The sequence below is a fragment of the Chryseobacterium sp. MDT2-18 genome (assembly GCF_030815285.1).
In the GTDB taxonomy this organism is placed as follows: Bacteria; Bacteroidota; Bacteroidia; order Flavobacteriales; family Weeksellaceae; genus Kaistella; species Kaistella salivictor.
Genome location: NZ_JAUSWQ010000007.1, coordinates 57,294 through 148,361, shown reverse-complemented (window position 1 = coordinate 148,361; position 91,068 = coordinate 57,294). Strand labels below are relative to the sequence as shown.

Annotated in this window: 70 protein-coding genes, 1 tRNA gene and 2 pseudogenes; 51 read left to right on the top strand and 22 right to left on the bottom strand. The window is 34.7% G+C overall.

The annotated features are described in order from the left end of the window. Nucleotides 1-100: 100 nt before the first annotated feature. Entirely contained in the window at nt 101-664 is a 564-nt protein-coding gene (locus QF004_RS09315; RefSeq protein ID WP_307425429.1) for a nucleotidyl transferase AbiEii/AbiGii toxin family protein, read from the top strand. A 199-nt stretch (nt 665-863) separates the two neighbouring features. Here the strand turns inward: QF004_RS09315 and QF004_RS09310 are convergent, their stop codons facing one another. The 6 genes from QF004_RS09310 to QF004_RS09285 form a co-directional block, all read right to left on the bottom strand. After that, nucleotides 864-1,880 carry a hypothetical protein gene (locus tag QF004_RS09310; RefSeq protein ID WP_307425419.1) on the bottom strand — a complete coding sequence of 339 codons (1,017 nt, stop codon included), beginning with the start codon at nt 1,878-1,880 and terminating at the stop codon, nt 864-866. Nucleotides 1,881-1,935: 55 nt separating this feature from the next. Next, complete coding sequence (locus tag QF004_RS09305) at nt 1,936-4,770, bottom strand: phospholipase D-like domain-containing protein (RefSeq protein ID WP_307425416.1); 2,835 nt, start codon at nt 4,768-4,770, stop codon at nt 1,936-1,938. 2 nt (nt 4,771-4,772) lie between these two features. After that, the gene (locus QF004_RS09300) at nt 4,773-6,350 is read right to left on the bottom strand and encodes a hypothetical protein (protein WP_307425413.1); all 1,578 of its coding nucleotides are present in this window, start codon (nt 6,348-6,350) and stop codon (nt 4,773-4,775) included. A 57-nt stretch (nt 6,351-6,407) separates the two neighbouring features. Continuing rightward, nucleotides 6,408-9,029, bottom strand: a complete 2,622-nt coding sequence (locus tag QF004_RS09295; RefSeq protein ID WP_307425410.1) for a P-loop NTPase fold protein — start codon at nt 9,027-9,029, stop codon at nt 6,408-6,410. A gap of 490 nt (nt 9,030-9,519) precedes the next feature. Continuing rightward, entirely contained in the window at nt 9,520-12,450 is a 2,931-nt protein-coding gene (locus QF004_RS09290) for a type I restriction enzyme HsdR N-terminal domain-containing protein (protein ID WP_307425407.1), read from the bottom strand. A 24-nt stretch (nt 12,451-12,474) separates the two neighbouring features. Then, a complete protein-coding gene (locus QF004_RS09285; RefSeq protein ID WP_307425404.1) occupies nt 12,475-15,459 on the bottom strand; it encodes an Eco57I restriction-modification methylase domain-containing protein in 2,985 nt (994 codons plus the stop codon). 749 nt (nt 15,460-16,208) lie between these two features. Between QF004_RS09285 and QF004_RS09280 the strand changes: the two genes are divergently transcribed. The 41 genes from QF004_RS09280 (at nt 16,209) to QF004_RS09080 (ending at nt 62,055) form a co-directional block, all read left to right on the top strand. Next, complete coding sequence (locus QF004_RS09280) at nt 16,209-17,393, top strand: hypothetical protein (RefSeq protein WP_307425401.1); 1,185 nt, start codon at nt 16,209-16,211, stop codon at nt 17,391-17,393. 42 nt (nt 17,394-17,435) lie between these two features. Beyond that, complete coding sequence (locus QF004_RS09275) at nt 17,436-17,789, top strand: hypothetical protein (RefSeq protein WP_076387980.1); 354 nt, start codon at nt 17,436-17,438, stop codon at nt 17,787-17,789. Next, complete coding sequence (locus QF004_RS09270) at nt 17,786-19,282, top strand: relaxase/mobilization nuclease domain-containing protein (protein ID WP_307425394.1); 1,497 nt, start codon at nt 17,786-17,788, stop codon at nt 19,280-19,282. The genes QF004_RS09275 and QF004_RS09270 overlap by 4 nt, the downstream gene beginning before the upstream one ends. Nucleotides 19,283-19,294: 12 nt before the next feature. Continuing rightward, a complete protein-coding gene (locus QF004_RS09265) occupies nt 19,295-19,945 on the top strand; it encodes a ParA family protein (RefSeq protein ID WP_076387976.1) in 651 nt (216 codons plus the stop codon). Between the two features lie 40 nt (nt 19,946-19,985). Further along, nucleotides 19,986-20,528, top strand: a complete 543-nt coding sequence (locus QF004_RS09260) for a hypothetical protein (protein WP_307425388.1) — start codon at nt 19,986-19,988, stop codon at nt 20,526-20,528. Nucleotides 20,529-20,590: 62 nt separating this feature from the next. Then, nucleotides 20,591-20,884 (top strand): DUF4134 family protein, encoded by a 294-nt coding sequence (locus tag QF004_RS09255; protein WP_245820740.1) that lies wholly within the window; start codon nt 20,591-20,593, stop codon nt 20,882-20,884. Further along, nucleotides 20,884-21,180 carry a DUF4133 domain-containing protein gene (locus QF004_RS09250; protein ID WP_307425384.1) on the top strand — a complete coding sequence of 99 codons (297 nt, stop codon included), beginning with the start codon at nt 20,884-20,886 and terminating at the stop codon, nt 21,178-21,180. The genes QF004_RS09255 and QF004_RS09250 overlap by 1 nt, the downstream gene beginning before the upstream one ends. 86 nt (nt 21,181-21,266) lie before the next feature. After that, the gene (locus QF004_RS09245; protein ID WP_307425381.1) at nt 21,267-24,332 is read left to right on the top strand and encodes a TraG family conjugative transposon ATPase; all 3,066 of its coding nucleotides are present in this window, start codon (nt 21,267-21,269) and stop codon (nt 24,330-24,332) included. Next, a complete protein-coding gene (locus tag QF004_RS09240) occupies nt 24,319-24,975 on the top strand; it encodes a hypothetical protein (protein WP_307425379.1) in 657 nt (218 codons plus the stop codon). Before QF004_RS09245 ends, QF004_RS09240 begins: the two co-directional genes overlap by 14 nt. A 16-nt stretch (nt 24,976-24,991) precedes the next feature. Further along, a complete protein-coding gene (locus QF004_RS09235) occupies nt 24,992-25,669 on the top strand; it encodes a hypothetical protein (RefSeq protein WP_307425376.1) in 678 nt (225 codons plus the stop codon). 9 nt (nt 25,670-25,678) lie between these two features. Then, nucleotides 25,679-26,353 (top strand): hypothetical protein, encoded by a 675-nt coding sequence (locus QF004_RS09230; RefSeq protein WP_307425373.1) that lies wholly within the window; start codon nt 25,679-25,681, stop codon nt 26,351-26,353. 35 nt (nt 26,354-26,388) lie between these two features. Then, entirely contained in the window at nt 26,389-27,213 is an 825-nt protein-coding gene (locus tag QF004_RS09225; protein ID WP_084566518.1) for a hypothetical protein, read from the top strand. 3 nt (nt 27,214-27,216) lie between these two features. After that, nucleotides 27,217-28,440 (top strand): type IV secretion system protein, encoded by a 1,224-nt coding sequence (locus QF004_RS09220; RefSeq protein WP_307425366.1) that lies wholly within the window; start codon nt 27,217-27,219, stop codon nt 28,438-28,440. Nucleotides 28,441-28,491: 51 nt separating this feature from the next. Next, entirely contained in the window at nt 28,492-29,106 is a 615-nt protein-coding gene (traK, locus tag QF004_RS09215; protein ID WP_307425362.1) for a conjugative transposon protein TraK, read from the top strand. After that, a complete protein-coding gene (locus tag QF004_RS09210; RefSeq protein WP_307425359.1) occupies nt 29,106-29,471 on the top strand; it encodes a hypothetical protein in 366 nt (121 codons plus the stop codon). Before traK ends, QF004_RS09210 begins: the two co-directional genes overlap by 1 nt. Beyond that, the gene (traM, locus tag QF004_RS09205) at nt 29,461-30,684 is read left to right on the top strand and encodes a conjugative transposon protein TraM (RefSeq protein WP_307425356.1); all 1,224 of its coding nucleotides are present in this window, start codon (nt 29,461-29,463) and stop codon (nt 30,682-30,684) included. The genes QF004_RS09210 and traM overlap by 11 nt, the downstream gene beginning before the upstream one ends. Nucleotides 30,685-30,700: 16 nt before the next feature. Further along, the gene (gene traN, locus QF004_RS09200; RefSeq protein WP_307425353.1) at nt 30,701-31,546 is read left to right on the top strand and encodes a conjugative transposon protein TraN; all 846 of its coding nucleotides are present in this window, start codon (nt 30,701-30,703) and stop codon (nt 31,544-31,546) included. 11 nt (nt 31,547-31,557) lie between these two features. Then, a complete protein-coding gene (locus tag QF004_RS09195) occupies nt 31,558-33,546 on the top strand; it encodes a type IV secretion system DNA-binding domain-containing protein (protein ID WP_307425351.1) in 1,989 nt (662 codons plus the stop codon). Between the two features lie 22 nt (nt 33,547-33,568). Further along, on the top strand, nt 33,569-34,396 hold the full coding sequence (locus QF004_RS09190) for a M23 family metallopeptidase (RefSeq protein WP_307425348.1): 828 nt from the start codon (nt 33,569-33,571) through the stop codon (nt 34,394-34,396). Continuing rightward, a complete protein-coding gene (locus QF004_RS09185) occupies nt 34,386-35,090 on the top strand; it encodes a hypothetical protein (protein WP_307425344.1) in 705 nt (234 codons plus the stop codon). The genes QF004_RS09190 and QF004_RS09185 overlap by 11 nt, the downstream gene beginning before the upstream one ends. A gap of 35 nt (nt 35,091-35,125) precedes the next feature. After that, on the top strand, nt 35,126-37,285 hold the full coding sequence (locus QF004_RS09180) for a JAB domain-containing protein (protein WP_307425341.1): 2,160 nt from the start codon (nt 35,126-35,128) through the stop codon (nt 37,283-37,285). Between the two features lie 76 nt (nt 37,286-37,361). Continuing rightward, nucleotides 37,362-38,084, top strand: a complete 723-nt coding sequence (locus QF004_RS09175; RefSeq protein ID WP_307425337.1) for a hypothetical protein — start codon at nt 37,362-37,364, stop codon at nt 38,082-38,084. Continuing rightward, complete coding sequence (locus QF004_RS09170) at nt 38,084-43,714, top strand: helicase-related protein (RefSeq protein WP_307425335.1); 5,631 nt, start codon at nt 38,084-38,086, stop codon at nt 43,712-43,714. Before QF004_RS09175 ends, QF004_RS09170 begins: the two co-directional genes overlap by 1 nt. Nucleotides 43,715-44,598: 884 nt before the next feature. Next, entirely contained in the window at nt 44,599-45,000 is a 402-nt protein-coding gene (locus tag QF004_RS09165; protein WP_235141790.1) for a hypothetical protein, read from the top strand. A 19-nt stretch (nt 45,001-45,019) separates the two neighbouring features. Further along, complete coding sequence (locus QF004_RS09160; RefSeq protein ID WP_307425331.1) at nt 45,020-45,625, top strand: DUF3347 domain-containing protein; 606 nt, start codon at nt 45,020-45,022, stop codon at nt 45,623-45,625. Nucleotides 45,626-45,639: 14 nt separating this feature from the next. After that, on the top strand, nt 45,640-46,923 hold the full coding sequence (locus QF004_RS09155) for an efflux RND transporter permease subunit (protein ID WP_260089130.1): 1,284 nt from the start codon (nt 45,640-45,642) through the stop codon (nt 46,921-46,923). A gap of 2 nt (nt 46,924-46,925) precedes the next feature. Continuing rightward, on the top strand, nt 46,926-48,884 hold the full coding sequence (locus tag QF004_RS09150; protein ID WP_260089131.1) for an efflux RND transporter permease subunit: 1,959 nt from the start codon (nt 46,926-46,928) through the stop codon (nt 48,882-48,884). A 66-nt stretch (nt 48,885-48,950) separates the two neighbouring features. Next, nucleotides 48,951-50,150, top strand: a complete 1,200-nt coding sequence (locus QF004_RS09145) for a TolC family protein (RefSeq protein WP_307425328.1) — start codon at nt 48,951-48,953, stop codon at nt 50,148-50,150. Further along, a complete protein-coding gene (locus QF004_RS09140; protein ID WP_307425325.1) occupies nt 50,147-51,388 on the top strand; it encodes an efflux RND transporter periplasmic adaptor subunit in 1,242 nt (413 codons plus the stop codon). Before QF004_RS09145 ends, QF004_RS09140 begins: the two co-directional genes overlap by 4 nt. 11 nt (nt 51,389-51,399) lie before the next feature. After that, nucleotides 51,400-52,596, top strand: coding sequence for an efflux RND transporter periplasmic adaptor subunit (locus tag QF004_RS09135; protein WP_307425322.1), 1,197 nt, complete (start codon nt 51,400-51,402; stop codon nt 52,594-52,596). Between the two features lie 85 nt (nt 52,597-52,681). After that, a complete protein-coding gene (locus QF004_RS09130; protein ID WP_307425319.1) occupies nt 52,682-53,239 on the top strand; it encodes an AraC family transcriptional regulator in 558 nt (185 codons plus the stop codon). An 84-nt stretch (nt 53,240-53,323) separates the two neighbouring features. Then, nucleotides 53,324-53,575: a heavy-metal-associated domain-containing protein gene (locus QF004_RS09125; RefSeq protein ID WP_307425316.1), complete on the top strand. Its 252-nt coding sequence runs from the start codon at nt 53,324-53,326 to the stop codon at nt 53,573-53,575. Between the two features lie 122 nt (nt 53,576-53,697). Beyond that, on the top strand, nt 53,698-54,081 hold the full coding sequence (locus tag QF004_RS09120; RefSeq protein ID WP_307425313.1) for a hypothetical protein: 384 nt from the start codon (nt 53,698-53,700) through the stop codon (nt 54,079-54,081). Nucleotides 54,082-54,176: 95 nt separating this feature from the next. Beyond that, entirely contained in the window at nt 54,177-54,647 is a 471-nt protein-coding gene (locus QF004_RS09115; protein ID WP_235141796.1) for a DUF3347 domain-containing protein, read from the top strand. A 1-nt stretch (nt 54,648) separates the two neighbouring features. After that, a complete protein-coding gene (locus QF004_RS09110; RefSeq protein ID WP_235141797.1) occupies nt 54,649-55,101 on the top strand; it encodes a heme-binding domain-containing protein in 453 nt (150 codons plus the stop codon). A gap of 17 nt (nt 55,102-55,118) precedes the next feature. Next, entirely contained in the window at nt 55,119-55,679 is a 561-nt protein-coding gene (locus tag QF004_RS09105) for a DUF3347 domain-containing protein (protein ID WP_307425309.1), read from the top strand. Nucleotides 55,680-55,803: 124 nt separating this feature from the next. Continuing rightward, nucleotides 55,804-55,941 (top strand): hypothetical protein, encoded by a 138-nt coding sequence (locus QF004_RS09100; RefSeq protein ID WP_307425307.1) that lies wholly within the window; start codon nt 55,804-55,806, stop codon nt 55,939-55,941. A 72-nt stretch (nt 55,942-56,013) separates the two neighbouring features. Continuing rightward, nucleotides 56,014-58,518 carry a heavy metal translocating P-type ATPase gene (locus QF004_RS09095; protein WP_307425304.1) on the top strand — a complete coding sequence of 835 codons (2,505 nt, stop codon included), beginning with the start codon at nt 56,014-56,016 and terminating at the stop codon, nt 58,516-58,518. Between the two features lie 10 nt (nt 58,519-58,528). After that, the gene (locus tag QF004_RS09090; RefSeq protein ID WP_076387916.1) at nt 58,529-59,011 is read left to right on the top strand and encodes a DUF305 domain-containing protein; all 483 of its coding nucleotides are present in this window, start codon (nt 58,529-58,531) and stop codon (nt 59,009-59,011) included. Between the two features lie 82 nt (nt 59,012-59,093). Beyond that, nucleotides 59,094-61,523, top strand: coding sequence for a multicopper oxidase domain-containing protein (locus tag QF004_RS09085; RefSeq protein WP_373456893.1), 2,430 nt, complete (start codon nt 59,094-59,096; stop codon nt 61,521-61,523). A gap of 283 nt (nt 61,524-61,806) precedes the next feature. After that, nucleotides 61,807-62,055: a (2Fe-2S) ferredoxin domain-containing protein gene (locus QF004_RS09080; protein WP_147757017.1), complete on the top strand. Its 249-nt coding sequence runs from the start codon at nt 61,807-61,809 to the stop codon at nt 62,053-62,055. Nucleotides 62,056-62,277: 222 nt separating this feature from the next. Here QF004_RS09080 and arsB read toward each other — a convergent pair whose 3' ends face one another. The 5 genes and pseudogenes from arsB to QF004_RS09055 all read right to left on the bottom strand — a co-directional run. Then, nucleotides 62,278-63,324, bottom strand: coding sequence for an ACR3 family arsenite efflux transporter (arsB, locus tag QF004_RS09075; protein ID WP_307425292.1), 1,047 nt, complete (start codon nt 63,322-63,324; stop codon nt 62,278-62,280). A 3-nt stretch (nt 63,325-63,327) separates the two neighbouring features. Next, a complete protein-coding gene (locus QF004_RS09070) occupies nt 63,328-63,960 on the bottom strand; it encodes a protein-tyrosine-phosphatase (RefSeq protein WP_307425290.1) in 633 nt (210 codons plus the stop codon). 14 nt (nt 63,961-63,974) lie between these two features. Next, nucleotides 63,975-64,442, bottom strand: a complete 468-nt coding sequence (locus QF004_RS09065) for a DUF6428 family protein (RefSeq protein WP_307425287.1) — start codon at nt 64,440-64,442, stop codon at nt 63,975-63,977. A gap of 48 nt (nt 64,443-64,490) precedes the next feature. Further along, entirely contained in the window at nt 64,491-64,823 is a 333-nt protein-coding gene (locus QF004_RS09060) for a helix-turn-helix transcriptional regulator (protein WP_307425284.1), read from the bottom strand. A 94-nt stretch (nt 64,824-64,917) separates the two neighbouring features. Continuing rightward, nucleotides 64,918-65,289: pseudogene (locus tag QF004_RS09055) on the bottom strand (phosphatidylserine decarboxylase); the annotation flags it as partial. A 777-nt stretch (nt 65,290-66,066) separates the two neighbouring features. Between QF004_RS09055 and QF004_RS09050 the strand changes: the two are divergent. The 4 genes from QF004_RS09050 (at nt 66,067) to QF004_RS09035 (ending at nt 74,595) form a co-directional block, all read left to right on the top strand. Then, nucleotides 66,067-70,464 carry a CusA/CzcA family heavy metal efflux RND transporter gene (locus tag QF004_RS09050; protein WP_305519734.1) on the top strand — a complete coding sequence of 1,466 codons (4,398 nt, stop codon included), beginning with the start codon at nt 66,067-66,069 and terminating at the stop codon, nt 70,462-70,464. A gap of 23 nt (nt 70,465-70,487) precedes the next feature. After that, the gene (locus QF004_RS09045) at nt 70,488-71,684 is read left to right on the top strand and encodes an efflux RND transporter periplasmic adaptor subunit (RefSeq protein WP_307425278.1); all 1,197 of its coding nucleotides are present in this window, start codon (nt 70,488-70,490) and stop codon (nt 71,682-71,684) included. Nucleotides 71,685-71,771: 87 nt separating this feature from the next. Further along, nucleotides 71,772-72,494, top strand: a complete 723-nt coding sequence (locus QF004_RS09040; RefSeq protein ID WP_076387896.1) for a ZIP family metal transporter — start codon at nt 71,772-71,774, stop codon at nt 72,492-72,494. A gap of 142 nt (nt 72,495-72,636) precedes the next feature. Next, on the top strand, nt 72,637-74,595 hold the full coding sequence (locus tag QF004_RS09035; protein WP_307425264.1) for a heavy metal translocating P-type ATPase: 1,959 nt from the start codon (nt 72,637-72,639) through the stop codon (nt 74,593-74,595). Nucleotides 74,596-74,673: 78 nt separating this feature from the next. Here QF004_RS09035 and QF004_RS09030 read toward each other — a convergent pair. The 7 genes and pseudogenes from QF004_RS09030 to QF004_RS09000 form a co-directional block, all read right to left on the bottom strand. Further along, nucleotides 74,674-74,886, bottom strand: a pseudogene (locus tag QF004_RS09030) (site-specific integrase); the annotation flags it as partial. A gap of 229 nt (nt 74,887-75,115) precedes the next feature. Continuing rightward, a complete protein-coding gene (locus tag QF004_RS09025) occupies nt 75,116-75,529 on the bottom strand; it encodes a HipA domain-containing protein (RefSeq protein WP_307425260.1) in 414 nt (137 codons plus the stop codon). Next, nucleotides 75,529-75,750 carry a helix-turn-helix domain-containing protein gene (locus tag QF004_RS09020; RefSeq protein ID WP_307425257.1) on the bottom strand — a complete coding sequence of 74 codons (222 nt, stop codon included), beginning with the start codon at nt 75,748-75,750 and terminating at the stop codon, nt 75,529-75,531. Before QF004_RS09020 ends, QF004_RS09025 begins: the two co-directional genes overlap by 1 nt. A gap of 665 nt (nt 75,751-76,415) precedes the next feature. Further along, nucleotides 76,416-76,488: transfer RNA gene (locus QF004_RS09015), tRNA-Met, on the bottom strand. Between the two features lie 371 nt (nt 76,489-76,859). Next, the gene (locus tag QF004_RS09010) at nt 76,860-77,567 is read right to left on the bottom strand and encodes a LytTR family DNA-binding domain-containing protein (RefSeq protein ID WP_133440731.1); all 708 of its coding nucleotides are present in this window, start codon (nt 77,565-77,567) and stop codon (nt 76,860-76,862) included. After that, the gene (locus tag QF004_RS09005) at nt 77,564-78,193 is read right to left on the bottom strand and encodes a sensor histidine kinase (protein WP_307425253.1); all 630 of its coding nucleotides are present in this window, start codon (nt 78,191-78,193) and stop codon (nt 77,564-77,566) included. The genes QF004_RS09010 and QF004_RS09005 overlap by 4 nt, the downstream gene beginning before the upstream one ends. A gap of 141 nt (nt 78,194-78,334) precedes the next feature. Beyond that, on the bottom strand, nt 78,335-78,616 hold the full coding sequence (locus tag QF004_RS09000) for a hypothetical protein (protein ID WP_307425250.1): 282 nt from the start codon (nt 78,614-78,616) through the stop codon (nt 78,335-78,337). 128 nt (nt 78,617-78,744) lie between these two features. On the opposite strand from QF004_RS09000, the gene QF004_RS08995 reads away from it, so the two are divergent. Then, the gene (locus QF004_RS08995; RefSeq protein ID WP_307425247.1) at nt 78,745-79,197 is read left to right on the top strand and encodes a DUF420 domain-containing protein; all 453 of its coding nucleotides are present in this window, start codon (nt 78,745-78,747) and stop codon (nt 79,195-79,197) included. 38 nt (nt 79,198-79,235) lie between these two features. Beyond that, a complete protein-coding gene (locus QF004_RS08990) occupies nt 79,236-81,623 on the top strand; it encodes a TonB-dependent receptor (RefSeq protein ID WP_307425244.1) in 2,388 nt (795 codons plus the stop codon). A gap of 243 nt (nt 81,624-81,866) precedes the next feature. On the opposite strand, the gene QF004_RS08985 is transcribed toward QF004_RS08990, so the two are convergent. After that, the gene (locus QF004_RS08985; protein ID WP_307425241.1) at nt 81,867-82,583 is read right to left on the bottom strand and encodes a DUF3667 domain-containing protein; all 717 of its coding nucleotides are present in this window, start codon (nt 82,581-82,583) and stop codon (nt 81,867-81,869) included. A 444-nt stretch (nt 82,584-83,027) separates the two neighbouring features. On the opposite strand from QF004_RS08985, the gene QF004_RS08980 reads away from it, so the two are divergent. Both QF004_RS08980 and QF004_RS08975 read left to right on the top strand, forming a co-directional pair. Further along, nucleotides 83,028-84,665, top strand: coding sequence for a hypothetical protein (locus QF004_RS08980; protein ID WP_307425238.1), 1,638 nt, complete (start codon nt 83,028-83,030; stop codon nt 84,663-84,665). A 235-nt stretch (nt 84,666-84,900) separates the two neighbouring features. Beyond that, nucleotides 84,901-85,098, top strand: coding sequence for a hypothetical protein (locus tag QF004_RS08975; RefSeq protein WP_133440725.1), 198 nt, complete (start codon nt 84,901-84,903; stop codon nt 85,096-85,098). Nucleotides 85,099-85,190: 92 nt separating this feature from the next. Here the strand turns inward: QF004_RS08975 and QF004_RS08970 are convergent, their stop codons facing one another. From QF004_RS08970 to QF004_RS08960, 3 genes are all read right to left on the bottom strand, one after another. After that, entirely contained in the window at nt 85,191-86,198 is a 1,008-nt protein-coding gene (locus QF004_RS08970) for a hypothetical protein (RefSeq protein WP_307425234.1), read from the bottom strand. Nucleotide 86,199: 1 nt separating this feature from the next. Then, nucleotides 86,200-86,616: a hypothetical protein gene (locus QF004_RS08965; protein ID WP_307425232.1), complete on the bottom strand. Its 417-nt coding sequence runs from the start codon at nt 86,614-86,616 to the stop codon at nt 86,200-86,202. Between the two features lie 784 nt (nt 86,617-87,400). Further along, nucleotides 87,401-88,909: a PLP-dependent aminotransferase family protein gene (locus QF004_RS08960; protein WP_307425229.1), complete on the bottom strand. Its 1,509-nt coding sequence runs from the start codon at nt 88,907-88,909 to the stop codon at nt 87,401-87,403. A gap of 85 nt (nt 88,910-88,994) precedes the next feature. Between QF004_RS08960 and QF004_RS08955 the strand changes: the two genes are divergently transcribed. Further along, nucleotides 88,995-90,878: a TonB-dependent siderophore receptor gene (locus tag QF004_RS08955; protein WP_307425226.1), complete on the top strand. Its 1,884-nt coding sequence runs from the start codon at nt 88,995-88,997 to the stop codon at nt 90,876-90,878. The last annotated feature ends 190 nt before the right edge of the window (nt 90,879-91,068 follow it).

Genomic DNA, 91,068 nt, shown 5'->3' with positions numbered 1-91,068 from the left:
GTTTCCCACATTCCAACAAAATTTCAACAACGACAACAATAAAATATTAACAAAAAACTCTACTTTTGAGTGTGCCTAAACAAGGGAAGATTACAGTCCTATAAAACCAATTTTAGTAAAAATCAGAGAAAAACTATCCCCATTTTTAGGAACAAAAAGAAAAATTGAAAACAGTATCCATAACAATACCGCAACCTATCGCTTTGAAACTGAAATTTCGCCAGTAATTCAGATGCGATTAAAAATAGAAATCAATTGCAGAGAACATTTTACCGTTTTAGGACTTCAAAAAGTACCTTTTGAAGTAAAAAACGGTTGGTTTTCTGGAAAATGTATGATCAATACTTATCATATAGAAGAATTACTAGGAACGAAATTAAGAGCATTATACCAAAGAAGAAAAGGAAGAGATTTATTTGATTTGGATTTGGCATTATCAAACCTCGAAATAGATACAGAGAATTTAATCAAATGCTACAAAGAGTACATTAATTTTTCAGACGGCGTAAATCCAACAGGCAAAATGTTTCTGATCAATATGGAAGAAAAAATGCAGGACGACGAATTTAGAAATGATATTTTTACAATTTTAAGACCTGGAGTGGAATATGATAATGATTTGGCTTACATAAAACTTAAAAATAAGATTACCTACCAAATATAATGAAAATCTAATAAGTAATAGCTTTTAGGATATTTTATGTAAATAATTCTGAATTTGCTGTAGTTGCTAATAAAGAATAGGGGTAGCTGTTTTTGTTTAAATTTATACCAAACTGATTAACTAAAAACACATGAAATTTCGCAATTTATGGATATATCAAAAGTTTTCAGCCTGCATTGTTTTCAGTATTGTGTTTGAATTATTTATTATAATCTGTATTATTAATTTCCATGTAACCCATTATCGCGGGATGATTTGATTCTGGCAAAATTGCAATACAACAATATTTTCTTCTTACTTCTAATATTTTTATTTTCTGACCCTGTTTTATTACACTTATAATTTTAGAATTCTTGTTCGGTTTTAAAAATAAATTTGACGATACGGTGCAATGAAAATCGCCTAAAATTAATAAATTGCTGCTACTTTTGGTTTGCCGGTCTTCGTTTATATTTTGGTTTTTTAGGATTTCCTTAACTACATTATTTGTTTCAATAACCAATTTTTCATTACCCGCATTTAATGGATTGTAAAAAATGGATAAAAATGAAATAAGACCCATAACTGCGTTTATATAAGTAAACCATTTTTCTGTTTTATTTGGTTTTAATTCACTTACTGAATTTTGCAAATCAATTAAAGTCTGATTTATTTGTGAAAAATAAATTTGATAATCAATGACTTCATTTTCAAAATAAAGTTCTGAAACTGAATTAATACTATTTGCTACAGACGTAACTATCTCTAATTCTTCAATTTCTTCATTTTCGTCTATATCCTTCTCATTAATATCCTGTAAAAAAGATTTTGTAAATTGAGTGAATGCAGGCAAAATTGGGTTAAAACTTTTGAATAGTTTTTCATTATAACTTTTCGTCAATAATTCTATATTTCCTTTAAATAAGAATTGAGAAAAGGCAAAGGCATCGGTTTGCTTATTAATGTTTTCTGTTATTCTATGAATATGCTTTAATGGATATAAAGCAGTTTCAATATTTTTCAAGGAATCATTTTGAAAACTTTTTGACCAATCATTATTTATAATCAAATTGATCCGTTTTCTTGAATCAAAAATATCCATTATATTGAATTTTTCCTTCCAGTTGCTTTGCATCTCTGCAAATTTTTGCATTGTGGAATTTCCTGCAAAAGCAAGATTCATCATTTTCTGTGTTTCATTATTTCTTTTTAAAAATAAATCTAGTGCATTATCCATTTCAAAGTTTATTACGAGTGTAAGTTTCGTAGCAAGGCAAAATTATCATTTAAAACTAATTATTCATCTCATATCTCAAAAAAAACACAGGCGTAAAGCCAATAAATATATTTTCAAAACCATAAATTCCTTTTTCAACATTGTATGCTCCTAAAGGACTTTCAAGATTTACTGTTTTGTCACTATAGAAATGATTCACTTTTGCAAATCCATAGCAATGATGAAATATGATTTCATTTTCACTAAATCGGTTTAATTCGCTTTTTAATGATTTGACGTCTTTTTTATATTGTTGAAACCATGAGAGATATTCGGTGTATAAATCTATAAGTTCAAAAAATCGTTCATCCGTTATAAATGAGCCCAAATTTAATTTACCTATATAAAATTCAACCTCTTTCTCAAAAGTTTCAAAATCTTCATTTGCTCCTAAATAATAGAATATATTCAATAAGAGTAGTACTTTAGTATGGTAATGCGCTGATGTCCAATGATAATTTAAAATCGAACATATACTCAGTAACTTCAATCTTTTATTCTTTTCAAGCCAAAGTAAATTATCTTTTTCATCTTTAATATCTACTTGTTTTGTCAGCATCAATAGATACGTTGATAAACCATTTCTCAAAAATGAAATGATACTTTTAGTTTCAAATTCATTTGTCCAAAACTTATTGCTGAAATATGGGTGGTTGATTTTTTGAGTGGCGGTTTCATCTGCGTAAATAATCTTAACAAATTTATTTGGTTTTAAATCTTCTAATATTTGATTTACCTTTTTGAAATTAATGCTAAAATTTATTTCATTCTTTAAGTTTCCTGCTTGACTTTCTTTTTTTATTAATAAATATTTATTTTCAATATTTATTAATTCATTAATGTCGTCATATCGTAATCTAATCGTTGAACGATCCTCGGAATATACCTCACTTCTTTTTTTCAGAATTATGTGAAAACCAATTAATAGCGCATTTAACTGATGTAAATTGGCTAAACCTTCGGATTCTTTGTTATTTAAAATTTTTAAATGATTTGATTTCTGTGGTAGTATTGATTTTATTATTTTTTCAATAGTTCTTTCTATCTTGTAGGTGATTCTCAAACCAACTTCAAATGTAACTTCTCGTCTTACTGATTCCACCGATTCCGGCTCTCCAGTTAATCCATCAAGACCTGCGGCTAAAGCGGCATCTTCCGTACTTTCAATAATTTGTTCAGCAGAGTTATTTTCAAAATTTAAACTGTTAAGAAATTCTTCTATTCTCGAAGTACTATAATGATTAAAATTTTCTGTTTCTATTAGATTTGAGCTATTTTTATTAAATTCTTCTTCTGAAATTGTATCTACAACTTCTTCCATTTCGTTTTTCACCTTTCCTGCAATATTTCGGGAAACATTATTGGAATTGGTAAAATCTGAACTGAGGAAAATAAACTCAAATAATTCTTGTAACTCAAAATCCCCAAAATCATCAAAACTTAAAAAAGAATTTAACTGCGCTCTTCTCTCATCTGGATTTGTCGGCAATAACAAAGATTTGTGATGGATCAAAGCATAATTTGATATTCTCACTGTCAAGCGATAAATAGACGCGCGAAATGGCTTTAAAACAGCTTGGTTCTCAATTGAAAAAACTGTTTCTTTTTTTAAAGAATTGATGCTTTGATTATAAATAAGTAAACCATTTGCATCTTCAATTTTTAAATCTACTTTTTCAGCAAAATTATTCTCCAAATAGACCGTCAACTCATTACCGTCAATTTCTGCATTTTTTATAAAAACTAAAAACTCTGTTTGAATACCTTCTTTTTGATGAATTTGATTTGATAATTCATATTCTTCTAACTTATAAACTCCCCTTTTTGGAAAATTAATTCCTAATTCTTTAAAATAATTTCTCGGTTTATTACTTCTCACTAAAATTGACATTTCTGCATTGACGGACTCATTTGCAGAGATTCCAAAAGCTTCCCTGGTTGCATTTGCACTTCCAAATAGAAAACAAGTTTCGTTATCATAATCGAATTGAATTGCCTTTGCGTGAAGTCGGTTTTTACAATACTTTTCAGCTTTTTCTATTTTATTCCAATCAGAGTATTCAATTTTAGTATTTTTATCGAGTTTGTAAGGAATTGAACCAGACAACGGATCTATGATACAATGTATATTTTCTGGTTGAAAATCTTCGATAATAGACTTTAAGAATGAGCCATTCGTGTTGTAATAGGGCGATAAGATTTTGATACTTCTTGGATTTTTTGGCAGTCTCGCAAGCAAAGATTTGTAAATACTCTCATTTTGGTAAGTAGACACTATTTCAAAAATCTGATCCTTATCAGCAATCAATTTATTGCTAAGTGTTTCCTCTAAAAGATTTTTGTACCACTCAGAATTTTCTTTGATCCAACCAAGTTTCAAGATATTTGTGCCTGATACAAATTCTTCAAACTTCTTTAAATATTCTGACACTTCTTTGAAAATTGATTGTGTGGACTTATCTGTTTCTGTAAGGTGAAAACTGCCCCAAATTTCTTCATTTGAACTTAATCCAGAACTTGTCAAATTTCCAGAACCAACGGCAAGAAAACCTTTTGTTTTTCCAAATGCCATTAAAATTTTTGGGTGAAAAGCGCCCGTCATCTTTACTGGAGTAACACTGTATCCTGCCTTAGACTCGAGCAAATCACTACCTGTAAAATGACTTATTTGTTTGTCAAATTGGTAAGCATCTACATAAATATTTATATTTATAATTCCCGCCTGTCTTAATTTTGGCAAAATTCTTTGCTCAAAAAATATGAAATCGAAGGAGAAACAAGTAATTATACAACTGCGGTATTTCCTTTTATCAGAACCCAAAAGATCTAAAACATTATATCTTTTAACCATCTTTACAAGGAATTAAAAAGATTTATACCAGTCGCTGATAAATCATTTCTATCGCCATTCAAAAGTTGTAATTCGTTCATAAAATCGATTAAAGTATTTAGTCTAGGAGAAGAGTAAGCGTAATCTACATCATCGATAAATCGAATAAATCCATTTTCCCGAATAAATTTTTCAGTAGATTGTGTATCATTCATTTTTTTTAGCGAAACCCATTGATGCCTAATGATAACATACTTTTTCAGAAAATATTTAACAAAATCATTTAGTGATAAATCCTCACTATTTAATAAAGATGCTACTGAAGAAATAAAACTACTATTCGAATTTAATTTATAAATATTTGTGCGGATGAATAATTGGGGAATTTCATTCTCATTATTGAAAATCAACTTTTTTATTAGTAAAATATTAAAACATAATTTTTCGACATTATTATTACTCTTCCTTACTTTTTCCACAATTTCCTCTTCTTCTAAATCAATTATTTTTAGATCTTTAAAAGTTTGATCTTTTGAAATATAGTTTCCGTTGAGGAAAAAATTAATGATCTCTGTTACTATTTCATCAAGAAGTATTTCTTCATCAATCCAATTTCCTTTGCTTTTATCATTTAAAATTTTCAGAAATACGGACAAAGAACCTGTACAGGACATATGCCAGAATTGTTCAAGTTGATAAAAGTACCACAATGAAAAAGTTTCATCATATTTTTCCTCAATTTTCCCTTTTGCGTGATAAGCATCGAATGTTAAAGTATAACCGAAAAATTGTTGATCACTTAATTTAATTGTTTCTAATAACAATTGGATAGTGCGTTTTCGAAATAAGGTTACCTTTTCTTGCTTTGGTTCATCATTTCCTGTAATTAATTGCCAAATAAGTTGGTGTTCATTTGTTCCTAAAGGAATTTTTAACATATAGAAAGGTTCGGAAAACACCACAAGATCTTCTTGACTGACAATTCCTTTTTTCATCACTTCAATAAACAAATTCGCAACCTCACTTCCCAAATTTTCTTCAAAAGCAGTTGCCAATTGATAACCCGAAACCTTTTCACCATCCTCAAATTTTGTACGGATAAAACACTCGCTTTTTTCATCCTGATCTGCAATAAGAAAAAGTTGCTTCAATGAACTCACATAATTTTGCCCAAAAATTCCTCTTGGATTTTTCCAATAGGTTCCATCTTTTTTAGTTTGCTTTTCCCCTGTTCCAATAGTTAAATCAAAGGATGTTATCGAATCATCATATAGTTCCAAAGCTTTTGTAATTCCACCAATACCTTGTACACCATTTTTAGCCGCTAATAATGATAATATAAATTCTGCTCTTCGCAAGTGATCGAATTGGTCTTTCTTAGTCGCTATTCCAACGTGTTTTGCGTAAGAGTGAAAAAACCAGCAGTAAAAAGAATAATAACGAATTCGATCTGTCACATTGTTTAAACCTGGAAGAAGCAGGTCAAAAGTTTTCCCCCCGGTGTTTAAAAGTCCTAGAGGATCTTGTCCGACAATATGTGATAATGGTTCTCCTAAAAATGGGGCAAACATTTTTTGCTCCTCAAAAGTTTTTACGCTCATTTTATGTATATTGGAAAATAATATTTGAATTTTTTTTATAAAATAAGTTTAGCAGTCTTACTCAATATTTCTCATTCTGGATCTTTGCAATTTTTCTAATGCCGGCGTGTAGGTAAAATTGAATTCAATGTATTGTTTTGTACGATTCACCTCTTTTGCGAATATTAAAAATTCTTCCAAAAATTCTGAAGGTTTTGTAAGCACACGCGTTAAATCTTCCGATTCAAGATAAGTAATAAAATTATCGTATGATTCAAACAACTTTACGGGCGCTTCGGTTGGAAGACCAACTTTAAAAGAATGTTCATCTTCGCCATAGGATGATTCAGGACGTACACAATTTAATAAAAACTCATCGAAGTATTTTGGGATAATGTCATAAATTAAATTCTGTTTATTTTTCTGAATTATTTTATGAAATGGTGACCATGTATTCGGATTGTCTTGTTTCCAATCTTTTACTATACAAAGCCTATAACAATGCCAAAACTTATTATCTATACCCTTTATAAGTTTTGAGTTATTATCAAAGCAATAACATAAATATTCTTCCATTTCATTCCTATTAAAAGGAACATTTACATTTAAACTTGAACCACTTCGATCATACAGACGCTTCACATAATCTGTTTCAAAATCATAAAATTCGCGTTTTTGATAAAAAACAGATTTATAAAACGATTTGAGTTCATTAACGCTTTCATATTTAAAACGTTCAACTACTAAATTTTTATAATTGTCCATGAAACCATCTAGTATATCAAAATCGATTCCTGAATATTTATCGTGTTTTACTTTAGATTTAAGATTCGCAATGTAGAATAAACATGCAATAAGGTTTTCATAATTTGCTCTGCTTTTTACATCTTGTTGGATATTTATTTTATAAATGAATAGCACAAGTCCGTTCAATTTATCTTTCTCATAAGCGGAGTTAATTATTTTTTGTTTGGTAACAAAATCGACACCCATAAATTCTTGGAATGCTGCATGTGTAAAAGCAGATTCAGCTATCTCATCTTCAAAATATTTAAAGTAATTATTTCCATAAGAGATTGAAAGTGCCGAATCAATATTTCCATAAGTAGATTTATTAAATATTTTATCACAGATATTACCGATAATTTTGATGTCAAAATCTGTGTATAATTTGGTTGATAATACATCTTCTTTTAATAAAGAATTATCAAAATTTTTTCCAAATGTTGATAGATTATCTTTTTTATCTTTTTCCCTTAATTTGTAATTAATGTACTTTCTTTCGCCACTGAAAGCTGATTCTTTATTGTCTAAATAATAATTTCTATTAAATAATAATCTGTAAACATCATAATAGGAGAATTTAAGAAGTTTAATAAGAATAAAATCTGAGACATTCACATCATCTTGTAATCCGTAAATACTTATCTTAAATTCATTAATAAACCTCTTTGTATTTCTAAGATTGTTTAAGGAAGTAAAAATTGATGATTGTTCGAGATAAATAAGTATTTCATAACTTTCAAATACGCCATCTATTTCTATTTTCTTTTCAGGCAAAATTTCTAAAATACTATGTTTTACAAAATCATCAATCTGAGTTTGCGTTATTGGTGGTAAAGGAAATTCTTTTAAGAAAATCTTCTCACAGTATTTATCGGCGAAAGGGATATTATTATTTTTTAACGCTTCAATTAAATATGCCTTATCATAGCCGACAACATAGTTAAAAACATCGAAAGAAGCAGTATTACGGATTAGTTTCAATACCTCGAACACTTCGTTCGGTTTTAATCTATCTAAATCATCAAAAAAGACAATTACTTTTTTATCTAATCTATTTAGAATGTCATTAACGTTGGCAAAGCTATCTGATAAACTAGTATCTGGAATAATTTTTAACGCATTTAGCAAGGTTTCGGTTGTTGTGTTTTTACTGACAGATAATACATTATTTCCATACTTTTTTACTTCTTTAGAAACATCAAAGCTGTGTATTCTGATTTTTTTTTCTACCGTAGTGAAAAAGTCTGTTATAATTGATTCTACAGAGATATTTAACCAACTATTAAAATGAACGACAATATATTTATCATCATCATTGAATTTGTTTTCAATTATGTGCATGAAAGAAGTTTTACCATCTCCCCACGCTCCAACAATACCAATTGCTAAGGACGATTTTGACTTATAACCCTTTATTAATCTATATACCTGCAAAGCTTTTTGTTTACGATTTAAAATATCATCATCGGGATGAGTGATTGGATTATCATCATGAAAATCAGATTTTACATTCTGTCTGTCTTTTTCAGTAATCCAAAAACCTAATTTTAAAATTATGGGAATTGTTCCAATTATAAATAAAAGGTCAAAATATTTTGCTTTTTCAAAAGAGTAGAAACCTACAAGCTGATTTTTGTAAGTATAGCGTATAACACTATATAATAAAATGATTAGAAAAGAATAGATGACATAATTAGCACTTAAAAAAAAGCGAATTTTTAATTTTTGAAATACAATATAAAATAAGAATAGTGTGAATAAAGCAAATAGACTATCTGAAATCAAAGATTGGTTGAATTTCACCAAAACGATATCAATAATGTATTTATGATAATATGGAACAAAAAAATCTTTAAAAAGATAAATGAATATCAATATTAAAATTATACTCTTATTTTTATAGAAATATTTCATAATTCATTAATGTTTACTATATTTTTGTAATAAAGCTTAGTTTTAATCCTGCTGATAAATATAAATACTTAATTTGTACTGTTCATATGATTTTAAATGCTCTTACTAAACCAATAATTTTTTGGGTTAAAATGGCTTTGCCTATTAAAGTTTTTCTATTGGTTTGATAATAAATTCTATCAAATCAACCTCAATAATTCCTGCTTCTACTTCTACTATTAATATTCCAATTTATGGATGAAAAATCAAAAATCTGTCTTTCCTTGGCTAATAATTATATCGAAAAAACCAACGGAGAATGAGATATACAAAATCAGTCGAAAATAGTTTGCAAAGCCACAAAAATTCTTTCCTCGCTCTCATTCCAATTGAAGAAGATATTGATCGACGAAAATTTCAATGTCATATTTTGAAAGTAATTCTGCACTTTTCATTTAGTTTGCTATCATTATCCATATTTACTAATAATATGAAAATTTCGTCTTTATAGTTACTTCCTTTTATTCTCCTTAAATAGTAGTGCCATATCATCATCTAAAATTTTATAAATCCAGTTTCTTAATATAGAAAATTTCTCCACTTTGGATGTATTAGTTCGGTCGCTGTCAAAATAAAGAATGTCATCTAATGAGAACGGTCTTAAAATTGAAATATCATCTTCTTCAAAAGCTGAACGAGGTCCAATCACCGAATTAGTAGCGTTTTCACTATAAAACACTTTTATTTCTCCAGATTTAGAGGGGCGAATTCCAAATGTTCCCCATTTAAGAATATCTAGATCTTTCATATAAAAAAAGTATTCATGAGGACAGTCATTATAAAATTTGAATTGATGTTTTAATGTTGGAAAATTTTCTTCAACAAATGCTTTGTAAGCTGGTTCCAATTGCTGGAAAAAATTATTAATGTAAAGTTTCGCTTGATCACTACTGTATTGTATGATTCTTACTCGATTAAACTTAATTTTCATATCACGTTTGTAAAACTCCTTTGTTTCATCAACCGTTTTATCTGCATAGGGTAAATGATGCTTCGAAAATTCGTGATAACCCCTATCCAATAAAATATTTACAATTTTATGTAGTTCCTCAAAAACTCCAATATCACCTCCAAAATTTAATTTGGGAATTTCAAGATTGTTTTTAAATGCATTTTCAACTTCCTCTTCAACCTTTTCCGTAGAAAAATCTTTTCTATTTGTATAATGAAAGTATGCTCTAATTTTATAAAGTCTGTCTTTTAATTCATGTAAATTAATAGGGTAAATCAAATCATACCTAGGTAGATGAAAGTCATTAATATCTAATATGTACCCGAGTTTTTTATTGTAAAAATAGATTATCACTGACATTTGTTCTTGTAGAAAAATGTCACATTTATAGGTAGTCAGTTTGCGTTTTCTTATAACTTCATCTAACTGCTTAAAAACATTTTGTTTAATAATTTTACTTTGATCTGCAATTAAAAAAATTGAATTACTTCCAAAAATAGTATTGGCTCCTTTTTTAGCAAGTTTATCCCAATCAACATTTGAATAAGCGTCTTTTAGATCTTCAAATTGAACACGATTTTCGCAATCTGATTGCAGATGACAGAGTGCATAACCATCTTTTTTGATTAGATCTAATGGCAATATTATTCCAATTTTTCCGTCAGTTCTTGGATTAAATAGTTTCTTAAATTTTTTAAAATTTTCCTCTAAATAATTGTCATAATTGATGACGTATTCTAAAGCCTTTGCTTTCTTAAACCGTATTAAAGTATGTTTATGAGAACTGCTAGCATTAGAAATATAAAAGTCGATTGCACTTTGCCCAATGTAATTTTCGTAAAATGTTGTAAGTAAATTATAAAAGTCATTGTCAGTAAGTTGATCTAATTTGAAAGTATGAAAACAAATTATGTAATCCCTTATTTTGGAATAGTAAAAATTTATGTTATAAGAATCTTCCTTATTCGACCTTATTAAAATATTTCTTGCAAACAATTCCTCTGGAAGTTGTTCTTCGTCAGATAATTCTAGCTTATCGAGCAGATTATTTACATCAAGACCTTCATCTTTATAAGTTTCCAAAGACGTGTAACTTTGATTTATTATGATATTTCCAATTTTGGAAAGGATCCTTAGTCCAGAAATTATACCTAATTCAGTTTTTTCAAGAGATTTTCTAAGGTAAGTTTTGATCAAATCTTTGTCATTAACTTTATCAGGAACTTCGCAATCTTTATATACCTCACTAAATATTCGTAAAAAAAAACCATTTCGTAAGTCCTTTTGCAGTTCATCAGATATTTGACCTTTAAACTTGAAAGTCTTTTTATACAGTGGAATTATTGTATTGAATTCGACATCATTAAAATCTTCGAGTAAAAAACCTGGTGTATTACTAATATGGAATTTATTTAATTCTTCAAATAAATGGGTATGCGTGCCGTTGATTTTTAAAATCTTTTCCCAAATACTCGTTTTGCAACTTATACAAATCTTTACCTTAGTCAAGTTTCGACAGGCGAGGGACATTTCACTCAACTCTAATGAAATATCGGCATTTCTACTTTCATCAATTGCGTCAATAAATATTACAATATTTTTATTTATGAATAATCCAATTTCGTCCAGTTTTTTTAGCACAAGATCGCTTGTGCTTTTACCGGAAAATACAACATTTAGATCTTGAGCAATATGTTCTAATGGTGATTTATTTATTATGGAAGCATTGTAGAAAAAGACGAAATTAGATTCTAATGTTTGCAAAGCCAAAGAGCAGATTGCATTTGTTTTTCCAACGCCAGCAGATCCAACTATACTATAAGCCTTTGCTTCAGAATTAAGGAAATCATTAAAGTCAAACAATAAATTTGGTCTATTACAATACAATTCTTTTACAAATTTAGAAGTAGGATCATCAACACTTCCTATTATCGGACCCATTCTATTTAAAACTTGCTTTTCGCAAAATAGTCTTAAATTTTCTGGTGAGAATGAAATGAATTTTTTTAGTGCTTCATATCTTATTTTTAGTTCTTCATCAGTGGAAAGTGTAAAGCCATTATTCCAATAATCAGATTCTTCTGAGATATTTTTTCCCGTTAATTCTTTTTTTGAAATCGTATCGAAAATTCTAGTAATTTTTCCATTTGTAATTATCGTGAAGGGTGCAATTTCATCTAAAGCACGTGCATAAGATATTCCTTGCTCAATATCATTATCTTTAATTGCAATAGAATCATTTTTCAGTTCAATAATGAAAAGATTTTTGCTATTTTTTTTACAAAGAATGTCTGATCTACCTTTAATTGTATGATTAGTTTTTCCTAATCTTATAGAAAAAGATGTTTCTAAAAATAGTTCGGAATTATCAAAACCTAAATCTTCTAAAAATGGTAAAAGTAATTTTCCTCTAATTTCCTCTTCGTTCATTAATAATATATTTTGATTTCAAAATCATTTATTTTCCACAATGCCAATCTCCTCCTCACTCAACCCATAAAGCTCATAAACCATTTGATCTATTTCCTTATCTGTACTTGCAATTTTAGATTGTATTTCTAATGCTTTGCTTTTTTCTTGGTCAAAATACTCTGCCCATTCTGCTTCTTCGGAAAGGGAGAGTTTTATTTTTTGTTTGCTTAATTCTTTGATGAAATCTGCATAAGAGAGATTGTACCAATCTTGCAGTTTTTTGGTTAAGTTTAAATTCTCAAATTTTCTTTCGCAGGTTCTTTGGAATTTTGCTGAAATTTCTTGGAGCATTTTGTTGAGAGAAAGCATTTGATCTGCTTTTTCGATGAAAGGTTTTTGGCATTCTGAATCAATATTTCTGATAGGTAATTGCTTTATATCCTTTGGATTAAGTTTTGGAAAAATCGATTTTGAGAAATTCGAGCATTTTTTAGTAGCAAACCAACTAATCAAATTTGAATTTGCGACTGATAAAATGAATAAAATATCAAACTGTTGAGATTTATTTAGAAAAGGTGTTATACTATGACCATAATAACTTTCTTGATCTGTAAAAACTGCCTGAATTCTTTTGCCTGAACCAGGGATTTCTCTAAAAAGAAGTCTTGCACCATTAAAAAATCTTGCTTCTCTTGGTGCAGCTAACCATGAACCATATTTCAACCATTCATCCCCGTAAGTTAATTGATATCTATTAAGAAATTTACCATCTAACCATCGACCGCATGTTTCATCAGTTTTGCTTTTAACATGATATAATCTATTTTTAATTACTTCTTGTGATTGTCCTCTATAGCTATCATATGGTGTTAATCCTTGAATACATTCACCAATTTCATCTAGTAAAAGTGATCCATTTAAAATTTTATCTACAATGAAATTTATTTCATCTGAGATTTCAAACTCTATAAGAAGATTATCTGTACTTCTCCATCTATCTTTTGAGATTTGATTTACTTTTATATCTTTTTGAAGAATATTGATTGGTAGACTTGAATTATCTTTTCTTAAAGTTAAAACAACAGAATTCACTTTGACATCTTGGAAAACATCTTCACCCCAAAAATTTAATTCTAAAATATTAGAGTGTTCAAGTAAAAACTTTCGAGAATTAAATGATTTATCTAATCTTAAAAACAATTCTGGAGTAATATAAGATAGCATCCCGTTTTCTCTTAAAATTTCAATACCTTTTTCATAAAAATAAAGGTAGCTCTCAAATTTGTATTGATATGTTTTAAATTTATCAGCTATGAATTTTTTATGAATCTCATTAAAACTAGCGCCATAAGGAGGATTGCCAATCACCACATCAAAACCACCTTTTGCAAAAACTTGTGGGAATTCTTCGTTCCAATTAAATGCTTTTTCTCCGGCAACAGCGGGATCATCTATTAAAGAATTCCCACACTTGATGTTGTTATTCAAACTGTTCAGTTTTCGGTTTCGTTCTGCAGTTCGCAACCAAAGTGAAAGTTTTGCAATTTCTACCGATTCTTCATTTAAATCAACTCCAAAAAGATTGTGTTCTAAAATACTTTCGCTGTGATAAGAAAATATAATAGGAACATTTCGGAGTTTTGCTTCCAGTTCATCAATGTATTGGTGTTCTTTAATTAAAAAATTCAATGCTTCATTCAGAAATGCTCCAGAACCACATGCAGGATCTACAATGGTAATTTGCAACAACCAAGCTCTGTAATCATCTAACTTATTGAGCAGATTTTTAAGGGTTTTCTGTTGTCTTTTTTTATCGCTGGAATATTCTTCCTCTACAATTTCGAATTCGGTTTTCTTTTCTTCGCATAATTTACCCACCGTATTTTCTACAATGTATTTGGTAATGTATTTTGGCGTGTAGAAAACGCCGTCTTTCTTGCGTTTGGATTTAGACTTGTCAATTTCCTGTCCTTCTAATTCTGCTTTTATTTCATCAATTTCATTCAAAGAATTTTCGAAAATATGACCGAGAATATTTACATCTACTTCACTTGCAAAATCATATTGAGAGAGTTTATAGGTGTGTTCATACAAGATTTTATCATCAATTTTAATATGATCCAGAATTTCATCTTCTTTAAATAAACCACCATTGTAAGCATAAACTTCTGGATTTGAGCCCGAATTTAAATACTCGAAATTTTGTTTGTAACGGTCATAAAGCGGAAAGTAAGCATCTAAATCTTTCAACTTATTCCAATCTCCAATTATTTTTCTAATGTAATTTGGTGGCAATAAACCTCGGTCTTCTCCAAAAAAAAGAAAAAGCAAGCGATCCAATAATTTTTGCGATTTCTGAAAAAGTATTAGTGGATCATATTCCGGATTAAGCTGCGTTAAGTTTTGAAATAATTCCCTTTTGAAAACCGAATAATCTTTGTACAATTTTTTCGTGATGATGTCTTCTTGGTTCAGCGATTCATCTTTTAGTTTTTTTGGAATATCATTTTTAATATTTTCAAATGCCAAAATGAGATACATTAAATTGAACTGATCTTGCGATAATTCAAAGAGATTAAACTCTATATTTTCAATGGCATTATCTACATAAAACCTCAATTTTTCGAAGTTAGAAGTAATGACATATTTGCAATTTTCCTGATTATTTTTGTACCCAAAAGCTTGATCCTCAATTTTGGATAAATCTGTGGTATTTGTTCCTTTCAGCTCAATGATTGCAATAACTTTATCATTAATGATAATGGCTCCGTCTGCTTTCTTACTGTCCTTTATATTCTTGTATTCTGTAGTAAGGTTAAAGTTGTGTGCAGGATTAAGTTGATATCCTAAAATAGAAACAAACAAGTCTCTCAGAAAACCTTCTTGATATTGTTCTTCTTTACTATTTCTGATGTTTGCCTGAATAACAGGATTGTGAAAATGCGCACGAAATAAATCCCATTGTGTAATGAGATTTTCAGGATTTTGAGTTTGAAGATATTTGGAAAGAATCGTTTTCTGGAACATATTTAAAATTAGACAATAAAAATAAACAATTGATTTCCTTTCGGCAAATTAAGTTTGAAAATAAAAAATCTTTAAAGTTTGTTAAATTATTAAATCAAAAATCCAATTCAGTATTCCAACCTACATAAATTAATATAGGGTCATTTAGAAAATTCTATCCTTTTATTGTTGAAACCTGCGCAAATCAAGCACAGGTATTTTTCTTAAACTTGCGTAATTTAAACATAGATGCAAATTATTGAATGCGTAAATAAACTGTAGGTTATTGCGTAAAATAAACAAAGGTCAGTTCCAAAACCTAGGTAAAATAGTAACAGCACCTGCCTAAATTAAATATAGGTTTCCAATTAACCTGCGTAAAATAGCGCTACGCCAATTTCTTTTCTTTTTTAAAAGCAATCGTTTCTAACTTGATATAAATCAATTGTTTATCAGTTTTATAAATAGTTTTTCAAAACTCTTAAAAATAAAGTGGTTTTGAATAGCAAGATGTGTCTTTGTACCCACAACTTTTCAAGTTGGGTTACAAAGACGAATCTTGCCTTTTTGCAAAAGGGGAAAAAACTTCGGAACTCGTTTTTTTTTGTGGAAATAGGAGGCAAATGCCAGAATAACCCAGATTACTCTTTTTTAGACTTTTTAATTCAAATCTGAACCCAGATTAATCGTTTTTAGCCCAAACCATTGATACAGTGTTGTTTCGTATGTGCTGATTCCTCAATTTTGTCCTGAAATTAAAAGTCAAAAATATGAATCGAATACTTTATTTTCTTTTGTGCTTAATTACCCTTTCATTACAGGGACAGGTCGGAATAAATACACAAAACCCGGAAACAACTTTTGAAGTTGTTGGAAAGCCAGATGATTTAAACCACTATGATGGCATCATTCCACCCAGAATTACCGGTGATCAACTAGCGGCAAAATTTTATTCTTCTACAAAAAAAGGAGCTATTGTATTCGTTACTTCAGTACCCAATAATCTTGCTGGTCAGGTAATTAATGTGGTGGTAGGAGGGTTCTATTATTTTGATGGAAACTTGTGGAAAGCATTTGAAGATGATACTCTTGAAGATGTAGTTGGACGGGGAAACTATTCTCCAAAATATATTTCATTTATCGGAAGTGCAGCAAATCCTTTACGAGATGGAGCTTTGGGAATGAATGAAAATACCTACTCCATGTATTTCGGAAATATGAATCCCAACCATACCGGAAATTACAATATAGGATTTGGTTATGGATCACTAGAAAACATTACAACTTCAACTTATTCAACCGCTATTGGAAGTTTTGCAGGACAAAAAACAACATCGGGTAATGCCAATTCTTTTTTTGGTGACGAAGCAGGAACTAATAATACAGTCGGACATAAAAATTCCCTGTTCGGAATGGCTGCAGCCTACCACAACAAAGTTGGAAGTTTCAATTCCATATTCGGTTACAAAGCAGGACAATTCAGAAATCTGGGCAACTATAATATTCTTATTGGGAATAGTGCAGGGTCATCAAGTGGTACAGAACCTGTCACAAATCTTGGGAACAATAATGTTTTTATAGGAACAGCAGCTGGTTTTGGCGAACTCAATCTTAATAACAAACTCATTATTCATTCCAATAATTCTCTCCGTGCAATTGATTATAACTCGGTAACATCGGACGGAGTTTTCATTAATCCAGGTTTAAGTTCTCTTTCGAATGCGTTGGTAACGGGTGATTTTTTAGAACGATGGTTTAAGTTAAATGGAAAATTAATAGTCAATCCATCGCAATTAGAGAGCGGAAATGAATACACTAAAATAATTGTTTCTAAAACAGATGGCACTTTTGGTTGGGAAGAAAAAAATTCACTGCTTTCAGTTCCAATTCCTCCAAATTCAGGTAACTATTTATTGAAATCAGTTAGTGGAGTTATGCAGTGGATCCCGGAATGATAGAAGGAAAAAAGGTTTAACAATTTTATTGTGCGATATAAAATGAGAGATGATACCGGTTCTATAAAATTTCGTATTGAGAAAGAAAAGAAGCAATTCTGGAAAAAGTTTTGCGATGAAAAGCAAATCACTTTAACCAGTTTTATTATCGATTCTGTAGAAAACAGGGTTTTCGATAATGAGCGGAAAGAGATTCTGGCATTCATGGAAAAGCAAGACAATTTATTTATAAAAATACAAACCAACATTAACCAAGTAGCCAGAATTGCAAACGGACAGAAATCTATAAGTGATGTCGAAATGGAAAAATTTACGAGTAAGATTATACAATTGACAACACTAAAAAAAGAGCAAAATAAAATTTTTGAAAAGATTTATTCAATGCTTGCGAAATGATCGTAAAAATTATGCCGGCGGCAGGTTCAAGTTTTCCCGGAGTGAATTACAACGAAAAAAAAATAAACGGTGGAAAAGGAGAATTGATGATGATGAAAAACTTTCCTTCTTTCATTAATGGCTCAAGCGGTCAGCAACAAGTGAGAAATTATTTACGAGCCATTTCTATTGGAAATAAAAAGATTGTAAAACCTCAATTCCACGCCATGATTTCGACGAAGTTTAAGGAACATTCCAAAGGAGAACTTTCCGAAATCGCAGAAAACTTCATGGTTGAAATGGGATACGGAAAACAGCCTTTCACTGTCGTTTTTCACAATGATACTGATCATAACCATGTTCACATCGTTTCGACAAGAGTGGATAAGACAACTGGAAAAAAGATCAACGATAGTTTCGAAAAACTAAAATCACAAGAAGCGTTAAATAGAACACTTGAAAAACTGTACGATCTTAAACGCGATGAAGAACTTGAAAAATTATTGAATTATAAAATCAGCACGATCAACCAACTGGAAACTCTGCTTGAAAGAAGTGATTTTATTTTGATTAAAAACAAACTGGATGATAATGCCTTTGATGTCCTAAAGAACGGAGTGACAAGAAAGACGATTAATATCAACAATATAAACTTTGGGAAGAATAAGAATGACAGCAGGAAAAATCAGATAAAAGCAATCTTATTGAAGTATAAAGATATTCATTCAAACAAGGTGTTTAAGGTTGAAGACAGGAGAAAACAAATATCAGTATTACCTGCAACAAAAAATAAATTGGGAGAAAATGAACTCAAAATAAAGTTAGAATTTGAAAGTGAACTGCAGCAGAAACTGAGACAATTATTTGGAATAGACCTCGTGTTTCATCATAAGGATAATCATCAGCCATTTGGATATTCGTTGATCGATCATAGATCCCGGAAAGTCTATAAAGGAAGCGAGATATTAAAAATGAGTGAACTATTTGAGTTTACCGAAGAGAAAGTTGATAAGCGTTTTTTCGAAGTATTGAAAGATTTTACTATTCCTAATAAAGAATCAAAATTGATTTTATTGGAAATTTTTAATAAAAATAATCTGGAAGCGAAGCTGCACGATTTTATGCTTTTTGAAAACAGAGTTAAGAAAGATCTTGAAACTTATAGAGAAATCCAGAGCGAAGTTAGAGATCATTTAAGAAATAATACAGACAAAAAGAATGATGAAGATAGCGTTTCGATTATAAAAAGTGTAAGTAGACAAATCTATGCTATTAGCACAAAACACCATTTTGTTGGTGAACTGCAGAGTTTGATAGGAGAGAAAGAATATCGAGGATTTTTAAATTCAGAAATGGGAAGTGGTGAGAAATCAGGATCACAATCCGAAAAAAATTCCAGAGGAGAAGTGATGAAAGCAGTAGATGAAATGCTATTTGAAATAATGAAGATTTCTGGAACCGCAAAAGATCCTAGTGAAAACGAACTCAACAGGAAAAGAAGAAAACGGAAATAAAAAAAACTACCAATGATAATCACTTTTGCAACTCAAAAAGGAGGTACCGGAAAAACGACCCTTGCAATCACTTTTGCAAATTACGTTTCGACAATCTCTAAAAGGAAAATAAATGTTTTCGATTTTGATTATCAAAAGTCATTTTACCAGAAATGGAAAGAGGATGAATTATTGGATCTGCCCAAGTTATATGATGTTGAAATTATAGGCGATGTAGTAGAGCAGCCTTTTTCAGATTTCGAAACGATATTGGATTTAAAAGATAATGATGATGTCAACCTTTTTGATCTCGCCGGAACGCTCGATGCAAAATACAGTGATCTATTGATTTATAGTGATTTTATCATCATTCCATTTGAGTATTCAGATGTTTCTGCAAAATCAACATTGGTGTTTGTAAATTTTTTAGGAATGCTGGAAAGTCAGGCAGAACGGGTTTTCATTCGATCAAAATATGACAAAGGTTATAAATATTTAAATCAGGAAGGAATGGATGCTGAAATCAATAAATACGGAAAACTCATCAAAAGTCCAGTGTTTAAGAGAAACTGTCTGCAAACCATTAATACCAGACAACTGAACTATGAACAGAAATATGCGGTTAGAAATTCATTTAATGAACTAATTACCTATATCAATGAAACCCTGGATACCGATATTTAATCCAATAATTCACTATCAATCATTAGAAAAATTTTTGAATATGACAAAATTCTTAATCATCCTTATCGCGCTTTACTTCCTCTACTATATCGGAAATATCGTGTACGATCTATTCGTGAAAAAGGAATCTACTTTAGTTACCGAGGAAATTGATGTCTTTTCGCTGGTAGAATTTGAAGAGCAAAATAGAGATGCAGTAACAACCGTCAGAATAGAAGATGTAGAAAATCTGAATACGCCGAAATCATTTAACAAAAAAGAGTTTCCAGTTGACATTGAAATTTCGGAAGAAAGAGAAGATATAGAAGTTTGGAGACGAAGATTTGAATCGGAGCAAAATATAGATTCTTTTGATTTAGATGCTGTAGAAAGCGGAGTTGTGCACAATGTTACTAATGATGTAACTGCTGCAGAAAATAATGAGCCAGAATTTGTGGATCAAGTAAATACTGAAGACACAAACAAGATTCTTCGCAAAATTAACAAAGAGAAGTGGTACCAAATGTTGAATGATGCAGAAACTACGGTGCAAATGATTTCGAATGCAAACGGTCATAAAGTCTATCAGGCAGTAGGAATTTAAAAACACAAAATTAAACCTTAAATATTTAAAAAAAGATGAATCAAAATTTGAAAAAACACAAAATGATGAAAAGAAGTTTGACTGCGTTTGTAGTACTCTTTTCCTTGAGTACTACGTTTGCGCAATCTGGTGGAAGTGCTGCATTGGGTGCAGCCGCAACTACAATTTCAGGATATATCAATGATCTTGGATTACTGATTTATGCTATTGGTGCTATTGTAGGAACGGTTGGTGGAATCAGAATTTATAACAAATGGACGAACGGTGACCAGGACATCAACAAAGAGATTGTTGGTTGGGGTGGCGCGTGTATTTTCCTACTGTTAGTTCCAACTTTCATTGCGGCAATATTCTAGTGGGGTACTTTCTTTATAAGGGGCTTAAAAAACCCCTTATATTTTTCGGTCTGAAAGACAAGTACATCTACTACGCAATGGGTTCAGCCGTCGGCGGACTGGTCACCATCGCAATTCTATCTTCATTATTCGGGATTTTTGGAATGCTCATCGGAGGAGCAATTGGAGGAACGGGTATTTTTCTGAGTTATAAAACACAGGATTCTAAAGGGCTTTATAACAAAACAAAAAACGAAGAAGAATTACACATCATGCCTATCAAATTCAAAAATGTAAAACTTTTAGCAAAAAAGTAGAATATGAAATCGCCCATATCAAATCTGAATACAAACTCCGATTAAGGCGATAACATATGACCTTTAAAAATAATAAATATCTACGTATGAAACTAAAGAAAAAGACATTTGAGATTCCTTTTATCGGCTATGATTACGGGAAAGACAACAAATGGAAATTTGATGCGCTTATTGGACAGTTTGGAAATCCAATAATTGGAATTCAGATCAAAAACAATGTGGAACAGTATTCTGCGGATCCTGATTCTTATCTTCAATTTCATACCATTTTAAACCAGGTTGTTGCAATCATTGGGGAAAATCATATCGTACAGAAAATTGATATTTTCAGCAAACAAAAGTATGTTGCAGAAAAATCCACAGAATTTTTACAAGATAAATATTCTAAACATTTTGACGGAAGATTATTTAAAACAATTGACACGCTTTTGCTTTTTACTGATATTGTAGATCAGAACAACAAGAAAAATACCTACAAATATTCGGCAAAAGCTTATAAAGTTCTGCGTGATAAATGTCTGAAGATTTTTATGCTGCTGTCTCAGCACGAATGTGATCCGCAATTTCTGAAAGAGAAAGATTTCGATTATTATATCAACGGTGTTCTTACGATGAACTTTTCAAAAACACCATCATTTAATAATATAAAAGCTGGCAGCGATCATTTAATTATTGGAACTCAGTTCGTAAAAACAATCAGTTTTGTGGATGTTGAGAAAATTGAATTGCCTTCTGAAATTGAGACCTATTCTTATTTAGGTGGAAATGGTTCTGCATCGGAAACTGCGGTAGATAATTTTTCTTTTATCAATGAATTGGAAGATTATAAAACCATTGTTTATAATCAAATTACTTCTATTCCACAGCAAGCTCCGAAACAACGGGAATTAGAAAAAAAGAAGAAAAAACACGAAGGTGTAGCCAATAATTCTCCGTCGAATGCCATTGTTGCAGAGGAAATAGATGAACTGTTACACAGTATTGCAATGGACGGTCAACTTATTGTAGACGCTCATTTTTCAATATCCTATTCCACAGATTCTTTGGAAAAAATGGAAGAAACCCAATCCTTGATTGAGAATAAACTGTTCATGAAAGGAATTATTGTTTCGCAAAATTCCTATAATCAATTAGAACTTTTTCGCTGTTGTATTCCAGGAAATGCAGTGGAATTAAAATCTTATGATCTTTTTACAACGACTAGCGAAGCAGCGCTTTGTTTTTTTTTTAAAGAAAGTTACCCCGTGAACGAAGATTCTAATTTCTATCTACGATTTACTGAAAGACAAGGCGTCCCATTAAAAATAGATCCTTCAGATTTACCAATGAAAACCGGCAGAATAAATAACAGAAATAAGTTTGTACTTGGTCCGTCCGGTTCTGGTAAATCTTTCCTGATGAATAATATCGTGGAGCAATACCTCACTTACAATTATGATGTAATCATTGTTGATACGGGAGACTCTTATTCCGGACTTTGCGCGTATAAAGGTGGAAGGTATATTCAATACACGGAAGAAAAGCCAATTACAATGAATCCATTTCTAATGGATAAGGATGAATTCAATATTGAAAAAATAGAATTCTTAACCAATCTAATTTTCCTGATTTGGCAGGGTGCAGATTCCACGATGAGTTCTACACAAAAATCCATTTTAGATAATGTTTTGATGTCTTATTACCACCAGTTTTTTAATGGAGGAACTGATTGGTTTGAAAATAAAACTTCAGAAGAATTATTTCAATACCTGCGAAAATATAATATTCATGAAGAGGATATTGTTGCAGAATACGAACAGGATTTAAAGGAAAATCAAACCTATTACGATATTTTGGAAATTATGTTTGATGCAAGTCCGAAAGACATTCGAGAGAAAGGACGGAAATTAATTCAGTTGTATCATCCAGATAAAAACGCTAATAATCCTGATTATGATTCGTCAAAATTTTTTAAAGTCTTTGAAGCGTATGAAACTTTGAATGATGAAGAGCGAAGAAAGATCTATGACGAAACTCAACTTATTATCACTAAGACAAAATCCATTATTAAACGCCCTGAAAATAGTGATGAGTGGCACTATGCGATTAGAAATGCTTTGATAAAAAAAATCATAGAATTGGAGGAGAAACTATCTGTTTTGGAATTATCCTTCAATAGTTTCTATGAATATTGCGATCAATTCTTACCAATTTATTTAAATAATAAAAAGCACAAAATAGATGAAACTGAATTTAAGCTGCGCACATATCTTTTCGTTCTAAAGGATTTTTACAAAGGAGGAAGATACGGAACTACCTTAAATGAAAATGCAGACAATACTTTGTTTGATGAGCCATTTATCGTCTTTGAAATTGATAATGTAAAAGACAATCCCAAATTATTTCCAATCGTTACGCTCATCATAATGGACACTTTTATCCAAAAAATGCGCTTGCGAAAAGATAGAAGAAAAGCATTAATTATTGAAGAAGCGTGGAAAGCAATTGCTTCTAAATTAATGGGTGGATATATTTTATATCTGTACAAAACGGTAAGAAAGTTTTGGGGAGAAGCCGTTGTTGTTACCCAGGAGTTGGATGATATCATTGGAAACACTGTGGTAAAAGATTCTATCATTAATAATTCTGACACATTCATTCTACTGGATCAAACAAAATTCAAGGATAATTTTGATAAAATTGCTTCGCTGCTTTCTTTAAATAAAGTGGAACAGAATAAGATTTTTACCATTAATAATTTGAACAATAAATTCGGAAGAAGCAGATTCAAAGAATTTTATATCAAGCGCGGATCCAAGGGAGAAGTTTATGGAAATGAAGTTTCACTCGAACAATATCTAACCTACACCACAGAAAAACCCGAAAAAATTGCCATTGAATATTACGCAGACCATTGTAATAATTATGATGAAGCGCTTCAATTATTTGTAAAAGATTTTATAACGCTCAATGATAAGATGGAAAATATGATTGACTTGGTTAATCTTTATCAACAACCGTTGGATCAGGATGTATTTGATTACTACAATCATGTAAAAGAACAAAACAATCAACAAAACATTCTGAAAATAATCGGTCAAGAACTACTTGATAGACAAATGAATTTCAAAGATCTCCTTCAATCTAAAAAATTTGAATATGAAAAAGTTTAGTGTCTCTATATTCTTATTGGTCGGGAGTTCTGCCTTTGCGCAAAATACCTATATCGATGTAACGACCACACTCGCTCTTAAATTATATTCTGATAATTTAGAAAATCAACAGGAAAAAACGATTGAGCAACAGACCAAATTACAGCAGGCTCAAACGTGGGTCAGTACTCAAATGACTGTTGCCAATAACATTCAAAATAAAGTATTAAAAGGTTTGAATGAAGTATCCGGGACTTTAAAAAATGGAGTACAGGTTGTGAGTATTTATAATGAGTTAGACCGATGCTTACAATATTCAAACGACATTTTAACGTTGACAAGCAATAAACCTCAATATTCAGTTTTCGGTGTGAAAGCAACGCAGAAAGCTTATGAACAAGTTATAAAACTGTCGACTGATGTTACCGACTTATTAAAGCCTGGAGAGTTAAATCTTGCGACAGCCGGTGACCGATACAAACTGCTTTTTTCAGTTTCACAAAATGTTACGATGCTCAAAATCTGGTTGCTTGCCACAAAACTAAATATTGAGCGGGCAATCAGATTGGGTTGGTTTCAATCAATCAATCCTTTTCAAGGCTACATCAATACAGACAGAAGTATTGTTGAAAATATCATGTGGACGTATAAGAATAGATTTTAAACGTAAAAAGTAAGCCATGAAAAAGAGATTGGTCCTTTCAATTATTTTACCTGCAGTTTATGTGGTTTTAACTTCTTCCGGCGGAAATACAGCTCCACCCTGGCAAAAAGAGAATGTGTCGTTTCCAATGATGAATCAAGAGATCCGTCATACCATGGAAGAGAACGACCGACAAAAAACGATGAAAAATCGACAGGATATTAATTTGACCACTGAAGTAGTAAACAAAAAGCAGTGGGAAAAATTTAAAGAAACCACGACCAAAATTCAGGAGAGATTACGACTGGTGGATTTTGCCATGCAAGCCATTCCTACAGGTTATGCCATTTTTTTGGAAAGTCAGAAAATACAAGATATTCAAACGAAAATTATTACTGAAATCGAAACTGCTCCTTATTCTTTGGTTGTGGTATTACCTGCCCAAATCAAGTTTGTAGATGATATGCAAATGGTTGTGAGATTACTTTCAGGTATCGTGATTTCTTACGGCGCTATAAACCAAATGGAGAAAGCAGAAAGAAAATTATTATTGGAATACGCATTGGGAGAAGTGACAAACTTGAGAAGAGATTCTCTTTTCATGTTAATGAAAGTTCGAGATATAAAGCGAAAAGTGGAATGGACAAAATTTGTGATTCTTAATTATATCAATAAAGACAAACAGATTGTAGAACAGATCATCAGTCATTTTTAACTTGATTTTATGAAAAACATATTACTCTTTTCCATAATCGTTTCCATTGCTTTTTTAAAGTTGAACGCTCAAACTGTTGTCTATAATGATAAACTACTAATTCAATTAACCAAAAACCAAGCAGTGCGTTTGGCGAGCAATGAATCTTATTTAAACTCCTATGAAAAACAGAAGAAAACGTATGATGAAATCAATCAAAAGTTAGCACAAATCGTTGCCATTCAAAATTTCATTTATGACAAACTCACCAATGTAAATGCTGCAATAAGGCAGGGAAAGCAATTGTATTATTTGTCAAAAACCTTTGGCCAAATCGGCGTCAATGCAAATGATGTCTTGTCTCTCACTACACAATATCCTGAATATGCCATTTTATTGAATAGATTTTACATCGGTGCAGCGCAGGAGCTTTTGAAAATGCAATCAGAACTAACGAATGATATTCTGCATGAAGAAAATGATTTTTTAATCGATCCTTATGACAGACAAATATTGATTCAAAACCTATCGACTAAGGCACAAATGATTAATGGGTATTTAATCTGCATAAAAATTAGACTGAAAAACGCTAAGAAAATTCCTTTTATCTATCAGATCCCAACCATTAATACGTATGTCAATTTAGATAGAATGATTGTGAAGGGAATTATCGAAAAGTACAAATTTATTCTATCACTAGACTAAATGATGCAGATCATTTCAAATAAAATTTAAACACAATGATGAAAAAAAAATTTATAAAAACATTTCTATTAGCACTTTTTTCCTGCACTACGGTTGGTGTCTTTGGACAAGTGAAAAAACTGAACGATCCTTCAATTGTTGCGCACAATAAGAGAATGGTGTTTGAATCTTGGGGAGATTTCCGACCCTATCCAAAATATTTTTTAGGGGTTCAAACCAATTTCGCTTATGCGACTGTTTGGGGTTGGCTCGCTCCAGCGAGAAATAGAGATTATAAAGACGGAGCAGATATCCGTCCATTAAAATCAACCGGTCTTGAAGTTCAAAGACTTGTCGAATTGGAATTACAAAGAAAAGAAGCGGAAAAAATTAAAATACAAGTAGATACTCTGTATACTAGAAATGTGCAGGATTTAGCACACTGGACTTCAGCAACTGTAGCAGCAGATCCACTATGGTTGCTCTATTATAAAAAAATGCTCAAACCTTTAAATGACTTTGCAGAGAAACCTCAAAATTATATTCAATGGCAATTAAAGGATGATAAAACTTATCAGAATATGTTGGCAAACGGTGGTATTGCGCACCTTGAAAAACAATTAGCACTACTTAAAGATCAATACAAAAATTCACGTACGATGGACATGCCCCGCGGAAAACGATTTCTGATGTACCATGAAACCCTAATCGGTTGGAGAAATTTTAAAAATCAGTTAAGGGCTTTTGATCAAAAAAATAATTTATTTCTCGACTATAAAAAATTGCTGACAATGTCAAAAACGAAATTAGGAACCGACTGGAATTCTGTAGATGTACAAATCGCGCAAAAAATAATGATTGAATACCATAATAAATTTTAAATCATGAAAAAACACTTAACTCTAATTTTCTGTATTGTCTTATTTCTTTTGCCGACAGTGGTGTTTGGACAAACAGGTGATACTGAAAGTTACAACAAACTACTACAATTTTTAAAAGGAGACGGCGCATTTGAAAAATGGTTTATGGAAGCCTTCACAAAATTAGATACTACAATGGCTGCACAATCTGCGGGTGCTGTAATGTTAGGACAAGCAATCGGTGGTTTTGGAGCATTGTGTTATATGGGTTATCTCGGTTGGCAAATGCAGGAAGGAGCAAGACCATGGGAGGTCACGCCAATGATTCGTCCGACAATTATTGCTTTTATATTAATGTATTGGGGTGCTTTCACAAGCATGATTCAATACCCACTACAATCACTTGCAGAACCAGGAATTGCGCTTTTTCAAGATATTGAGAAAGATGCAAATGATTTACGCGTAGAGCGGTTTAAAAAGCAAAATCAAATATTAGAAGTATTAATCAAAACGCAGGCAGAGGAAGAAGCAAAACAGGAAACTTTAGATAAACTGGAGAAAAAAGCAGACGACAGTTGGTTCGATATTGATGTGGACAAATTACTTGCACCTGCGAAAGAGTGGTACATGAAAATGGAATTTAAAATCCAGAAAACCCTATCTGAAATTATAGAAGCGGTGTCTTTAACAATACTTCGGGTTTGTACTTACCTTATTTTCTTTATTCAAAAAATATGGAGTTATGTTTTGTTGGTTTTGGGTCCCATTGCGATTGGAATGTCACTTATTCCGGGATTCGAAAATTCATTTAGTAATTGGGTCACCAAATTCATCAATATAAATCTCTACAGTTTCATCACTTACACGATCATTAATATTGGTCAACAACTCATCATGTCGGGTTATCAAATGGAACTAGATCGATACGCACTTATTATTGATTCAGCGGGTGTTGCAGATATGAACACGCTTCGGGTTTATGTACAAAACAGCGGAATGATGTACACGGCGCTTTTTCCTTGTGTTGCTTACATCATAACCGGTATTGGAATTCTTATGGTTCCGTCAATCGCTGATTCAATTGTTTCCGCAGGCGGTGCTGGAATTATGAGCAAAGGTAAAGCAGCAGGAGGAACGGTTGCAAGCGTTGGAAGAGCAGCATCGGCAGCGGCCGCCGGTGGCGCAGCAGGTGCCATAACGGCTGCGAGAGAAATTGCAAAATCAGTAAATAAAATGAATAAAAAATAGGATTAAAACCAAATTTTTCAAACTTATTATCTAATCAGAAATCACTTTAAAATGCTTGTAAAAAATATAGAACAAAAAATAAAAATCAATAAAACGGTATCGATTGCATCAATTCTATTTGCTGTTTTGATCGTAATTGTTGGATTTGTTTTCGCCTATAAACTAGTCCAGGATTCCAGAAAATCACTTTATGTAATTGATAATGGTGTACCGATTTTAGTAAAACAGACGGATGAACTTTTAAACAGACCTGTTGAGTACAAGTCTCAAATTGAATTGTTTCATCGATTATTTTTCACGCTTGCACCAGACGACAGATACATAAAAGAAAATGTTGAAAAGTCACTTTATCTCATTGATGACAGCGGTAAAAAAGAATATACCAATTTGAGAGAGAAAGGTTTTTATAATCAGATCATCTCGGGAAATTCTCTTGTTACGGTTCGCAATGATTCGATAAAAATGGATTTACCCAACAAAAAATTTATCTACTACGGCACTCAAATGATCAATAGAAAAAACACTTTAATAATTAGAAAATTAATTACGGAAGGAAATTTTGAAGATATGATCAGAAGTCCTAATAATCCGCATGGTGTATTATTAAGAAACTGGAGGATTTTAGATAATAGTGAATTATCCAACAAAGCAAAATCAAATTACTAATGTTTACCGTAAAATATAATTCAATTAAAGAAAATCTACTTCGACTGAAGGACTGGATTTATAAAAATCCGAAGAAAGTCTATCGGTATGTGATGGTTGTTTTGGTGATTTCTTTTGGGTTGATCTTCATTCAATATTATTTCTTTACTCCCAAACTTTCTAGCGTTAACAGGATTCCGACCATGTTTTCTGAAAGTGATCAGGTAAAAGTTGACATGGATAAAAGCGACCAAAAAATGAATGTGATTGTAAAGGAACTTCAGTCATTAAAGAAGAAAAGAGAAAATGGTCCATTGTCAAAAAATGACAGCCTTCGAATAGAATATTTGTTCAACCAATATCAAACTTTAAAAAATGGATTTTAAGAAAATTAATTTTACACAACCTAAATATATTTTCCCTCTGATACTTTTGCCGGTTATTTTATTTCTCGGATTTCAGACTACAAAATATATGGATAAAGGGAAACAACCAGAAGAGGTATCGCAAGATCTGTCTCTAAATTTGGGTGAAACGCAGGATTCTATTCTTTCTAAAAATGCCGCTTACGACGATTTATTTCAAAAAGGAGACGGACGTTCCATGCTTGATGGCATTGATAAAGACGAAGACAGTTTGCAGAATTATGATGATAATCTTGATGATGACCAGAAGCGGTATATAGATTCTCTAAAAATTGTACGAAGTCTGAATAGCCGAGCAAATGGTAATGCAGGAAATGAATCTTACTACAAACAAAAATCTCAAAGAAATACGGATGATAAAGATTTTCAACGTTCAGCAGAAATGATTAGGATGCTTAATAATGAAAGCAATGGAAGTAGATCAAATTTGAATACGAATTCTGCTCATCAAAATAGTTTCGGAACACCAAGAAATGAAGTGGAAGGTGATCCGGTAAAAATGTTGAAAAGGCAAATGTTGATGATTGATTCTCTAGAAAAAGCAAAAGATCCCGAATATCAATCGGCTCTTGCAGCAGAGAATAAATTAAAAAAGAACAAAGAAAAAATGGCTGCTTTTCTAAATTCCACACTTCGCGTAGATAAATCCACACTCAATCCAAGTTTCAATTCAATCGCAAAGAAAAACGGTGATAGTTTTATTAAAGCGGTGATAGATGAGAACAATAAAGGTTACTTGGGAAGCAGAATTCGATTCAGATTACTTGAAGACATTAACGTTGGAAAGTATAAAATAAATAAGGGAACCATTCTTTATGGTCAGATTTCAGGATTCTCGTTACAGCGTGTCAACCTAAATGTAGTCTCCATTCTAAAAGATGGAAACATCTTGCCAGTCAATCTTTCTGTTTTTGATATGGACGGAATGCAGGGACTCTATATCCCGCAAAGTGACTTTCGGGAAATGCTCCGTGAAATGAGTAGTAATTCTGTCCAAGGAACTCAAATGGATAGTGGAGGAGAAAGTTTTTTCACAAGTCTTTTTTCCAGTTTGTTCAGTTCCACTTCTAAAACGATTGCGAACATGATACGGCAAAATAAAGCGAAACTGAAATACAACTCTTATCTATATCTTATTAACGACAAAGAACTTAAAAAAAATAATGATGATTAAAAATTCAATAAAGAACATGATTTGCGGAATATTTCTTTTTTCGTCAGCATCAACTTTTGCCCAAACAGAAACACCGGAAAAAAGAGTCACAGATCTTACCAATTTGGAAATTTCAAAGGGAGTGAGTCTTCATATTATTTCGCCGGAACCGATCCAATTTGTGGATTTATCTACTAATAATTTAACTGGTGATTTACCGGCAGACAATATTGCAAGAATTAAAATAACTGAGGTGTCAGATTCAGATTCAATTGCAAGCAAAAAAAATATCGATCTCAATGATTTGGGTGTTATTACTATTGTTTGTCAATCTTATATGGCGCAGTATAAAGTAAATTATTTAGATTTTAAAAGAAATGCTGTGACGAACATTCAAATCCAACCGGAAGATATGCAACCTTTAGAATATCCCAAAATGGCTTTCTCAAATACTGAACTACAAAAATTTTCACTCGATATTCTGCGAAAAAAACCAGTAAACAAACCAATTCACATAGTAAAAAGTTTGAAACTGAAGATGCAGATCAATAATGTTTATATCGTGAATGATTATATATTTTTAGATATGACCTTCTTCAATTCTTCCAATTTAGGATATGATATCGACGGATTAAAATTTTCAGTAGAAGATAAAAAGATTTACAAGGCAACAAACAATCAAAGTATTGCATTAAATCCTGTGTATCAATTGTATAATCAGAAACAATTCAGTAAAAGCTATCGGAATATTTATGTTTTCAAAAAGTTCACTTATCCCAACAGTAAAGTAATGAAAATTCGTCTCCTAGAAGAACAATTGTCAGGCAGAACCATAGAAATGGCTGTTAAGTATTCCGATATCTTAAACGCTGATACTTTTTAAAGGAAAGAAAAATGCAAGAGCAACAAAACCAAATAAAGATATACAGTTTTTTTCAAAAGATGGTTTACTTCATCGTTTTACTGGACTGTGCTTCATTATTTTTTATTTCTGCAAAGATTCCATTTGTCACTGATCTCCTCACAAAATTTTCTAAGATGGGTCTATTTTACCCACCTCTGAATGCAAAGATTTGCACAATAATTTTAATAGGACTGGTCGCGATAGGAACGAGAGCCAAGAAAAAAATTGATCTCCATATTGGGAAACAAATTATTCTGCCAATTATAGTTGGTTTAGCCTTGATGTTTAGTTCGCTGTTAATTATTTCAGAAGCAGGGGATAATGTATTACCTAAGATAATTCCGCCTTTGAGTTTTTATCAAATTATTTATATGCTTTTATCTTTTTTAGGAGCATTAGTGGCGCAGGTTGGTGCAGATAATATTTCAAAATTAATGCAGCAGAAAATAGGCAAGGATCGATGGAATATTGAAGAAGAAAGTTTTGCGCAAAATCAAGAATTGGTAAAAACGGACACGTCTGTGAATATTCCCTATTTGTTTAGATTCAATAAAAAGACCAATAAAGGATGGATCAATATAAACCCGTTTAGGGGAACGATGGTCATTGGAACACCAGGCTCGGGGAAATCGTTTGGGGTTATTAATCCCGCCATTCGCCAGATGATTGATAAAGGTTTTTGCCTCTGTATTTATGATTTTAAGTTCCCAGATTTAGCCAAGATCGCCTACTATCATTATTTATTGAAGAAGAATAGAGATCCGGAATATCATCATGAATTCCATGTCATTAATTTAAATGAAGTGGAAAAATCAAAGAGGATAAATCCATTTAAAAAAGAATACATACAAACATTAGCAGAAGCGCAGGAAATGGCAGAATCGATGGTTTCTTCTCTGCAAAAAGGGGGGTCGAGTTCTGGTGGTGGGTCGGAAGCATTTTTCACTCAATCTGCCATCAATTTTCTCTCCTCCTGTATTTACTTCTTTGCACGGTTTGAAGATGGGAAATATTCAGATTTACCTCATATCCTGTCTTTTATGAACAGGAGTTATAAAGATATTTTTGATACCCTTTTTTCAAACGAAGAAATATATTCCTTGCTCTCCCCATTTAAAACAGCCTACGATAATAAAGCATTTGATCAGTTAGAAGGACAGGTTGGAACCTTAAAGATATTTCTATCCAGATTAGCGACTAAAGAAAGTTTTTGGGTTTTTTCAGGTGATGAAGTGGAATTGAAAATTACAGATAAAGATAATCCTTCCATTATTATTTTGGCTTCTGATCCTGGAACGCAGGACATTAATTCTGCGCTATATTCTTCAATTTTGAACAGAACATTACGGCTGATAAATTCCAAACATAATTTGCCGGGTGGTATTATCGCAGACGAATTTCCTACAATCTACATTCACAAAATCGATAATGTAGTTGCCACAGCCAGAAGCAATAAAATTGCGGTGTTATTGGGATTACAGGAAATCCCGCAACTGCGGCAGTTTTACAAAAAGGAGGTTGCAGATACTATTTCTGCGATTGTTGGAAATATTATTTCAGGATCTGCCAGAGACAAAAATACATTGGATTGGATGGAGAAGATGTTTGGAAAGATTAAGCAGAAATCTTACTCGCAGTCCATATCTCAAACTGGCACTTCTACAAGTATCAATGAAAAAATGGATTTTATGATTCCTGCAGGTAAAATAGCAGCACTTAAAACCGGAGAAATGGTGGGAATGATTGCTCAAGGCGAAGAAAATAATACGGACGAATACAAAACATCAGCTATAAGTGGCAAGATCAACCTTGATATGAAAACCATTAAAAAGGAAGAAGATCATTATGTGGCGATGCCTGATTATTACTCATTCCTTGATAAAAAAGGAAATAACAGAAAGGAAGAAGTACTAATGACCAACTTTCGGAAAATAAATAAAGAAGTAGAATTAATTGTAAATGAAACTGCTAAAGATTAAGATCATGATTGGAAATATAAAAATGACAATTCTGCTATTAGGCATTTTTTGTGGTCAACTGATGAATGCACAATTTAATACTTTAACACGAACGCCAATTGAAAAAGAGTCCATTGCACCTTTGAACATAAATAAACAAAAAGTTGAAAATCAGAAAGAAGATCAAACTGTGAAGAAACGCAGAGGAGTAAAACGATTTAGTTCCACTTCAAAAGCAGAACTGAAAAGAGAAATTGATTCTCTGAAATCTGCAATAATGAAAAATAATTCTCCAAAAATAAATAATAAAGATTTTGATTTTAAAAGGATTGAAGATTCATTGATTCTCATTTTGAAAGCAAACGCATCACTGAAAGAAAATTTTAAATCTCTGAAAACTTTCAGTTTTATAGATGACAGAGAAGTAAGCTTTACATCCAAGATTCATATGCCTCTAAAAAAAGGAATAGCAGTTACTTCTCCTTTTGGATCCCGAACTCATCCAGTTTTTGGAATGGAGAAAATGCACAACGGCGCAGATCTGAAAGCATATTACGAAAAGGTGTATTCGGTAATGGACGGCGTGGTAACTGGTTCAGGATGGGATTCAAAAGGTGGAGGGAATTTTTTAAAAATAAAACATTCTGATTCATTTGTCACCTCCTACCTGCATTTATCTGAAATCTATTATAGAGTAGGCGAATTTGTAAAGGCAGGATTTATAATTGCGAAAAGTGGTAATTCGGGAAATTCAACTGGTCCACATCTCCATTTTTCTGTAAGTGAAAATGGAAACTACATCAACCCAATTCATTTTTTAAATGATCTCATAAAAGCAAATAATTTAATAGCAACACACTATGGAAACTAACAATTTACCCACAGACGAATTAAAAAAATATGGAATTGTAGAACCTGACAATTCTTATTCAAAAAAACTATCTGCTCAGGATATCCAGAAATTTCTGCAAGGTTACAGCATTGTAGTCGATAATAAAAAGAACAGGGCAACATTTCAACTTATTGAAAATAATAGCCGTTTAAACGTGATTTTTCTGGAAAGGGATAAAAATATTGCTACCATCTTGGCAAAAAGTAAAGAAAGGATAGAATATTCAGAAATAAAGGATCTGTCGAAAGGCGACAACCAATTAAATTTTGAAAAGAAAGCCTTTGTATATGACAAGAAAACCAATATTGTGGTAGAGTTTGATTTAGTGAAAAATGCACAGGAACTGACTGCGATTATAGAAGATAAAAAAGAGGTATCTGAAATGAGCAGATATACAACAGAATTGCTAAAACTGAAAAGTTTTCTGCAGGATAAAATTGATCAGTTTCCAGAGATAGCAAAAGAAATAACCAACGATTTGAATATTGTATCAAAAGAAATCAGCAGCATCAACTCAATTGCTCAAAATCAAAATAATTCTACGAAACAAGAACAGTCAGAGGTTCAACTTAATGTAAATGATCCTGATTTATATCAAGATGCTAATCGGATCAAAGAGGAAAATCTTGACCAAAATGAGAATTTTGAAAAATCAAGAGGTTTCAGACGATAATCAGTTAAAAATCCCACCATTACTATAAACTGAATATGAATATAACATTAGAAATAGGTAAGTACAACGAACAAATTGAATCTGCGGGTTTTCAAAAAATGGAATTTTCTGATATTGATGAAGCGATTGCCAATCTGGAATTTATGAAAATGGGATTCAATTATTTTAAAACGGGGGAATCTTTGGTCGTGAGATTAGATGAAGGACAAAAGTCACATTTAATTGATTACGATGCAGTTATTCCGATCCAAGAAATTAGAAAAGAACTCGAAGATAAATACCATCCAAAATTAACTCGAAATGAAAAAGAAATCGAATCGATTACAGCAGAAGGAAAAACGAAAATATCAGCAAACTCAAACTTTACTTTTGAAGAAGATGAAACAACAAGGTATGCAAAGACATCGTCAGGTGAAAAATTACCCTTTAAATTGTTTAATCCCAATGAAACTGGTGCCGGATCCAATTTACTACGGGAACCGCAAGATTCTTTGCAATCCGACGATTTTGCATTAGTAGAAAGACGTTTCGCTGAAAACAAATCACTTCAGCTTTTTGGAAATGAAAAAATTGGTAGTATTGATGATGTTGCCTGGTTATTTAAAGCCCTAGAGGATGAAGCTGTAGAGCATGCCTTTTTAGTTTATGATTTTAAAGATAAAGGATATTTTGTTCAGCATATTTCCACCGGAACATTTGATGCGGCATTTGTAGATAACCGGCTTTTGATAGGAAATGTCCTTGAAGCGAACCCTTCAGCAATTACTTTGGTACATAATCATCCAAGCGGAAATTTGAAAGTTTCAAAAGCAGATGTGGATTGCATTATAAAGTTGAAGATGGCATTGGAAGATTCAAATATAAAGGTCAATAGTGGAGTCATTATCAATTTGAGAAGTGGAAAGTATGTCGTTTTTGACGAAAATGAAACCGCTCATATTTACATGAAATCTAATCCAGAATCTTTCAAAGAAATACAGCCATATTCTTTCAGTAAACAGGTTCTGGTGGAAAATTATCAACCCGTTAAAATTACGAGTTCAACAGATATCGCAAAATTTATTACTTCTCAAAAATTTGGGATATCCGATAAGACGGAATTGTTGGTGCTCAACAATCAGTTGAATATCGTTGGGAAATTCATTATGCCTCCCGATAATCAACTTGATTTTATCATTGGAAAGGTTGCAAAGTTCGGTGGGTCGAAGTGTATTTTATATGGAAATAATATAACCCCAGAGCAAGTTAATACCTACAATAAAAAACTTCATTTTTCGGGGATTGAAATTTTAGATGCAATTCGATTCAACAGTGGAAATGGACGGAAATTATATGAGTCGTTCGCTGATAGTGGGGCATTGAAAAGTCCAAAAGAAATGAATGATCAAGTAAATGAAAACTCAAATATTATTAATTATAAACACAATCAAAAATCAAAAATTATGGAAACACAAAAAGAATTTAATCAAGAAGATTATTTAAGAAATCAAATGAAATACCTTGGTTTTGGTGAAGGTGAGAAACTTCACAAGGATTTAGAAACTGGACTTAATTCGGCAGAACAGCAATTTGAAATTAAAGCCAGTTCAGACAAAGCATCAGCGGGTAACGAGGTGGATTTCACTTTAAAATTTAATAAAACAGAAAGTGGAGGAGTTTTTCTTAATTCCTACAAGGCTGTTTTGAATAACGATAAATCGGAAGAAATATCACAGAATTTCCCGGTAAACAGAGAGAACACATTTACTGCGAAGGAAGCAATTAATTTATTAGAAGGGAGAGCTGTAAAAATTGAATTTACTAATCCCAAAACGGAACAACTAGAACCGGCTTTTGTGAAACTGAACTTTGTGGAACCTAAAACCGAAAAAGGGAATTATAATTTTCAAAATTTCTACAAGAATTATGGAGTGGATACTAATCAAATTGTAGAGAAATCTAATTTGATTTTCGACAAGCCGGAGTACAGAGAAAGCACGATCAAATCTCTGGAAAAAGGAAATGTGGTCAAAGTTAAATTTGAAATCGACGACCAAGTTGTTGAAGGAAAAGCAGTTCTTAATCCGCAATACAAAAACTTGAGTATTTATGATCAGGATATGAACCGAATTAATACCAATAAGCCTTTAGAAGGTCTGGACAATGACAATAAGCATGATAAAAGTAACGTCAAGGAACAGAGTATTAAAAGATAAAAACGTCAATCAATAAATTTTAAAAACGGTTGATTGACTATGATTAACCGTTTTTTCTCTTTTAAAAGTAAAGAATATGGTACAAGAATATTGGAATTTTAGTAGAAATAAATTCATTTTCCGGAGCGAATCAGTGTTAATACTGGCAATATTTTTATTATTGACAACGTACTCGTGTAAAAAAGAAATTAGGCCTGATAAAGGAGGAATAGATCTTATCTCGAATGTTTATTTAGATGCCTCAAAAGGATTGGATAAAGTGCAGAATTTTCACATCTCAAGAATGAATTACTCTGATTCTTATCTGTTAGAGTTAATACCGGATTTGAATTTTCCAGAGGTAACTGATAAAATTTACTATATCAAGGATTCAATTTATTTTAAAGTTGGAATTGAGAATAGTGGCAGTGAAATTCTTTCAGATCTTTCAAAACATCAAAAGTCAGTTTTAGTTTCTAAAAAGAAAGAAGGTGCACTTTTCTCTGACGAGTGGATTCCAAATTACCTCCATCGAAAAAACATTAGCGACACCGTGCTTTTCAATAAAAATTATAAACGCTTCGAAATTAATTCTGCAAAAAGTTTTTCACGCTTTTACATTTATCCAACCGACACCATTTTGCCTTATTCGATTTATAAACACGCCGAAATTGATTATGGAGGAAGACTTGAAAGAATTGATTCTTACAATAAAGACAAAGATATTTTCGTGACACTTCAATTGTTACCCAGAAAGAATTGGGACGATGAAGCCAAAGAAATATTTGAATTTAATGAGTTTGTAAAAAAGAAAAAATAATGCATGAATATTCATTCTATTATTCTAATTCTGAAATTGAAACTATTTCAAAAAGTCTGTCCATACTTGACTATTTTCTTCATCTTGAAAAAAGAGGTGAGTTGAACTTCGACCGTAAAATCGGAAGAGAATATTATTTTAAAACAGACCATAATAAATTTTCTGTTTCCGACAATGGGTATTATGATTTTAAAACTGGTGAAGGTGGTCAAATTATAAAAGCAGTAATGGAATTCGAAAATGTAGATTGGAGAAATGCCCTAGAATTTGTTAAAAACTTTAATCAAAATTTTATGCTGTACGATAATAGTATTAGAAATGAACAAACAAATTTATTGAAAGTTAAGAGTAAGTCAGCGACTTTTCATATTACAAATTCACTAATACCCAGTAATGAAAAATTGATATCCTATTTTGAAGGTCGCGGTATATCAAAGCAAATTTTAGTGGATCACACCAAGCAAATTCATTACGAAATTGCAGGTAAAAATTATTTTGGAATCGGAATCGAAAATATATCTGGTGGGTTTGAAATTCGAAATTCATTAATGAAGTCGAAGGTTGGGAAAAATAATATTTCAGAAATAATAGGTGAAAAAAATGAGGTGGTCGTTTTTGAAGGAATGACAGATATGTTATCCTTTGCGCAGCTTTTGAAAGTAAATAATCAAAAAAATAACAGAACCCTCATCACTCTTAATTCCATAACAAATCTTGACAAATTTTTAAATAAATATTCGGATTACAAAGGTAAAATGTTTCTTTGTCTGGACGGTGACAAAGCCGGAAACGAAGCGACAAAAAAAATTTTAAACTCGTTCATTAGCAATAGTGTCAAAGACATTCGCGCCTTATATAATATCTCAGAAAATAGACACAATGATTTGAATGAATATTTGCAGCATAAATTAGAACTTCAAAATAAAAATGTTAATTTAGTAGAACCAAATACAGTCGAAAATGAAAACTTTAGAATCCAAATCAATGGAAACAATAGTGGAGAATTTAGCAAAACTCTCGAATCCAAACAAAAAAGAGATATCTCAAGCGGACAAGAATTGGGCAGCCAAAATGCTGGAAATGGATCTCCAGAATCAAAACGGATCAATCTCACTGGAAGAAGAATCGCAAAATCCGTTAGAAATGCACAACAAGAAAATGCTTCAGAAAATGGAAGCGGAGAAATTATCCTGGACGGAAAAATAATAAGAACTTCTGCGGAGTTAATAGAATTAAACAACTTAATAGAAAAATATAAGGGTCAAAAATTGACCAATGAACAAGTCGCAGAAGTAGTTTCTGCGGCTTGTTTTGTTTCTGAAACTGGCAAAATAATAATTAGGGAAAATGTCATCATTACCGATGATCTTAAAGATATTTGTAACCAGTTTAAAAGCGGTGGAACTGCAAAAGAAGGACGCGGAATTCTTGATGAATATTATACAGATAGTAAAATTGTAGATGCAGTTCGCAATCTGATTTCTGATCAATTCAAATATAAAAAGGAAATATCTGTTTTGGAACCTAGTGTTGGAACAGGTAATTTCATCAATGCTTCTGCTGGGTTAGGCATCAAATCAGATGTAAAAGGATTTGAAATAAATCCAACCACTGCGAAAATAGCAAAGATCTTTCATCCTGAAGCAGAAATCAATCTTCGATCTTTTGAAACAGAATTTATTGATGATCATGGAAACAAAAGGAGTTCAAATGATTATAGCAACAAATATGATTTGGTCATTGGAAATCCACCTTATGGAGAACACAGAGGTTTTTATAAAGGGTTAGGTGAAGAAAGTAAAATCTCAAAATATGAGGACTATTTTATTAAACGTGGTCTGGATTCTCTGAAACAAGATGGGATTTTGGCAATGGTTGTTCCTTCCGGCTGGTTGAACCGTCACGAAAAATTAAATAATGCTGAATTGTTAAGTGCTTACCGTTTGCCAAGTGGTGCTTTTGCGGGAACACAAATCGGGACGGATATTATAATTCTTAAAAAGAATAGTCAATCTATCAATCAAAATATTTCTGATTATTTTGATAAAAATCCACAAAATATCTTAGGGGAAATTAGAGAGAAAGCCAATCGCTTCGGACGTTTGGAGTTTTACGTGCATGGCAATTTAGATGATGCAATCGTTTTACTTAGTAATCTTCGAAATAGAAAAGAAACGGTACGAATTGGCAATCTTTTCGAGGATTTAGAAATCAATGAACGTGATGTTGACAAGAGCGTTCCGCTAACGAATATAATTCCTGAAATTCAAGAAGATATCCGGAAAAGATCTAAAACTGAAGATGAAACGCTAAAAAAAGCGATTTTAAAAAAGTTAGAGGACGTTCTGTTGGTACTAGTTACTGTAAAGTTTAAATCCCCTTCAATCCTTACACAAATTGAAAAATTCGCAGGGTTGAAAAGTCAAATATCTGATAAACCGGAGAACTTTTCAAATGCAAAATTGAATGATCTGTCAGAGAAAGTAAATAAGGTTCTTCAGTCGCAAAACAATAAAAATTCTGAATATGAAATTCAGTCACAACCATTAATTAAGAAAGGTGTTTTGAAATACCAATTTGCGAAAGAAGATCGTATTGTTGATGCATCATTGCAAAATAGTTCGGACATTACTGAGGAACAAATAGCAGCATTCAAAGCCACTTCCTATGACGGCACGATTCATAATCACTCCAGACATTTTGCTTACGCCAACTACCAAGACGGAAAATATGTTCACGATTTTTATTATGCAGAAGGAAATATTTATGAGAAGTTAGATCAACTGGAAAAAGATTTTAAAGAAGATTGGGGAATTTTGGGATTGGAAAAGAAATATTTTGAAAAGCAGAAAGCACTTTTATTAAATGTACTGCCCAAACTAAAAACATTGGAAGAAATTTCTATCAATCCAAATCACGAATTTGTACACCAATTTAAATTAGGAACTATAGAAAAAGAGCAGTATAATCATGAAAAAAGAGAGACTGAAACGGTAATTGTTGAATATAATCTTGCAGAAAAATTCAAAGATTTTGTCAGCAATCTTCCGAGCGAGGCTTTTGCTGGCTCATCTTCGTGGGAAGTTAGAAGTTTTGTAGATAACGAAACCGTAACAGGAAGCGATAAAGAGCGAAACGCTCTAATTCGGGAAAGAAGAAAAACGGCCGCAAATGATTTGTTTTCAAAATTTATCAGAGAGGAATTGTCTGATGATTTGCGAGATCGATTCGTTAAAGAGTTCAACAAAAATTACAATCATATTCATGTTCCGGATTATTCAAAATTTCCGCTATTTTCGAAAATCTATCAAAATTTTAAAGGTATAGAGCTACGATTAACAGAAGTCCAAAAATCCGGTATCGGACGGCAAACGACGAAAGGTGTAGGACTTTTGGCGCATGAAGTGGGTTTTGGAAAAACCTTATCGGGGATTCTTTCCTTACACGAAGCAATGCACAGAGGAAATTCAAAAAAGCCCTTGATTGTAGTGCCTAATGACAGTATCTTAAAACAGTGGGTGGAAACAATTTTTGAAACGATCCCAAATGCAAAAGTCAATGTTTTAGGTAATCTGGGCAAAGATTATGACCTTTCTAAATTTGATAATAAAGACGGTGAAATCTCGATTGTTACTTATGAAGGATTTAATAATATTGGTTTTTCCCAGGAGATTACAGAGAAGCTTTCGTCAAAATTTAATTACATTTCCGCTAATGAACTAAAAAGCGTGACCAATACGGAAAGGGATTTACAGATTGAACTCCAGAAAGAAAAAGAAATTAAAGGCAAGATGAAACGCGGAAAAATCTACGATTGGGAAGATTTTGGATTTGATCATTTGACCTACGATGAAGTTCATAACGCGAATCATATTGTCGGAAAAGTAAAAATCGAAGATCGTAGGTTTTCATCAGATTTTAGAAATCAAAATCAACAGACTTCTAAATTAGGGATCAACACATGGATGGCCGCGCAATATATTCAGGATAAACAAAACGGAAGAAATGTAACGCTACTTTCCGCAACGCCGTTCACGAATAAGCCTCTAGAATATTATTCCATATTATCATTAATTGCCAATAAACGTTTGGAAGACTCCGGATATTTTAATGTGAACACATTCTTCGAAACTTTTATGGAAGCGGATAATGATATGGAGATTGATGCGAAAGGTGATGTTAAATTTAAACCAAATGTGCGAAGATTTAAAAACAATCAGTTATTCCAGCAATTGCTTTCAGAATTTATTGATATTAAAGGAGAAGAAGATAATTTGGAGTTAATTCGTCCGAATAAAATCAATAAAGAATACAAAATTGAGCAGAATGATTTAATGACAAAGCAATATGAATTATTGAATCAAAATTTTAATGAAACGGAAAAAGGAGCAATTTTAACGCATATTCTCAACGCAAGATTAATTGCTTTTTCTCCCTATTTATCAATCTATTATGAAGGCGAGGAGCCACCCTTAAAAGAGTTTATAGAAAACTCTCCAAAATTAAAAGAAACCATGAATCTTATCCGGCAGAATAAAAATGACCTTCCGGATTCTGGACAGATAATTTATTCCGAATTAGCCGTTGCGCAATTTCCAAAGTTGAAAGAATATTTAATAAAAGAATTGAATTACAATGCTGAAGAAGTGGGAATTATCACCGGAAGTACTCCAAAGAAGCAACGAGTAACAATTCAGGATAACTTCAATTTGGGAAAAATAAAAATAGTAATAGGAAGTGAAGCCATTCAGGAAGGGATGAATTTGCAGGAAAACACGACCGATGTGTATTTATTAACATTGCCCTACAATTTTACTTCTTTGCGCCAAGTTGAAGGGAGAGCGTGGAGACAGGGAAACAAAAATCAAAATATGCGAATCAATTTTATGTTGACCAATGACAGTATCGATGTTTTCATGTTGCAGAAACTGCAGGCGAAACAAGCGAGATATTTGGAAGCGATGAAAAGAGGTGCAGATGTTTTAGACATCTCGGATATTAGCACTCAAGAATTGAAAACTTCAATCATCACAAATCCCGAAACAAGAGCAAAAATTGAAATAGAGTTGCTGAAAAAAAAATTAGAGAGTGAGAAAAATAAATTCCTTGCTGATAGTGCTTTCGTTTTAAGGAAATACGAAGATTTTACAAAAGTACAATCTGAAGTTCATAACGCGGAAAATGCTTACGAAAGGATTTTAGAATATTCAAAAAATAGCGACGACTTAAACGCAGATTATTGGGAAACCCAACTGACATCGTACCAAAAAAGTATAGATTTAGCCAAAGTGGAAGTCCATAATACTATTTTAAAATTATCTGAGAAAGGCGTGAATGTTACGGAAATAGAAAAACAATCTCAAGCAACCGCAGAGAATATATCCAAAATAGATGAGAAATTGGAAGAATTGCCCTTTATAGAAACTAATTTAATTGAACAATATAAAGAAGAGAAAAAAGCGCGGCTGAAATTGAATGTCAAGACTGATCATGTGAAGGATAGGGAAGAGGAAAATAGAAAATTATTTAAGCATGTTCTTTTCGCTGCCATAAACGATAAACATAGAGTAGTTGCCATTAATTATTCTGAATCCAAAACTGAGAATAGGAAATTTGCAGGTAGAAGATAGATAATTTTTAATTTGTCAAGTTTACAAAATGTAATATTGACAACCCATCGATTTTTACACTTCAGCAGTGGAATCTCCAACATCTAATTAGTAAGAACAACTTTTTTATTAAAATATTCTAAATATTGGAAAAGCCAAATGTCATACTATACACACAGAAATCTATCATGATAACTTAAAAAAAATGATTTTTATCATATAACATAGCCAAATAATGATCGGTCTATGAGTTAAAATAACTATATTTGTAACGGATTACTTAAAAATGCATATTAATTCTAAAATACCGTTTTTCTGTTTTATACTGGTTTTATTTCTGGTACCTAATTTTTTATTCGGTTGCGCTATAAATAGTAAGGCTGATAAAGTAGAAAAGTCTTTGATTGTATTAGAGTTCAGACAGTCATTTGCTGAGCTACAGCCGGAATGTTCCAGCGGAGACTGTGAAGATGAATGTTGTCATCCTAAATCCCATCAATGCTCAACCGGTGACTGTTCCGGAAACTGCAGTGGAAATACTTGCAGTTCCTTTCAATATCCAGTGCTCGCTGATAGCAATAAGTTCCTAAATTCTCAAAATAAGTTTGATTTTACTTCCAAAAGATCGCAATTCTATTATCTTAATCCGTTTTATTCCAATGGATTTCACACCATTTGGCAACCGCCAAAAATAGGGTAAATACTCTTCTTACAGCCAAAATTATGCATTGTCGTACAATGTAGTTTGTTTCTTGTCGGCATCCTATTTTTTGCCTGTATCCGTAATTGTCATGTACGGGAAATAATATTGTGATCATACGTCACACTTTAATAAATTGATCTTTAAAGGTCAATTTCTATCTGACACTTCAACAAATCCAATCTTAATCTTAAATCTGAATTTCATGAAAAATTTGGCTTTTGGTATAATGGCTGTATTGGCCGTATTCCTTTATTCCTGTAATAGTCCCGAAACCGATAAAAATGCCGCAGTGGTAAATGCTGGTGTTACTAATAACCAGCCAAAAATTGGAGACCTCGTTCCCAACGATGAAGTTTGCATGGTGAATAATGCCTATATGGGTAAAAAACAGCTGGAAGTAAAATATGACGGCAAAGTTTATTACGGCTGTTGCGCAGATTGTCAGAATAAAATCCCGACGCAGGAAAGCGCACGTACGGCTACTGATCCGGTATCTAAGAAACCGGTAGATAAAGCGACTGCAATTATCGCGATCTCTGATCAGAACGATGGCGTTTTGTACTTCGAAAATCAATCTAATTATACTACTTTTTTTAACAAATAACTTTTAAACTTTTAAAATAATGAAAATATTAATCTTCAGTTTATTGGCAATCGGAACACTATCTATGAGTGCCTGCAAAGACAACAAAGAACAAACTGCTAACACTACCATGCAACACGATATGAAAGGTATGAAAGATGGCCAAATGATGGAGGGTACCAACATGACCGTTACCGCGGCCAAAAAATCCTCCGCCAATCTTAACGAACTTACATTAAACTATATGGAATTGACTTCAGCCCTCGCAAATGACGACGATGGGAAAGCTGCTTCTGTCGGTAAAAATATAGTACAGTCACTCGCGAAAATTGACCAAAGCAGCTTTTCAACGGAACAAAAAAAAGGGTTCGCAGATATCGTCGCTGACCTTAAAGAACATGCAGAACACATCGGAGAAAATGCTGGAAATATCGAACATCAAAGAGAACATCTGGATTTATTAAGTGCAGATTTTTATGATTTGGTTAAAGATTTCGGTACTTCAAAACCAGTTTACAAAGTCTTTTGCCCGATGTACAATGAAAGCAAAGGTGCTTTCTGGCTGAGCAATTCTGCGGAAGTGAAAAATCCTTACTATGGAAAAGACATGCTTAGCTGTGGCGAGGTTCAGGAAGAAATCAAGTAAACATATCAACCATTATGATTCAAAATTTAATAAGATTATCACTTAAAAACCGATACTTTGTATTACTTATTGCGGCCGCCCTTTTTATTTGGGGAATCTTTGCCGTACGGAGCAATCCCATTGATGCCATTCCGGATTTAAGTGAAAACCAAGTTATCGTCTTCACCGAATGGATGGGCAGAAGTCCTCAGATTATTGAGGATCAGGTAACTTTTCCGCTCGTGAGCAATCTGCAGGGAATTCCGAAAATTAAAAATATTCGGGCTTCCTCGATGTTCGGGATGAGTTTCGTCTATGTCATTTTCGAGGACGATGCCGATATTTACTGGGCAAGAACAAGGGTGATGGAACGGCTCAATTATGCACAACGCTTACTTCCACAAGATGTGACACCTACTTTGGGACCTGATGGTACCGGAGTAGGTCATGTCTACTGGTATCATTTAGATGCACCAAACATGGATCTGGGCGATCAGCGCGCATTGCAGGATTGGTATATAAAATTCGCCCTGCAAACCGTTCCTGGAGTTGCTGAAGTTGCCTCTTTTGGCGGTTTTGAAAAACAATATCAACTCGTCATCGATCCTGTGAAACTGCAGTATTACAACATTTCGTTAATAGATGTAATGAACGCAGTGAAAACCAATAATAATGATGTCGGCGGCAGAAAATTTGAGATGGCGGACATGGCGTATATCATTCGCGGTCTGGGCTACATTAAGAATATTGAAGATATCGAGAATATCGCCGTGAGCAATAATCAAGGCATTCCAGTTCGGGTGAAAGATGTGGCATCCGTGCAAATGGGTGGCGATTTGCGGACGGGTATTTTTGATGTTGACGGTAAAGGGGAAGTAGTGGGCGGAATTATCGTCGCGCGCTACGGTGAGAATGCGGACAAAGTCATTAATGATGTAAAGGAGAAAATGAAAGAGGTGGAAAAAGGTCTGCCAGAAGGTGTTACCTTAAAAACCTCCTACGATCGAAGTACTCTAATAGAAGCAGCGATAGATAATATTAAAACCAAACTAGTTGAAGAAATGATTGTGGTGGCTATTATTGTCATTGTTTTTCTTTTTCATTGGCGCAGTGCCTTGAGTATTATTATTCAAATTCCAATCACTATTGCCATTGCCTTTATTATACTCAATGCTTTCGGACTCTCCTCCAATATCATGTCGCTTACAGGAATTGCCTTAGCCATTGGAGTCATCGTAGATAATGGAATTATCATGTCGGAAAATGCCTACAAAAACCTGTCGGATTGGCAGAATCATAACCAAAACAAAAACTCCTAATAATGAAGACCGATTGGTTTAAAAATATATTCCGGAAGAAAAGCCAAAAGCCGGATAATTATAAAAAGATACCCGAAGATATTCGGATGAGTATTATTGAAAAATCGTGTAAACAGGTATCAAGAGGAGTGTTTTTCTCTACCGTGATTATTGTGGTTTCTTTTCTGCCCGTATTTATGCTTACAGGACAGGAGGGCAAATTGTTCCATCCGCTTGCTTACACCAAAACTTTCATTCTGATTGTTGATGCTTTTCTAGTCCTTACTTTGGCACCAGTGCTTATTTCTTTTTTTATGAAAGGAAAATTTAAGGATGACAATAAAAACCCAATAAATAGAGGTTTAGAACGATTTTATGAACCTCTGATCAGATGGTGTATTAAGTGGCGAAAAACCACACTCGGAATTAATCTTCTCGCCCTTTTAATCAGCATTCCGATGGTGCTGAATCTCGGTCGGGAGTTTATGCCGCCTTTGGATGAAGGTTCCATCCTTTTTATGCCCGTAACGCTGCCCGATATTTCTAATTCGGAAGCAAAAAGACTGCTCCAGGTTCAGGATAAAATTATCAAAAGCGTTCCAGAAGTGGATCATGTTTTAGGCAAAGCCGGTAGAGCCAACACAGCCACCGATAACTCGCCCATCTCCATGATTGAAACCATTATTTTATTGAAACCTCGGGATGAATGGCGGGACGGAACTACAAAAGAAAGTTTGATCGATGAATTAAATGCCAAACTTCAAATTCCTGGCGTTACAAATGGCTGGACAATGCCCATTGTAAACAGGATCAATATGCTTTCTACCGGAATCAGAACCGATGTCGGCGTGAAGGTGTACGGAGAAAATTTAGATAGCATTTATGCCTTATCTCAACAAATTAAAAATGAACTGGTCGGTATTGACGGAATTAAAGATATGTTCGTGGAACCGATTACGGGTGGTAAATACATCGATATAAAAATAAATAAAGATGAAATTGGCAGATACGGTTTAAGTGTTGATGATGTAAATACCGTCGTAGAAAGTGCTCTGGGTGGAATGAAACTGACCACAACCATTGAAGGACGGCAGCGTTTTTCGGTGAATGCACGCTACGGCCAGGATTTCCGTAATAATTTAGAATCGATCCGTCGATTGCCTTTGCAGACCATGAACTTTGGTTCCATCCCTTTAAGTTCCGTAGCAGATGTACAACTCTCCGAAGGTCCACCAATGATCAATTCTGAAAATGCCATGTTGCGCGGTGCCGTTTTATTCAATGTTCGGGACCGTGATTTAGGGAGTACTGTAGAAGAAGCCAAGAAAAGGATAGATAGTAAAATGGCGAAAATGCCAAAAGGATATTATGTGGAGTGGAGCGGCCAATACGAGAATTTGATTCGAGGCGAACAAACATTAAAAATGATAATGCCCATCGTGCTTATTGTCATTTTTCTATCTATGTATTTTGCTTTTAACTCTTATCGCGAAGCGTTTTTCAATCTCATCAGTATTCCTTTTGCCTTAATTGGAGGTGTTTTTATGATATCGATTTGGGGCGTTAATCTTTCCGTTGCAGTGGCAGTGGGGTTTATCGCACTTTTCGGACTCGCCGTAGAAACCGGAATTGTAATGGTCATTTATCTCAACGATGCCATGGTCCAATTGGTAGCGAAAAACGGTAATTCCCGCGAAACCATTACCAATGAGGAACTGCGTGAGTATGTTATTTATGGTGCAGCCAAACGGTTGAGACCCAAAATAATGACGGTTTGTGTGACGCTCTTCGGTCTGGTTCCGATTCTTTGGAGTCACGGCGTCGGCAGTGACATGATGAAACCTATTGTTTTGCCAATGGTAGGGGGCGTTTTCACGTCGGCCATTCATATTCTTTTGGTCACGCCAATCATCTTTTTGATGCAGAAAGAATGGGAATTGAATAAGCTCGGGAAAATAGATGTACTTGATGCTTCCCATTAAAATTTAATCATAATTAAAATGAAAAAAATAACACTTCTACTATTATTTGCCTTTTTTTCTGGCAAAATGAGTGCTCAGCAAATGCCTTTGTCTGAAATTTTAGACAGTATTGCGGCCAATAATCCGGTGGTAAAAATGTACGATGCAGAAATGAGATCACTCGATGCTGCTGCTAAAGGTTCCAGAAGCTGGATGCCACCGACGGTTGGTGCAGGTCTTTTTATGACACCCTATAATCCGCAGCGTTGGAGCAGGAAGGGTGATATGCTCGGAATGGGCTCTTTTGCGGTGTCTGTAGAACAAATGATTCCCAATAAAAAGAAATTGGATGCCAATGAAGATCTGATGACGGCCATGTCTTCGGTGGAGAAAGAGAAATTGTATGCGGCTTTGAACGAAAATTTTCAGGATGCAAAACAATTGTATTACGACTGGGTGGTTTTAGCGAAGAAAATAAAAGTAGTTAAGGAAAACAAGGTAATGCTCGACTTTATGATCAGGAATTCCGAAATCCGGTACAAGAATGGCCTCGGGAAAATTTCCGCTTATTACAAAGCGAAGGCAGCACTCGGCTCCGCAGATAATATGCAATTAATGTACGATAACGATATCCGCGTAAAGAGAATCCGTCTTAATGCTTTGATGGGAAGAAATCCTATGGAACCTTTAGAAGTAAAGTCCGATTTTAATTTAAATGAGTATGCGCTGGAACTTTTCGACGCCCAAAATTTTTATCAGAACAGAAGTGACCTGCGTGGGATTGACCGGGAAATTAATATTGCCCAGCTGAAACAGGATTTGGAAAGACAGAATCTGCGGCCGGAATTCGGTGTAAAATTCGAAAATATGGCGGGCTTCGGCGGACAGCCAATGCAGTTTTCATTAATGGTAATGGCGAAAATACCCCTGGTTCCATGGGCTTCTAAAATGTACGATGGCAATATCGAAAGCTTACAGATCAAGGAAGAAGCGTTGCTTGCAAAGAAAAAGTTGATGGTCAACGAGTATAGCGGCAGAGCCTATGGAATGCGTAACGAGCTGGAGCTGAATAAAAAACAGATTCAACTGTATGAAAATACCATTATTCCCGCCTTGAAGAACAATTATAAAATAATGCAGTTAGGCTACGAGCAAAATACGGAGGATCTTTTCACGCTTTATGATGCGTGGGAGAAACTCAATATGACGCAGTTGGAATATCTCGATATTCTTACCAAAGCCGTACAATCTCAAACTGAACTGGACCGATTACTTGAAAAAAGATGAAAAAATTAATACTGTTCACATTCCTGCTTTTAACTTTGTCAGCATGTGAAAAAATAAAATTTTGGGAAGACACCCAAGCGGATGCGCTACATACGTATACCTGTCCGATGCATCCGGAAATTATCTCAGACAAACCCGGCAAATGCCCAAAATGTGGGATGGATTTGGTATTGAAAGATGCACTGGCTCAAAAAGAAGAAGGCATCAAATTAGATGATTTGCTGCAACCCACCAACAATTTCGTGGTCTCGCAGTTGCCTGTCGTGCGTTTAAAAAAAGAAAATATTCCCACCACGGTAGACGCTTTAGGAATTGTGGATTACGACACGCGCCAGATTGGGACTATTTCTTCGCGGGTTTCCGGACGAATCGAGAAACTATATGTGCGCTACAAATACCAGAAAGTTTCCAAAGGACAGCGCATTCTCGATATATACAGCCCGGAATTGCTCACCGCGCAGCAGAATCATTTATTTATTTTAAAAAATGACCGGTCAAACGTAATGCTGCTCATTGCTTCCCGACAAAAATTACTGCTTCTGGGAATGCCTGCGTCGCAGATTCAAAGCATCAGCAGAAAAGGCAGACCCGATCTAAGTGTTCCAGTTTTCAGTAATTACAGCGGATATATTCAGGGAGCCGGAAATATGGCGGCAAGCGCCTCTCCTTCACCGGAAAGTGCCATGCCGGGTGGAAGTGCAGTTACTGCAGAATTACCTCTGAAAGAAGGAATGTATCTTGAAAAAGGGCAAAACATTTTCACGGTTTATAATCCGAATAAAAGTTGGGCAGTTCTCAATATTTTTGCAGAAGATATCGCATTGGTCAGTAAAGGACAGTCGGTTGCGGTGATTCCCCAAAGTGATCCTTCCCGGCGCTTCAATGGAACTATTGATTTTATTGAACCCTTTTTCCGTCCGGACAGCAAAACGGTTACGGCAAGAGTTTATTTCGACAACAGCATCGGGAAAATTCCAATTGGAAGCCAGGTAAGAGCGGAGATTTCCAGTCATTCTAAAGTAGCCGACTGGCTGCCAAAAACTGCCGTGGTTTCTTTAGGTATGGATAAAATTGTCTTCAAAAAAGTTGCGGGAGGTTTCATTGCACACAAAGTAGGGATCGGGCCCATCATTAAAGATAAAATTGAAATTGTAAGTGGTTTGGAACCTGAAGACGAGGTGGCAGAAAACGCTCAATATCTCATGGACAGTGAAAGTCTGATTAAAGTAAATAAGTAAATAAAGAAAAAATGAAATTTAATATTCTCATAATGGTACTGTTGGTTTTTCTTTTTTCCTGTAAAAAGGAAGAAGATCCGCACGCCAAGCACGATATATATTACACCTGTTCTATGCATCCCCAAATTGTGGGAGATAAACCGGGAAAATGCCCAATTTGCCATATGGATTTAGTTCCAGTTGAAAAGAAAAAAAATGCCGATCCCAATGAGCTTGTCCTGAACGATGAGCAGATAAAACTGGGAAATATAAAAACCGTCAGTCTCGGAAATGATGAATTGTCCGACAAACTTACGCTGACAGGCACACTCAATTTCAATCAGTATAAAATGCATTCAGTGAGTTCGCGGGTGATGGGCAGAGTTGAAAAACTTTATTATAGAAATATTGGCGAATATGTGCCGCAAGGTTCACCGCTTATTGAGATTTATAGTGAAGAACTGAATAATGCTAAACAGGAATATTTGCTCGCGTTGGAAAGACGAAATCTCTTTACAGGAAATACTTCTATCGATTTTAACCAGTTGCTTCAGAGTTCCCGCAATAAACTTTCGCTGTGGGGCATGTCTGAAGGTCAGGTCCGGCAGCTGGAGCGGAGCCGAAAAGTATCATTGACAACTACGGTATTGAGCACCGGAGCGGGATATATTACGAATCTAAATATTTCGGAAGGTGCGTATCTTTCCGAAGGCGGAACTATTTTGACTCTTGCCGATCTTTCGACGCTTTGGGCAGAAGCTCAGGTTTATTCTTCGCAGATGGCACTCATCCACCGAGACAGTAAAGTGACTGTGTCGCTGCCTGATCTTGATAATTTGAAAATCGAGGGTAAAATCGACTTTACAAATCCTGAAATCAATTCCGCCAGCCGAATCAATCTGGTACGGGTTTCCATTCCCAATAAAGATCATTTGCTCAAACCCGGTATGCCTGTCTATGTTTTGTTGGAAAACCCCTCAACTAATTCATTGACCTTACCGATTGATGCGGTGATCCGCGATGGTAAAATGGCGACCGTCTGGGTAAAAACCGCAAAAAACACCTTCGTCAACAAAATGGTGAAAACAGGTCTGGAAACCGATGACCGCATAGAAATTATTTCTGGAATTAAGGAGGGTGACGATATCGTAATTTCAGGAACTTATCTGCTCAATAGCGAATACATTTTCAAAAAAGGTGCAAATCCAATGGCGGGTCATGATATGTAAGATTTTCATCAAGTTCATACATTCATTATCAACGTGGATGCAGATTATAAAAACTATTAAAATAAATAACCATTAAAACACCAATATGAAAACAACTTTATATATAAAAAATATGGTGTGCGATCGCTGTAAGTCGGCGGTGATGCGAGAACTGAATACTTTAGGCTATCATATCGATTCCTTAGAATTAGGACAAGTTGTACTGGATCACGATATGCCAGTTGAGATTTCTAAACTGGAAAAGATTCTCCAAGAACTCGGTTTTGAATTGTTAATCGAGGAAACGGATGTATTGGTTGAAGAAATAAAAATTGCGATCATTAATAAAATTGAAAATCAAGATTATTCAAATTTACCGGCTTTTCTAACCGCTACTTTTAACAAATCCTATTCGGTTTTGAGTAAATTATTTAGTTTAAAGGAAGGTATAACCATCGAAAAATACAGGATTAATCTGAAGATGGAAAAAGTGAAAGAATTGATACAATTTGGGGAACTGAATTTTTCCGAAATAGCCTATAGTTTAGATTATAACAACAGTGGTCATTTAGCAAAACAGTTTAAGCATGAGACAGGTATGTCTATGACGGAATTCAAAAATCTGCGAAAATGGGAAAGAAAATCCATAGACGATATTGTGTAAGTAATAAACCGAATTGTAACAATAAGTTATATTTTCAGTCATTAATTTTGTAATGTAAAAATAAGTCGTACAAAATTTTAAATTATGAATCAAATTGTTTTAATTAAAGGGATGACTTGCGGTGGTTGTGTAAAGTCTGTTGAAAAAGCACTTTCAACTATAGAAGGTGTACAGGAAGTTTCTGTAACTTTAAACCCACCTCAGGCAGATTTGCAAGCCGCCCAAACAGTTACCGATCAACAAATAAATAAAGCATTGTCTGACGCGGGAGACTATCGCGTTGCTAGTACGGAAGACAATGAACCGAAAAAATCTGCAGGTTCATGCTGTGGCTAAATACGATTTAAAATTAAAAGATAATTATAACAGCTTGATTATTACGGTAAAAATGAGAATTATATTCACTACATTCTAAAATTTAATAAAAAATAATTTTATTAAATTATTTGTAAATTATTATGAAAAAGTATTTAGCAATTATGTTCACCGTTTTCTATTTTGGATTTTCATCCGGAATGGTTTATAACATGCATTATTGCTTGGATCAAACTTTTGTTTCTTCCGCTTCTTCAACTTCTTCCACTTTAACTTGTGCCCTTTGTGGTACCAAAAAAAAGAAAGGTTGTTGTAAAAGTGAAATTAAGATTTTAAAAACAGATGTTCCTCAGAAAGCAGATATTTCATTTATAAATGATGCGCCTGCTGTAGCAATTATTCCGCAAATATTCTATGCAGATTTCTTAACACCGGTAGAAAGTAATCAATTTTCTGTTCCGCTAAATGCACCACCGGACAGGACAGAATTACCCTTATTTATTTCTTATTGTAATTTTAGAACTTAGAATAAATCCGTCATTTTTCACCTGAAAAATCGTTATTAATTGTAGCCATTTTTTTTGGAATCTTCTTTATAAAAAACAATCAAAAATTTATTACAATGAAAAAATTAATTTTCACAGCATTATTCTCAGTATTTTCAACTTTTAATTTATCAGCGCAAATTTCTGACGCATCAATTTCTAAACTTTACCAAAATTATATCATCATCAAAGATGCTTTGGTAACAGACAATTCAGATGGAGCCTCCAAAGCAGCAAACGACTTTATAAAATCTGCATCTATGGTAGATTACAAAGTTATGTCGGAAGGGAATCTAGACGTTCTCCGAAAAGATGCTTCTACCATTGCTGAAAGTAGAAGCATAGAAACTCAACGGGAATCGTTTGCAAAATTATCTGAAAATATGGTTGCAGTGGCGAAGAACTTCAAACTTTCAAACGATTCAGTTTTCGTACTTTATTGTCCAATGGCAGATGCGACTTGGTTAAGTGCAGAAAAAACGATAAAAAATCCCTTTTACGGCAAATCGATGTTGACTTGTGGAAGCGTGAAAAAGGAATTAAAATAAAATGAAAATTTTCAAGATCATAGCAGTGGTTTTATTAATCGCATTTGTTGGTATACAATTTCTTCCAAAACAAATTAATCAAAGCCAAACCACTTCAAAAGCAGACTTTTTGGTTGTCAATAAGGTTCCGGCAAATATTAAAAATAAGTTGCAGACCTCCTGCTATGATTGTCACAGTAATAATTCCCGTTATCCATGGTACAACAAAATCCAGCCCGCCGCAATGTTTTTAGCAAATCATGTGAAAGATGGAAAAAAAGAACTGAATTTCAGTGAGTGGGATTCTTTATCTGTAAGACAGAAAAAAAGCAAATTGAAAGCAATAGTTAATCAGATAAGAGATGATGAAATGCCTTTGAATTCTTACACCATTATTCACAGAGATGCAAAGTTTACAAAAGCTGAAAAGCAGGAAATGATAGAATGGATGGCACAAAAAAGAGACAGTTTATAAAATTTTAAAAAAATAAAATGAAAAATTTAAAAGTAAGTATAGCAACAGTAATGTTATTCGCTATTTCTTTTGCAAACGCGCAACAGAAAAGTAAAATGGATCACGGTAAAATGGGTATGAAAATGAGCAACGGTAAAATAATGTCTATGAAAAGCGATGCAAAAGCAGAGGCTATTTTGGGCGATTATTTTAATTTGAAAGATGCTTTGGTAGGAGACGACAGCAAGAAAGCAGGCACTGCAGGCGCTAAACTCGCCGTTTCATTAAAGTCTTTTAGCGCTTCAAAATATTCTGCAGCGGATAAAAAAGAGTTGGCAGATATTATAGATGATGCTACAGAGCACGCTGAACATATTTCAAAAAGCCCAATCGATCATCAACGTGATCACTTTAAAACATTAAGCAAAGACATTTCAGATCTGGTTGCAATTACTGGAACTAAAATGAAATTATACGAACAGTTTTGCCCAATGTATCAAAAAGGAAGCACTTTGTTGAGTAAAAGCAATGAGGTTAGAAACCCATTTTATGGCAGCAAAATGCTGACATGTGGTAAAGTTCAGAGAACGATTCAGTAAAATATTGCGATATTGAAAAATACCTAATAATTAAAATTTAAGTCCTGACGAGAGAAAAGGTTAGAATATGTAATGAATTATTACATTACCCTTTTCTCTTTGTTAGGCACAAAAAAGGATTATTATGAAGGATTGCTGCAAAACAGGAAATGAAAATAATCAGAAAAAAACTGGTTTTAAAAAATGGTGGAACTACGGACTGTATATATTCATCGGCGCAATTATTATTGGAGTAATTGTACTGCAACTATTTGGGAAGTAGGATCCCAAACAAATCGGTATTTGATAAAATTGATCAAATTCGGTAAATTAAAAATTTAAGTAAAGTAAAATTATGAAACACACCTATCATATTCACGGGATGACCTGTGACGGTTGCCGGAAACACGTAGAAGAAACACTTTCAAAAATTGAAGGCGTTTCAAAAGTAACGGTTGATCTCTTGAAAGAGGAAGCAGTTATTGAAACAGATGGTCATTTGCACATTGAAAAATATCAGGAAGCCTTGAAAAAAGATGGTGGAACATACAGTATTCATAATATAGGTGATCTGCCAAAAGCAGAGGCAGAAACCAAGAAAAAAGAAATTAAAAAAGTAAAAGGTAACGGTACTTTTTACTGCCCAATGCATTGTGAAGGTGAAAAAACGTACGACAAAGCAGGCGATTGTCCCGTCTGCGGAATGGATCTGGTAGAAGAACAAAAATTAAGCAACTCGAATTCGGAACAATGGACTTGTCCAATGCACCCCGAAATAATCAGAGATAAACCTGGCGCCTGTCCTATTTGTGGGATGGATCTGGTGCCGATGGAACCTGATATTTCAGCGGAAGAAAAAACCTATAAAAAATTACTAAAGAAATTATGGATTGCCGTAATTTTTAGTTTACCCATTGTTTTAATAGCAATGAGTGAAATGATTCCAAACAATCCATTATATAATTTGATGGAACAAAAATACTGGAACTGGGTTCAGTTCGTTCTATCGATTCCGGTTGTGTTTTATGCGACCTGGATGTTTTTTGAACGTGCCTATAAAAGTATTAAAACATGGAATCTCAATATGTTTACGTTGATAGGAATTGGTGCGGGAGCCGCTTTCCTTTTCAGTGTTTTCGGAATGTTTTTTCCGGATATTTTTCCAAAACAATTTAAATCGCACACCGGAGCAGTTCATGTATATTTTGAGGCTGCCACGGTAATTTTGACTTTAGTGCTACTGGGACAGGTATTGGAAGCCAGAGCACACAGCAAAACAAATTCTGCAGTTAAAGAATTATTAAAACTCGCGCCAAACCGAGCCATCAGAGTTAAAGACGGCATTGAAGAAGAAGTGACTATTGAACAAATCGTCATAGGTGACATTCTGCGTGTAAAACCTGGCGAAAAAATTCCAGTAGATGGTGCAATTACAGAAGGCGAAACCTCTGTAGATGAATCAATGATTACGGGAGAACCGATTCCTGTAACCAAAACAATAGACGATAAAGTAAGCAGTGGAACCATCAACGGTAACCAATCGTTTTTAATGAAAGCGGAGAAAGTGGGTTCAGATACTTTGCTCTCTCAAATTGTGGAAATGGTCAATAACGCCAGTCGCAGTCGGGCACCAATTCAGAAATTAGCCGATACGGTGTCGGGTTATTTTGTGCCAATTGTTGTACTTATTTCTGTTATTACATTCATCGTGTGGGCAGTCTTTGGACCACAACCGGTTTATGTTTATGCTTTTGTAAATGCAATTGCTGTTCTTATTATTGCTTGCCCATGTGCTTTAGGATTAGCAACACCAATGTCTGTAATGGTCGGTGTTGGTAAAGGTGCTCAAAATGGGGTACTTATAAAAAACGCCGAAGCCTTGGAAAAAATGGATAAGGTCGATACTTTAATCATCGATAAAACAGGAACTATTACGGAGGGAAAACCAACCGTTGAAAAAATTGGAGTTTTCGGAGATCGGCTTACAGAAAAAGAAGTTCTACAGTTCATTGTTTCTTTAAATAAAATGAGCGAACATCCATTAGCAGAGGCTACCGTAAAATATGGGAAAGAACAAAATATAGAAATTGTAAATGCTGAAAATTTCAATGCAGTCACAGGAAAAGGTGTTGAGGGAAAGGTCAACGGAAAAAAAATTGATCTGGGTAATGCCAAAATGATGGAATATGCCAAAGCTGAAATCACCTCTTTGATGGAAACCGAAGTGCAAAATTTTCAAAAACAAGGAAAAACTGTTTCTTTCTTATCTGTAGAGGGAAAAGTTTCGGGATATGTGGTTATTAGTGACAAAATAAAACCGACCAGTGCAAAAGCAATTAAAGCATTACAGGAAAAAGGTATTGATGTTATCATGCTTACAGGAGACAATCACGATACTGCACAGGCGGTTGCCAAAGAACTCAATCTTGTTCATTTTAAAGCTGGAATGCTACCCGAAAATAAACTGCAGGAAGTAGAAAAACTTCAGAAAAGTGGAAAGATCGTAGCAATGGCTGGAGATGGAATTAACGATGCACCTGCGTTGGCAAAAAGTGATGTCGGAATCGCGATGGGAACCGGAACTGATGTTGCGATTGAAAGCGCAATGATCACTTTGGTACAGGGTGACTTGCACGGAATTGTAAAAGCAAGAAACCTAAGCGATGCTGTTATGAAGAATATCAAGCAAAACTTATTTTTCGCTTTAGCTTATAATATTTTAGGAATTCCAATTGCAGCAGGCGTTTTGTTTCCTGTTTTTGGAATCCTTTTATCACCGATGATTGCAGCCTTGGCTATGAGTTTTAGTTCCGTGTCTGTGATCGGTAATTCATTACGTTTAAAAAATATTAACATTTAAAAATAAATTGATGGAAAATTCAATGGATCACTCAAAAAGTAACGTTTACAGCAAATTTGTTTTAATGCTTGTGGCCTCATTTGTAGCGATGTACATAACCATGTATCTCAATACCTATGAACTAGATCACGTTTATTTCAGCATGACCAGATTTTATATGGTATGTCTTGGAATCTCCACGATGGCTTTGATCATGTTTTTCTTTATGCGCAAAATGTATCAAAATAAGCAGAAAAACCTGGGAATAATAGTGGGAAGTATAGGATTGTTTTTCGTTGCACTCGGTTTGGTTCGTACGCAAAGTCCCATTGTTGGCGATGTTCTTTGGATGAAAGGAATGATTCCTCACCATTCCATCGCCATTTTAACAAGTGAAAGAGCCGACATTAAAGACCCCGAAGTAAAAAAATTAGCTGAAAGTATCATTTCTGCGCAAAGAAAAGAAATAGAAGAAATGAAAACAATGATAAAAAGATTAGAAAATGAAAAATAAAATACCCAACTTTTTAAAATTTTTCGCACTGCTGTTTATTGCGGTTTCGGCCCAGGGATTTTCTCAGGACCACAACATGCACATGGAGAAAAAAGAGACTGCAAAAGAAGATGGCAGTGGTAAAATTTCTTTTGGTGGAAAAACAGTGCGCTACGATTTATATGTAAAAGATACGCTCGTAAATTTCACCGGTAAACCAGCGAGAGCAATTGCCATCAATGGAAAGTTAATGGCGCCAACTTTATATTTTACAGAAGGTGATACCGCAGAGATTTACCTGCACAATCAGTTGAAAGAAAATACAGGTCTTCATTGGCACGGTGTGATTCTACCCAATGAAATGGATGGGGTTCCTTATTTAACTACGAAAGAAGTTAAGCCCGGCGAAACGCATCTTTACAAATTCCGTATTTCTCAAAATGGTACTTATTGGTATCATTCTCATGAGGGAACTCAGGAACAGATCGGGATGAATGGGATTTTGGTTTTTAATAAAAGAGATAGTCAGCCAAGTAAAAAGTTTGCAGCAGATATTCCCGTTCTTTTAGGTGAATGGACAGATGAAAATCCGAAACAGATCATGCGAAGATTGCACATGGATCGGGGAGATTATTGGGCCATAAAAAAAGGAACCGTTCAAAGTTATTCCGAAGCCATTGGAAAAGGACATTTCGGAACCAAACTTTTGAATGAATGGAAGCGAATGGAAGCCATGGATGTAAGTGACGTTTATTACAATAATTTCCTTATTAATGGTGAGATTTCTTCAAATTACAAAGATCTAAAAGCCGGAGATAAAGTCAGGCTTCGAGTAGCAAATGGTGCATCTTCCTCTTATTTTTGGCTAAATTATGGTGGTGGAAAAATTACCGTTATTGGAACTGATGGTAATGAGGTAGAACCGGTAGAAGTAGACCGTCTCATTGTTGGCGTTTCCGAATCTTATGATATAGAAGTTACTGTTCCCGAAAATAAAAGTTTTGAATTTCGTGCAACTTCGGAAGACCGACAAGGTCATGCCTCACTTTATTTGGGAGACGGCGAAAAAGTAGACGCACCAAACTTACCGAAACTGATGCTGTTTGAAGGTATGAAAATGATGAACGACATGATGTTGATGAGTGGAGACATGAAACCGATGAGCATGACGATGGGTAATCAGATGATGGATTTGAACGAAGTAATGTATCCGGAATTGTCAGAAAGCCAGCGCATGAAAACCATGCAGCACATGATGGAAATGATGGGGACGAAATCGGAAATGAAGATGGAAGATGGCAAGATGGAAATGGATCACAGCAAAATGGATATGAAATCTGACATGAAAATGAAGGATGGTAAAATGGAAATGGATCACAACAAAATGGACATGAAATCGGACATGAAAATGGATGATGGCAAAATGGAAATGGATCACAGCAAAATGGAGATGAAATTCGACATGAAAATGGATGATGGTAAAATGGAAATGGATCACAGCAAGATGGCCATGGAATCTTCAGAAGAAAAAACTATCAAAAGGCTCAATTATAACATGTTGAAATCTCCTTTTAAAACTATTTTACCTACTGATAATGTAAAGGAATTGAAATTCACTTTGGAAGGTAATATGCGTAACTATCTGTGGACTTTAGATAATAAAACGGTCGCTGAAAGTGATAAAATTTTAATTAAAAAAGGTCAGGTCGTGAGAATTACCATGTACAATAATTCCATGATGCGACATCCAATGCATCTTCACGGTCATGATTTCCGCGTAGTGAACGCTAAAGGGGAATATGCACCTTTAAAAAATGTAATTGACATTGCACCGATGGAAACTGTGACGATAGAATTTGCCGCAAATCAGGACGGAGACTGGTTTTTCCACTGTCATATTTTATATCACATGATGAGTGGAATGGGAAGAGTTTTCAATTATGAAAATTCAGCACCCAATCCACAATTACCGGATAAAGAAGCTTCATACCAAAAGTTCCTAAGCAAAAACCGAATGATCAATACCACAGCAATGTTGGATGTAGCATCTAATAAATTTCATTTTGAAAACATGACGATGTTAGGAGCAAGATGGTTGAATGTGAATGAATTACACAGTAATTATGATTTTACACATTACGAAGGAAGTGTAAAAGTGGGTCGGTTTTTAGGAAAATACCAATGGGCGATGCCTTATGTCGGTTTTAGAAGTAACAAAAATCATGATATGGCAAAAACCTGGTTCGGGCAAAATGTAATGCCGCAGAATCAAAATGTAGCCATTGCCGGAGTTCGCTACCTTCTTCCATTCTTGGTGATGGCCGATGCAAACATAGACCATAATGGAAAAGTACGTTTGGAATTAGGCCGAGAAGGAATTCCAATTTCACCCAGAATTCGTGGAAATTTTGCCGTTAATTCAGACAAAGAATTTGATTTTGGCTTAAAATATATCCTTCAAAAATGGGTTTCAGTTTCCACAAATTACGACAGTGAATATGGATTTGGAGCGGGTTTAACCTTCATGTATTAGATAAAAAATATCCAATAAAATTTTTAAATCCGTCTCCTTTTTAAAGTGGGACGGATTTTATTTTTAATGTTTTTGTATTACTTAAACAATTATAAAAATATAAAGCCTTGCGGTGAAGTAAAAATTGGGTGCAAAATTGTTATTAAGACGCTATGAAAACTTTTGAGGGCATTAATTATGTTATAATATGAACTTAAAAAAAATTGCAAACAGAGCGCTTATACATTACAACCGACAAATTAATCTAAATGACTAAAAATCAATTACAATAAACAATAACACTATGGAAGATTCTAACAACAGCAAGCCCATTATTTATTGGTGTAATGGCGTAAATTGTAGGAAGAAAAAGGGGAAACTTTTAGATTTCTATGTAAAGAAATATAATCTGAAAAATATAATCGAAATTGAAAAAATGGATTGTAATAATAGATGCCAACAAGCTCCCGTTCTTCATCTTCATCCCGAAGATATATGGTTTTCGGAGAAAGATTTGGGAACAATCATCAAAAGGAATATTTTAAATAAATAAAATTTTCATATTTTTTTTTTCAAGAGACTTAACATATCGTAAGAAGATTTTAGTTCCTGAAGGTGATGATCAATTGTCATCTGTGAATGGTAATGCTTTGAGATTGCTGTTATTGTGCAATTAATTCATTATAAATTGGCCTTTTATAGCGGTTTATTCTTTTTCTGAAATAGAAAATTTATCTACTAATGATTTTGATACAATTCTCTAAACCCTGCAGACCTAAATATTATTTTTTATGAAATATTTTTGCCGTAACCAAAAGGAAACCCGAACCAATAAAATCAGTGCTGGAACTTCGACTAAAGGACCAATCACTCCTGCAAACGCTTGCCCAGAATTCAATCCGAAAACTGCAATCGCTACTGCAATCGCAAACTCAAAATTATTCCCTGCTGCTGTAAATGCTACCGCTGTCGTTTTATCATATTCTGCTCCTGATGCTTTGGTAACGAAAAATCCAATGATAAACATTACCGTAAAGTAAATAAGCAAAGGAACTGCTATAATCACAACGTCCATTGGTATTTTCACAATCAATTCTCCTTTTAGCGAGAACATTACTACAATGGTAAATAAAAGCGCAATTAAAGTTATGGGCGAAATTGTCGGAATGAATTTGTTGGTATACCATTCTTCGCCTTTTATTTTTACTAAAATAAGTCTGCTTAAAATTCCCACTACAAACGGAATACCTAAATAAATGGCGACACTTTCTGCAATAGTTCCGATTGAAATATCCACAATTGCACCATCAAAACCGAAATACGGAGGTAGAACTGTGATAAAAATCCAGGCATAAAAACTATAGGCAAAAACTTGAAAAATAGTATTTAAAGCGACTAAACCTGCTCCATATTCGCTACTTCCTTCTGCAAGGTCGTTCCAAACCAAGACCATTGCTATGCAACGAGCCAAACCAATTAAAATAAGACCAACCATATATTCGGGATAATCTCGCAAAAATGTAATTGCTAAAACAAACATTAAAACGGGACCAATTATCCAATTAAGAATGAGCGAAATAGAAAGGATTTTTGTGTTTCTGAAAACCTTTGGCAATAATGAATAATTGACTTTTGCCAATGGTGGATACATCATCAAAATCAAACCGATTGCAATCGGAATATTTGTAGTTCCGCTACTAAATGAATTGATGATGTTTGGAAATGTTGGAATAAAATACCCAAGTCCAACTCCTATTGCCATTGCGACAAATATCCAAAGCGTTAGATTTCTATTTAGAAAACTTAATTTTTTTGAAGCCATTTTTTATGAATTTATTTGAGAGAAAACGTAAAACATTTCAGTTGCTATTTGCAGACTTCTTTCATTGTACTTTTCTGCTTGTTGTGGTGTATCGTCAAATACTTTTGGGTCTTCAAAAGTGATAGGAATTCGTTTTTCTGCGCCAAACACAATTGGGCAGGCTTCATTTGCAGAATCACAAGTAAGAACTGCACAAAAACCAGATTTTGGGTTAAAATCATCATTCAATTTCTTTGAAAATCCAATTATTGGATGCTCGTTATCTGCATATTTAATGGAATAAACAGGATTATCATTTTTAGAAATTGTGTTTATCTGAAAACCTGAATTTTGCAAAGTTTCTGCAACCATTGGAAAAAGTGCGGTTGCTTCTGTTCCGCCCGAATAACAAAATACGTTTCTGATATTGAAGTAGTTTGCCATTGTTTGCGCCCAAACTTGTGATAAATGACTTCTTCGTGAATTGTGAGTGCAGATAAAGTTGATACGGATTTCTTGATTTTTTGAAACCTCTGCCTGAATAAAATCAGTTAGCGGTTGTAAAACTGCTTTACGTTCGCTTGAAATGGTATGAGGTTTTAATTCTTTGATTAAATTTTGTATTTCTAAAAATAGAGTTCGCTTTGTTGTCTTCATTTTTTTGATTTTTTTTAGCAACAACCACTTCCGGGTGCACAAGAAGTTGCAGTTTGAATTTCAGATAAAATCTTTTTAGGTTTTTCAGCGTGAATGCCACATTGGTCTTTAGCCAAACAATCAGTTTGTTTAGATGTCAATAAGAAATGTTGCCCGTCAAAATCAAGTCCGAATTTTCCAATTGTATCCGCTTGGTATTCTACTTCGATTTCTAAATCTGCTATTTTTAAAACTTTTTCCGAAAGTTCAATGATGTTCAACAATTTTTCTGGATGCAATCTGTGGTCGTAATCATTTGCATTCCATAGTTGGAAATTTACGACTTCTTCTTTTCTTTCAGTTCCACCACAATCGATAAAATGTTTTGTGATTTTACCGACTTCTGTAACGTGAAAGTGATTTGGTACTAATTCTCCGTTTGGTAATTGAAAACCTATACGTTCGAGTTCTTTTAATACTGATTTTACTTGTGATAATTTCATAACTTTATTTGTTTATTGCGATTATACGATTAATTCGTTCAAATTTTTTTAACAGCAATCTTGGTTTTCGGTTAAGTCTTGGTTTAGAAATTCAGTGATTACAGTTTTCATTGCTAACCAATTTTCATTATTAATACAGTAGCAAACACTTGTTCCTTCCACGGTTCCTTTGATCAAACCTAAAATTTTTAGTTCTTTTAAATGTTGCGAAATTGTTGGTTGGGCCAATCCAATTTCGTTTACCAGATCTCCGCAAATGCAAGAATTAATTTTAAACAAATGTTGTAAAATCGCTACTCTTGCAGGATGTCCGAATACTTTCGCAAATAATGCAATTTTATTTTGCTCTTCCGTAAATTTTTCTGTTTTTGAACTTCCCATTATGTTTTGTTTATTGCAATATTACGATTAATATCAATAGTCTGAAAACTAAAATTAGAGGTATATTTTTTATACTTCAAATAAATGTAGTTTTTTAAAATTTTTCTCCAATACTTTCACCCATTTTTATGGTCGTTTCAAGACCTTTCGAGGTATTAACTAATAAATCATGATCAATTTTAATTTTGTTTTTCTCAAATAACAGGACAACTGTCGAACCTCCAAATTTAAAATAACCTTTTTCTTCCCCTTTTTTTACATTCGTACCTTGATAAGTTTGAATCATACTTCCAACCATTGTTGCCCCAACTTCGATCATGACAACATTGCCGAAAACCGGATTTTTTATAACGCAGTACTCGCGCTTATTCAGCCAGAAGATTTCTGCTTTTTCACGCAGAGCCAAAGGACTTACCGAGTAGTAATTACCGTCAATTTTAATATTTGAACTTGCCGTGATTCCACTTACCGGAAAATGTGTTGGTCAGAATCCGAATGCGATTTCTCACTATCATAATGATTTTTCACAAAACCTAAAAATGAAAGAGAGTGTTCTGTCTTATTCGTACTATGCTTTACAAAATGCTGTATCAAGTTTGGAAATTTCAACATTTCACCCAATTCTGTATTGGCACACACAAAAATAAGTAGAAATGATATCGAAATTATTTTCTTCAAGATTGTAAAAGAACAGATTTAATTATAGAAGATGAAATAATATCAGGTAATTTTTTAGAATTTATTGAAAGATTTACTCTTTTTCGGATTGTCGAAAAATCAAGAATAATATAATTTCCGGTAGCAATTTTTTATTTAACTTTGCAAAGGTGAAGATTTTCAATTATATATTAACAATTTATTTAGCCGTGCTATTTTGTATGCCTTGTTCGGATAATGAACAAAGCACTTTTGAGGTGGTTACTACTAAAATTGAAAAAGTACAGAACGAACATTCACAAAAACATAAAGACGATTTTTGTTCGTCTTTTTGTATGTGCAGTTGCTGTGGTAGGAATGTTGTAGTATATCAACAAATTCCTGCAAACTTTATTGGTCATTTTTCAAACGAATTCTATTCATCAGAATTTTTTCATATTCCAAACCCATACTCCAACTATTTCGGCAGTATTTGGCAACCGCCTCAATTAGGTTAGTATTATTAAATAAAATTTACGGTTTTGCTTTTCTGCGAACGCGTACTTTTTATTATCTAAATTTTACTTTAATCTAATTTTCTTTATCAATGCTAAATAAAATCATTGAATTCTCCATCAATAATAAATTGGTGATCGGAATTTTCACTATTGCGCTCATTATTTGGGGCGTCATGTCCCTTCGAACCCTTCCTATAGATGCCGTACCAGATATTACAAATAATCAGGTACAGGTAATAACATTAAGTCCATCACTGGCAACACAGGAAATAGAACAGTTTATTTCTTATCCTATAGAACAGACAATGTCTACTATTCCTGAAATTCAGGAAGTGCGATCTATTTCCCGCTTTGGTTTATCTGTTGTAACCATTATTTTTCATGATGACATAGATATTTACTGGGCACGCCAGCAAGTCTCTGAACGGCTTCCTGAAGCAAAAAGTTCCATTCCTGCAGGACTTGGTAATCCTGAAATGGCACCGGTTTCTACTGGTTTAGGTGAAATTTACCAATATACGGTTCATGCTAAACCCGGCTTTGAGGATAAATACGATGCTACAAAACTGCGAACCATACAAGACTGGATTATTCGAAAACAATTATTGGGTACGCCTGGAATTGCGGAAGTAAATAGTTTCGGAGGTTTTTTGAAACAGTATGAAATTGCACTAAATATTAATCAATTACGGAGTTACAATTTATCTATTTCGGATGTTTTCACAGCATTGGAAAAAAATAATCAGAATACCGGTGGTTCATATATTGATAAAAAACCCAATGCCTATTTTATCAGAAGCCAGGGCTTGATCACAAGTCTTGGAGATATTGAAAGGATTGTAGTTAAAAATTCGGAGAGTGGTCTGCCTATTACCATCAGAGATGTTGCAAAAGTTCAGTTTGGGACTGCTACCCGATACGGTGCACTTACCAGAAATGACAAAGAAGCGGTCGGCGGAATTGTAATGCTATTAAAAGATAATAATGCTTCTGAAGTAGTTGGACGAGTAAAAGATAAAATAGACCAAATACGGAAAACTTTACCTGACGGAGTAGAGATAGAACCCTTTCTGGACAGAAGTGAATTTGTAGACAGAGCCATGAGTACTGTGCAAAAAAACTTAATAGAAGGGGCGTTAATTGTAATATTGGTTTTAGTTCTTTTTCTCGGGAATATTCGTTCAGGCTTAATTGTGGCTTCGGTTATACCTTTAGCAATGCTATTTGCCGTAGCATTGATGAAAGTTTTTGGCGTATCTGGAAACTTGATGAGTCTTGGGGCGATCGATTTTGGACTTATTGTGGATGGTGCTGTAATTATCGTGGAAGCAACCATGCACCACATGAGGAAGTTGAAAACAGGAAAAATTTCGCAGGCAGAAATGGATATTCAGGTTTCCGGTTCTGCAAAAAAAATGATGAACTCCGCTGCGTTTGGTCAACTTATTATTTTAATTGTCTATTTACCAATATTGGCTTTGGTAGGAATTGAAGGCAAAATGTTTCGCCCGATGGCACAAACGGTTTCTTTTGCAATATTTGGAGCATTAATTCTTTCGCTTACTTATGTACCGATGATCAGTTCACTTCTATTGAGTAAAAATATTAGTCATAAAAAGAACTTTTCTGATAAAATGATGGAAAAATTTCAGCGCGTTTATGATCCGTTGATTAATGGTGCACTGCGATTTAAAAAAACTGTCTTGATTGTTGCAATTGCGCTTCTCGGATTGTCAGCAGTTATCTTCAGTTCTCTTGGAGGTGAATTTCTACCAACGCTGGAGGAAGGAGATTTTGCTGTAGAAACAAGATTATTGGTAGGAAGTTCGCTGGAGCAGACCGTTGAAAAAATAGAGCAGGCATCAAGTTTATTAATGAAAACTTATCCGGAAGTGAAGGAAGTTGTGGGCAAGATTGGAGCATCCGAGATTCCTACAGATCCAATGCCGATAGAAGCCACAGATATAACGATATTATTAAAACCTAAAAAAGACTGGACGAGTGCAGATACCCGGGAAGAATTAGCGGAGAAAATGCAGAAAACTTTAGAACAGGTTCCGGGAGTTACGTTCGGTTTTTCGCAACCTATACAATTACGGACCAACGAATTAATTTCTGGTGTACGACAGGATGTAGGTATCAAAATTTTTGGCGATGATTTAGAAACGCTTTCAGATTTAGCGAAGAAAATAGGTGGATTAATTCCCTCAATAGATGGTGCAGAAGATTTATATATAGAACAGGTGAGTGGTCTACCGCAAATTTCAATCAAATTGAACCGGGATAATATCGCGCGATATGGGTTAAATGTTGAAGAAATAAATAACGCTATTAACACTGCATTTGCTGGTGGTGTTGCCGGAACGGTATTCGAAGGAGAAAAACGTTTTGATCTGGTAGTTCGGTTAGAACAAGGAGAACGCCAAAGTATTGAAGATGTAAAAAGGCTCTTTGTTACTGCCAGTAATGGAAACCAGGTTCCGTTGGAGCAGGTTGCAGAAGTAAGTTATCAATTGGCACCTAACCAAATACAGCGTGAAGATGCCAAAAGAAGAATTATTGTTGGCTTTAATGTTCGGGGTAGAGATATTGCCTCTGTAGTAAAAGACGTTCAGGCAAAAATTGACGAAAAAGTAAAAATGCCGACAGGCTATTTTATAACTTATGGTGGCCAATTTAAAAATTTGGAAGAAGCCAACAAAAGACTGTCTATAGCCGTGCCGATTGCATTGGGATTAATTCTTTTGCTGCTATATTTTGCGTTTGGTTCCTTAAAATACTCACTACTAATTTTCACCGCAATCCCGATGTCTGCCATAGGTGGAATATTTGCCCTTTGGTTAAGAGGTTTACCTTTTAGTATTTCGGCTGGTGTAGGCTTTATTGCTCTGTTCGGTGTGGCTGTTTTAAATGGAATCGTATTAATAACAGAGTTTAATCAACTTAAAAAACAAGGAATGAAAGATATTAAGCAAAGAATTCTCGCAGGTACTGCTATAAGATTAAGACCGGTTTTAATGACTGCTACCGTTGCATCATTAGGATTTTTACCTATGGCATTGGCAACCGGAGCAGGAGGAGAAGTACAAAAACCATTAGCAACAGTTGTTATAGGTGGTTTGTTCACCGCAACATTTCTTACACTTGTACTTTTGCCGGTACTTTACTCTTATGTGGAGAATATAAAACCTTCCCGACGTAAGTTGAAAAAGACAAAAATTGCAGGATCAGCAACGATTATTATTTTGTTTTTACTTTCAGGTTTTAATAATGGAGTTAAAGGTCAGATTACGACAAATCCATCTTCCTCTGTAGGGACCATAGATTTGAATTCGGCAATTTCTGCTTCCCTGAATTCCAATCCAAACACAAGGGTTGCAAAATTAGGAGAGGAATACCAGTCTGCATTAAAAGGTTCTGTGAGAGATTACGGAAAAACAAATATCAATCTCACTTTTGGACAATATAATAGTCTTATTGCTTATGATAACAATATTACCATAAGCCAAAATATTCCGAATCCGGTTTATTTGAAAAGACTGACAGAACTTGCAGATGCCAATATAAACGCATCCAAAATGCAGGCAGGAATTTATAAAAATCAGATAACCTATCAGGTAAAAAGTATTTATTATAGTTTACTCTACAGAAAAGAGCAAAGAACATTAAATGAGGAATTAATCGCCCTTTATGAAAAAATACTTCGTGCCGCAGATATAAGATTTCAGACAGGTGAAACAAATATTTTAGAAAAATACAATGCCAATACCAGATTGCAGGAAGCGATTTCTCAAAAATTGCAGACGGAAGAATATATAAAAATTCATCTGGAGCAATTGAAAAGGTATACCGGAAATCAAACCATCGAAGATATTATGGAAACAACGCTTATCGAAAAGTTTTTAGATGTATCACCACAGAGCGCAATTTTTAATAATAATCCAGACTTGCTTGCTTTGAAAAGCCAGATAGAAGTCGCTAAAGAAGAAATCAGAGTTGAAAAAAGCAGGTTACTTCCCGATTTTAGCGTCGGTTATTTTAACCAATCGTTGGTAGGTAATTTCGAGAAAAATGGAGTTTCGAAGTTTTACGGAGTAGGAAAAAGATTTCAGGGTGTAGAATTGGGAATTAGCATACCCATTTTTGCAAAAGCGCAAAAAGCAAAAATCAAAGCCGCAGAAATTAACCAGCAAATACAGGAAGCAAAAGTAGATGCATTTTCTTTCAGTCTTTCTCAACGGGGTTCTACACTGCTTTCGGACCTAAAACGGTTGCAAATCCAGATCAATTTTTATAGGGAAACAGCATTGCCACAGGCAAAGTTGCTTATTACAAAATCACAGCGTGCCTTTGAGGTTGGAGAAATGGATTATTACCAGGTTAGTCAATCCATAAACAACGCCGTGGAAGTCCAAAAACAATACATCGAAAGTTTAAATCAATATAATCAAACAGCCATCGAACTGGAATTAATTTCTGGTTTATAATAAATAATTAAAGTTCCAAAATCATGAGTAAATCAAAATATTTATATATCATCGTCTTAAGTTTTATGTTGTCAGCCTGTAATTCCGATAAAAAGGAAGAAACAGCAGTCACGGCAAATGTAGAAGTTCCGCACGATGCAAACAGCGTAGAATTTAGTGAAGCGCAGTACAAAAGTGTGGGAATGGAATTGGGAAATATAACCAATACTAATCTTTCCAATTATATCAAAGCCTCTGGAGCTATTGAAGTTCCACCGCAAAATCTGACCAGTATCACCTCTTCTTTTGGAGGTCATGTAAAATCCATGAACGTAATCGAAGGAAAATATATTGGAAAAGGAACCGTGGTGGCAACGATAGAAAATCCTGAATTTCTACAGATACAGCAGGATTACATGGAAAGCAATAGTCAGATGTCTTATTTAAGACAGGATCTTACACGCCAAAAAGAACTGGTAAAAGAAAATATTGCAGCCAGAAAATCTTTACAGCGGGCGCAAAGTGAGTATAATAGTATGTCTGCACGAGTTGCCGGATTACGGGCAAGACTTCAGGTTGCGAACATCAATCCTGCTTCTGTTGCAAGAGGTAACATATCTTCGCGCGCCAACATTTATGCACCACAAAGCGGATACGTAACAAAAGTATATACCAATATTGGAAAATATGTTGGAACTAATGAGGTTGTCGCAGATATTGCAAATACAGGTAATATGATGGTAAAAGTGCAGGTTTTTGAAAAAGATGTTGCAAAAATAAAAGTTGGTCAAATTATTCGATTTCAGGCTACTGGTGACGCCGAGGAAAAAACTGCTAAAGTTTATCTGATAGGGAAAGATATACACGGAGACAGAACTGTAGATGTTTTGGCAAGAATTCAGAATGTATCTCAAAATCTGTTGCCGGGAATGTTTGTAAATGCTATCATAGAACTTGGATCTGTGGAAACACCAGCATTGCCAGATGCGGCAATTGTAGGTTCCGGAGGTAAGAATTTTATTTTTATTTTAGAAAAAACTTTAGAAAAAACTAAAGATAAAGATGGGAATGAAAAAGAAAAACAATATATCTTTAGGAAGGTAGAAGTGCAAACCGGTGTAAGCGAAAATGGTTTTACTGCGGTTACTTTGCCTGCAAAATTTAATGAATCCGATAAAGTAGTTTTAAAAGGGGCATATGACCTGCTTTCTAAAATGAATAATATGGAGGAAGAGGAGTAATCTTGGGATAATTTTAAAACCTTAAAACCTATTTACAAACCATTTGTTTCCATAAAAAGTTGCCAAAACTAGCATCAAAATATTTTTATGATTTCAATTTATTTATACGCCTTAATTCCAGTTGTTTCCATTTTATTGGGCGGGATTACCGGATTATTTAAAAAACCAAACGCGGGTTTTCGGAGTTCTGTGTTGCATTTTGCGGGCGGAGTGGTTTTTTCAGTTGTTGCAGTGGAACTTCTGCCGGATATTATTAAAAATCACAGGCCTATTGAAGTGGGAATTGGTTTCGGACTGGGCATCGCGACGATGTTGGCTGTAAAATATTTTTCAGAAAAATTTCAAAAAAACGCTGAAAAATCGGCAGTAAAAAATTCTTTGCCGATGGGACTTCTGGTGGCATTGGCCATCGATTTACTAATAGATGGCGTGCTTCTCGGCGTTGGTTTTGCGGCTGGAAGCACCGAAGGAATTCTGCTTTCCATCGCTTTGGCTCTCGAAATTTTTTCTCTGGGATTAGCAGTAGTTTTGGCTTGTATGGATTTAAATTTTTCAAAACAAAAAAGCCTGACTATTTTATTAGTTTTGGGTGCCTGCTTCTTTGTCGGAGCCGTTTTAGGAATTACATTATTAGCAGGATTATCACAGGAATGGCTGGAATTGGTGCTGTCTTTCGGTCTCGCTGCTTTATTATTTTTGGTAACTGAAGAATTATTGAAAGAAGCGCACGAAGAAAAAGAAACACTTTTGCAGACGAGTATGTTTTTTGTAGGATTTTTAATATTTCTACTGGTAGGAATGGTAGTTTAAATTAATTAAGATTAAAAAAATAAGCATAATCGTAAAGTTCAAAAAATGAATTTTAATTTAAAATTTTTAGGTTCAAAAATTAAACTTGATAAATTATTATAATAAGATACAAACGATATATTCAAAAATTAAAATATAAAAAATGGCAAAAAAGAAATTAAACTTAAGGGATATTGGAACGGAAAAACATGCCGGAGAGCATTCCCACGATGCTGGACATAATCACGATAATACGGACAAAACAACGTTACAAATGTTTTTGCCCGCCATTATATCATTCACATTATTAATAATTGCTATTGCTTTAGATAATTGGATTACCCAAAATTGGTTTAATGGATGGGTAAGGATTGCCTGGTATGTTGCAGCGTATATTCCCGTGGGATTACCAGTTTTAAGAGATGCGTTTGATAGTATAAGAAAAAGTGATTTCTTTTCAGAATTTTTTTTGATGAGTATCGCTACGATTGGTGCGTTCGCCATTGGAGAATTTCCTGAAGGTGTAGCAGTGATGCTTTTCTATGCTGTGGGTGAAGTTTTTCAAACACTTGCAGTACAGAGAGCAAAAACTAATATAAAAACACTATTAGACCAAAGACCAGATGAAGTTACCGTTTTAAAAGATAACCAAGCAACAACTGTGAAGGCAGAATCTGTAGAAATCGGAGATATTATCCAACTAAAATCTGGCGAAAAATTAGGTTTAGATGGAGAATTGATTTCAGAAAAAGGTTCATTTAATACAGCGGCGCTCACAGGAGAAAGCAAACCAGATTCTAAAACTAAAGGTGAAACTGTTTTAGCAGGAATGATAAATCTAAATACCGTAGTAGAAGTGAAAGTAACTACCGCATATAAGGATAGTAAACTTTCTAAAATATTAGAATTGGTACAAAATGCAACTTCACAGAAAGCACCCACAGAATTATTTATAAGAAAATTTGCAAAAATCTACACACCAATCGTCGTACTATTGGCTGTTCTCATTACCATAGTTCCAATGTTTTTCGTACAGGATTATACTTTCAGCAAATGGCTTTATAGAGCACTGGTTTTCTTGGTAATAAGTTGTCCTTGTGCATTGGTAATTAGTATTCCACTAGGATATTTCGGAGGAATTGGCGCTGCAAGTAAAAACGGTATTTTGTTTAAAGGCAGCAACTTTTTAGACGTTATTGCTACTATAAAGAATGTTGTGATAGATAAAACAGGCACAATGACGGAAGGTGTTTTCAAAGTTCAGGAAGTTATTATTCATCCAGATTTTGATGAAAAAACAATTTTGGCGATGGTCAACAAATTGGAAAGTCAAAGTACACATCCGGTAGCAACTGCGATTCATAATTTTGTTGGAGAATTGGATTCAAAAATAGCATTGGAGAATGTAGAAGAAATTTCAGGTCACGGTTTAAAAGCAAACGTAAACGGAAAAGAATTATTAGTCGGTAATTTCAAATTATTAGACAAATTTTCTATTAAATATGATTTAGACCCAAGTTCAATTGTTTATACTACCATCGCAATTGCGTATGATAATAAATTTGCCGGCTATTTGACCATCGCAGATTCGATAAAAGAAGATGCGCAAGAGGCGGTTACTAAACTGCATAATCTTAATGTGAAAGTAACGATGTTAAGCGGTGACAAAACCAACGTCGTAGAACTTGTTGCAAAAGAATTAGGGATTGATACGGCTTTCGGAGATCTACTGCCCGAAGATAAGGTAGAAAAATTGAAAGCAATTAAAAGCAAAGGCGAGAGTGTAGCATTTGTGGGCGATGGCGTAAATGACGCTCCGGTCGTCGCACTTTCAGACGTAGGAATTGCAATGGGTGGATTGGGAAGCGATGCTACTATTGAAACCGCGGACGTTGTAATTCAGGATGATAAGCCGAGTAAAATTGCAATGGCCATAAATATTGGAAAGCAGACAAAAAAAATCGTTTGGCAAAATATCATTCTGGCATTTGCCGTGAAAGCCGTTGTTTTAGTTTTAGGAGCAGGAGGTTTGGCAACAATGTGGGAAGCGGTTTTCGCGGATGTTGGTGTGGCTCTTTTGGCTATTTTGAATGCGGTGAGAATTCAGAAGATGAAATTTTAATTAGTTTTTTGTTATTTAAAATGTTGAATGATAAATGGACCTTTTTAGTTGTTTTTACGAATGATTATATCAGATTAAACTTATTACCGGCAATGCTTTAGATTTTTCGTAAACTTCATCTTTATATTTCTGCAATATTGCTTTGCTGTGATCATTAAGTTCAATGATAAGACTGTCAGAAGTTTTTACCGTTATTATCTCAATAAAATTGTCTTTTATGTCGCTCCGTTTTAAATTTTCTACATCCGAATATCTTAAACCTGTAAAGCACTGAAACATAAAAACGTTTCTGGATATGCAGATAAATTGATTAAACTTTTTTGGATTTGATAGTGAAAGCAAAGAATATGATGATTTAGAAAAAGACAGTCCAGAAGATGATTTTCTCAGAACATGATACTTTCAAAAAGTTCAATTGATATTTGGAACAGCTTACAATAAAGGTAGATGTTATTATTTTTAAGAAATTGCTATAATGTAAAGAATTACTATTTAATAAAAATCATCTGATTGATTCTCTTCAAGAGACTTTCTTTAATTTTGTCTGATAAAGCTGTATAAAATTTCTTTTAAGTTGGTCACCGAGATAAGAACGGTTAGTCAATTGAATTACTTCCTTCTCGTGAGAAGTTAAATTTTTGGCTATTCTTTTTTCTGGTATTTCAGCTTTTTGACCCAACAAAATAAACTGCTCTTTTATTTTTCCTTTGGCAATGGATTTCGGTAAAAGACCGTCGCTTAAAGCAAAATCAGCATCTTCAATATGAATCTTAGTGTTGAGTAGATCATAAGCCGGACTTAATTTAAAATCACCTTGTTCTGTTTCTATTAGAGAAAAGTTTTTTAGATGAGCATCTCCATTTGAAAATAAATAATTGAAAAGAATCAATATGAAAAGTTTTGGTCCTTCTACTTTTGAGGCAGGTACAAACATTATTTAATGTTTTTAATTTCTAATTTAATTTCCAAACCTAAAGCATCGCAAATTTTTTGCAATGTTTCTAGCGTTGGATTTCCTTTTCCGCTTTCCAATTGTTTCAAGGTACGAAGTCCGACACCAGAAATTTCCGCAAGTGTTTCCTGCGTTACATCTAAAATTTTTCTACGTTTTAACTTAGTGTCATATATTGCACTTGAAGTATAGATATACATCATTATTTTAATAATTAAATCATAAGTGTTATTTAATGCACTTTTTAAATTTAATTTGGAAATTTTTACAATTTAGATATTAAAGAGCTGTTTATTGCACTTTTATTGGTTTCTAAAAATAAAATCCTGTGATCTGCAAGTTGAAGCCGATTATTCAATTAAAATTAGTTGTTTTGTTAATTACTCCTAGGTTGCATTGAACTTTAAATTTTTTTGGAAAGAGAGTAATACATTTAAGAATGATGTTTTTGTAAGTGTGAAAAAAGAAGTAACTTTGATAAATATACCAATCAAAACCAACATTTTTCAAGGTGAGCAATTAGGTGAGTAGCTGAGAAGTAATCTTTGAAAAGGCGTATGAATAGAGATATTTAAAGAGCATGTGACGGTTCCTAGTTCTCCGCACAAATCCCTATAAGTTTATACTTATAGGGATTTTTTTATGGAAATTTCTTTCCGAGCCGGATTCCGAAAATTTGGATAATCTGAAAATTTAAAAAGGAGGATCGGCATCAAAACTTGGGACTAAGCAAAAATTTTGGATCATCTGAAAAGGAAAAAATGATTTGTTAAAATGGCTGAAAAATCACGCAGCATTGATCATTCAAACATAAAACAAAAAGAACACACAAAAAAAGAGAACCAATTTTTTGATTCTCTTTGTTTAGTAGCGGAGACACGACTCGAACGTGCGACCTCCGGGTTATGAGCCCGACGAGCTACCTACTGCTCTACCCCGCGTTATTATGGTGCAAATATACAACATTTAATTTCTAAACAATTTTAAAAACTGAAAAATTAATCGTCGTTCCATGGATTTTATTCAGCGTTCTTAGATTGGTGGAGCAAAAACGAAGGTAAAGGGCTGATTTATAGATTTCCAAAAAAACTTCCAATTTAAAATCGGTATGTTTTAATTTTTATACCTCCGCAATGAAGTCCAAATCAAGGTCGGAAAACTATTTTATGACAGCGTTTTAAAAGGTTTTTATAAATCAGTATCCTGCTGGGGATAAAAGACCGGATCTCTATTTCAGAATTCGTTATGGTGACGATTCTGGTGGACTTCATTGTGGTGAGCAGTAAAGACGCGGCGTTGAATGCCAAATGTATTATACAAAAGTCAGTTTACGCCTCTCAAATTCCTTCTGAAATTTCCCGGTTACTGCAAATTTTTTTCCTGTCACGGTCAGGCTGTTTTTTCCGTAAGCACTTATTTTTGAAATGTTGATGATTTGGGAGCGGTTGATCTGCAGAAAATATTTCCCGTTTAAAACGGTTTTAATTTTTTTTAAAGTCATCAAAGGAATATACGGGACATCTCGGTTTTTGGTGTAGATTTTCACATAATCCCGCATGCTTTCGATATACAGAATCTCAGATGAGATCAGTTTGACCTGTTGCGCATCAATTTTAATAAAGAAAGAATCATCGGTCGTTTTGGTGTTTTTGAATTCAATGGAATTCAGCACTTTTTGGGCGGCGTCTTTTAATTCTTCAAAACTGTAAGGCTTCAGCAGAAAATCGGCTCCATCCGGTTTAAAGCCGTCGACTGCATATTTCCCATAAGCGCTTACGAAAACGATTTCGGGTTTTTTTGTAAAATTATTTAAGATTTTACTCAGGTCGATTCCGTTTAAACCGGGCATTTCAATATCCAGAAAAATACAGTCAATCTCTTTTTCAGAAATGTATTTCAAAGCGTCCGGCGTGGAAGAAAATGAGGCTTCCAGCTGTAAGAACTCGATTTTTGAAAGGAATTCTGAAAGCAGTTTCAGTGCTAAAGGTTCATCATCCAAGGCAACACAGCGTATTTTCATTTCAGATTGATTTGCAGTTCACAATAATAGGTTCCGTTTTCTTTGTGGGATCGGTAGGTGTAATTTTGCGGATATAAGATATCTAAACGCCTGACGGTATTGTCGATTCCAATTTCTGAAGAATCAAGAGCGTTTGCCTTGTTTTCAAAAATATCATTCTGCGTTTTCAGCGTAAATGTAGTGCCTTTCAGTTGCGTTTCAATGCTGATTCCGCATGGTTTTTCCGTCGTAATTCCATGTTTGAAACAGTTTTCGATAAAGGTCAGTAAAATCATGGGAACGATTTCTATATCGGATTTTACGTCTAAAATATCAGCTTTAAAACCTACGTTAGTTGGCAAGCGGTGCTTCATTAAATCGAGATAATTTTTAATAAACTCCATCTCTTCCTGCAGTTTTACCTTTTCGCGGTTTTCTTCATTCATTGCGAAACGCATCATTTTTGAAAGTTTCAGCAAAGCTTCCTGAGATTGCGGGACATCGGAATGGGAGAGGGCATAAATCGTATTGAGGGTATTAAAGAAGAAGTGCGGATGAATCTGGGCTTTTAAAGTCATTAATTCTGCTTTAGCCTTTTCTTCCCGAAGAATACTGTTATTTTTCTCTTCCCGGTTCCATTTTCTCACCAACTGCAAAATTATTCCGGACAGTAAAACAGAGGCTAATAAAATAATGATATAGAAATAAATAAAAATATTCCTTTTTCGAACGTAGGGTTCGTTCGGATTTAATCTCTGATGAATTAATTGGCGGATGTGGAGCAGACTTTAGATGGCATCCATGAAGGAAATCACCATAACGCCAATGATAATGGTACTCCCGACATAAGCAACGAATCCGTATCTTTGGTGAATTACAGGAATAAGGAAATTCACATTCAGATAATAAACCCCAAAAAGAATCCAAAATAAGATGAAGTGATAAAAATGATATTCCAGCGGTAATTTTACGGGATACGCCAGCGGAATCAGCACCAACAAAATAATTGCCAGTGAAAGCCACGCGAGAACGGGAGGTAAAGATTTTTTAAGGATATTCAGTTGATTCACGATGATGCAAATTACATCATTTTTTTTCCGTATTAACAAAAAATTCGTCCCGAAAAACTGCCGGTTCGTCTAATAAATTTGAATTCCTTGTTTCTTAGTTGCATTTTTGCAGCATTAAATAAATATTCATGAGTTTAACCGTTTTCATTATGACGGGCGTTTTGGTCATAACGCTTCTTGCGCCGGCTTTTAGTTATTACGCCATTAAAAAAGCAAGAGAGAAAGATTATAAAACCCATAAAAAAATACAAACGCTTGTATATATATTCTGCATCGCGGCGGTTCTGGTTTTGGAGTTGCTCATCCGTTTTTCGGGTGGCTCGGGAAGCATGTTCAAAGACAGTTCCCATGCCGATAATCCGGTTTTTAAAACCCTTCTCGCCGCTCACATTACCGGTGCAGTGCTCACCTATATTTTATGGACTTTTCTGATGATAAAGTCCCGTCGGAAATTTAAAAAAACACTGCCCGGAAAATTTTCGGTGTCTCACAAAAGACTGGGAATTGCCGTGTTTATAGGGTTGGTTTACACTGGATTTACAGCGTTCGTCGTGTATTTAATGACCCTCGATTTCATTTAACATTTCTTATATTTAAAAAAAAATAGATCAATTTCTTTATGAATCAATTATCTTTATTATTCGCACTATTATTTGCGTCCCTATTTTCTGCACAAACCGGAAGCATCAACATTAATGTATATGACGATTTCAGCAAGAAACCGCTTTCTGCAACGGTAACGGTAAACGCTACGGACATACAATTCCGGGGCGACGGAAATGTATCATTATCCAATCTTCCTGTAGGGGTTTATCAGTTTCAAGTTTCTTCGGAAGGTTATTCAGAAGGACTTTTAAAGGATATCGATGTTCTGCCGAATCAAAATCTAAGTTTTTCGGTTGGGCTTACCAAACTGTCAACGGCGAATATTGATGAGGTCGTCATTTCCAAAAAAGCCTATAAATCTACGGCCGAAAGTCCGCTTTCTCTGCGGAATATTACAAGTGAAGAAGTTCAGAAAAATGCGGGTTCCAACCGGGATATTTCGAAAGCAATTCTTTCTTTTCCGGGAGTGGGCACCACAGCGACTTTTAGAAATGATTTGTTTATCCGCGGTGGTTCTTCCGCCGAAAACAAATTTTACGTCGATGGAATTGAAGTTCCGGTGATCAACCATTTTCAGACTCAGGGTGCGAGTGGCGGGCCAAAAGGAATCCTGACCATTGATTTTATTAAAGATGTCGATTTTTACAGCGGTGCATTTCCAGCCAACCGAAACGGTGCTTTATCTTCGCTTTTTGAATTTAATTTAAAACAGGCCCGAAAAGATAAAATCGGTTATAAAGGAGTGGTGGGTTTTGATGATATTCAGTTGATGGCCGATGGCCCACTTTCCAGAGATCAATCCTGGAGCGGACTTTTCAGCGCACGGAAATCCAATCTTCAGTTTTTATTTAAAGCGATGGGACTTCCGTTTTTACCGTCTTACAGCGATGCTACTTTTAAAATTTCTAAAAAATTCCGATCGGGTGATGAACTTTATTTTCTGGGTTTAGGCGCGCTTGATGAATTTAAATTTAATGAAAAAGCCAATGAATCTCTGTACAATCAAACATTAATTGAAAGGTTGCCGGTTTCCCCACAATGGAATTATACCATCGGAACGGGATACCGTCATTTGGTAGAAAACGGGAACTGGCTTTTTACCTGGAGCAGAAATATGCTCGATAATAAATCCACCAAATATTTTAAAAATATAGAAATTCCGGAGAATTTACTGCTGGATTATCATTCCCAGGAGAGTGAAAATAAAATCCGGGTGGACCGTAATTTCCGGATTGCGGATTATAAACTAAGCTCGGGTGCCCATCTTAATTTCTCCAATTTTACCAACCGGTCGTTTGTAAAAACCGTTACTCAAAACGGACCGGTTACCGATCAGTCGGATTCTGATCTCGATCTGTTTCAGTACGGATTGTATCTTCAGGGCGCAAAAAAATTATTTGACAATAAGATGGAAGTTTCTGCCGGATTCCGTTTAGATGCCAGCAATTATTCTGAGCTTACCAATAATCCTTTAGAACAGTTTTCTCCCAGAGCTTCTTTGAGGTATCTGTTTGCCGAGCAGTTTTCCTTTAATGCCAATGCCGGAATCTATTATATGTTGCCGACTTACACGGCGTTAGGTTTTCAGCAAAACGGGAATCTGGTGAATAAAAATACTTTGAAATATATCAAAAACACGCAGGTCGTCACTGGTTTTGAGTTTAACGGTAAAAATAATCTGCGCATTACTTTAGAAGGGTATTATAAAAAATACCGCAACTATCCGTTCTCATTAAGAAATCAAATTTCGCTGGCCAATATTGGCGGTGATTTTGGTGTGGTGGGAACCGAACCTCTAGACAGTCGCGGAACTGGTGAAACGTATGCCGTGGAAGTTCTAGCGCAAAAAAGAACCGTCAATGATTTTTACGGAATTGCTTCTTACACTTTCGGTTATTCTAAATTTAGTGATGCAAAAGGCGATTTATTACCATCCAGTTGGGACAGCAGACATATTTTATCCTTGACCGGTGGAAAATATTTTAAAAGAAACTGGAATATCGGTGCAAGATTCCGCATGCAAAGTGGTTTTCCGCAAACACCGTATGATATCAACAGGAGTGAACTCGTGTACAACTGGAATATTACGAACGGACCGGTTTCAGATTACAGCCAACTCAACACCCTTCGCGGAAATCTGGTTCATCAGTTGGATATTCGCGTAGAAAAGAAATGGATTTTCAACAAATGGCAGTTGACTTTCTATGTAGATGTGGTGAATGTTTACGGATCCGACAATCCAAGTGCTTTGCCTGTCATTGGTTTAGAGCGGGACGCGAGCGGGAATGGCATCATACATAATCCAAATGCACCGAAAGATGAGCAGGTTTATAATCTCCATTATGAACAGATCAAACGGTCTTCTCCGCTGCCGTATTTTGGGTTTATATTTGAATTTTAGGTAAAGATGTTGGGATTACAGCGTGATCATTAAACGTTACACTTAAAAAGGCGCAGAATAAAAATATTTTTATTACTGATTCCGGATATCCATAACGCAATTGACGTGCGGGGAAAATTCAAATTTTTTCTCCGCACTTTTTTATTTCAATTGGTTTCGCCACTGCCGAATATTTCCTGTGGTCACCGTCATAGAAGATGTCCATGAATTTACCAATATATTAAAAGTAACTAATCGTACTTTTCAATGTTTTGTCAGCACGTCAGTGGTTATGCCTATTGCAAATATAAAAATGAAGAATGTGATTAATCCCAATACATAGCAGACCAGTGCTTTGAAATAGTTAACTGTTTTCATTTTTTCAAAGAAATGAGCCATTGCCCAAATTACATAAATCACCCCAATTATTCCTGCGATGTTTAATAATCTGATATCCGTAATTCCTTCGATAAAAGCAAAAAAAGCATAGATCAACATTGGAATCCCCAATACAAAACATAACATTACGAGCAATTCAAAAAAATTATAATTATTTTTTTTAAAAACTAATTTTAACCAGACCGCAATAAATATACCTGTCAAAATATTCATATAGCCATAATTTGCCTGTAACCACCGTACAATTTTGAAAACCGAAGATTTTTCCGATCCTTCGTATTTGATATATTCCTCTTCAATATGAAAAAAATGACTTATAAGCGTATAAATTAAAGATGTTATAATTATAAAAATAACAGGTTTTACAAGGCGGCTTCTGTTTCCTGAAATATAATTTCTGATATTTTGCCCTGGATTGATAAGCAGCCCTTTAACTGTGAATAAAATTCCACGCTCAAAATGTAAAACGTGTTGAATTTCGTGAATGATATAATGTCCGTCAATTCTTTTCGGTTTTGAAGCTTGCCCGCAGTTGGGGCAAAAGTGATGATTTACTTTGTTGTTGCAGTTTGTACAGTTCATTTTTATTCTAAGTAATAATTTTTCGATTTATATATTTGCGTTTGTTTCGATAAAATAACCAGTCACAAGGGGCTTTGGGCTTTTGAGATACTCGGTTTTAAGTTATTTTTTAACGGAAGGGGAGTTGATTTTTATAGTGGTTTTAAGGTGCGATGACTTGTAACACGGTAAGGAGGAATGCGATGATCACAGGAATAAGACTTCGTTTTCCCGGATGCATGTTCCAGACTTTAATCAGCGGATGGTGTTTTTTTGACATACGCTTGTTATTTGAATTAAAATTAACATCTATTAAGTAAAATTAATAAAATTTTGTTAATAAATACCCCAAATGGGGTATTTCGTGATTTTGATATTTTACAGAATTTTGTGCTATGTTATGAATAGGATGATAAAACATGTTTCTCCTCTTTTTCAGGCAGAACAATATTAAAACTATAAAATATGAAAACAGTAAAATTACTTCTGGCGGCTTTTCTTCTGCTGCAAACTATTAACCTCTCCGGGCAAAAGTATATGGTCGACATTCCGGTATCGCAGCAGGATCCACGGGTTCATGTGACATTAATGTATCAGGAGAAGAACAGTGCATTTGGAGCGATGACGCAGGATTACCGGATTTTGGTAAAAAACAACACCGCCGACAAACTTAAAGTTTATATAGAATATGGAGCTCAATTGGTATGCGGCTCTGAAAAAACTCACCAACTTGGCCCGTTAGGAGATGGAATTACCATCGAGCCCTCACAAACAGTTGGGAAGCCTTATGCGACCGATGGTATAGGATCGGCGGTTCGGCTTACGGAGAGCTCCTGTCCCAAAGATACGTGGAGATCAATGGGAAAAGATGCGTCCGGCAGTCTGCTGTACAGCATGATCTCTTCCGTATCTTACCGGATTGTTAATATAGAAAATATTTCTGAAAAAGACCGAGCTGCAGCGGTATCAAAAAGACAGAAACAGGAAGACGAATTAAAAAGGAAAAAACAGGACGATGAGTTAAAACAAAAAAAGGCATCGGAAGAAAAGGCAAAACAAGAGGCCGATAAAAATTCGCGGTTTTCCCAGAGTGCTAATGATAAGCGTCAAAATAGTCCCGCCGCTACTGGTTCTCCGTCTGCTAAATCATCTTCACATGAATTATCTGAAAAAGTAAAGGTGAACGGAGAATATGTGCAGGTATTTCGTCAGAACGGTATTCCTTATATAAAGAGGCCGGACGGAAGCATTCATCAAACCACGGAAACGGCTTACACTCAGATTTCTCATTCGGCCCGGAACAACGCATCACCTTCAGATCAGCAGGAAAACAGACAGGCCGCTGCCGAGCAGCTTAAAAGAAAGGAAACGGAAAATGTACTGGCAAAACTTGAGCGTGAAAGGATGCAGCAGGAAGCTGCCAATAAACAGGTAGAAGCGGCAGTGAGCGGTGTAACCGACCTGTTTACGCAGGCAATCATGCAAGATGCACAGGAAAAGGAAAGGAGATACGAGCGCGAGCAGTTGAGACGGCAACAAAATGACAGCGAAGCGTACAAAATTGTAAACCAGTATGAAAAGCGGGCAGAACGTGGAGATGAGCAGGCCATTGAGCAGATGATAAAAGCGCAGTATCTGATGTCTTCCGGCAATCCTGTGGAGTATATGAAAAGTAAAAGACAGACCTTCGGAAGTCAGACCGCGACGGATGGTCTTATCAATCACTATCAGCGTATCATCACCGCGACAGACAATGAACGGTCCGGAAATTTTTTAAGCAGTGTTCTTTATCTCGCAGGAGGAGCCGGAGCTTATTTTCTTTTAAACTCTCTTTCAGCGGATGAAAAAGAGTCTGAAGGAACAGAAATCGGAATGAAAGAAGTTTACCAGGCGGGCGCATACGGGTTTGGGGGGACGCTCGGTCTTGTGGGAGTGGTTTCCTTAGTACGTGGTCTTTCAGCGAGAGGGCCTTCCTATAGAGCGGCTGTAAAGGAATTGAACAGTATAAGAAATAACACGGATGTTGGCTTCGATTTTACTCCTACCATGTTCAAACACGATAACAGAAATACATTTGGACTTGCGTTAAAACTTAAATTCTAAAAAAGAGGCAGTCTATTTACTTTTAATTCTATGCTTACCGGTGATAAGGTTATGAAGACGTAACATTTTTAAAATTATTTTATTCCCCCTCCCCCTAAAAACCGAACCGGCAAAGGCGATGTAAAACCCAGGCACAGCAGTCCCGCCGGTATTCAAAACCGCAAAGGCTGATAAAGGCTGCATATCAGGAATGGTTCGCCGGCGCTCCGTTCCCAGCTTTAAAAACAACAACTGTATGCCGGAGCTCAGGGTGAGTGGGAATATTATGACGAAAACGGCATCATTGAAAGCATTCTGCGATACTGTTGCAGGCAGTGCTGAGGAGCACCCTGTCAGCTATTTATTGTCAAACTGTGTGGATGAAATATCAGAAGGTAAACCGGATTACATCGGTGTAAACGCTGCCGCCAGTCACCAAAGGAAGCATAAGTAATAATAGTGCAGCAGCATTCCTATTATCCTCATTTAATTTTTTTAAAAAAAATATTTCACCAAAAATAATAACTTCCGGGACTAACTAAGCTTTCAATAAATTTTCCAGTAATCCATCTGATTATGCTCCAGCGGTATGATTTCCTGGTTGCTGAGCGCTTTTTCAAACATAATAACTTCGGATATCGCGCCCTGGTAGCCAGTAATATTTCCAGGTGCACTATTTTCCATATAAATCCCTATACCAAAACCGAAGCCCGGACTGGAGGTTGCCTGTATAGATGAAGAATTATTCATCCGCGCGATGGTATTTGTTCTTACACTTTTTGTAGTGGCATCTCTTACAAAACTATATTGCTTCCATAAATTCAGATTGGCATTATTGTTTAAATTTCTGTTACCCTGACAGCAAAGTTCTGCCGCATCAAAATAGAGATTCCCATCGTTCCAGTTAAAATGGAAACTCCACCGCCAATTTGTGCTGCTGTTAATGTAACCAAAAGAACCCTGAACTGCATTAGCAGTTGGTTTGGTAACCAATAAAAACGAGCCGAGGCCACCCGGACAGATCTCACTGATGTTTCCCTGTACTACTAAAAATCTGCTGTTCGCTGAATTGGTACCGGAGAATAATAATGCCGGTAAAAACCCGGATCCCGCACTAAAATCGAGAAAAGGCTGATTGGCAACAGTATTTTGTATGGCATTAAACCCGGAAACGTTCTGATTGTACCAAATCTCAACAGACAAATTACTGGTTTTCCTGAAGGTGGATAATGGAACAGTCTGCCCGACAGAATATGGGGAAGTTCCTGGAGTAACTATTACGGCATTGCTTATATTACTTACCCCATCATTTTTATCAAAAAAAATATCCGCAGTAGAATTGTTGTTGATATTCCTGATCCTTATTGCGTAACCGGTATAGGATGATCTCAGTTTTCTTAAGCTGTAGGCAAACGTAGAACCGGTGGAAATTACATCTAAAACAGGTTGATTTACTTGATTTACCTGATGTACTTTATATCTGCTAACGGGTAAAACACCTTGTGAAAGGCCTTTTACAAATACTAAAAGCAATACGAATATAAGTTTTCTCATATTATCTTAAATCACCAGAGAGTATAACCTCTGAATTACCTGCAACTTCCAATCCCGCCTTTGAATACTGTAAGGCTGTTCTTGTAAAGCCATATGCATTTTTGATGGTAACATTATTGTCTGCTGATTTGAATACCACATTTCCCTTCCCTAACTGGGTGACGGAAAACTGAAGTCCTGGGGATAAATTGACCGGAATGGTACAGATCACATCATTTGCAGAATTAAACTCTAATATCTTCCCGCTATCGGCAGAAGTAACAGTATAGTCACTAACGATCGTTTTAATAGTGGGCGATCCCGAAATGATTTCAGTCCATAGGGAATTTTTATATAACCAAAAGCTATTAGAACCAATATCGTAAACCAGCAGACCATTTGCGGGACGCGCAATATTTTCCCGTTCACTGGACGTCACTCTTGGGATCAGTAGCCCCTTGGTGGTACTTCTAATGTCTAAAACTGCACTTTGGTCAGGTTGGTCAGTGTTAATCCCTACACTGCCAGTCTGCGAAAAAACGGACAGTGAAGAAAAAATTACAGTCAAAATAAAAAATTTTCGCATATAGGAAATTTTAATAATAGGTATCTTTTTGTGTATAAAACTTTAAAAAAAACAAAGAAGCCGGGTTTTCTGATGCTAATCTGTAAATTTACGGCAATATATGTTATTATTCCGAATAATTATGTTCATTTGAAAAAAGGTTAGCTCGTAGGATGCTGTGTGATTGAGTATTTGAGTGGTTGAGTGGTTGAGTGATTGAGTGATTGAGTGATTGAGTGATTGAGTGTTTGAGTGAATGGGTGAATTATGAATGGCTGAATTGAGGAAATCAGATGATGCGGGGTGTTGGATGCTGTGTGATTGAGTATTTGAGTATTTGAGTGAATGGGTGAATTGAGAAAATCAGATGATGCGGGGTTTTGTGTGATGGTTGATTGAGTTTTTGAGTGATTGGGTGAATTGTGAATGGTATTCCTGAGGAAACTACGAAAGCTGAGGTTACGGCCAGTACCGTAGTTGAATCATCTTTCTTTTTTCTAGCGAAACAGTCTTCAGCTCCAATCAGGAAGTCCGAAGATTTTTGTCTTCCATTACAATCCGTAACCGTGCTCCGACTAACTTTGACAAAGTTGGTGAAGTCATGAACTATTGCGTTAAAAAACATGGTGCGTAAAAACCGATAATTCAGATGGCGCTATTATCCTTTTATTGATGGTCTTTTAATCTTTTCTCCTTTAATTACCTCAAAATACGCCTCACCGAGCAACTCTACTGCATCTTTCATTTCCTGCAGGTTAAGAGGGGCAAAACCCAGCCTTAAAGCGGTGACTGTTCGGTTTTGGTAAAGGCAGGTCATTGGAATAAAGAGCCCTTTTTCTTTGGCTCTTTTTTGAAGATCCGTCAGCGAAAAGGAGTTTTTAAACCGGATCCAAAATGCCAAACCTGAAACCGGAATTGTAAAGGTAATCTCGTTTTTAAAGTGGGTGCTAAGCAATCCCGCAAAGGCCTCTTTCCGCTCGGCAATTACTTTGGTGGATTTTCTTTGATACCGGTGAATGTCTCCCTGATGAATGAGTTCGCCCAACGCTTTTTCCATCATCGAATCCGGTTTGCCAAAGATATTGAGGTATTTTGCGCCTTCCTCCAGAAGGTCTTTTGGAGCAATAAGAAAATTCATTTGAAAACCGGGATGTAGAAACCGTCCGAAGGTACCGATGTAGAGGACGCGTTTTCCCCCATTTTTCCTCAAGAGCGTATCCTTTTTATTTTTCACCCCGGAAAATTCAAAATCAGTATCATCTTCGAGCACAATGAAATCGTATTCTTCGGCCAGGAGTAATAACTGTGCTTTTCGTTTTTCAGAAAGGGTAACCGTTGTCGGATATTGGCATTTGGTGTTGATATAAACCAGCCGTATTTCCCCGGGTTTAAAATGGTTTCTGATATAATCGATATCCATTCCATCTTCATCCACTGGAATGGTTTTCAATTGGGCTCCCGCCTGGCTGTAAATCATATTGGGTAAAAAATAACTGAGCGCTTCGACCAAAATGACATCGCCTTTGTTGATCAGTAAGCGCGACAGGATGGAGTGTACTTTTTCGAGGCCTGAAACAGGCAGTAAAAAATCCCGTGAGAGATGAAATCCTCTAGTTATATTCAGATAATAGCTCAGTTGATCTCTGAAAAATAAACTTCCATCACTGCTATTTTGGGCGGTTGCCGACTGTTTTTTTCTCCGGATTACGGAGGTGTAAAAGCGTACCAGTTCTTCAGATTTAATAATTCGATAATCGGGGATGCCATCCGTAAAAGACAGTTTTTCCTGATTTCTTTCTAAAGGCGTATCTAAAATAAATTCTTTCCTGAAATGAAAAGGGGCTTTTAGAGGAGGATGCTGAAAAGCTTTGGTATTTTTGACCTGTGTTGTAGAAAGTTCCGGATTTCTGACAAACGTCCCGATGTTGGGAAGCGTTTCTACCCATCCCTGATCCTGAAGTTCTGCCAACGCAGCGACTGCTGTTTTCCGGTGAATCTGAAGGTTTTCAGCGATGATCCTGCTGCCGGGAAGCTTGTCGTTAGCTTCTAAAAGGTTGTTTTTGACCGCATTAATGAATTGATAGACAATCTGCAGATACACCGCGTCTTTTTTACGGCGGTCTATTTTGACAAAGGATTGAAAAGGGAGGTTTACCGGACTACTCATTATTTAAATTTCGGACTACCAAAATTACTGTTTTTATCCAAACCTTTGCAGCCCAATTAAAAATAATACGGTTTAGAAAATAGTTATGAAAAAAGTAATATTCAGTTTAGGATTGTTCTCTACAATATCTGCCTTCGCTCAGCAAAATAATGGAAGTACGGACTCAACAATGAAGAGTAATGATCTGGAGGAATTAATGATTCAGGGAAACCGACTGCAAACTCCATTTAGTGAAGCAACCCGCGATATTCAGGTCATTACGCAAAAGCAAATTCAGTCCCTCCCGGCAAAGTCGCTGAATGAGGTTTTGTCTTATATCAGTGGCGTAGATATCCGCCAGCGGGGTCCCTTTGGAACGCAAGCCGATATTTCTATTGATGGCGGAACTTCTGAACAGACTTTAGTTCTGATCAACGGCGTGAAAATGATTGATGCCCAATCTGCCCATAATATGATGAATCTTCCGGTTCCTTTAAGTGCGATCGACCATATTGAAATCATCCGTGGTGCCGCAGCCAGGATTTATGGAATCAATGCTTTGACCGGCGCCGTCAATATTGTGACCAAAAGAGGAAAGCGATCGTCTGTGACTGCAGATCTTCAGGCCGGAAGTTCTTTTCAATCGAAGGACGAAGGCGATGGTTCCGGAATGTATGGCGGTACCTCTGCGGAGATTACCGGCATGTTTGGAAGAGATCAGCAAAGTCAACTTTTTTCGGTGGCGCAAAGCGATTACAACGGGCAACGCTACAATTCGGCCGCCAAAAATACCCGTTTGTTTTATAACGGCAATTATGCCTTTAATGAGCATAACAGCATTCAGGCGATGGCGGGTTATGCCCGAAACCACTTTGGTGCCAACGGTTTTTATGCTGCTCCCGGTGATATCAATTCAGAAGAACATACAGAGTCTTCTGTTTTCAGTCTTTCCTCCAAACACACCTTTGGCAATTTTACGGTTTCGCCAAGAATCAGTGACCGCTATGGCGAAGATGATTACCGGTATTATAAAGATAATTTAAACAAAGCACGTTCTCTTCATTACACCAACGCACTGATGCTGGAATTAAACAGCAGTCTGAAAACACAGGTCGGAACTTTCGGTTTCGGTGTAGAGTCCCGACTGGAAAAAATCAACAGTTCAAATATTGGTGAGCACCACCGCGATAATCACGGAATGTATGCAGAGCTGAAAACCGAGTTGGGACCAAAAATAAGAGCAACGGCCGGACTTTACGGAAACTACAATACCGATTTTGGCTATCAGCTCTATCCGGGAATTGATGTCGCCTATGTTTTGAATGGGTATTGGAAAATATCCACGAGTATTGGATCCGGACAGCGGATTCCTTCTTTTACAGATCTCTATTTAAACCAACGCCCCGGAAATGTAGGAAATGCATTGCTACAACCTGAGAGTGCCTGGAATTACGAAGGCAATGTACAGTACAATAAAGGAAACCTTCAGTTTAAAACCGGCTATTTTTACCGCAATATTACCGATTTTATCGACTGGGTGCGCGACAATCCTTCACAGCCTTACTCGCCCTACAATTTAGGACAAAACAAAATGCAGGGTATGTATGCAAGGTTACAGCAGGATTTTAAGGTAACAGATACGCAGTCTTTCGGGTACGATGTCAATTATAATTATCTGAATCCCTCCTTCGCAACTTCTACGGAAAAGCAGTCGAAGTATATTTTAGAATCTTTGAAACATCAGTTGGTTGCGGGAATTCATTATAGCATTAACGATTTTTCCTTTCAAATTAAAGACCGGTGGTTAAAGCGTGAAATGGGTGATGCTTATACCATTGCCGATGTCCGTCTCAATTATAAAGTGCAGGATTTTCTTTTGTATACCGAGGTAACCAATCTTTTTAATGCCGATTATCAGGAAGCAGGTGCGGTACCGATGCCTACGAGATGGTTTTCTTTGGGGCTAAAATATCAATGGACTCAGCACTAAATTTTTAAGCACAGAAGATAGTGCTCTCACAGAATCAGATGAGGCGGGATGTTGGGTGCTGGTGATTGAGTGATTGAGTGATTGAGTGATTGAGTGATTGGGTTTTTGAGTGATTCAGTGTTTAGGTGCTGGCCATGAATCACGGACTGCATATCCGCGATATTGGTGAGTTTGCCTTTATCCATCGAAA

Coding starts and splice junctions, on each gene's coding strand:
- QF004_RS09310 (WP_307425419.1), bottom strand. CDS start 1,880: ATGGATAATGCACTAGATTTATTTTTAAAAAGAAATAATGAAACACAG.
- QF004_RS09305 (WP_307425416.1), bottom strand. CDS start 4,770: ATGGTTAAAAGATATAATGTTTTAGATCTTTTGGGTTCTGATAAAAGG.
- QF004_RS09300 (WP_307425413.1), bottom strand. CDS start 6,350: ATGAGCGTAAAAACTTTTGAGGAGCAAAAAATGTTTGCCCCATTTTTA.
- QF004_RS09295 (WP_307425410.1), bottom strand. CDS start 9,029: ATGAAATATTTCTATAAAAATAAGAGTATAATTTTAATATTGATATTC.
- QF004_RS09290 (WP_307425407.1), bottom strand. CDS start 12,450: ATGAACGAAGAGGAAATTAGAGGAAAATTACTTTTACCATTTTTAGAA.
- QF004_RS09285 (WP_307425404.1), bottom strand. CDS start 15,459: ATGTTCCAGAAAACGATTCTTTCCAAATATCTTCAAACTCAAAATCCT.
- QF004_RS09280 (WP_307425401.1), top strand. CDS start 16,209: ATGAATCGAATACTTTATTTTCTTTTGTGCTTAATTACCCTTTCATTA.
- QF004_RS09275 (WP_076387980.1), top strand. CDS start 17,436: ATGAGAGATGATACCGGTTCTATAAAATTTCGTATTGAGAAAGAAAAG.
- QF004_RS09270 (WP_307425394.1), top strand. CDS start 17,786: ATGATCGTAAAAATTATGCCGGCGGCAGGTTCAAGTTTTCCCGGAGTG.
- QF004_RS09265 (WP_076387976.1), top strand. CDS start 19,295: ATGATAATCACTTTTGCAACTCAAAAAGGAGGTACCGGAAAAACGACC.
- QF004_RS09260 (WP_307425388.1), top strand. CDS start 19,986: ATGACAAAATTCTTAATCATCCTTATCGCGCTTTACTTCCTCTACTAT.
- QF004_RS09255 (WP_245820740.1), top strand. CDS start 20,591: ATGATGAAAAGAAGTTTGACTGCGTTTGTAGTACTCTTTTCCTTGAGT.
- QF004_RS09245 (WP_307425381.1), top strand. CDS start 21,267: ATGAAACTAAAGAAAAAGACATTTGAGATTCCTTTTATCGGCTATGAT.
- QF004_RS09240 (WP_307425379.1), top strand. CDS start 24,319: ATGAAAAAGTTTAGTGTCTCTATATTCTTATTGGTCGGGAGTTCTGCC.
- QF004_RS09235 (WP_307425376.1), top strand. CDS start 24,992: ATGAAAAAGAGATTGGTCCTTTCAATTATTTTACCTGCAGTTTATGTG.
- QF004_RS09230 (WP_307425373.1), top strand. CDS start 25,679: ATGAAAAACATATTACTCTTTTCCATAATCGTTTCCATTGCTTTTTTA.
- QF004_RS09225 (WP_084566518.1), top strand. CDS start 26,389: ATGATGAAAAAAAAATTTATAAAAACATTTCTATTAGCACTTTTTTCC.
- QF004_RS09220 (WP_307425366.1), top strand. CDS start 27,217: ATGAAAAAACACTTAACTCTAATTTTCTGTATTGTCTTATTTCTTTTG.
- traK (WP_307425362.1), top strand. CDS start 28,492: ATGCTTGTAAAAAATATAGAACAAAAAATAAAAATCAATAAAACGGTA.
- QF004_RS09210 (WP_307425359.1), top strand. CDS start 29,106: ATGTTTACCGTAAAATATAATTCAATTAAAGAAAATCTACTTCGACTG.
- traM (WP_307425356.1), top strand. CDS start 29,461: ATGGATTTTAAGAAAATTAATTTTACACAACCTAAATATATTTTCCCT.
- traN (WP_307425353.1), top strand. CDS start 30,701: ATGATTTGCGGAATATTTCTTTTTTCGTCAGCATCAACTTTTGCCCAA.
- QF004_RS09195 (WP_307425351.1), top strand. CDS start 31,558: ATGCAAGAGCAACAAAACCAAATAAAGATATACAGTTTTTTTCAAAAG.
- QF004_RS09190 (WP_307425348.1), top strand. CDS start 33,569: ATGACAATTCTGCTATTAGGCATTTTTTGTGGTCAACTGATGAATGCA.
- QF004_RS09185 (WP_307425344.1), top strand. CDS start 34,386: ATGGAAACTAACAATTTACCCACAGACGAATTAAAAAAATATGGAATT.
- QF004_RS09180 (WP_307425341.1), top strand. CDS start 35,126: ATGAATATAACATTAGAAATAGGTAAGTACAACGAACAAATTGAATCT.
- QF004_RS09175 (WP_307425337.1), top strand. CDS start 37,362: ATGGTACAAGAATATTGGAATTTTAGTAGAAATAAATTCATTTTCCGG.
- QF004_RS09170 (WP_307425335.1), top strand. CDS start 38,084: ATGCATGAATATTCATTCTATTATTCTAATTCTGAAATTGAAACTATT.
- QF004_RS09165 (WP_235141790.1), top strand. CDS start 44,599: ATGAAAAATTTGGCTTTTGGTATAATGGCTGTATTGGCCGTATTCCTT.
- QF004_RS09160 (WP_307425331.1), top strand. CDS start 45,020: ATGAAAATATTAATCTTCAGTTTATTGGCAATCGGAACACTATCTATG.
- QF004_RS09155 (WP_260089130.1), top strand. CDS start 45,640: ATGATTCAAAATTTAATAAGATTATCACTTAAAAACCGATACTTTGTA.
- QF004_RS09150 (WP_260089131.1), top strand. CDS start 46,926: ATGAAGACCGATTGGTTTAAAAATATATTCCGGAAGAAAAGCCAAAAG.
- QF004_RS09145 (WP_307425328.1), top strand. CDS start 48,951: ATGAGTGCTCAGCAAATGCCTTTGTCTGAAATTTTAGACAGTATTGCG.
- QF004_RS09140 (WP_307425325.1), top strand. CDS start 50,147: ATGAAAAAATTAATACTGTTCACATTCCTGCTTTTAACTTTGTCAGCA.
- QF004_RS09135 (WP_307425322.1), top strand. CDS start 51,400: ATGAAATTTAATATTCTCATAATGGTACTGTTGGTTTTTCTTTTTTCC.
- QF004_RS09130 (WP_307425319.1), top strand. CDS start 52,682: ATGAAAACAACTTTATATATAAAAAATATGGTGTGCGATCGCTGTAAG.
- QF004_RS09125 (WP_307425316.1), top strand. CDS start 53,324: ATGAATCAAATTGTTTTAATTAAAGGGATGACTTGCGGTGGTTGTGTA.
- QF004_RS09120 (WP_307425313.1), top strand. CDS start 53,698: ATGAAAAAGTATTTAGCAATTATGTTCACCGTTTTCTATTTTGGATTT.
- QF004_RS09115 (WP_235141796.1), top strand. CDS start 54,177: ATGAAAAAATTAATTTTCACAGCATTATTCTCAGTATTTTCAACTTTT.
- QF004_RS09110 (WP_235141797.1), top strand. CDS start 54,649: ATGAAAATTTTCAAGATCATAGCAGTGGTTTTATTAATCGCATTTGTT.
- QF004_RS09105 (WP_307425309.1), top strand. CDS start 55,119: ATGAAAAATTTAAAAGTAAGTATAGCAACAGTAATGTTATTCGCTATT.
- QF004_RS09100 (WP_307425307.1), top strand. CDS start 55,804: ATGAAGGATTGCTGCAAAACAGGAAATGAAAATAATCAGAAAAAAACT.
- QF004_RS09095 (WP_307425304.1), top strand. CDS start 56,014: ATGAAACACACCTATCATATTCACGGGATGACCTGTGACGGTTGCCGG.
- QF004_RS09090 (WP_076387916.1), top strand. CDS start 58,529: ATGGAAAATTCAATGGATCACTCAAAAAGTAACGTTTACAGCAAATTT.
- QF004_RS09085 (WP_373456893.1), top strand. CDS start 59,094: ATGGAGAAAAAAGAGACTGCAAAAGAAGATGGCAGTGGTAAAATTTCT.
- QF004_RS09080 (WP_147757017.1), top strand. CDS start 61,807: ATGGAAGATTCTAACAACAGCAAGCCCATTATTTATTGGTGTAATGGC.
- arsB (WP_307425292.1), bottom strand. CDS start 63,324: ATGGCTTCAAAAAAATTAAGTTTTCTAAATAGAAATCTAACGCTTTGG.
- QF004_RS09070 (WP_307425290.1), bottom strand. CDS start 63,960: ATGAAGACAACAAAGCGAACTCTATTTTTAGAAATACAAAATTTAATC.
- QF004_RS09065 (WP_307425287.1), bottom strand. CDS start 64,442: ATGAAATTATCACAAGTAAAATCAGTATTAAAAGAACTCGAACGTATA.
- QF004_RS09060 (WP_307425284.1), bottom strand. CDS start 64,823: ATGGGAAGTTCAAAAACAGAAAAATTTACGGAAGAGCAAAATAAAATT.
- QF004_RS09050 (WP_305519734.1), top strand. CDS start 66,067: ATGCTAAATAAAATCATTGAATTCTCCATCAATAATAAATTGGTGATC.
- QF004_RS09045 (WP_307425278.1), top strand. CDS start 70,488: ATGAGTAAATCAAAATATTTATATATCATCGTCTTAAGTTTTATGTTG.
- QF004_RS09040 (WP_076387896.1), top strand. CDS start 71,772: ATGATTTCAATTTATTTATACGCCTTAATTCCAGTTGTTTCCATTTTA.
- QF004_RS09035 (WP_307425264.1), top strand. CDS start 72,637: ATGGCAAAAAAGAAATTAAACTTAAGGGATATTGGAACGGAAAAACAT.
- QF004_RS09025 (WP_307425260.1), bottom strand. CDS start 75,529: ATGTTTGTACCTGCCTCAAAAGTAGAAGGACCAAAACTTTTCATATTG.
- QF004_RS09020 (WP_307425257.1), bottom strand. CDS start 75,750: ATGATGTATATCTATACTTCAAGTGCAATATATGACACTAAGTTAAAA.
- QF004_RS09010 (WP_133440731.1), bottom strand. CDS start 77,567: ATGAAAATACGCTGTGTTGCCTTGGATGATGAACCTTTAGCACTGAAA.
- QF004_RS08995 (WP_307425247.1), top strand. CDS start 78,745: ATGAGTTTAACCGTTTTCATTATGACGGGCGTTTTGGTCATAACGCTT.
- QF004_RS08990 (WP_307425244.1), top strand. CDS start 79,236: ATGAATCAATTATCTTTATTATTCGCACTATTATTTGCGTCCCTATTT.
- QF004_RS08985 (WP_307425241.1), bottom strand. CDS start 82,583: ATGAACTGTACAAACTGCAACAACAAAGTAAATCATCACTTTTGCCCC.
- QF004_RS08980 (WP_307425238.1), top strand. CDS start 83,028: ATGAAAACAGTAAAATTACTTCTGGCGGCTTTTCTTCTGCTGCAAACT.
- QF004_RS08975 (WP_133440725.1), top strand. CDS start 84,901: ATGCCGGAGCTCAGGGTGAGTGGGAATATTATGACGAAAACGGCATCA.
- QF004_RS08970 (WP_307425234.1), bottom strand. CDS start 86,198: ATGAGAAAACTTATATTCGTATTGCTTTTAGTATTTGTAAAAGGCCTT.
- QF004_RS08960 (WP_307425229.1), bottom strand. CDS start 88,909: ATGAGTAGTCCGGTAAACCTCCCTTTTCAATCCTTTGTCAAAATAGAC.
- QF004_RS08955 (WP_307425226.1), top strand. CDS start 88,995: ATGAAAAAAGTAATATTCAGTTTAGGATTGTTCTCTACAATATCTGCC.